Source organism: Nostoc sp. (assembly GCF_036917095.1).
GTDB lineage: Bacteria > Cyanobacteriota > Cyanobacteriia > Cyanobacteriales > Nostocaceae > Nostoc.
This window is the reverse complement of sequence record NZ_JBALFH010000002.1, coordinates 1-113,902: the sequence shown is the minus strand read 5'-3', so window position 1 is coordinate 113,902 and position 113,902 is coordinate 1. Positions and strand designations below refer to the sequence as shown.

Annotated in this window: 101 protein-coding genes, 28 tRNA genes and 4 pseudogenes; 82 read left to right on the top strand and 51 right to left on the bottom strand. The window is 43.0% G+C overall.

The window, feature by feature from the left end:
• Together V7L01_RS00930 and V7L01_RS00925 are read left to right on the top strand one after the other, a co-directional pair.
• Nucleotides 1-199, top strand: a pseudogene (locus tag V7L01_RS00930) (hypothetical protein); the annotation flags it as partial.
• A gap of 131 nt (nt 200-330) precedes the next feature.
• Nucleotides 331-705, top strand: a complete 375-nt coding sequence (locus tag V7L01_RS00925) for a hypothetical protein (RefSeq protein ID WP_335031029.1) — start codon at nt 331-333, stop codon at nt 703-705.
• 53 nt (nt 706-758) lie between these two features.
• Here V7L01_RS00925 and V7L01_RS00920 read toward each other — a convergent pair whose 3' ends face one another.
• Nucleotides 759-1,229 carry an SRPBCC domain-containing protein gene (locus V7L01_RS00920; RefSeq protein WP_335031027.1) on the bottom strand — a complete coding sequence of 157 codons (471 nt, stop codon included), beginning with the start codon at nt 1,227-1,229 and terminating at the stop codon, nt 759-761.
• Between the two features lie 401 nt (nt 1,230-1,630).
• Nucleotides 1,631-2,056, bottom strand: coding sequence for a universal stress protein (locus V7L01_RS00915; RefSeq protein ID WP_335031026.1), 426 nt, complete (start codon nt 2,054-2,056; stop codon nt 1,631-1,633).
• 450 nt (nt 2,057-2,506) lie between these two features.
• Here V7L01_RS00915 and V7L01_RS00910 point away from each other — a divergent pair, with 450 nt between their 5' ends.
• The 5 genes from V7L01_RS00910 to V7L01_RS00890 all read left to right on the top strand — a co-directional run bounded on the left by V7L01_RS00910 (nt 2,507) and on the right by V7L01_RS00890 (nt 8,469).
• On the top strand, nt 2,507-3,064 hold the full coding sequence (locus tag V7L01_RS00910; protein WP_335031024.1) for a hypothetical protein: 558 nt from the start codon (nt 2,507-2,509) through the stop codon (nt 3,062-3,064).
• 95 nt (nt 3,065-3,159) lie between these two features.
• The gene (locus tag V7L01_RS00905) at nt 3,160-5,928 is read left to right on the top strand and encodes an HAD-IC family P-type ATPase (RefSeq protein ID WP_335031022.1); all 2,769 of its coding nucleotides are present in this window, start codon (nt 3,160-3,162) and stop codon (nt 5,926-5,928) included.
• A 141-nt stretch (nt 5,929-6,069) separates the two neighbouring features.
• The gene (leuB, locus tag V7L01_RS00900) at nt 6,070-7,155 is read left to right on the top strand and encodes a 3-isopropylmalate dehydrogenase (protein ID WP_335031020.1); all 1,086 of its coding nucleotides are present in this window, start codon (nt 6,070-6,072) and stop codon (nt 7,153-7,155) included.
• Between the two features lie 90 nt (nt 7,156-7,245).
• Nucleotides 7,246-7,506: a hypothetical protein gene (locus tag V7L01_RS00895; protein WP_104908437.1), complete on the top strand. Its 261-nt coding sequence runs from the start codon at nt 7,246-7,248 to the stop codon at nt 7,504-7,506.
• 117 nt (nt 7,507-7,623) lie between these two features.
• Nucleotides 7,624-8,469, top strand: a complete 846-nt coding sequence (locus tag V7L01_RS00890; RefSeq protein WP_335031018.1) for a prepilin peptidase — start codon at nt 7,624-7,626, stop codon at nt 8,467-8,469.
• Between the two features lie 579 nt (nt 8,470-9,048).
• On the opposite strand, the gene V7L01_RS00885 is transcribed toward V7L01_RS00890, so the two are convergent.
• The gene (locus V7L01_RS00885; protein ID WP_335031016.1) at nt 9,049-9,219 is read right to left on the bottom strand and encodes a hypothetical protein; all 171 of its coding nucleotides are present in this window, start codon (nt 9,217-9,219) and stop codon (nt 9,049-9,051) included.
• A 37-nt stretch (nt 9,220-9,256) separates the two neighbouring features.
• Here V7L01_RS00885 and accD point away from each other — a divergent pair, with 37 nt between their 5' ends.
• Entirely contained in the window at nt 9,257-10,207 is a 951-nt protein-coding gene (gene accD, locus V7L01_RS00880) for an acetyl-CoA carboxylase, carboxyltransferase subunit beta (RefSeq protein WP_335031014.1), read from the top strand.
• A 76-nt stretch (nt 10,208-10,283) separates the two neighbouring features.
• Here the strand turns inward: accD and V7L01_RS00875 are convergent, their stop codons facing one another.
• On the bottom strand, nt 10,284-11,705 hold the full coding sequence (locus tag V7L01_RS00875) for an MFS transporter (protein WP_335031012.1): 1,422 nt from the start codon (nt 11,703-11,705) through the stop codon (nt 10,284-10,286).
• A gap of 227 nt (nt 11,706-11,932) precedes the next feature.
• On the opposite strand from V7L01_RS00875, the gene V7L01_RS00870 reads away from it, so the two are divergent.
• A complete protein-coding gene (locus V7L01_RS00870) occupies nt 11,933-13,153 on the top strand; it encodes an ABC transporter substrate-binding protein (RefSeq protein ID WP_335031040.1) in 1,221 nt (406 codons plus the stop codon).
• A gap of 32 nt (nt 13,154-13,185) precedes the next feature.
• On the opposite strand, the gene V7L01_RS00865 is transcribed toward V7L01_RS00870, so the two are convergent.
• Both V7L01_RS00865 and V7L01_RS00860 read right to left on the bottom strand, forming a co-directional pair.
• Nucleotides 13,186-13,578 (bottom strand): type II toxin-antitoxin system VapC family toxin, encoded by a 393-nt coding sequence (locus V7L01_RS00865; RefSeq protein WP_335031010.1) that lies wholly within the window; start codon nt 13,576-13,578, stop codon nt 13,186-13,188.
• Entirely contained in the window at nt 13,575-13,820 is a 246-nt protein-coding gene (locus V7L01_RS00860) for a type II toxin-antitoxin system Phd/YefM family antitoxin (protein WP_335031008.1), read from the bottom strand. The genes V7L01_RS00865 and V7L01_RS00860 overlap by 4 nt, the downstream gene beginning before the upstream one ends.
• 54 nt (nt 13,821-13,874) lie before the next feature.
• Here V7L01_RS00860 and V7L01_RS00855 point away from each other — a divergent pair.
• Nucleotides 13,875-14,082 (top strand): annotated as a pseudogene (locus V7L01_RS00855) (ABC transporter substrate-binding protein); the annotation flags it as partial.
• 323 nt (nt 14,083-14,405) lie between these two features.
• Here V7L01_RS00855 and V7L01_RS00850 read toward each other — a convergent pair.
• The gene (locus V7L01_RS00850) at nt 14,406-16,862 is read right to left on the bottom strand and encodes an ATP-binding protein (RefSeq protein ID WP_335031006.1); all 2,457 of its coding nucleotides are present in this window, start codon (nt 16,860-16,862) and stop codon (nt 14,406-14,408) included.
• A 249-nt stretch (nt 16,863-17,111) separates the two neighbouring features.
• Here V7L01_RS00850 and V7L01_RS00845 point away from each other — a divergent pair, with 249 nt between their 5' ends.
• From V7L01_RS00845 to petJ, 6 genes are all read left to right on the top strand, one after another.
• Nucleotides 17,112-18,020, top strand: coding sequence for a carbohydrate ABC transporter permease (locus tag V7L01_RS00845; RefSeq protein ID WP_335031004.1), 909 nt, complete (start codon nt 17,112-17,114; stop codon nt 18,018-18,020).
• Nucleotides 18,017-18,853, top strand: a complete 837-nt coding sequence (locus V7L01_RS00840; RefSeq protein WP_335031002.1) for a carbohydrate ABC transporter permease — start codon at nt 18,017-18,019, stop codon at nt 18,851-18,853. The genes V7L01_RS00845 and V7L01_RS00840 overlap by 4 nt, the downstream gene beginning before the upstream one ends.
• A 198-nt stretch (nt 18,854-19,051) precedes the next feature.
• Nucleotides 19,052-19,267, top strand: coding sequence for a hypothetical protein (locus tag V7L01_RS00835; protein ID WP_335031000.1), 216 nt, complete (start codon nt 19,052-19,054; stop codon nt 19,265-19,267).
• 133 nt (nt 19,268-19,400) lie between these two features.
• Nucleotides 19,401-19,892, top strand: coding sequence for a photosystem II cytochrome c-550 (psbV, locus tag V7L01_RS00830; RefSeq protein ID WP_335031039.1), 492 nt, complete (start codon nt 19,401-19,403; stop codon nt 19,890-19,892).
• Nucleotides 19,893-20,267: 375 nt separating this feature from the next.
• Nucleotides 20,268-20,687 (top strand): plastocyanin, encoded by a 420-nt coding sequence (petE, locus tag V7L01_RS00825; protein ID WP_335030998.1) that lies wholly within the window; start codon nt 20,268-20,270, stop codon nt 20,685-20,687.
• A gap of 223 nt (nt 20,688-20,910) precedes the next feature.
• Nucleotides 20,911-21,255, top strand: coding sequence for a cytochrome c6 PetJ (gene petJ / locus V7L01_RS00820; protein ID WP_335030996.1), 345 nt, complete (start codon nt 20,911-20,913; stop codon nt 21,253-21,255).
• Between the two features lie 289 nt (nt 21,256-21,544).
• Here the strand turns inward: petJ and V7L01_RS00815 are convergent, their stop codons facing one another.
• Complete coding sequence (locus V7L01_RS00815; protein ID WP_335030994.1) at nt 21,545-23,191, bottom strand: hypothetical protein; 1,647 nt, start codon at nt 23,189-23,191, stop codon at nt 21,545-21,547.
• A 618-nt stretch (nt 23,192-23,809) separates the two neighbouring features.
• On the opposite strand from V7L01_RS00815, the gene V7L01_RS00810 reads away from it, so the two are divergent.
• A complete protein-coding gene (locus V7L01_RS00810; RefSeq protein ID WP_335030992.1) occupies nt 23,810-24,505 on the top strand; it encodes an esterase/lipase family protein in 696 nt (231 codons plus the stop codon).
• 97 nt (nt 24,506-24,602) lie between these two features.
• Complete coding sequence (locus tag V7L01_RS00805) at nt 24,603-25,262, top strand: cytochrome b N-terminal domain-containing protein (protein ID WP_335030990.1); 660 nt, start codon at nt 24,603-24,605, stop codon at nt 25,260-25,262.
• Between the two features lie 210 nt (nt 25,263-25,472).
• On the opposite strand, the gene V7L01_RS00800 is transcribed toward V7L01_RS00805, so the two are convergent.
• A complete protein-coding gene (locus V7L01_RS00800; protein WP_335030988.1) occupies nt 25,473-27,392 on the bottom strand; it encodes a cation:proton antiporter in 1,920 nt (639 codons plus the stop codon).
• Nucleotides 27,393-27,719: 327 nt separating this feature from the next.
• Between V7L01_RS00800 and V7L01_RS00795 the strand changes: the two genes are divergently transcribed.
• Nucleotides 27,720-27,792, top strand: a tRNA-Glu gene (locus V7L01_RS00795).
• Nucleotides 27,793-27,895: 103 nt separating this feature from the next.
• Here the strand turns inward: V7L01_RS00795 and V7L01_RS00790 are convergent.
• The 3 genes from V7L01_RS00790 to V7L01_RS00780 form a co-directional block, all read right to left on the bottom strand.
• Complete coding sequence (locus V7L01_RS00790; RefSeq protein WP_335030987.1) at nt 27,896-28,492, bottom strand: SRPBCC family protein; 597 nt, start codon at nt 28,490-28,492, stop codon at nt 27,896-27,898.
• A gap of 8 nt (nt 28,493-28,500) precedes the next feature.
• Entirely contained in the window at nt 28,501-30,519 is a 2,019-nt protein-coding gene (locus tag V7L01_RS00785; protein WP_335030985.1) for a sensor histidine kinase, read from the bottom strand.
• A gap of 524 nt (nt 30,520-31,043) precedes the next feature.
• Nucleotides 31,044-31,379: a hypothetical protein gene (locus V7L01_RS00780; RefSeq protein ID WP_273765967.1), complete on the bottom strand. Its 336-nt coding sequence runs from the start codon at nt 31,377-31,379 to the stop codon at nt 31,044-31,046.
• A 71-nt stretch (nt 31,380-31,450) separates the two neighbouring features.
• Here V7L01_RS00780 and V7L01_RS00775 point away from each other — a divergent pair, with 71 nt between their 5' ends.
• The 3 genes from V7L01_RS00775 (at nt 31,451) to V7L01_RS00765 (ending at nt 32,729) form a co-directional block, all read left to right on the top strand.
• Nucleotides 31,451-31,699 (top strand): hypothetical protein, encoded by a 249-nt coding sequence (locus tag V7L01_RS00775; RefSeq protein ID WP_335030983.1) that lies wholly within the window; start codon nt 31,451-31,453, stop codon nt 31,697-31,699.
• A gap of 114 nt (nt 31,700-31,813) precedes the next feature.
• Nucleotides 31,814-32,320 carry an HNH endonuclease gene (locus tag V7L01_RS00770; protein ID WP_335031037.1) on the top strand — a complete coding sequence of 169 codons (507 nt, stop codon included), beginning with the start codon at nt 31,814-31,816 and terminating at the stop codon, nt 32,318-32,320.
• A gap of 16 nt (nt 32,321-32,336) precedes the next feature.
• Nucleotides 32,337-32,729, top strand: coding sequence for an alr0857 family protein (locus V7L01_RS00765; RefSeq protein ID WP_335030981.1), 393 nt, complete (start codon nt 32,337-32,339; stop codon nt 32,727-32,729).
• Nucleotides 32,730-32,762: 33 nt separating this feature from the next.
• Here V7L01_RS00765 and V7L01_RS00760 read toward each other — a convergent pair whose 3' ends face one another.
• Together V7L01_RS00760 and V7L01_RS00755 are read right to left on the bottom strand one after the other, a co-directional pair.
• Entirely contained in the window at nt 32,763-33,599 is an 837-nt protein-coding gene (locus V7L01_RS00760) for a polysaccharide deacetylase family protein (RefSeq protein WP_335030979.1), read from the bottom strand.
• 199 nt (nt 33,600-33,798) lie between these two features.
• Nucleotides 33,799-33,921, bottom strand: coding sequence for a hypothetical protein (locus tag V7L01_RS00755; protein WP_335030977.1), 123 nt, complete (start codon nt 33,919-33,921; stop codon nt 33,799-33,801).
• 180 nt (nt 33,922-34,101) lie between these two features.
• Here V7L01_RS00755 and V7L01_RS00750 point away from each other — a divergent pair.
• The 27 genes from V7L01_RS00750 (at nt 34,102) to V7L01_RS00620 (ending at nt 37,495) form a co-directional block, all read left to right on the top strand.
• Nucleotides 34,102-34,175 (top strand) — tRNA-Asp (locus tag V7L01_RS00750).
• A 4-nt stretch (nt 34,176-34,179) separates the two neighbouring features.
• A tRNA-Glu gene (locus V7L01_RS00745) sits at nt 34,180-34,256 on the top strand.
• 3 nt (nt 34,257-34,259) lie between these two features.
• Nucleotides 34,260-34,333, top strand: a tRNA-Cys gene (locus V7L01_RS00740).
• A gap of 4 nt (nt 34,334-34,337) precedes the next feature.
• Nucleotides 34,338-34,413, top strand: a tRNA-Met gene (locus V7L01_RS00735).
• Between the two features lie 3 nt (nt 34,414-34,416).
• A tRNA-Trp gene (locus V7L01_RS00730) sits at nt 34,417-34,488 on the top strand.
• A 63-nt stretch (nt 34,489-34,551) separates the two neighbouring features.
• Nucleotides 34,552-34,622: transfer RNA gene (locus V7L01_RS00725), tRNA-Glu, on the top strand.
• Nucleotides 34,623-34,629: 7 nt separating this feature from the next.
• Nucleotides 34,630-34,712 (top strand) — tRNA-Tyr (locus V7L01_RS00720).
• 4 nt (nt 34,713-34,716) lie between these two features.
• Nucleotides 34,717-34,806: transfer RNA gene (locus tag V7L01_RS00715), tRNA-Ser, on the top strand.
• Nucleotides 34,807-34,810: 4 nt separating this feature from the next.
• Nucleotides 34,811-34,885: transfer RNA gene (locus tag V7L01_RS00710), tRNA-Arg, on the top strand.
• Between the two features lie 81 nt (nt 34,886-34,966).
• A tRNA-Phe gene (locus V7L01_RS00705) sits at nt 34,967-35,041 on the top strand.
• A gap of 6 nt (nt 35,042-35,047) precedes the next feature.
• Nucleotides 35,048-35,122, top strand: a tRNA-Asn gene (locus V7L01_RS00700).
• 5 nt (nt 35,123-35,127) lie between these two features.
• A tRNA-Gln gene (locus V7L01_RS00695) sits at nt 35,128-35,200 on the top strand.
• Between the two features lie 3 nt (nt 35,201-35,203).
• Nucleotides 35,204-35,279 (top strand) — tRNA-Gln (locus V7L01_RS00690).
• A 5-nt stretch (nt 35,280-35,284) separates the two neighbouring features.
• Nucleotides 35,285-35,361 (top strand) — tRNA-Leu (locus tag V7L01_RS00685).
• Between the two features lie 6 nt (nt 35,362-35,367).
• Nucleotides 35,368-35,445, top strand: a tRNA-Leu gene (locus V7L01_RS00680).
• Nucleotide 35,446: 1 nt separating this feature from the next.
• Nucleotides 35,447-35,519: transfer RNA gene (locus tag V7L01_RS00675), tRNA-Pro, on the top strand.
• 3 nt (nt 35,520-35,522) lie between these two features.
• Nucleotides 35,523-35,596: transfer RNA gene (locus tag V7L01_RS00670), tRNA-Leu, on the top strand.
• Between the two features lie 4 nt (nt 35,597-35,600).
• A tRNA-Leu gene (locus V7L01_RS00665) sits at nt 35,601-35,676 on the top strand.
• A gap of 6 nt (nt 35,677-35,682) precedes the next feature.
• A tRNA-Pro gene (locus V7L01_RS00660) sits at nt 35,683-35,755 on the top strand.
• 4 nt (nt 35,756-35,759) lie between these two features.
• Nucleotides 35,760-35,832: transfer RNA gene (locus V7L01_RS00655), tRNA-Leu, on the top strand.
• A 96-nt stretch (nt 35,833-35,928) separates the two neighbouring features.
• Nucleotides 35,929-36,001 (top strand) — tRNA-Thr (locus tag V7L01_RS00650).
• Between the two features lie 5 nt (nt 36,002-36,006).
• Nucleotides 36,007-36,076 (top strand) — tRNA-Gly (locus V7L01_RS00645).
• A gap of 114 nt (nt 36,077-36,190) precedes the next feature.
• Nucleotides 36,191-36,847, top strand: coding sequence for a group I intron-associated PD-(D/E)XK endonuclease (locus V7L01_RS00640; RefSeq protein WP_334852329.1), 657 nt, complete (start codon nt 36,191-36,193; stop codon nt 36,845-36,847).
• Between the two features lie 196 nt (nt 36,848-37,043).
• Nucleotides 37,044-37,117, top strand: a tRNA-Ala gene (locus V7L01_RS00635).
• Between the two features lie 6 nt (nt 37,118-37,123).
• Nucleotides 37,124-37,197 (top strand) — tRNA-His (locus V7L01_RS00630).
• Nucleotides 37,198-37,204: 7 nt separating this feature from the next.
• Nucleotides 37,205-37,287: transfer RNA gene (locus V7L01_RS00625), tRNA-Ser, on the top strand.
• Between the two features lie 137 nt (nt 37,288-37,424).
• A tRNA-Lys gene (locus tag V7L01_RS00620) sits at nt 37,425-37,495 on the top strand.
• A 99-nt stretch (nt 37,496-37,594) separates the two neighbouring features.
• On the opposite strand, the gene V7L01_RS00615 is transcribed toward V7L01_RS00620, so the two are convergent.
• Nucleotides 37,595-38,683, bottom strand: coding sequence for a glycoside hydrolase family 3 protein (locus V7L01_RS00615; RefSeq protein ID WP_335030975.1), 1,089 nt, complete (start codon nt 38,681-38,683; stop codon nt 37,595-37,597).
• A 361-nt stretch (nt 38,684-39,044) separates the two neighbouring features.
• Here V7L01_RS00615 and pds point away from each other — a divergent pair, with 361 nt between their 5' ends.
• The 4 genes from pds to V7L01_RS00595 all read left to right on the top strand — a co-directional run bounded on the left by pds (nt 39,045) and on the right by V7L01_RS00595 (nt 43,144).
• On the top strand, nt 39,045-40,484 hold the full coding sequence (gene pds, locus V7L01_RS00610) for a 15-cis-phytoene desaturase (RefSeq protein WP_335030973.1): 1,440 nt from the start codon (nt 39,045-39,047) through the stop codon (nt 40,482-40,484).
• Nucleotides 40,468-41,400 (top strand): 15-cis-phytoene synthase CrtB, encoded by a 933-nt coding sequence (gene crtB, locus V7L01_RS00605; RefSeq protein WP_335030971.1) that lies wholly within the window; start codon nt 40,468-40,470, stop codon nt 41,398-41,400. Before pds ends, crtB begins: the two co-directional genes overlap by 17 nt.
• A gap of 141 nt (nt 41,401-41,541) precedes the next feature.
• Nucleotides 41,542-41,633: transfer RNA gene (locus tag V7L01_RS00600), tRNA-Ser, on the top strand.
• Between the two features lie 191 nt (nt 41,634-41,824).
• Nucleotides 41,825-43,144: an ABC transporter substrate-binding protein gene (locus V7L01_RS00595; RefSeq protein ID WP_335030969.1), complete on the top strand. Its 1,320-nt coding sequence runs from the start codon at nt 41,825-41,827 to the stop codon at nt 43,142-43,144.
• A 77-nt stretch (nt 43,145-43,221) separates the two neighbouring features.
• On the opposite strand, the gene V7L01_RS00590 is transcribed toward V7L01_RS00595, so the two are convergent.
• On the bottom strand, nt 43,222-44,157 hold the full coding sequence (locus V7L01_RS00590) for a hypothetical protein (protein WP_335030967.1): 936 nt from the start codon (nt 44,155-44,157) through the stop codon (nt 43,222-43,224).
• Nucleotides 44,158-45,098: 941 nt separating this feature from the next.
• Here V7L01_RS00590 and V7L01_RS00585 point away from each other — a divergent pair.
• From V7L01_RS00585 to V7L01_RS00550, 8 genes are all read left to right on the top strand, one after another.
• Nucleotides 45,099-45,416 carry a hypothetical protein gene (locus V7L01_RS00585; protein WP_196523800.1) on the top strand — a complete coding sequence of 106 codons (318 nt, stop codon included), beginning with the start codon at nt 45,099-45,101 and terminating at the stop codon, nt 45,414-45,416.
• Nucleotides 45,417-45,626: 210 nt separating this feature from the next.
• Nucleotides 45,627-47,354 carry a succinate dehydrogenase/fumarate reductase flavoprotein subunit gene (locus tag V7L01_RS00580; RefSeq protein WP_335030965.1) on the top strand — a complete coding sequence of 576 codons (1,728 nt, stop codon included), beginning with the start codon at nt 45,627-45,629 and terminating at the stop codon, nt 47,352-47,354.
• Between the two features lie 151 nt (nt 47,355-47,505).
• The gene (locus tag V7L01_RS00575; protein WP_335030963.1) at nt 47,506-48,549 is read left to right on the top strand and encodes a restriction endonuclease-related protein; all 1,044 of its coding nucleotides are present in this window, start codon (nt 47,506-47,508) and stop codon (nt 48,547-48,549) included.
• Nucleotides 48,546-51,878, top strand: a complete 3,333-nt coding sequence (locus V7L01_RS00570; protein ID WP_335030960.1) for an ATP-binding protein — start codon at nt 48,546-48,548, stop codon at nt 51,876-51,878. The genes V7L01_RS00575 and V7L01_RS00570 overlap by 4 nt, the downstream gene beginning before the upstream one ends.
• Nucleotides 51,875-54,427 carry a pPIWI_RE module domain-containing protein gene (locus V7L01_RS00565; protein WP_335030958.1) on the top strand — a complete coding sequence of 851 codons (2,553 nt, stop codon included), beginning with the start codon at nt 51,875-51,877 and terminating at the stop codon, nt 54,425-54,427. The genes V7L01_RS00570 and V7L01_RS00565 overlap by 4 nt, the downstream gene beginning before the upstream one ends.
• Before the next feature lie 235 nt (nt 54,428-54,662).
• On the top strand, nt 54,663-55,622 hold the full coding sequence (locus V7L01_RS00560; RefSeq protein ID WP_335030956.1) for a protochlorophyllide reductase: 960 nt from the start codon (nt 54,663-54,665) through the stop codon (nt 55,620-55,622).
• A gap of 263 nt (nt 55,623-55,885) precedes the next feature.
• Nucleotides 55,886-56,083: a DUF29 family protein gene (locus V7L01_RS00555; RefSeq protein WP_335030954.1), complete on the top strand. Its 198-nt coding sequence runs from the start codon at nt 55,886-55,888 to the stop codon at nt 56,081-56,083.
• A gap of 242 nt (nt 56,084-56,325) precedes the next feature.
• On the top strand, nt 56,326-56,946 hold the full coding sequence (locus V7L01_RS00550; protein ID WP_335030952.1) for a TMEM165/GDT1 family protein: 621 nt from the start codon (nt 56,326-56,328) through the stop codon (nt 56,944-56,946).
• Nucleotides 56,947-57,039: 93 nt separating this feature from the next.
• Here the strand turns inward: V7L01_RS00550 and V7L01_RS00545 are convergent, their stop codons facing one another.
• Complete coding sequence (locus V7L01_RS00545) at nt 57,040-57,933, bottom strand: tetratricopeptide repeat protein (protein ID WP_335030950.1); 894 nt, start codon at nt 57,931-57,933, stop codon at nt 57,040-57,042.
• Between the two features lie 378 nt (nt 57,934-58,311).
• On the opposite strand from V7L01_RS00545, the gene V7L01_RS00540 reads away from it, so the two are divergent.
• On the top strand, nt 58,312-59,337 hold the full coding sequence (locus tag V7L01_RS00540) for a hypothetical protein (protein ID WP_335030948.1): 1,026 nt from the start codon (nt 58,312-58,314) through the stop codon (nt 59,335-59,337).
• A 105-nt stretch (nt 59,338-59,442) separates the two neighbouring features.
• Here V7L01_RS00540 and V7L01_RS00535 read toward each other — a convergent pair whose 3' ends face one another.
• Nucleotides 59,443-60,612, bottom strand: a complete 1,170-nt coding sequence (locus V7L01_RS00535; protein ID WP_335030947.1) for a homocysteine biosynthesis protein — start codon at nt 60,610-60,612, stop codon at nt 59,443-59,445.
• 610 nt (nt 60,613-61,222) lie between these two features.
• Between V7L01_RS00535 and V7L01_RS00530 the strand changes: the two genes are divergently transcribed.
• The 3 genes from V7L01_RS00530 to V7L01_RS00520 all read left to right on the top strand — a co-directional run bounded on the left by V7L01_RS00530 (nt 61,223) and on the right by V7L01_RS00520 (nt 63,513).
• Entirely contained in the window at nt 61,223-62,095 is an 873-nt protein-coding gene (locus tag V7L01_RS00530; RefSeq protein ID WP_335030945.1) for a DUF4231 domain-containing protein, read from the top strand.
• A gap of 242 nt (nt 62,096-62,337) precedes the next feature.
• A complete protein-coding gene (locus tag V7L01_RS00525; RefSeq protein ID WP_335030943.1) occupies nt 62,338-62,568 on the top strand; it encodes a hypothetical protein in 231 nt (76 codons plus the stop codon).
• 24 nt (nt 62,569-62,592) lie between these two features.
• Nucleotides 62,593-63,513 (top strand): alpha/beta hydrolase, encoded by a 921-nt coding sequence (locus V7L01_RS00520; protein WP_335030942.1) that lies wholly within the window; start codon nt 62,593-62,595, stop codon nt 63,511-63,513.
• Nucleotides 63,514-63,601: 88 nt separating this feature from the next.
• Here the strand turns inward: V7L01_RS00520 and V7L01_RS00515 are convergent, their stop codons facing one another.
• From V7L01_RS00515 to mnmE, 3 genes are all read right to left on the bottom strand, one after another.
• The gene (locus tag V7L01_RS00515; RefSeq protein ID WP_335030940.1) at nt 63,602-63,931 is read right to left on the bottom strand and encodes a hypothetical protein; all 330 of its coding nucleotides are present in this window, start codon (nt 63,929-63,931) and stop codon (nt 63,602-63,604) included.
• Nucleotides 63,932-63,981: 50 nt separating this feature from the next.
• Complete coding sequence (locus V7L01_RS00510; RefSeq protein WP_335030938.1) at nt 63,982-64,752, bottom strand: SDR family NAD(P)-dependent oxidoreductase; 771 nt, start codon at nt 64,750-64,752, stop codon at nt 63,982-63,984.
• 283 nt (nt 64,753-65,035) lie between these two features.
• Nucleotides 65,036-66,430: a tRNA uridine-5-carboxymethylaminomethyl(34) synthesis GTPase MnmE gene (gene mnmE / locus V7L01_RS00505; protein ID WP_335030937.1), complete on the bottom strand. Its 1,395-nt coding sequence runs from the start codon at nt 66,428-66,430 to the stop codon at nt 65,036-65,038.
• A 199-nt stretch (nt 66,431-66,629) separates the two neighbouring features.
• Between mnmE and V7L01_RS00500 the strand changes: the two genes are divergently transcribed.
• Nucleotides 66,630-66,830, top strand: a complete 201-nt coding sequence (locus tag V7L01_RS00500; protein WP_335030935.1) for a hypothetical protein — start codon at nt 66,630-66,632, stop codon at nt 66,828-66,830.
• A 38-nt stretch (nt 66,831-66,868) separates the two neighbouring features.
• Here V7L01_RS00500 and V7L01_RS00495 read toward each other — a convergent pair whose 3' ends face one another.
• The 11 genes and pseudogenes from V7L01_RS00495 to V7L01_RS00445 all read right to left on the bottom strand — a co-directional run bounded on the left by V7L01_RS00495 (nt 66,869) and on the right by V7L01_RS00445 (nt 76,062).
• Nucleotides 66,869-67,537, bottom strand: coding sequence for a Uma2 family endonuclease (locus V7L01_RS00495; RefSeq protein ID WP_335030933.1), 669 nt, complete (start codon nt 67,535-67,537; stop codon nt 66,869-66,871).
• 58 nt (nt 67,538-67,595) lie between these two features.
• Complete coding sequence (locus V7L01_RS00490) at nt 67,596-68,096, bottom strand: GNAT family N-acetyltransferase (RefSeq protein ID WP_335030931.1); 501 nt, start codon at nt 68,094-68,096, stop codon at nt 67,596-67,598.
• A 105-nt stretch (nt 68,097-68,201) separates the two neighbouring features.
• Complete coding sequence (locus V7L01_RS00485) at nt 68,202-69,830, bottom strand: mucoidy inhibitor MuiA family protein (protein ID WP_335030929.1); 1,629 nt, start codon at nt 69,828-69,830, stop codon at nt 68,202-68,204.
• 107 nt (nt 69,831-69,937) lie between these two features.
• A complete protein-coding gene (locus V7L01_RS00480; RefSeq protein WP_335030927.1) occupies nt 69,938-70,879 on the bottom strand; it encodes a LysR family transcriptional regulator in 942 nt (313 codons plus the stop codon).
• Nucleotides 70,880-71,132: 253 nt separating this feature from the next.
• Nucleotides 71,133-71,921: a BMC domain-containing protein gene (locus tag V7L01_RS00475; protein WP_335030925.1), complete on the bottom strand. Its 789-nt coding sequence runs from the start codon at nt 71,919-71,921 to the stop codon at nt 71,133-71,135.
• Between the two features lie 56 nt (nt 71,922-71,977).
• The gene (locus tag V7L01_RS00470; protein ID WP_335030923.1) at nt 71,978-72,751 is read right to left on the bottom strand and encodes a transferase; all 774 of its coding nucleotides are present in this window, start codon (nt 72,749-72,751) and stop codon (nt 71,978-71,980) included.
• Nucleotides 72,752-72,926: 175 nt separating this feature from the next.
• Nucleotides 72,927-73,172: pseudogene (locus V7L01_RS00465) on the bottom strand (ribulose bisphosphate carboxylase small subunit); the annotation flags it as partial.
• Nucleotides 73,173-73,274: 102 nt separating this feature from the next.
• A pseudogene (locus V7L01_RS00460) lies at nt 73,275-74,930 on the bottom strand (ribulose bisphosphate carboxylase small subunit); the annotation flags it as partial.
• Between the two features lie 80 nt (nt 74,931-75,010).
• Complete coding sequence (locus V7L01_RS00455) at nt 75,011-75,313, bottom strand: EutN/CcmL family microcompartment protein (protein WP_100899927.1); 303 nt, start codon at nt 75,311-75,313, stop codon at nt 75,011-75,013.
• Nucleotides 75,314-75,319: 6 nt separating this feature from the next.
• Nucleotides 75,320-75,664, bottom strand: coding sequence for a carbon dioxide-concentrating mechanism protein CcmK (locus V7L01_RS00450; protein ID WP_010995041.1), 345 nt, complete (start codon nt 75,662-75,664; stop codon nt 75,320-75,322).
• Nucleotides 75,665-75,753: 89 nt separating this feature from the next.
• Nucleotides 75,754-76,062: a carbon dioxide-concentrating mechanism protein CcmK gene (locus tag V7L01_RS00445; protein WP_015209255.1), complete on the bottom strand. Its 309-nt coding sequence runs from the start codon at nt 76,060-76,062 to the stop codon at nt 75,754-75,756.
• Between the two features lie 660 nt (nt 76,063-76,722).
• Between V7L01_RS00445 and V7L01_RS00440 the strand changes: the two genes are divergently transcribed.
• The 4 genes from V7L01_RS00440 (at nt 76,723) to V7L01_RS00425 (ending at nt 82,327) form a co-directional block, all read left to right on the top strand.
• The gene (locus tag V7L01_RS00440) at nt 76,723-78,579 is read left to right on the top strand and encodes an NAD(P)H-quinone oxidoreductase subunit F (protein WP_335030921.1); all 1,857 of its coding nucleotides are present in this window, start codon (nt 76,723-76,725) and stop codon (nt 78,577-78,579) included.
• A gap of 101 nt (nt 78,580-78,680) precedes the next feature.
• Nucleotides 78,681-80,186 carry an NADH-quinone oxidoreductase subunit M gene (locus V7L01_RS00435; protein ID WP_335030919.1) on the top strand — a complete coding sequence of 502 codons (1,506 nt, stop codon included), beginning with the start codon at nt 78,681-78,683 and terminating at the stop codon, nt 80,184-80,186.
• A 115-nt stretch (nt 80,187-80,301) separates the two neighbouring features.
• A complete protein-coding gene (locus tag V7L01_RS00430) occupies nt 80,302-81,432 on the top strand; it encodes a CO2 hydration protein (protein WP_335030917.1) in 1,131 nt (376 codons plus the stop codon).
• Between the two features lie 25 nt (nt 81,433-81,457).
• Complete coding sequence (locus V7L01_RS00425; protein ID WP_335030916.1) at nt 81,458-82,327, top strand: oxygenase MpaB family protein; 870 nt, start codon at nt 81,458-81,460, stop codon at nt 82,325-82,327.
• Nucleotides 82,328-82,388: 61 nt separating this feature from the next.
• On the opposite strand, the gene V7L01_RS00420 is transcribed toward V7L01_RS00425, so the two are convergent.
• Nucleotides 82,389-83,090 carry a Uma2 family endonuclease gene (locus tag V7L01_RS00420; RefSeq protein WP_335030914.1) on the bottom strand — a complete coding sequence of 234 codons (702 nt, stop codon included), beginning with the start codon at nt 83,088-83,090 and terminating at the stop codon, nt 82,389-82,391.
• A 149-nt stretch (nt 83,091-83,239) separates the two neighbouring features.
• On the opposite strand from V7L01_RS00420, the gene V7L01_RS00415 reads away from it, so the two are divergent.
• Both V7L01_RS00415 and V7L01_RS00410 read left to right on the top strand, forming a co-directional pair.
• Entirely contained in the window at nt 83,240-84,268 is a 1,029-nt protein-coding gene (locus V7L01_RS00415) for a serine/threonine protein kinase (RefSeq protein ID WP_335031033.1), read from the top strand.
• Nucleotides 84,269-84,289: 21 nt separating this feature from the next.
• The gene (locus V7L01_RS00410) at nt 84,290-85,288 is read left to right on the top strand and encodes a serine/threonine protein kinase (RefSeq protein WP_335030912.1); all 999 of its coding nucleotides are present in this window, start codon (nt 84,290-84,292) and stop codon (nt 85,286-85,288) included.
• A 280-nt stretch (nt 85,289-85,568) separates the two neighbouring features.
• On the opposite strand, the gene V7L01_RS00405 is transcribed toward V7L01_RS00410, so the two are convergent.
• The 6 genes from V7L01_RS00405 to petH form a co-directional block, all read right to left on the bottom strand.
• Nucleotides 85,569-85,766: a hypothetical protein gene (locus tag V7L01_RS00405; protein WP_069071530.1), complete on the bottom strand. Its 198-nt coding sequence runs from the start codon at nt 85,764-85,766 to the stop codon at nt 85,569-85,571.
• Nucleotides 85,767-85,780: 14 nt separating this feature from the next.
• A complete protein-coding gene (locus V7L01_RS00400; protein ID WP_335030909.1) occupies nt 85,781-86,077 on the bottom strand; it encodes a hypothetical protein in 297 nt (98 codons plus the stop codon).
• 47 nt (nt 86,078-86,124) lie between these two features.
• Nucleotides 86,125-86,868 (bottom strand): Uma2 family endonuclease, encoded by a 744-nt coding sequence (locus tag V7L01_RS00395; protein WP_335030907.1) that lies wholly within the window; start codon nt 86,866-86,868, stop codon nt 86,125-86,127.
• 80 nt (nt 86,869-86,948) lie between these two features.
• Entirely contained in the window at nt 86,949-87,728 is a 780-nt protein-coding gene (locus tag V7L01_RS00390) for a Uma2 family endonuclease (RefSeq protein ID WP_335030905.1), read from the bottom strand.
• Nucleotides 87,729-87,857: 129 nt separating this feature from the next.
• Nucleotides 87,858-89,144, bottom strand: coding sequence for a homoserine dehydrogenase (locus tag V7L01_RS00385; protein WP_335030903.1), 1,287 nt, complete (start codon nt 89,142-89,144; stop codon nt 87,858-87,860).
• Between the two features lie 221 nt (nt 89,145-89,365).
• Nucleotides 89,366-90,676: a ferredoxin--NADP reductase gene (petH, locus tag V7L01_RS00380; RefSeq protein ID WP_335030901.1), complete on the bottom strand. Its 1,311-nt coding sequence runs from the start codon at nt 90,674-90,676 to the stop codon at nt 89,366-89,368.
• A gap of 1,204 nt (nt 90,677-91,880) precedes the next feature.
• Between petH and V7L01_RS00375 the strand changes: the two genes are divergently transcribed.
• Together V7L01_RS00375 and metK are read left to right on the top strand one after the other, a co-directional pair.
• Complete coding sequence (locus V7L01_RS00375; RefSeq protein WP_099101474.1) at nt 91,881-92,885, top strand: phosphoribulokinase; 1,005 nt, start codon at nt 91,881-91,883, stop codon at nt 92,883-92,885.
• Nucleotides 92,886-93,150: 265 nt separating this feature from the next.
• The gene (gene metK / locus V7L01_RS00370) at nt 93,151-94,425 is read left to right on the top strand and encodes a methionine adenosyltransferase (RefSeq protein WP_335030899.1); all 1,275 of its coding nucleotides are present in this window, start codon (nt 93,151-93,153) and stop codon (nt 94,423-94,425) included.
• A 249-nt stretch (nt 94,426-94,674) separates the two neighbouring features.
• Here metK and V7L01_RS00365 read toward each other — a convergent pair whose 3' ends face one another.
• A complete protein-coding gene (locus tag V7L01_RS00365; RefSeq protein WP_335030897.1) occupies nt 94,675-94,971 on the bottom strand; it encodes a hypothetical protein in 297 nt (98 codons plus the stop codon).
• Nucleotides 94,972-95,159: 188 nt separating this feature from the next.
• Entirely contained in the window at nt 95,160-96,824 is a 1,665-nt protein-coding gene (locus tag V7L01_RS00360; RefSeq protein WP_335030895.1) for a hypothetical protein, read from the bottom strand.
• 88 nt (nt 96,825-96,912) lie between these two features.
• On the opposite strand from V7L01_RS00360, the gene V7L01_RS00355 reads away from it, so the two are divergent.
• A complete protein-coding gene (locus V7L01_RS00355; RefSeq protein WP_335030893.1) occupies nt 96,913-100,197 on the top strand; it encodes an alpha-mannosidase in 3,285 nt (1,094 codons plus the stop codon).
• An 83-nt stretch (nt 100,198-100,280) separates the two neighbouring features.
• Here the strand turns inward: V7L01_RS00355 and psbN are convergent, their stop codons facing one another.
• Nucleotides 100,281-100,412, bottom strand: coding sequence for a photosystem II reaction center protein PsbN (gene psbN, locus V7L01_RS00350; RefSeq protein WP_094341799.1), 132 nt, complete (start codon nt 100,410-100,412; stop codon nt 100,281-100,283).
• An 85-nt stretch (nt 100,413-100,497) separates the two neighbouring features.
• Here psbN and psbH point away from each other — a divergent pair, with 85 nt between their 5' ends.
• From psbH to pth, 3 genes are all read left to right on the top strand, one after another.
• Nucleotides 100,498-100,701, top strand: a complete 204-nt coding sequence (gene psbH, locus V7L01_RS00345) for a photosystem II reaction center phosphoprotein PsbH (RefSeq protein WP_335030892.1) — start codon at nt 100,498-100,500, stop codon at nt 100,699-100,701.
• A 149-nt stretch (nt 100,702-100,850) separates the two neighbouring features.
• Nucleotides 100,851-101,123 carry a TatA/E family twin arginine-targeting protein translocase gene (locus tag V7L01_RS00340; RefSeq protein ID WP_229468263.1) on the top strand — a complete coding sequence of 91 codons (273 nt, stop codon included), beginning with the start codon at nt 100,851-100,853 and terminating at the stop codon, nt 101,121-101,123.
• 33 nt (nt 101,124-101,156) lie between these two features.
• Nucleotides 101,157-101,798, top strand: coding sequence for an aminoacyl-tRNA hydrolase (pth, locus tag V7L01_RS00335; protein ID WP_335030889.1), 642 nt, complete (start codon nt 101,157-101,159; stop codon nt 101,796-101,798).
• A gap of 272 nt (nt 101,799-102,070) precedes the next feature.
• Here pth and rpsU read toward each other — a convergent pair whose 3' ends face one another.
• Nucleotides 102,071-102,250, bottom strand: a complete 180-nt coding sequence (rpsU, locus tag V7L01_RS00330) for a 30S ribosomal protein S21 (protein ID WP_069073049.1) — start codon at nt 102,248-102,250, stop codon at nt 102,071-102,073.
• 305 nt (nt 102,251-102,555) lie between these two features.
• Nucleotides 102,556-102,900, bottom strand: a complete 345-nt coding sequence (locus V7L01_RS00325) for a hypothetical protein (RefSeq protein WP_335030887.1) — start codon at nt 102,898-102,900, stop codon at nt 102,556-102,558.
• Nucleotides 102,901-103,306: 406 nt separating this feature from the next.
• Between V7L01_RS00325 and V7L01_RS00320 the strand changes: the two genes are divergently transcribed.
• Nucleotides 103,307-104,143 (top strand): SPFH domain-containing protein, encoded by an 837-nt coding sequence (locus V7L01_RS00320; protein WP_335030885.1) that lies wholly within the window; start codon nt 103,307-103,309, stop codon nt 104,141-104,143.
• A gap of 3 nt (nt 104,144-104,146) precedes the next feature.
• Here the strand turns inward: V7L01_RS00320 and folP are convergent, their stop codons facing one another.
• Together folP and tpiA are read right to left on the bottom strand one after the other, a co-directional pair.
• Nucleotides 104,147-105,007, bottom strand: coding sequence for a dihydropteroate synthase (gene folP, locus V7L01_RS00315; RefSeq protein ID WP_335030883.1), 861 nt, complete (start codon nt 105,005-105,007; stop codon nt 104,147-104,149).
• A 51-nt stretch (nt 105,008-105,058) separates the two neighbouring features.
• Nucleotides 105,059-105,790, bottom strand: a complete 732-nt coding sequence (gene tpiA, locus V7L01_RS00310) for a triose-phosphate isomerase (RefSeq protein ID WP_335031031.1) — start codon at nt 105,788-105,790, stop codon at nt 105,059-105,061.
• 214 nt (nt 105,791-106,004) lie between these two features.
• On the opposite strand from tpiA, the gene V7L01_RS00305 reads away from it, so the two are divergent.
• Nucleotides 106,005-107,486, top strand: a complete 1,482-nt coding sequence (locus V7L01_RS00305; protein WP_335030881.1) for a GTP-binding protein — start codon at nt 106,005-106,007, stop codon at nt 107,484-107,486.
• Between the two features lie 140 nt (nt 107,487-107,626).
• Here V7L01_RS00305 and V7L01_RS00300 read toward each other — a convergent pair whose 3' ends face one another.
• Both V7L01_RS00300 and V7L01_RS00295 read right to left on the bottom strand, forming a co-directional pair.
• The gene (locus V7L01_RS00300; RefSeq protein WP_335030879.1) at nt 107,627-108,454 is read right to left on the bottom strand and encodes a DUF4351 domain-containing protein; all 828 of its coding nucleotides are present in this window, start codon (nt 108,452-108,454) and stop codon (nt 107,627-107,629) included.
• A gap of 152 nt (nt 108,455-108,606) precedes the next feature.
• Complete coding sequence (locus V7L01_RS00295; RefSeq protein WP_335030877.1) at nt 108,607-109,638, bottom strand: HNH endonuclease; 1,032 nt, start codon at nt 109,636-109,638, stop codon at nt 108,607-108,609.
• A gap of 79 nt (nt 109,639-109,717) precedes the next feature.
• Here V7L01_RS00295 and V7L01_RS00290 point away from each other — a divergent pair, with 79 nt between their 5' ends.
• Nucleotides 109,718-109,960: a hypothetical protein gene (locus V7L01_RS00290; RefSeq protein WP_335030875.1), complete on the top strand. Its 243-nt coding sequence runs from the start codon at nt 109,718-109,720 to the stop codon at nt 109,958-109,960.
• Between the two features lie 34 nt (nt 109,961-109,994).
• Here V7L01_RS00290 and V7L01_RS00285 read toward each other — a convergent pair whose 3' ends face one another.
• The 3 genes from V7L01_RS00285 to V7L01_RS00275 form a co-directional block, all read right to left on the bottom strand.
• The gene (locus V7L01_RS00285) at nt 109,995-110,582 is read right to left on the bottom strand and encodes a hypothetical protein (RefSeq protein WP_335030873.1); all 588 of its coding nucleotides are present in this window, start codon (nt 110,580-110,582) and stop codon (nt 109,995-109,997) included.
• A 170-nt stretch (nt 110,583-110,752) separates the two neighbouring features.
• Nucleotides 110,753-110,923: a hypothetical protein gene (locus V7L01_RS00280; protein ID WP_335030871.1), complete on the bottom strand. Its 171-nt coding sequence runs from the start codon at nt 110,921-110,923 to the stop codon at nt 110,753-110,755.
• 561 nt (nt 110,924-111,484) lie between these two features.
• A complete protein-coding gene (locus V7L01_RS00275; protein WP_335030869.1) occupies nt 111,485-113,116 on the bottom strand; it encodes a mechanosensitive ion channel in 1,632 nt (543 codons plus the stop codon).
• Nucleotides 113,117-113,315: 199 nt separating this feature from the next.
• On the opposite strand from V7L01_RS00275, the gene V7L01_RS00270 reads away from it, so the two are divergent.
• Complete coding sequence (locus V7L01_RS00270; RefSeq protein ID WP_335030867.1) at nt 113,316-113,759, top strand: SRPBCC family protein; 444 nt, start codon at nt 113,316-113,318, stop codon at nt 113,757-113,759.
• The last annotated feature ends 143 nt before the right edge of the window (nt 113,760-113,902 follow it).

Genomic DNA, 113,902 nt, shown 5'->3' with positions numbered 1-113,902 from the left:
AATAGCAAATGGGTACGCCGAAATAGCAAATGGGTACGCCGAAATAGCAAATGGGTACGCCGAAATAGCAAATGGGTACGCCGAAATAGCAAATGGGTACGCCGAAATAGCAAATGAGTACGCCGAAATAGCAAATGAGTACGCCGAAATAGCAAATGGGTACGCCGAAATAGCAATAAACCTCTTGCACAAATATTAATAGACCCCCACGGGCATTTGCCCACAAAGAGGGCATAAAAATATTTTTTCTGTTCCCTGTTCCCTGTTCCCTATTTCAAGACAGAATGAAGGTGCGAAGTATAACCAAGCAAAATCACAGGCAGGTGTAGTGTGAAACGTTGGCTGCAAGGGCTGGGATTAGAATTTTGGTTGCCTCTACCACTAGTAGCGGTTGTGTTTTGGCTTGGCTGTAATTTCCTAGCTGCTCAAGAGTTAAACCGACCCTACTCTACAGAAAAAAAACTTCAGTCAGATACTCAACTTGAAGCACGGTTATCAGTCAATGTCTTGCTCATTAACGCCGCCGTCAACCGAACTAAAAAAATTACCCAGGTAGAAGTAGAAACAGCAGACCCCATCCTGAAGCGGCTGGAATTAGAACTTCCAACAATAGAATTCAGTCAAATAGAAGCGACAATTGCCCAAGAACTAAGTCTACCCCGTCAGGATGTTAGAAAGTTAGTGCGCTATGAGGTTGTGGAATAACATCGATCCGAAATCTTAAGAGTCCCCAATCCCTAGTCCCCAATCCCTAGTCCCTAATCCCCAGTCCCTAGTTCAATGCGTTCTGCCTTGGTTTTTAATGTTTGGTTCATGGCTTCAAACCCTTGGCGAATGTCAATATTTAATCGACGAGCCAGCAGAGGTACTAGTAAGCCCTGGAAAGATGCTTGCTGAATGAAGCGGACGCGTAGGCGTAGCCCGTCGTAGACATCGCTTCCTAGCGGTTCAATGATAAAGCTGTGTTCGCCGTCAAATAATCCTGGGATCAAAAAGTGCCCTAACCAGCGCAATTTGCGATTAGGTTCTACCGTAATCACAGTCGGGCGAAAGATGATAATATCTGTACCCGGAGGCTGAAAGTGAACAGTTAGCTGTGCCCCTTCACTCAGCGAACCATTAATTTGACGAATAAACACATTCCAATGTGGAAAACTGGCAAAATCAGTGAGTAAGTTCCATACTTGCTTATCGGATGCCTGAATTTCGATTTCAGTATAGATTTTCATGGGTATGAGTTGATAGGAAAACCAGAATAAAAACGGTTATTCCTGCTAAAAATAACCCAATGTATTGTTGTCCTAGTACTCGATAAACCCAAAAATTACGGGTGAAAGATGGTAGATAAAGCAGGGTAAGAAAATAACTTGATTTTCTTACCATAAAATAAAACTCGCAAAATTTTTTTGGTGGACTACTGGTTAATCGCGTTAATTCTGCGGGGTTTGAGGAACGAACCGCAAAGACGCGAAGTACGCAAAGAAAGAGAAAGAAGAAAAGAAATTAAAAGTTAGTTCACCGCGCAAAATTAATGGGACAGACCACTACGAAGAAGCTACATTGTTTATTGTGTGGAAAACTCACGTTTGAACAGCAAAATTCTGGCGGTTGCTAGACAGTTGTCAAGGAATTACTGACGTTGAACAACCAGGACGGAACATGGAGCGTGATGAACGACGTGATTGCTCACACTTCCTGCTAAAAGTTCGGCAAATCCTTTAAGTCCTCTACGACCAAGCACAATCAAATCTGCTCCCCAACTCCGGGCTAAATCACAGATGTTAGTACCAGGATCTCCTGTTTGATAACTGGATTCTGCCATAATGCCTAGTATTTTCGCTTTCTGATAGTACAACTGGAGTAAACTTTGTGCCTGTTGTGTTTCTATTTCCAGGTCTACTAAGTTCACAGTGAGTTGACTAGAAGCTGCTAGCTCAATGCTGTGACCAATCATTAACTGAGCAGCATCTTTTTGGGCTAACTCCAGCGCTTTTGCAAACACTGTTGCAGTAGCAGGTGAATCATCGACTGCCACCAAAATCTTCTTAAAGCTCATATCCAACTCCAATAATCAACTACTTCATTTACTTTGTATTGTCTTTTAGAGGATGTCTGAGAAGTATCAAATATTTCTTGATCCCCCCTAACCCCCCTTAAAAAAGGGGGGGAAAGAGTCTTAAAGTCCCCCTTTTTAAGGGGGATTTAGGGGGATCTCTTTCCAAGGGTGAGATGTATACAAAAAAACTTTTCAGACATTCTCTTAGCTTGAGGCACAAATGTGATTTAAAAGTGAAATTAGGTAGATAAACGATTTATTCACTTTTCGTTCACATTCATCAGCAATCCTGGAAAAGAAGCAGAGAAACGAAACTAAGCCAACTGAGGTTTAAAACGAATACCCGAACTAATACGGTTCAAGCTCACACTATAAAACTATAGTTTTTTGCTATTTGGAGATTAATAAAGCTTCGTTTTAAACTTACTGATTTTTATAGGAGATTTTGTGATGAATTTCAGTGCAGTTAAAAATGCGATTGGCATCATTTCTACCCGTCAGGCTGTAACACAGGTGCTTGATGAACTCAGAGCGATTGACTTTCCCATGCAAAAAATTTCTGTGTTTACTTTAGACTCTGAAGACGAAAAATTGCACGAGGATGCTAATGCGGGAAAACATCCCATAACTCCGCTCGAAGGTGCTAAAGCAGGTGCAATTACAGGAGGAACAGCCGGGGGCTTCCTGGCACTAACAGCTGGACTTGGCGTATTAGTTATTCCCGGTTTTGGGCCGGCATTAGCGGTTGAATCTGTGGTGAGTACACTGCTGGCGGGTGGAGCGAGTGCGATTTTTGGCAGTGTTTATGGCGCATTTCAAGGTTGGTTTGCTCCTGAAAGGCAAGCTAGGCTCTGTGAGCCAGCCACCTGCCAAGAAAAATTTTTGGTGAAGGTAGAAGGAACAGCAGATGAAATCTGGCAAGCAGAATCTATTCTCCGTTACTGGGGTGTGCGAGAGTGGCATGTTTATGAACTTAGCAAAAGATTCTCGTTAGTAACACAAATTTGAAAAAAAGGTAGAGATTCAAACAGAGAAATCGATATTAAATCTGATGAGTCTTAATTACGAATTAGTTTAAAGGTTACTTCTATTTGGAGACTGAGATGACAGCAAATACGATCGCTACAAATACTTTTGCCCAGACAACAAAAGATTTACTCAACTATGAATGGCATACTCTGGGCAAACAAAAGGTTGTGCAAACGTTAGCCAGCCATCCAGAAGCAGGTTTAACCCATGAAGAAGCTACCAAACGACACCAGCAGATGGGTGCAAATCAACTGACTGGTAAAAGTGGAAAAAGTTCTTGGCTACGATTTTTAGAGCAATTTAATCAACCACTACTATATATTTTGCTGACGGCGGGAGTGGTGACGCTGCTGCTGCGAGATTGGCTAGATGCGGGAGTAATTTTTGGTGTCACTTTAATTAATGTCATCATTGGCTACATTCAAGAATCTAAAGCAGAAGGTGCGATCGCAGCTTTATCCAAAGCCGTGACTACCGAAGCAACTTTGATTCGTGATGGTCAAAAAACCCGTCTAGCTTCGACTGAACTTGTTCTTGGTGATTTGGTATTGCTGGCATCTGGGGATAAAGTACCTGCTGATTTGCGGTTATTAAGTGTGCGTGGTTTGCAAGTTGACGAGTCCGCCTTAACAGGCGAATCCGTTCCGGTTGAGAAAGCAACGGCATCACTGCCTATCGAAACACCATTAGCCGAACGAAGCAATATGGTGTATGCCGGAAGTTTCGTTAGTTTTGGACAGGCAGAAGGGATTGTAGTAGCGATCGCAGATGCCACTGAAACCGGTCGCATCTCCCAGTTAATTGAAAGCAGCACAAATCTGAAAACACCGCTGACACGAAATATTGACAAGTTTAGCAAAAGCTTGTTGTATGTCATTTTAGGTTTAGCTGCCCTGACATTTGCAGTCGGATTAGGACAAGGCGAATCTTGGATTGATGTTTTCAAAGCGAGTGTGGCTCTGGTAGTCAGTGCGATTCCCGAAGGATTACCTGCGATTGTTACCGTCACTTTAGCGATCGGAGTTTCCCGGATGGCACGACGTAAGGCGATTATTCGCAAGCTACCTGCTGTAGAAACCTTGGGAAGTACCACTGTTATTTGTTCTGACAAAACTGGGACGTTAACTGAGAATCAGATGACGGTTCAAAAGATTTATGCGGGTGGACAACATTACACCGTTAGCGGTATTGGTTATGCCCCAGACGGTGAAATCTTGATCAATCAACAACCTGTTGATTTCAATGCAGATGGACATATTGCTCTTTGGGAATCCCTGGAAGCAGGATTGCTCTGCAATGATTCTCAAATCGAATGGGGAGATGGACAGTGGGACTTAGTAGGAACCCCAACTGAGGGAGCATTGATTACGGCTGCCAATAAAGTGGGATTGACGCAAGCCAATCTAGAGCAAGAATTACCTAGAATAGACACCATTCCCTTTGAGTCCCAATTCCAGTACATGGCGACTTTGCATGAATTAGATGCAAAGCGATCGCTGAATATGATTTATCTCAAAGGTTCTGTAGAGGCAATTCTCCAACGATGCGATCGCATGTTCGATGCTCAAGGACAACAGGTTGCACTCAATCCTGCCACAGTGGAAGAGGAAGTTGCTGGTATGGCAAACCAAGGGTTACGAGTGCTAGCTTTTGCCAGCAAAGAAGTTGCGACTAAGCGATCCTTGGATCGTAATGATATCGATCAAGGACTGGTGTTTCTGGGACTTCAGGGCATAATCGATCCGCCTCGTGAGGAAGCGATCGCCGCAGTAAAAGCCTGTCAATCTGCGGGAATTCAGGTAAAAATGATTACAGGCGACCACGCGCTAACAGCTGCTGCGATCGCCCGGCAAATGGGAATTTGCTCGACTGAAGCACAAGTTTTCACCGGACGGCAATTAGTTCAGATGGATGAAAAAGAATTTGCTCAAGCAGCTGAACAAGGTATGGTATTTGCGCGAGTTGCTCCAGAACAAAAATTGCATCTGGTGAAAGCATTGCAGTCTCAGGGTGAAATTGTTGCCATGACTGGAGATGGTGTCAATGATGCTCCCGCTCTCAAACAGGCAGATATTGGTGTAGCGATGGGCATAGCCGGGGCAGAGGTTGCTAAAGAATCGGCGGATATGCTTCTAACTGACGATAACTTTGCCTCAATAGAAGCGGCTGTGGAGGAAGGGCGCGGGGTTTATCGCAACTTACGAAAAGCGATCGCCTTTTTGCTGCCGATCAACGTTGGCGAATCCATGACGATTTTGATTGCCATTCTCCTAGCAACCGTGCTTCCCATCTTACCAATCCAAATTCTCTGGCTCAACATGGTCAGTTCAGTAGGGTTGATTGTTCCCCTCGCCTTTGAGCCAAAATCTGGACAGGTGATGCAGCAACCACCACGCAACCCTAGAGAAAAGCTTTTATCAGGTAGTTTACTTAAGCGCATATTAGCGATTTCTGCTTTCAATTGGGTGGTAATTTTTGGGGTGTTTCAATGGATACTTCAAACTACAGGCAATGAAGCCCTAGCTCGCACGATGGCGATTAATGGATTGGTGGCAGCAGAAGTCTTTTACCTGTTAAGCATTACCCAGTTTTTACCATCTCTAGTCGTGAGAATCCAAGGTAAACTGAGAATCCAAGGTAAACGCACACCCGTAGCTTATGCACCTGCGATCGGAATTGTAGTTGTGGTGATTTTACAATGTCTGTTCAGTCAGTGGAGCATGATGAATCAAGTGTTTGACACCACACCTTTAACATTTATCCAAGCTCTCATTTGCATGGGTGTAGGTTTGCCAGTGGTGTTCATAGCTCTCATCTTGCAGCGTTTCGATCCGCTCAACTAGGGATACAGAAGTCCGATAGTGGTTTTATCCAATCCCAAATGATTACATTAGAGCCGCACCCAAATAAATTAAAAACTCCATCAGTACATTTTGCTAGGTATGATATTTAATCTGCAAGCATTTACCTAGTAATAACGAGCTATGACCCAGAACTACCGCATTACTCTACTCCCCGGCGATGGCATTGGCCCTGAAATTATGGCAGTGGCGGTAGATGTGCTGAAAGTCGTAGGGAAGCAATTCGATCTGAAGTTTGAATTCCAAGAAGCCCTCATCGGTGGTGCAGCAATTGACGCTACAGGGGAACCTTTACCATCTGCCACTCTAGAGGCTTGCCGTAACAGTGATGCTGTATTACTCGCAGCAATTGGTGGCTATAAGTGGGATTCCCTGCCATCCAATTTACGCCCAGAAGCAGGTTTGTTAGGGTTACGTGCAGGTTTAGGATTATTTGCCAATTTGCGCCCAGCGAAAATTTTGCCCCAGCTAATCGATGCCTCCACTTTGAAACGCGAAATTGTCGAAGGCGTGGATATTATGGTGGTGCGCGAACTCACTGGTGGGATTTACTTCGGTAAACCTAAAGGGATTTTTGCCACAGAAAATGGTGAGAAACGCGGTGTAAATACAATGGTTTACACAGAGTCGGAAATTGAACGCATTGGGCGGGTGGCTTTTGAAGCAGCAAAAAAACGCGGTGGAAAACTTTGTTCGGTGGATAAAGCGAACGTATTAGAGGTATCTCAGTTGTGGCGCGATCGCATCACCCAACTTTCTCAAGAATATCCAGATATCGAACTCTCTCATTTATATGTAGATAATGCGGCTATGCAGTTGGTACGCGCTCCCAAACAGTTCGACACCATCGTTACAGGCAACTTGTTTGGTGATATTCTCTCTGATGCTGCTGCCATGCTCACAGGTAGTATTGGGATGTTACCCTCAGCTAGTTTGGGCGCTTCTGGGCCTGGTGTATTTGAACCAGTTCATGGTTCCGCCCCTGATATTGCCGGACAGGATAAGGCAAATCCTCTAGCACAGGTTTTGAGTGCGGCGATGATGTTGCGCTACGGTTTAGACCAACCAAAAGCAGCAGATAGCATCGAACAAGCCGTATTGCAAGTTTTAGAACAAGGCGATCGCACCGGAGACATAATTTCTCCAGGAAAAAATCTCCTGGGTTGCCGCGCTATGGGCGATGCACTGATTTTAGCTCTTGAAAAATAATTAAATAATGCAAGTTGGGCAATTTGGCAACCTTTGCTATAAGTTTCGGGTAGACTAAAGGGAAATCTAGCAATCAAATAACAGTCGATAGTGTACGCATTACGACAAGGTCAAGTAAATTTTACCGCCCCAAAGAACCAATCGCCTTTGATTGATCCTGCTGTAATCAGAGCTGCTGGGCAAATATACTATACTCACTGTGAAGTTCATCCCGAAATAGCTGGGCAACCTTCCGGTGTAGCAATTAATCGTGTGACTCATCGAGGTAAGGTTATTTTTACTAACCAACCAGTTCTGTTACCTCAAGAATGTTTTGTGCCCTTAAGTCAAATTGAATCACACATGTATTAGTCATTAGTCATTGGTCATTGGTCATTGGTCATTTGTTATTTGTTATTTGTTATTGACAAAGGACAAATGACAAAGGACAAATGACACAGGACAAATTGACAAAGGACAAATGACTGTATGGACATTTTGTTCGCCATTCCGGCGAGTGTAATGGTCTTTGCTTTGGGTGCATCTATTGGCAGTTTTCTCAACGTTATTGTTTATCGGCTACCTGCTGGGTTGTCAATTCTTTGGCCACCTTCTCGTTGTCCTAAATGCTTAAACCAGCTAAAAGCTTACGACAATGTACCAGTATTCGGCTGGATTTCATTAAGAGGGCGGTGTCGATATTGCAAAAGCAAAATTTCTGTCCGTTATCCCGTGGTAGAAGGGGTGACGGGCATAATTTTTTTGCTGATTTTTTTAGTATTTCAAGTTTCGATTTTAACAATAGGCTATTGGGCTTTTTGTAGTTGGTTATTGGCGCTATCGCTTATCGACCTAGATACAATGACTCTACCCAATCCGCTTACTCAGTCGGGTTTAGTGGTGGGGATTTTGTTTCAAATGGTGGTTGGTTTTTTACCAGAGGCTAGTTCTGTGGCATTGGTAAATCACCTGATGATGGCAATAGTTGGTGCAGTCTTGGGCTTATGGTTATTTGATGCGATCGCCTTATTGGGTTCAATTGCCTTTGGTAAAACTGCAATGGGTGCAGGTGACGCCAAGTTAGCAGCCATGATGGGAGCCTGGTTAGGCTGGAAATATTTACTCTTGGCTAGTTTTATTGCTTGTTTCCTGGGAGCGTTAATTGGTAGCGCTGTCATTATGCGTAGAGGCACCGCGAGTCAAAAGACATCTCGACAAAGCTTAGGACAAAAGATGCCTTTTGGCCCTTTTCTGGCTTTAGGATCTGCGATCGCTCTGTTTAGCGGCGAAGCCATTTTGTCTAGCTACCTGCGGTTATTTTTTCCAGCGTCTTGAATTGGAGGGGGGAAGAGGCAGGGGGCAGGGGAGCAGGGGAGCAGGGGAGCAGGGGGAATAAAGAGACATTTTTAGTACTTTTTACTACCGAAATAGATTACTTATACATTTAGTTCTTTCTCTTCCCCTGCCTCCCTTGCCTATTTCACGAGGATCTCGCTCTTTCGCGTTGCTCCCGGAGAAAGAGATAATTTTATTATTCTCCCCCTTTCCCCCTGCCCCCTGCCCCCCTGCCCCCCTGCCTTTTCTTTATAATTCGTGACTGTAACCAACATTACCCCATCAACCCTTCATATTTTGATAATATTCTGCTTGTGACTTGTATTACCCTCTTAACGACGATTAACCGTTGGCAAGCACACTAGTGCAACAGATGCCGATCGTTCAAAACCTAGCAATATGAATCATTGATTTGGGTGGGAGAGGGAGAGCATCTTAATTTGGAGGTTGGTATTCTCATGGCTTTGTCAGTACGTCCATATAATTAAGTCTGCTGAAAATAAAGAGTAAGAGACTTGTATTGGCATAAGTATTTTCGTTAAGCTGGCAACCAAAGATGAAAATTAAGGTCTGAATTGCTTAAAAGCGTAGTTTGACGATGTAGCCTTTAGTGAGCCAGTACGGTCTTGGGGGTTTCCCCCATGAGTAACTGGCGTTAGCAAAGCGGTAGCGACGCAGGAGCGTCACCCGAAGGGTCATTAATAAAGACAAATGACAAAAGGCTAAGGACAACCCAATACGGTTTGACATGTTTTCGACCTCATGCCCACTTAAAATAAAATAAAAAATGGCTAACAACGAAGAATCACGCGGTTTAAAGTCTCTATTTGATTGGTTTGCAAATCGACGGAAATCAGGATCTACCAGCCTCGAACGCCAAGAACGTGAAATTGCTGATGGTTTGTGGCATAAATGTTCTAAGTGCAGCGTGTTGGCATACACAAAAGACTTGAAAGCAAATCAGATGGTTTGTGCCGAATGTGGTCATCACAATCGGGTAGACAGCGATGAGCGCATCCGTCAATTGATAGATAATAATACCTGGAAACCGCTAGACGAGCATTTGCGTCCAACCGATCCGCTGGAATTTCGCGATCGCAAACTCTACAGCGATCGCCTCCGGGAAACACAAGATAAAATTGGCTTAATAGACGCGGTTAGAACTGGTTTAGGTCAAATCAATGGTTTACCCATTGCCCTTGGGGTTATGGACTTCCGCTTCATGGGTGGTAGTATGGGTTCGGTCGTGGGAGAAAGACTCACCCGGATGATTGAGCAAGCAACTCAACGACGCTATCCTGTAGTTATCATCTGCACCTCCGGTGGCGCGAGAATGCAAGAAGGAATGCTCTCTTTGATGCAGATGGCGAAAATCTCCGCAGCCCTACAGCGCCATAAAGATGCCCGACTATTATATATTCCAGTTTTAACCAATCCGACAACGGGCGGCGTTACCGCTAGTTTTGCGATGTTGGGCGATCTAATTTTGGCAGAACCCAAGGCAACCATTGGTTTTGCTGGTCGGCGAGTGATTGAGCAAACCCTGCGGGAAAAACTACCCGAAAATTTCCAGACTGCTGAAGATTTGCTCCAGCACGGTTTTGTTGATGATATCGTACCCCGTACCCAATTAAAGAACACTCTAGCCCAGCTGATTGCCCTACACCAGCCTGTATTAACAACACCTCATATGGTGTTGTGGGAAACAATGTCCTTGACTTCTACTGCCGCAGAGTAGAGCAGGGGAGGCAGGGGAGGCAGGGGAAGAAGGGGAAGAAAAGGGAGAAAATACTACCTTATCCTCCTCATTCTTCTCATCCTCTGCCTGGCTCTTGAAGAAACATGAGTGGAACAAGTGCTGCTAATCGAAATAGACTAGAGAGGGCGAACAAGCCCAATAAGCCTCCAAACTGAGCAAATTGGACGATGAAGCTGCCTATAGTTATGCCTAAAGCACCACTCGCTCCAGCAACGGCAGCTGCGATCGCAAAATAGATAGACTGATTTTTAATTGGTGCGATCGCCAATTGTATATTGTTGTTGCACAAGTCAATGGCCGCCCAAGTACTTCCAAGCAAGATGTGTAACAGGGGTAACCACAACCAGATGTCAAGGTGATTAACACCAATCCCCAGCCAAAGCAGTGGTGTGGCTGCAACCAAAATTCCAACACAGATGAGGATGGGACGATTGCCTATCTTGTCTGCTAATTTTCCCCACAGGATGAGCATCAGCAAAGTCGCCCCCGCCTGAAGACTGTTGTAGAAAGTCACATAGCTCACATCCAAATTCAGGGTGTCGAGCATATAGAGGTTGAAAAAAGGACTGCTGAGGTTAACAGCAAGCGTCCAGAAGCTGAAATATAGCAGAAATCTCAAAAAGTTAGAGTTTTTCCAGACGCTGTTAGTTAACTGGTCTTGTGGCGGATGAATTGATTGAGGTACTTCAGAAGATTCATCTTTTACGACCTCTGCCTGAATCTCACTTGTTTGAGGTAACTTACCACAATAAGTGTTTTGCAATCGCGGATTCATATCCACCTGGAAATATTGACACCCCAATCCCACAATCCCAAACACAATGCCTACCAGTAGGACTACCCCATAACCTTGTAGAGATCCCCCATACCAATGTGATACAACTAGACCGGCCATTGGTACACAAATCAAATTAGTCAGACTAGCGGCACTATTGCGTGTTCCAAAATACCTGCCTCGCAATCGCCGAGGAACGATGGTTGCTAGCCAAGTTAGCCACGATGCGCTTCCTAGTCCCCCCAAAAGATTGCTGAATAGAACAATCAAGAGTGTCAATATCACTAACTGGTGAGTATTAATTACTCCACAGCTTGCACTTACAATACCAATTACTAAAACCAGCCATAGCAGCCGACCAATTCCGTGTGTCCGAAGAGCATATTGAAAGCGGCTGGTGCTGCGTTCAGACAAGTAAGCACCTAACGGCTGAATGAGATTGACCAACATGGGGATAGAGGACAGCATCCCAAATACCACTGGACTAGCACCCAATTCCACCAAGAAATTGCTGAGTAAAATCCCGCCAGTTCCAAGGGAGTAAACCGCTGCTAAGACAGAATCCGCAGTGGAAGCTTTTAAACTAGTGCGAATAGTATCCTTGGGAATTCGAGAGTTTGAAGAGATTGCTGTTGGTGGTGAGGCAATCTGGGTAAATTCCAGAGTCAGTGGCGCAGTTGTTTCAATCTGAACAGAATCCATCAACATAAATTATGGGTGAAGTATCCTCGGACAAATCAGGTTGGAAAGGGACTCAGTATGCTTGAATTAGCATTGCTGATAATTTTTCGTTATTTTAGCTTGCAATTTTCAGCCAAAATTTCAAATAAGTAAAATATCATTCCTTAATAACACAAGGTATAAGCGAGGAAAGAGAATATTATTTGTTTGTGAACAATAAAGGATTATTTAATTTTTTGGCTTTGGTGATGGCGATCGCGATCGCTATTATTGCTTGTCAAAGCCTACAATTGCCAAGCAAACCGTTAGCATCTACCGCAGTCACCATCAAACTTAGTGGTTGGGGAGGCTCTCCTGTTGAGCAAAAACTGTTGAGACAAGTACTGCAAGACTTTGAAGCACAACATCCAACTATTAAGGTCAAATATGAGGTAATTTCCGACCAATACATGGATGTAATCAAAACTCGTTTAGTTGGGGAAGCTGCGCCCGATGTATTTTATCTGGATGCGCTGGAAGCTCCTTTCTTAATGAGTCAGAATGTCTTAGAACCGTTAGAAAGTTACATCACCCCCGAATTTGACCTAACAGATTTTGAGGATGCCCTACTTGACAGTTTCAAATACCAAAATCAGATTTACGGTCTTCCCAAAGACTATTCAACCCTGGCTCTGTTTTATAACAAAAAAGCCTTTGCCGCCGCAGGCTTAAGTAATCCGCCAGCAACTTGGGATGAATTACGTAACTACTCGCAACAATTGACAGGCAAACTTAACAAATACGGGTTTGGCGAAATTCCTGAATTGGCGCGTCAGGCTTATAAAATTAAAGCCTTTGGCGGACAACTCGTAGATAAAAATGGTTATGCTACTTTTGCCAGTGAGTCAGGTTTACAGGGTTTACAGTTAGTAATAAACCAGTATCAAAAAGACCGCTCATCTGCCCAAAAATCTGATGTAGGAACAAACTCAGGTAGTGAAATGTTTGGTCAGAGTAAAGTAGCAATGGTAATTGAAGGTAACTGGGCAATTCCCTATTTAACTGAAACCTTTCCCCAACTAGAGTTTGCTACCGCACCAGTGCCTAGTATTAATGATAAAAAAGGGACGATGGTGTTTACCGTTGCCTACGTGATGAATAATCTTGCACAGCACAAAGCCGAAGCTTGGGAATTGATTTCCTATCTCACGGGTAAAGAAGGAATGCAAAAATGGACAGGAACAGGCTTTGCTTTGCCAACACGTAAATCAGTGGCCAAGAACTTAGGCTACGATCGAGATCCATTGCGATCGCCATTAGTCGCGGGAGTTAATTATGCTACACCGTGGCAGGTGGGTCAATATCCAAGTGCGATCGTGAATAATTTTGATAATCAGTTTGTCAGCGCCTTGTTGGGGCAACAACCATTAAAGCAGGCGATGCTGAAGGCAGAGAATGAAGCAAATCAGCAAATTAAGGCGATGGAGTAATGCTTAGTCTAAGTAAGTAATCTTTCTTGCCTCTACCAAATCACCTCTGAGTAAAAATTTGTTATTTCCTTATCAGATGTAATTATTGCAGCTTGATTACTTCTGGCTAGTGCAACAACAACTCGATCTACTGGATCTCGATGACCCCATTCTAAATTGACACTTTCCATCCAAATATTTTCATCAATGGGTATAATCTGAACGGTACTAGACTTTTTCAGCCTCACTACGTAATCGTTAAGATTGACTCCTAAATCTAGTTTTTTATTTTTGATTTTTATCGCAATTTCCCATATAGCTATGGAAGGGACAAGACCATTTTTATCCCTTTCCATCTGGTTGCACGCTTCTTTAGCTTGTTCAGAAAGTTTGGCTGGATCTAAACTCCACCAGATTAGGGCACAAGTGTCAAGGACTATCTTCACAATTGTGTCCATTCCTCAGTGGTTGGTGTAGTTAAATCCTCAAAGTACTTCACTTTACCGCGCATTTCCCCAAATAACTCTTCTGTTGAAGGTGCTTGTGCGTATTTGGAAATTTTCACCACTGGCTTACCGCGATCGGTAACTACAATTTCTTCTCCTTCTGACTCTACAAGTCGCAAGAACTCAAGAAGTTGAGATTTGAGTTTACTTTTGGAAATTGATTTCATAATAACCGTAGTCATGACTATAGTCATATTCTAATAGGACATAGCATGAACTATTGCTCAATATTTACTGGCTATGACCAAGACTCATTGCGATCGCCATTAGTCGCGGGTGTTAATTACGCTACAGTATCCAAGTGCGTAGGCGTAGCCCGCCGTAGGCATCGTAAATAACTTTGAAAATCAGTTTGTCAGCGCCTTGTTGGGGCAACAACCATTAAAACAAGCGATGCTGAAGGCAGAGAATGAAGCAAATCAGCAAATTAAAACAATGAATTAAGCAATTAAAAATTGTCCTATTTCTCACTATCCATTTTCTGGCGAAACTCCACATTTTCGATAAACTTTTGCATTTCTTGCAAATACGAATTTATTCCCGGCTGGTAAATTTGGAAATGTCCTGCTTTTGGAATTAATAAAAGTTGTTTGGGTTCAGGAACAGGATTATATAACAAGTTGAAATGTAGGCGATCGCTACTACTTTTATACTTATTACTAGCAGTTTACGAGGATGAAAATATAGCATCTTCCTAAAGTTATTTTTCAACACTGCCAAAAGGTACGATGTCTACGACAAGCTACGCCTACGCCATTTTTCTTAGCCTAATACAATCCCCATTCTAGTTTTAGAGCTTCTAACTTAGGACTCTTCACACTCATTCTTTTACACTCTTCTAAAAATTCTTTGACTTGTTCTTCATTCAGACTTAAGCCACCATCTTGCAGATTATTGATGTAAGTAATCACATCTGAAGTTGTCAAATCCGAACTTATTTCTTCTAGGAGAATAGCATTTCTAACTTCCCGACAAACTAACTCAATATCTGATGAAGTAAATCTCGTACTTTTATCCGCCAATACTTCAAAAATAATTAGCTGATTTATATCAATTTTGGATAAGTAATGTTTGAATAAATCTATTCTTTCTACTTGAGAAGGTGGGAAAATAGGAATTTTCCAATCCAATCTTCCAGAACGTTTCAAAGCTCTATCAATGCCACTCAAATAATTAGTAGCAGCAATGACAATTACATCACTATTCTGAAGATTATTTAGTTCTATGAGTAATTGATTGATAGTTGCTTTTTGGTCTGTGTGTGCGTTGTCTTCGTTACGATTAAATCCAATACTGTCTAACTCGTCAATGAATAAAAGTGAAGGAGATTTTTTCTTAGCTTGAGCAAAGATATCTCGAATATTTTTTTGACTTTGCCCTATCCAAACACTGACAAGATCAGCAGGAGAGAACTTAAAGAAATATCTCCCAGACTCATTAGCAAAGGCATTTGCTAGTAGAGTTTTACCGCATCCTGGTAAGCCATAGAAAAGAATTCCACCAATTGAACTATTGTATCCTTTAGATTGCAGCTTTAGGAGTCTAGTTAGTTTTTCTTTTTCTTGATTTAACCCTTGTACTTGGCTAAAATCAAGCTTAAATTCTTTGATGCGGTTAGTAATTGGATATGCTTGTACTAAACTAGGTTTTTTAGCCACATACTCAAAAGATGGATAATCGATAGAGTCAAATGATACTGGGACTAATTGGTGTTTTTCATAATCAGGAGCCATGATTACAACCTGGAAGCGATCGCCATAATATCCAGACAACTTATATTCTAATATTTCCTTAGCTTTTTTTAGTTGGTAATAGTTGCGTGCTATCTCAAAACCGGGAATTACCAACCAAAGACTTTCTAGTTTATTCGGCCATACTTTTGATTTTCTTAAAATTCTTTTAATTGGATCTAAAAAGAGATTACCATCCTGAAAATCTTGGTATTTGAGAGTTTCTATCTCAACCACTATCTGATTTTTTACATAGACTTGGATGATTTCACTTTGGTAATCTTCATAATCATTTGAATCTGATGGATCTTCATCTATTGTTTCCTCATCCCTAGAAGTCAACTCAACTTCACAGCCGATATTAGACAATCCATATCCTAGATTTTCCAAAGTTTTAATAGCAAAGTACTTGAGATAGATATATTCTTTACTTTCTTGTTGCCACTTCAGAGTGTAAAAATGTTCATTTTTCATCTTTAAAAATAACTGTGATTCAGCCTGCATTTGAGCCTTTTGTAATTCTATAAAGTAATCTCGCAAACATGCATCATCTTCTTCTATTTGATAATATGGAAGTTCCATAAGTAAACGAAAATGGGCGTATATTTCCTCTTCATATTCAATAGAGGCTTGATTTGGATATTTACACCTGAGAGTAAAAGTAAAAGGAATTTTACTGGCAACTCTATCTACCAAGTATCCTAAAGCATCTTCTTGCTGATGAGCTTGGATTTCTAATACCGATGGACAATGAAATAAAATAAAAAACTGTTCGGAATTATATTTATTGGCATATAGAGATATCTGCTCAAATTGCCGATCGAATTTTTCAGAATCAAGTAACTCTAAACCAGTATTACCAAGTATAATGCTGGTCATCGTTGAGCGATAAAACTGAAAAATACCAGCATCGGAGATGGGTTTTTCTTGCTCATCTTCACAATCTGTATCTTCTGAGGCAATACTTGTAGGAATTTTCCTATTGGCAACTTTCGGTATACTATTATAACCGCTATACTGATATTTTCTAATTAATTCATAATTAAAGATTTTGACAACAATATCACAGAAGAAATCTTCTACTTGTGGAATCAAAAAAATACCTACTGGCTGCTGAGAATCTAAACATGCTTGGAATCGTTCATATTCTTGTTCATAGCCGAAATCAAATAAGTAGTAGAAAAAATCATGCTTGACTGAAATTGCCTCTTTTAGTGAGGGTGAAATTAGTTGAGATTCAGCTACTTGATTTATTGGTTCTACACCTTTAATAGAAATAGCTATTTTTGTATCTAATGGAATATACAAATCAAATTCAGGACTTGCACAAAGCCCCATTGCATCAAGAGCAGTATTAAAATTATCTATGAATGATTGACTTCTACGCTGATAACCAAACTGTTCTATGATAGTTTTGACTCGTAAGTTTTTTTGAGTTTTCCCAGTTCTTTGGAGTTCAGTTTTAATCGAACGTAAGTAGGTTGTATATGACATTTTGTGTCCTGTTGCTTGAGTCGAGTTAATTAGCATCTCTAAGGAAACTAAATATATAGTTCCCTAAGTCACATATACAATTAACTTATACAAGCAATATCTCTTAACTCGTTGTTTTGCGTCTAAGCTTTCCAAAGATAGAGACTCATTTAATCAGGTTAAATATTTTTATTACAGGAGTACGATAAATAATCATGCACGACCCATCGCTACAGTCGGGTTAGTGCGGGATTAAGCGGAGGTTTAGTAGTGTTTGAAATTAACAGGCGGCGCAGAAACCCCAGATGGAATATCACCGAAGGCTTGGCTGGGTATATGTTTATGATGCCCACTATTTTGGTTTTAGGAACTTTTGTAGTCTTACCCATTCTCTACGCCGTTTTTCTTTCCCTGCAAAAAGTCCGACTCCTTGGCGGTATTCAGTACGAGTTCATCGGTTTTCGGAACTTTACGCGATTGGCTGAAGATGAAAGGGTTTGGATTGCTTTGAGAAACACAGCCGAATATGTAGCCATTGTTGTGCCAGCTCAAACTGTCCTAGCTTTAATTCTGGCGGTAACACTGAATTCTGGGATTCGCGGTAAAAACTGGTGGCGCATTCTCTACTTTTTACCAACAGTCACTTCTTCAGCAGTGCTGACGCTGATCTTTATGTGGATTTATAACACCGACGGGCTACTAAACGATTTTCTCGCTTTTGTGGGGCTACCTACTTATAACTGGTTGGGCGATCCAGCAGTTGCGCTCAAAGGCATTATGATGATGAACATTTGGTCAACCGCGCCGTTTTTCATGGTAATTTATCTGGCGGCATTGCAAGATATACCTCAAACGCTTTATGAGGCGGCGGAACTTGATGGCGCAAATGGGTGGCAGCAATTTATCCACATTACTTTTCCCTTGCTTGGGCCTGTAACCTTCTTTGTGGTAGCAGTAGGGGTGATTGGGACTTTTCAGCTTTTTGACCAGTCTTACATCTTCTCTGGCGGTACTGGCGGGCCAAACAACGCCACCTTAACTGTGGTGCTGCTAATTTACCAAGCTGTATTTCGGAATTTACAAATGGGATATGCAGCCGCGATCGCATTTCTGTTAGCATCAGTCATCATTGCCATCACTTTGATTCAGCGGCGACTTTTTGGAGGCGAACGGATTTGACTAACATTTCTGGCTTCTCCTGGCTCAAAGCCCTGTTGTATGTCTTGCTGACACTCTATGCGATCGTTACCCTAATTCCCTTTCTCTGGGCACTTTCAGCCTCATTTAAGCCGCTAACAGAGATTGTCGGCGGTGAACCCAACTTTCTCCCCAAAAATTTTACTCTCGATAACTACAGACAAATCTTTCTCCAAGAACCGCTGTTTTGGCGCTGGTTGTTCAACAGTGTAGCGATCGCCATCAGCGTCACTCTTTTAAACTTATTGTTAAATTCAATGGCTGGTTATGCCTTGGCAAGACTGCGCTTTGTAGGTAAGCGCTTTTGGTTCTTCTTAATTTTGGCAGTACTGGCAGTACCCACACAAATCACTCTAATTCCCACATTTTTGATTTTAAAAGCGATCGGCTGGCTAAATTCTTACCAAGGCATGATTGTCCCCAGCATGGTTAATGCCACTTTTATCTTCATGATGCGACAGTTTTTCGTTAATTTTCCTAAAGAACTAGAAGAAGCAGCTCAACTTGATGGCTTAAATACCTTTGGAATCTTCCGACATATTGTCTTACCTTTAGCAAAACCAGCACTAGCAGCACAGGCAGTTTTTGTGTTTATGGGGAGTTGGAATAATTTTTTACTGCCTATAGTTATCCTATTTGACCCAGAAATGTTTACCCTCCCTTTGGGGCTGAACACCTTCAAGGGTCAATATATCAGCTATTGGAACTACATTATGGCGGCTTCTATGGTCTTCACCCTACCAGCTTTAGGTATTTACGCCTTTTTTAATCGTTACTTTATTCAAAGCGTCACCTTTACCGGGGGAAAGGGTTAATAGTCATTAGTCATTAGTCATTAGTCAAGAGTTAAAAATTCTTCCCCTGCTCCCCCTGCTCCCCCTGCCCCCTGCCCCCTGCTCCCTTCCCCCTGCCCCCTCCCGATCCCCAAACAGTATTTTGGGCAACAAATTGCACTCCTAACGTGATATTGGTATTACAGCGACTCAATCTCTATCTATCAGTTAACAAGCATTATGGGTTTTGCAGACCTATCGATCGCAGAGATAGCAGCCGACTACAGTATACCTGTAGAAAAAGTGTTTTCTCTGTGCAACCAACTGGGAATCGCCTACAAACACCAAAAGACCCGTTTGGCGTTAGAAGATGCAAAGGCAATTATTTCCCAAATATCGTCTGAAACACGCCCAAAAGGTACTAGCGACTTGGAGGGCGATAACGAGGTCACCTGAAGGGTTATCTCGGGCTTTGGCTAATCACTGATAGCTAATGACAAAAAACAATGGGTCATTAGCTATTAACAGCTTGGAGATTGAGAATCGCTTTCTTAGCTGTGTTGAGCGTCATAAATTTTTAAGGGGAAACATGTTTAGAAGACTAATTGGCGTTGTCGTGGTTACTGTTTTTCTCTCGTTTCAGTTGCTTGTCGGTAGCGCGACAGCAGTGGAACTGGACAAAGCTACCCGAACAGTGCCATTAAATGCTCAGGGTGATACCACCGTACTCAGCCTGAAACAAGTCAAAGAAGGCAAACGCTTATTTAATTACGCTTGCGCCCAATGTCATGCTGGGGGAGTTACCAAGACAAACCAGAACGTGGGACTCACTCCAGACGATCTGGCACTGGCAACACCCAACCGTAATAATGTTGAAGGCTTGGTGGATTACCTGAAAAATCCCACTACATACGACGGGGAAGAAGAGATTTCCGAAATCCACCCCAGTATCAAGAGTGCAGATATTTTCACAGCAATGCGAAATCTGACGGATGACGACTTGGAAGCGATCGCCGGTCATATTCTGTTACAACCCAAAATCGTTGGCACTAAGTGGGGAGGCGGAAAAATCTACTACTAAATCCCAAAATTAGTACTGGATATTGGGTACTGGGTACTGGGGATTGGGGATTGAAAAGAATTCAGTCCTTAATCCCTAGTCCCCAATACCTAGTTTTACCGACAGCACAAAATGTTCCTGTTGGCGCACAAAAAAGTTTTAAAAAACCAGAATATTTCTAAAGAAAAAATAAAAATATTTTATTTTTCTGTTTACCTTTATTCACAGGCTTTTTGGGCTATGGGAGTATAGAATTTATTACTGATTGCATAGCTTTTTGCAATAAATTACTCGCCATTCTTAAAAAAAAAATTGTATCTATGACAGATTGTCATATTTGGTGTTGATTTTATTTAAAATGAGAAAAGGAAAAAAATTATTTGTTAGGAGAGAGCCATGAAATTGATTTCAGCAAGCTGGCGACGCTTTGGTTTAGCTGTGTTGACTATCGTTTTAGTTGTTAGCAGCTTCGCTGTTTTTACTCCCAGCGCTTCGGCTGAAACTTACCAGGTGAAATTGGGTAGCGATAAAGGAATGCTGGCATTTGAACCGAAAAAGTTGACAATTAAACCAGGTGACACCATTGAATGGGTGAACAATAAAGTTCCTCCCCATAATGTTGTGTTTGATGCTGCCAAAAACCCCTCTAAGAGCGCCGATTTAGCTAAATCTCTGTCTCATAAAAAGTTGCTCATGAGTCCTGGTCAAAAGGAAACGACCACCTTTGCAGCAGACGCACCTGCTGGTGACTACACCTTTTACTGCGAACCCCACCGTGGTGCTGGCATGGTCGGTACAGTTACTGTCCAAGGCTAAAAACATCGCCGTTGACACAAGACTGATTTACCAGTGAAATTAGCTTATAGCAACACGCCACACGAATAAATGGCGGTAACGAGTTCTGTCCTCCCCAAAGACGCTAACCAACCTGTGGCGATGGAAGGATGAATTCGTTACCGCCAATTTCGATCAATTTTGACTTAATTAGGGATTAATCGCGTTTATACTCTTGCTGGAGGCTTCTTGCGAGGAAATTCTGTTGAGAATACTTTTATTAATTCTACTGTCAGCGATCGCTTTATTCAAATTGACATTCATTAGTCCAGCACTAGCTGCCGAAATATCCAACGGTGCTAAAATTTTCGAGGCTAACTGCGCTTCTTGCCATATAGGTGGCGGAAATATCCTTATCAGCCAGAAGACCTTGAAACAGGAAGCATTGTCAAAGTACCTAGAAAATTATGATAGCGACTCCATCGAGGCGATTATCCACCAAGTACAAAATGGAAAAAATGCTATGCCTGCCTTTAAAGGCAAGTTAAGTCCTGAGGAGATTCTGGAGGTAGCTGCTTACGTTTTTCAGAATGCAGAGCAAGGCTGGTAAAGTAACTGTACCGTATACTTCTTGTGGGGTAGGCATCTCGCCACTAATTAAAGGCGGGTGAGATACCCACCCCACAAAATTGGAGAATTTATTTGTTGGAAATACCTAAGTGTATTTATAGGTATAAGCTTGTAACGAATTTCAAACTTAGTTATATAGAATATGACGAACTAGCGATCGCCAGTTCGTCAACTCCCAAAAAAGATATTTTAAAGATGAATGATAAATTCAGAGTCTTTATCATTCATAACTTTTAGCTTCTTCTTAATCCAAAATCACCAGCGGGTGATTATTGTTCTGAATTAGATTTTTGTCTGTTTTCCTTCACTTCGCGCAGCCGTTCTACTAATTTTTGATCGGATGCAGCGGAGGTTGTAGACTGACTCTTATTTTCAGATAATGGTTTAGAGGTAACTGCTGGTGAGGGCGTAAGTTGATTGCTATTTACTCCCGGTGCAAATAATGGTTTAAGATTACCTGCTGGTGAAGACGCAGGTTGGCTATTTCTGATTGGCAGTTCAGATAATGGTTTGGGAGTAGCTATCGGTGAGAACTCAGGCTGATTGCTATTGACTCTTGGTGCAGTTAATGGTTTGAGAGTACCTGTTGCTGAAGACGCAGGCTGGCTATTTCTGATTTGCAGATTGGGTAATGGTTTAAAAGTAGCTGTTGGTGAGGGGGTAAGCTGATTCTTATTGATTCCCGGCGCAGATAATGATGAAGGTCTTAGCTGTTGAGTAGTTCCAATAGTATTGCTACTGTTTTTTTGGAAAAGCAGGTTAAATGGATAGGAACTGATCTGTTTATCTCCCTTGGGGGATTGCTTGTTAAAGTATTCCCTTGCTTTTAATTTCAATTCTGGGGAAACTAACTTGTCTTGAAACTTGATATCTAAGACCTTGCCATCAGGATCTACCACTAATACACCTAAAACAGCCCCTTCAAGATTCTGCTTATCCGCAGGTAATGTTTGACGAATAACTGGCTTTTGTTCAGCATTCGGGTATTCTCGCTGGACTTCTTTTCTCAGGTTCGCGTAGGAGTCTAGCTGGCCGATCATCGCCAGTTGAGTTCCCTTCGCCGATAAATCGGCTGTCTGGGGCGTGCTTACCCTACTTCCAATTAAAGTATCCCCACTACTTGGAGCTTGTTTTAGAGAAGTTATCAGCGGGTTTGGAGCAATTCTAGACACATCATTACCCGATTGCATCATTTGTGAAGCCCTATTTCCCTGTACTGTTGCAACGGAGGTAGTGTCAGATAAGTTTGGAGATTGGGTATTCCGTAGAATATCATCAGGTATTTGCTGCGACTGCAATACTGGCAATCTATTTACAGGCAGCGGCTTTTGCATAATATCATCAGGTATTTGCCGCGACTGCAATTCTGGGAATCTGTTTGCAGCCAGCAGCTTAGGTGGCTCGTATTTAGTGTCACTGACATTCACACGAGGAACTGATGGAGAAAATTTAACGTTGGTATTGTATTTAGAACTGTCAAATTTAGAGGCGTCAAATCGCAAATTGTCACTAGGAATCATCCGCAAAGTCTGCCTTGAAGGTAAGGAAGAAACCGGATAATTATTCGATGATGGGGATAGCGGAGGCATTCCTAGTTGACCAGATGCCCCTGGTGCCAATGGCGGCAATACACTTTGGGCGTTAAAGTTAGGAGCAGAAAGTGTTGCTATTGGAGGTAATTGTTGTAAACCAACTTGGGGTGTGGTTTGCGGCAAACGGTTTTGGTCGGCTTGGCTCAATTCCAATAATCCGACTGTTTTGGAAGATGCTGTTTCTTTGGGCTTGTTAGACTCCATAGGCATCAATGGCACAAGCATGGCGATCGCACCGTGGATGCCAAGGGAGGCTATAGCTGCTATCCCAATTGGCTGGCTTAAGATATCTGGTATATTTTTCAGCAGGGAGACGTAAGACATAGGTGTTCTCGTTCACTCGACTCAGTTACAGTTGACTAGCGATTTTCTATTTCCGACTATCTTGCAAGATATGGCAAGATATGCATCCCTCTAAAGGGATAATAACTTTCTGTGCTGGCAATCAAAACGCCAAAATTGCCATTTATTCAAGTTTTTAATCAATCAACGATCCCGGATCATATAAATTTGAGTTTGCTAAAGAGATATTTGAGAAATCACTACTTTTGATTTTTTATTCTTATGACGCACACAATTAAAATTTATATTTGCTTTGGGATATTTATCAAGTTTAAGTGAATGCACAAGTCTGAGTACATTAAAACATCTGGTGAAGTTGCCTTGTTTTTTCTGCTGTTTCCCAGTCAACTACGCTTATGTAATAGATGGCACTCTTGCTTGTCCGAGACTACTCCCTATGTGAAAATACTACCACATAAGCAGCCCTAAAACTGTTGCAAATTGCACAATTTTATTGGCATTCTAGCCCTAAAGCTCACGAAAGCTATTTGGGTTTTTATAAAAGGAGTCAGTCATGCGATCGCAATTCTAACTTTTAACTTCTGACTACTTCTTCGTCAAAAAAGTTCAAACCCTCAATCATTGCATCCAAAATTTAAAATGCCGTTACCGACAGTTATTTTGCCTGGATATCTAGAAAGCGCGATCGCATACCGCCAACTAGAACAATTCCTACAACAGTTAGATTTTCCCACGGTTACAGTACCACTGCGACGCCGTGACTGGTTACCCACTATTGGAGGAAGACCTATAACGCCAATTCTGCAACAACTCAATCTTACGATCGAGCACACATTGCGGCAACACAATGCTACTCAAATTAATTTGATTGGTCACTCAGCCGGAGGTTGGATATCCCGCATCTACATGGGCGAAAAGCCTTATTTGGCAAAAGGTAATCTTAAACCATCCCTCTGGGAAGCGCATCCCCTGATTGCTACTCTCATCACCTTGGGTACACCCCATATTAGTCAAGAACGCTGGACGCGCTCCAATCTAGATTTTGTTAACAATAACTACCCAGGAGCTTTTTACAAAAACGTTCGTTACGTTTGCGTCGCTGGCAAAACTATCTTTGGAGAAAGGCGGCCTGGTAGCTGGTTAGCTTACAGTAGTTACCAATTAACCTGCGGTAAAGGCAACACTTGGGGAGATGGCATTACACCCATTGAAGCTGCTCATTTAGAAGGAGCAGAAAATCTGGTGATTGAAGGTGTGAGGCATTCACCAAGAAGTCCTGGGATTTGGTATGGTTCGCCAGAACCTTTAAAAACTTGGGTGCAATATTTGATTTAAAAAACTTATTTTTCTGGGTAATGCAAGATTTATTAATATTTCTTAGCTAAAATTGTAATAAGAATAAATACCTAGTTAAGAACAGGAGGGGTGAGCTATGCAAAGCACCCAGTTCGATAGGATTTTGCGACGAGTAGCGACGATAATATCGTTCGTGATTTTGACTTTGTGCTTAATTTATATCTCTACCGGAGTAATGCTTTCTTTTTACTATGAACCGACAGCAGGCGGAGCTTATAACTCATTGAAGATGATTAATACACAACTGCCATACGGCTGGTTGTTTTGGAGAGCGCATGATATTGCTGGTAACGCGGTAATTGCGATCGCTCTGATTCAAATTGTGGTGATGTTTTTAGGTCGGCAATTTCGCCAGAGTTGGCTGGCTGCTTGGATTAGCGGCATTTTGCTTACCTTAAGTGCGATCGGGCTGAATTGGACAGCGATGATCCTAGATTGGACTCAAGAAGGATACTGGCGTTTTAACATTGAACTAGGAACCATCGAAGCGATTCCTTTTATTGGTGGACAATTGCGCGACATCCTAACTGGGGGTGGAGCGATTAACACAGTTACAATCCAACACCTTTATACAATCCACAGTTATCTAATTTCTGTGGCGACCTTAATTCTTGCCATAGTGCATTTATCTGCTTTACTGTGGCAAGAATGGCAAATGTATCAAGAAGCGCTAAGACCAGAAATTGATAATTTACAACAACCACCAGAAGGCGGATTTATTCCTTCCCAAGGCTAATAAAGAGTGGGCAGGGGGCAGGGAGCAGGGAGCAGGGGGGAAAAGCCCATAAATAAATTTAGGGACTTGATTTTGGACACATTATTTCTTGTGCTATGCATCTCGAAATAAATATTTAACATTAAGCATAAATAAATTTATAGGCTCTGAAACCCTCTATTGCTGGGAAATTACAGCATCTTCTCCCCTGCCCCCTGCCTCCCCATCCCCTCATCCCCCAGGAGCCTCACTAGCGGAAAATTGAGACAATTGGGCGAGGGATAGGTCTTCAACTTCCGGTAACTTTTCTAAAGATAGGGGAGTGGATTGGGTAGCACCAGATAAGCGTTTTAAAAGGCTAGGTCTGGGGTCATGCAACAGGTAAATAATGCGATCGCCAACTTCCCAATCTTGGTTAGCTGGCATTACCTGTAAGCGTTCATCTCGTTCTACCAATAGCGGTATCAACACCCCAGTCCGAATCTTTTCTTGGATGCGATCGCATTGAGTAGAAAATTCCAGATCGTTTAGCGTAGTTGTTCCCAACTTGACGCGCCCATCATTCAGATATTCATTCCAAGTTTTAATTGCTAAATCTGGAATAAAAGCTTGATTGACTTTATTATTAACCGAGGTATTCGCTTGCGGATCGCGGGGGAAAACAGCTAAGACACGCGGGGGTTTAAATTCCTCAGCTGCCCGTTGAGCCAAAACAAAATTCACCTCACCATTACTTGTCATAGCCAAAAAAGTACCCATAGAAGCAAGTCCTGCCTCTTCCAAAACAGCAGCATCAAGCCCACTGCTGGCAATCACCCGCAGATTTTGTGCCTCGGCTTGCACAAGACATTCGGGGTCAGTATCAATCATCACCACGTTTTCTCCCCGTTCTTGAAAGAACCGGGCAATCAAAAGACTCAAGGGATTACAACCCACAATCACTGCCCCAGTTACGTCTTTTGAAGTGATTTGCAACCATTTAGCAACCCAGCCTGCTGTTAGCCCTTGGCAAACAACAGTCATGATAATTGTCAGGAAAACTAAAGCCTTGATGGAATCTCCGCCGTTAATGCCGCGCTGGGTCAAGGAAATCGCAAAAAAAGAAGCGACAGAAGCAGCAACAATTCCTCTAGGAGCAACCCAGCTTAAAAACAGTTTTTGTCGCCAGTTGAGATCGCTGTTCCAGGTACACAAGAGGATATTAATTGGGCGAACGACAAACATTAATACCAAAACAGTTAATAAACTACCCCAACCTAAAGCAAACACACTGGCAATGGATAGGTCAGCAGCTAATAAGATAAATAGCACCGAGACGCTGAGAATTGTCAGCTGACCCTTAAAGCTCCGTAACAGACGTTCTTCTGGGACTGAGGAGTTAGCAAAGACTGCTCCTGCAACTACTGTTGTCATTACTCCCGATTCACTGCGGATGATTTGCGATAAGGTAAACAGGCTCCAAAGTATCGCCAACACCACTAAGTTTTTTAGCTCGAATGACAGAAAACTGGCGCGTTTGAAAATCAAGCTCATCAGATAACCGCCAGCACCACCAATTGCCGCGCCAACACCCAGGCGCATTAGTAAACCGACGATCGCATTAATGGGGTCAGCATCGCCGTTCAAAATGGTATCGAGGACAACGAAGGCAAGGATAGCCCCTACAGGGTCAATTAAAACCCCTTCACCTTCCAAAAGTGTTGCCACTTGCCGATCTACATTGATTTGTTTGAGCAAAGGGCCAACAACGGTTGGGCCTGTAACCACAACTATGGAAGCATAGAGAAAAGCTATGTTCCAAGGAAATTCTCCCAGCCAGTGGGCTGCCATACTCCCACCGAGCAATGTGATCAGCGTTCCTAAAGTGACGAGCAATTGCAGGCTGACTGAAACTCTACCTAACTCTCGCAGATCCAAGTTAAGTCCGCCTTCAAACAAAATTATGGCCGTTGCTAGGGCGACAATAACTTCCAGCCCAGTGCCTAGTAAATGGGGATGCAACAGCCCAATGCCATCAGAGCCAAAGAGGATGCCTAACAGCAATAACAAGACAATGCTGGGTATCCGAAAGTATGCAGCCAGCACTTGGGCGCTAATGCCAGCAAGGACGGCGATCGCCATCTGTAGGGTGATTTCAAAAGATGCTTCCATTTTGTAGATTTTGAGCGATTTCTTTCAAAATCTTTTGTATAAAAATTTTAGATATTAACTCTACAGGGTACAACATCATACCCTTTGTTCATTGCTGAATTTAGCGTTTTTTCTATCTGGGCGTCCCTCTAAATTCCGATCGCCGGACACTGACGCAACCTGCGGCTTCCCGCATAAGCTTCTATGGACTTTTTTACGTGTCTCCATGTCTTTGTATCCTTTTCAAGCTTTTGCCTCCACCCAGTTTAGCCGCCATAAACTTTTTTTGGCAAAAGCTGTTGACAAAGGCTAGGAAATTGGTTACCTTATAAAAGGTCTGAGTCCGATGCCCCCATCGTCTAGAGGCCTAGGACACCTCCCTTTCACGGAGGTAACGGGGATTCGAATTCCCCTGGGGGTACTTAAAAACAATCAAAAAGCAAAAAATACTTTTGCTGGAAATCTGCGAAATTAAACTATCATTCAGGGACAAAACTGAATGATAGTTTAACTATACATAAGGTTCAAAGCTTGGCTAACTCTTCTACACGTTGGTAAATAGCCAGAAGATTTAACCGCAAATCTTTACTCAAGCGATTTTCAATGATTCCTACTGGCATAGTGAGTTTAGGCCAAACTTGAATTGTGTAGCAAAGATTTGTTCCTACATACTCACCGAGGGAATAAGGCTCTAAGCACCAGCTACCAGAAAAGCCTTTAAAATCTCCCTCTACCATGCGAAAATTAATTTCTTTGGGGAAGTATTCTTCTAAATCCAGAACTACCCGCGCACTAAAGTTGAAATTCAGTAAGCGCTGGGAGCCTACTTGCTCTAGTCTAATGCCACCATTGGGATGTTCCATTAGACGACTCTTGGCGAGGTTGGGGAGAAAGTCAGGCAAGGCTTCATAATCTGTCAGAACCTTCCAAATCTGTTCCACTGGTTGGGGGATTTGGACTTTAGCAGTAATTTGCCGCTGTCGCTCTGCTATTTTCTCAATTTCAACTTCTACTTTGGCTGCCAAAGCAACTGTATCAGCAGGCAAATCCCCTTCCAGGTTGGTGTCATCAGAGAGAGACTGGAAATCAGGGTTCTCTGTTGTGTTCTGTTTTTTAGTCACTTTCAGAATTATGGTTTGCTTTCGTCTGAAAATTGGGGCAGAGTCAGGGTGAAGCAAATTTCGCTCTGTTCGGAATCCGAGATTTGGAGACTTTCAACAGCGATCGCTCCATTTAGATGCTGCACTAAAGACTTGACTAAAGCAAGTCCCAAGCCAGTTCCTGGAGTCCAGCGCCCTTTTCCGCGACGGAACTTGTCAAAGATATAGGTCGCTTCTTCTTGAGAAATGGCGCGTCCTGTATTGGTTACCTTCATGATAACTCGATCGATTTGTCGATCTACTTGGTGAGCAGCTTGCAAATGCACGATGGTATCATGATCTGAGTATTTACAGGCATTTGTTAATAACTCTTGAAGAATGCGGTCAAAACTTTCCAGTTCAGTTTGCAGTTTTAGCGATTCCTCTGGTAAATCTACAGAAATCTTTAATCCCTTCTCTGCGAGCTTTTTCTCAAAAGATGCTGCTATATCGTGGATTCTAGTATTTAAATCTATAGATTCTAATTGCGGGGCTTCGTGAGGCGACTCTAGTTTTTGGAGCGTCAACAAGTCATTAATCAAGTTGATTTCTTTTGTACATTCCTGCTCTAGGATATCCAGATATCTAACTTGACGTTCTGCTGCTATTCCTGGCAAACGCAAGTTACGAATTGACATCAGCATGTTTGTTAGAGGATAGCGCAAGCGATCGCTCATGTTGCTCAAGAATTCATCTTTGAGTTCGTTGAGTTTCCGTAGCTGCTCAACATACTGCCGTGTTCTTTCATGCAATTTTGCCTGGAGTTCCAGACTGCTCTGTAGTTTCGCCGTCCGCTCATCTACCAATGTTTGGACTTGGCGCAATGTCTGTGATTGAATTATGGCGTTACTTACTTGAGCACAAACCATTTCCACAAGATTTATTTCTGCTGCTTGCCAATTGCGAGTGACAGCTTGCTGTAGCACCAAGAATCCTAAGATTTTACCTTGACTCTCTAATGGCATTAATAGTACCGCAGGCAATTCCTCTATTGCAAATAATGGAGCAGCTGTCGAGGTATCATTTTGGTCTGTATAGTCATCGAAGATTACAGCTTTTCCAGATTCCATGAAGGCACGCTGGCATAAACCACACTCTGAAAGCAAGAAAGACTCATCTAAGGACTCTGATTTAGTAGTGCGGGAAATTTGTGTTGCCTTAGCCCATTCACCGATTACTCTAGCTTTAGCTTTAGGAATTTGTTTTTTAGCTTGAGTCCTAAATAGTGGATCTGTATATTTAAGTAGTATAAGCAGACCCCGATCTGCCTGTAAAGATTCCGCAGTCGAGGCGATAATTAACTGGAGCATTTGATTAAGCTCCAAGTTGCTACGACTCAGTATAGTTAATTGCTTAATCAAGCTTTGATACTGGTTGTTCTTTTGCAGATCCTGTTGTTGATGAGCAATTAGCTGGGCTTGTGCTACGCGAGAAAAAGCGATCGCGCAAGCTGACTCCACTTCTTTGAGCAATTGTTTTTCTGATTCACTCCAATCATAAGGTTGGAATTTAATCAGATTAATCACCCCATTATTATTGCCACCAAATCGGGTGGGAATTGCCAAAACTGCTTTTAGTGGTAGTGGCAAATATTGACAACCAATTACCAGACTGTTGTGAATTAGAGAAATGTCTTCAATAGTCAATGGTTCAGCAGCACATTGCAGCACTGGCGAGTGCATAAGCAACTGTTCCATTGAAAACATCTCTTCTGGGTGTGGCAACCCTAGATACTCATCAGCACACCAATTAGTAGTAGTCGCTCCCTCGGTTGTCTCACCCGTTACTGAAACCAAGCAGCAGCAATCTACTTTAAAAACAATTCCTAGTAATTGGGCAATATCTTGCAGCATCGATGCCGACGCCGAGGTATTAGCAATGATTTGGTTAATCTTTTGTACCAACTGGCGGGCAGGTTCTTCCTGATGCTGCATCAGCTTAACTTGGTAAGGTTGTAGTCGATCTATGTCATCGACGTAATGTGGCGGCGACGATAAAGGCTTTTTCATTCTTGGCACGCCCTCGGATAATAACACCATTGTTTTTGCACCCAACCTTTTGGCATATTTTTCACCGTTAGTTGTGTTGCTACACCCTGATAATTGATAAATCTTGTATGAATCCTTTCTCTCACCTGTTATAGCCCTTTTCTCTCTCAGATGGCCAAGTTAGCACTGGATCAAGCAAATTGCTACATTGTTACATAAGTAAGTAAATACTTAAGTTATCCTAAGTTAGCTTATTTTTGGCTGCTCTATGTTGAAATAATCTACTAACTTTATCCTGTCTGTAAGTATACATAAACCGTAATTTCTCTGGAATTACAGCGAAATCGCCTTTAAGATCGCGTAAAATCACTTAACTTATTTAATAAATTTTTATGAATTTTTTTTTTAAGCTAGTAGGTTTAACAAGCTACTCTTTTATCTCCGTAACTCTCAGTAAAATATCAATGAAGCTAAATTTTACTAAATTTTAAATGCAGCCCAATTATTTTTACTAATAATTGGGCTGCATTTGCCTAAATATAAGACTATCCAGCCAAACTCTCGACGCTCAGAGGAACCATATCGCCATTCCTCGTCAGTCCTAACAACATTGGTTGTTGGGGTTGAATTAGTTGACCTGTGAGTACACAGCGTTCTTCTTGCTGAGCTGTGGCAGCTATGCTAGCTCGAATGTCGGTTCGCGAAAATCGAGGCTTCCACTCACCTGATTTTTGCTGGACATAATTCCAAAGGATATCTCGGATCAGAGCTTGATATCCCTGATTCCCAGCTATTTCTTTGAGTTTATCTTTGAGTTCCCGCTCTAGGCGGATGCTGGTAACTTCCATATCGGTGGTTGGGGTGCGGGCGATCGTATGCATCACTTTTTCTCCTTAAAGGTATAGACAGGATAGTAATACAAGTGTAGTATGTTTAAAGGAATGTTCAATAGGTGAAATTTTCTGTGAAATCCATTTACCCCATCTCCACTTCTTTTTGCGCTACCAATTGCCGAGCCGGTTGGGAATCAGCTGCTATGGAAGTGGAGTATTTATTTATGGGCGATGGTAGCCGGAATCATGGGCAAATCACAGAGGGTAATTATGAATCTAGATATCTCAGCATTAGTGCGCTGATTGCGAAACCAGAACTAGATGAACAAAGCGGGGGGTACAGGCAAAGAAATACTGTACCGATATGAGACCAGAAAATTTTCCGGTCAATTCTAACCCCCGCTTCACCGAAAACTTGAAGCGGGGGTTTTTTTATAAGGAGTTAAGCTGTGACGATATCTTCCATGCGCGGCGCGAACGCAATGCAAGTGTTAGAGCAATCTGTGGTGGTGTTTTCTCAAAATTACTTACCACTGTGCCGGGTCAATATCAAGCGGGCGATTGTGCTGTTAGTAAGCAACAAAGCTCAACCGCTGGGTTTTAGCACAGAAGGCGGATGGCAAATTCACTCACCCAGTCTGGTAATTGATGTACCAAAACACATTCGCTTGACAATCACTTCCAATGAGCGGATGTGGAAAGTTCCGCCCGTGAATCGGCGGGAAGTGTTGCGACGAGATCATCACAGTTGCCAATATTGCGGCAGCGCCAAACATTTAACGCTAGATCATGTGATGCCGCGTTCTAAAGGCGGTTCTCACACTTGGGATAACGTAGTCACAGCTTGTGAGAGATGTAACTCCCGTAAAGGCGATCGCACCCTGTTTGAAGCTGGTATGCAACTGCGTACCAAACCAAAAGCACCAATGCACCCCGCGATTTCTTTTGCCGAACAGTTTTGGATAGATATGCAAGCAAACCTGGAATAACAGGAGAGCATAAGGAATGCTGAAATTAACTTACACTGAAAGCAGTTTTGATTTGGAATGTCTCACTCTGTCGCTAGAAGAATGGGTAGCACAGCGAGTGATTTTAGCCCTGCGAGTTGGGCAAGGTTTATGCATTGAACCCAATACCGCTTCCTTTTTGCTTCCTGTTGATTTGCCAGGAGTAGAAGTACTCAGGGCTGAGGTAAAAAGAGATGACAGAGGAATCATCGCCCTCTGTGCTTGCGATGCCGAATATATGGAAGTCACCCTGCGGGGTTCTTGGCTATCAAATAGTTCTAAGGATGCTGTCGGTGTGTTCGTTACCACTATGAGCGATCGCGCTGAGTTCTTTTTGCACAAACTTTGGCAAGAAGCTCAAGAAAGTAGTGCTTCTGTCATGAGTGAATAAACGAAATAGTAGGGTGAGGAGAATTTCTCACCTTTATTGCTCCATTTGTAGCAATTCGGGAATTGTCACAAATCGGTAGCCTTGCTGTTTGAGTCCACTGATGATTTGTGGCAAAGCTTCTACAGTTCTTTGGCGATCGCCACCACCGTCATGCATTAAAACAATAGAACCAGGTTTCGCGCCTTTCAGGACATTATTTACAAATGCCTGCGGTTTGGCGTGAGGATCGGTATCAGCTGAAGTTAGCGACCACATAATTACAGCGTCTTTCTGGCTTTTGGCGTAAGCGGCTAGTCCGTTATTTAAAAAGCCTCCAGGAGGACGAAACAGAGCAGTTTTAACTCCTGTGGTTTTGTATATCAGGTCGGCTGTGCGATCGATTTCACTCTTGGCTGTAGCTTCATCCATTCGCCGATACCAATGATGCCAAGTATGGTTGCCAATGGCGTGTCCCTCGGCTACCTCACGCTTGGCTAGGTCGGGATTTGCTTGCAAAGCTTGTCCTACCCAAAAAAATGTCACCTTAACATCATTTTGCTTCAGGATACCCAGCATTTCTAGGGTTGTCTTCGGCCAGGGCCCATCATCAATGCCTAGAGCAATAACCTTCTCGTTATTCCTGGGATGCACCTGATAAACAGTTTTTCCTTGAAATTTAGCTGGGATTGTAAAGGTAGGGTTTTCTACTTTGGCTGGCGGTAGTTGGGCATTAATTTGGCCCTTTGCTGGATGAGCTTGAACTTGTGCAATATGGATTTTGCTTAAAGGCTTGTTCAACCCCAGTTGTGGGGTGATACTACAAGCTGTAATCGTAGAGGCGATCGCGACAATACTAATTATCTGTTGTCGCTTCAAGGAGTTGTCTGTCACGTCAGGCTTTTAAAGATCAACCAATCATAAGCTGTAGTTTTAGTTTTCAGAGGGTTTAGCAAGGTCAAATCTAAGCGCAGAAGCTTTTCTAGACAATTTCAAAAAAACTTTCTAAAACCCCTTGACACCTCTTGTAGTATTTTGTAGTATATTTGTAGTGAGGCGAAAGACAAAGCTTCTCAAGAGTCAAATTTATGTTCTACATCCAACTAAAGGACAGGCGTTGGAATAAACCAAAGTCCCCAGTCAACAAAGCTGTTTCTACTTGTAAACCATCGGCAGTAGAGGCAATAAACGAAAAAAGTTCTAAGTTTGCACTCATCAAAACCACTGAATACATCCGTAATACATAACAGGCTTGCTACCTAGAGTGTTGGTTGTTTTCCTAACAGTTTCTAACAGTAAATTTTCTGAACCTTGAAAACTAAATAAGAAATGGGCAAGTTCACCAACAAAATCTGTGCCTAAAAACCTAAAAGTTTAGGCACAGATTCCCAAAAATCGGGGTGTAGCTCAACTGGCTAGAGCGTTCCGTTGTCTGCGGAAATGTTGCGGGTTCAAGTCCCGTCACCCTGGTTGTAGTCCTGTAGGCGAATAGTTTAAGCCGTCAGTTTCTCAAACTGAAGATTGCGAGTGCAAATCTCGTCGGGACTCCCAAATGGTCAGGTAGCCAAGTGGTTGAAGGCGTTGGTCTGCAAAACCGATTAGCGCGGGTTCAAATCCCGCCCTGACCTCTGTCGCAGCGTAGCTTAATCAGCAAAGCCCCAGGTTCATACCCTGGTATATGCGGGTGCAAATCCCGCCGCTGCCACCAAATGCAGGGATGGTGTAACGGTAACACCTCGTGACTCCAAATCCGATGTTCTAGGTTCAAATCCTAGTCCCTGTGTCAGACAATTTTAGATTTTAGATTAATAAATTTAATCCAAAATCTAAAATTCGGTAAATTATGCCCTCGTGGACTAATGGTTAAGTCAGTGTTCTTTCAAAGCACAGATGCGAGTTCAATTCTCGTCGAGGGAATGATTATGGGTCGGTGGCCGAGTCTGGCTGAAGGCGACAGTCTGTAAAACTGTTCTTTTTTGCACGCAGGTTCAAATCCTGCTCGACCCACTATGGAGAGGTGGCTGAGTGGCTGAAAGCGTCCTCCTGCTAAGAGGAAACGGGTAGTTAATATCCGTCGCAGGTTCAAATCCTGTTCTCTCCGTTTTGAGAGTGTGGTGTAACTGGATAACATCTCAGTCTACGAAACTGAAGACGTGAGGGTTCAAATCCCTCCACTCTCGTTACATGGGAGAGATGATGGAGTGGCTAATTCGAGTTGAATTAAACCAGTCCACTGGGTAAAACCTATCTCTCCTCCTTATCCCCCGGTAGCTCAGTTGGTAGTTAGCGCCTGTCTGAAGAACAGGAGGTCGTCGGTTCGATTCCGACCTGGGGGGCTTCGTTGCCTCATAGCTCAACGGTAGAGCAAGCGGCTGTTAACCGCGCGGTTGTAGGTTCGAGTCCTACTGAGGCAGCCAATCATTGCCGGGTGGACGAATTGGTAAGTCGCATCGCTCTGAACGATGAGGTTGCAGGTTCAAACCCTGCCCTGGCAATAAAGCCCTGTGGTGTAATTGGCAACATAGCGCCCTTTGAAGGCGAAGATTCCAGGTTCGAGTCCTGGCGGGGCTGCCAAACTTGCTCTTGTAGCCCAACTGGAAGAGGCTGCCGTCTCAAAAACGGTATGTTGTGGGTTCGATTCCCACCAAGAGCACCAAAATTTGCTCCTGTAGCCCAATTGGAAGAGGTGACAGACTTAAAATCTGTTTGGTTGTGGGTTCGACTCCCACCAGGAGTACCAACGGGATGTAATTCAGCGGCCAGAAGCCATGCTTTGGGAGCATGGAGTCGCAGGTTCAAATCCTGCCATCCCGATATGCCCCTGTGACGGAACTGGCATACGTGCTGGAATCAGAGTCCAGATTTTGCAGGTTCAAATCCTGTCAGGGGTACTAAGCTCTCGTGGCGGAACGGAAGACGCACTAGACCGAGGATCTAGTTTTTGCAGGTTCAAATCCTGTCGGGAGTACCAAAATATCTGAGTGTAGCCCAGTTGGGAGCGCGGGAGTTTTGGGAACTCCAGGTCGCAGGTTCAATCCCTGCCACTCAGACTTTGCCCTTGTAGCCCAACGGAAGAGGCGCTTCGCCTAGAACGAAGAGGTTGCTGGTTCAAATCCAGTCAGGGGTATTGGTGAATATGCGGGGATAGAGCAACGGTGGCTCGTGGGGCTGCATAACCTGAATATCGGCAGGTTCGACTCCTGCCCCCGTCACCAAAATTAGTGCTGGTGTAGCTCAATTGGCAGAGCAACTGACTTGTAATCAGTAGGTTGCAGGTTCAATTCCTGTTACCAGCTTGATACGGGTGTGATGTAACGGCAGCATGAGACGTTTCCACCGTCTTCGTGCGAGTTCAAATCTCGCCGTCCGCTCTGAACATTGCGGGTGTGATGTAATCGGTAGCATCTGAGTACGCCATACTCAGTGGGTGGGCATAATTGAACCTAAATAATGATAAATTTGTTCTTATTATTTAGGTTCAATTCATGAACACTCATCATACAAAAGGAAAAGCAGACCTAGCTGTAGCGAAAACCATAGCTGATTTGACTGTTAAAGGTTATGTAATTTTCACCCCTTTGATTTGCGAACACTTGCCATTTGATTTAGTAGCATGGAAGGAAAATAACTTTCTGAAAATCCAGGTTAAATATTCTAGCATTGGGCGAATTTTCGCTAATACATCATGGAATGATAAGCATGGAAATCATAAACGCCAGTATCAGAAAGATGATTTTGATTACTACGCCATTTACTTACCAGATAAAGATCGGGTTATTTACCCCAGTTTTGATTACCGAGGTATCATAATTAGAACCGATCTACCCAATATTAGTTCTCCTTTTTATTGGTGGGAGGACTTTCTCGAAATTAAATCAAACGTTTTCAACGGGAATATTAAAGATTTTCAACGTCAAGCAAGCCGAGTAAAAATGAAAAGGCGTTATTCGGCAAGACCTAAGTCTAGAAAGGTTGAACGTCCATCTAAAGAAGAATTACACGAGCTAGTATGGACTAAACCAACTGCTCACATAGCTCAAGATTTTGGTGTAAGTGATAAGGCAGTAGAAAAATGGTGTAAAGCTTATGAGATTGAGAAACCTCCTAGAGGTTATTGGGCAAAACTTTATAGCAGTAAATAAACTGAGTTTGTAGATTACGATTGCACTATGTCTAACAGCAGGCTACCCCAACGCGAACGAACTGTTAACTGGTAACTTATTTAATAAAGTTTGGGGGTTTAAGTCCCCTGCTTATGGAAGCAGCGTGTTTTGTGTCGGGGTTTAAATCCCCGTCACAAAACGTAATTGCGAATTGCGAATTGCGAATTGGTTTAATGGGTCTGTAGCTTAACTGGGAAAGCGTCTGCCTTGCAAGCAGAAAGATGTCGGTTCAAATCCGACCAGTATCCACTTTTGGTGTCTGAAGCCAAAGTGGTCGAGGCGCTGGTTTGTGGAACCAGTCATAGCGGGTTCAAGCCCCGTCAGATACCCCTGAATGGAAGATGCTGCTGAATGGACGGCAACCAAGCTTGAACCTTGGAGTACGGGCAACTGTAGGGGTTCGATTCCTCCATCTTCCTCTTTTTCCACCTGAAGCCGAAAAGCGAGGCGCTGTGCTGATAACACAGAAATAGGAGGGGCAGTACCTCCCTGGTGGATTTATATCTAATGTTGGTATTACAAATTGCACTTGCTCATTTTTTTTTCAAATTAACTAGGGTGGTTGGCATACCGGCTGTGCAGCGGGCTTTTAACCCGCAGAAATAGGTTCGACCCCTATACCACCCACTAAATAATTAAAAATTTAAAATTTAAAATTCAAAATAAGAAATGCAATCTTAGTTAGCCTTTTGGCAATCGCTAATATGCAACTTGAATGCACTTGGGTTATGAATAGGAACTAGCGATCGCTAGTTCAGCATGTTGCAATAGTATATCTTTATCCAGAGCACTTACGGGATATTGCGGTGTTACTGCCAATAGTTTCTCAATTCTTTCTCTAGCTGCTTCTACGACTGCTTCATCTAAGCTACCGTTACTGAGGGAATCTACGAAATCTTCAGCAATCCGATAAGTTCTTTCAATAGATGATGAATTAATATTACGCGACACAATAAACAGATCGCAGCCTGCATTAAATGACCGCGCCACAGTACCAGCTTTCATGAATATATCTGAGATCGCTTTCATATCCAAATCATCAGATACAACTACTCCCTCAAAGCCAAGTTCCTCTCTAAGTATGGTTTTGAGGATAGCCTGAGAAAGCGTTCCTGGCACATCAGGATCTATCTTGGGAAATAAGATATGGACAGTCATAATCAAAGGAATCTGTACTTCGATTAAGGTTTTAAAGGGTATAAGTTCTCGAAGTCGCAGGTCTTCTAGAGTTAAATTCAGTATTGGTAGCTCAATGTGAGAGTCTTTACTGGTGTCTCCATGTCCGGGGAAGTGCTTGGCGCATCCCAAAATTCCTGAATCTCGAAGTCCAAGGTAATAATCACGCGCACCTTGAGTAGCAGTTTCGGGAGTGTTACCAAAGGCGCGAGGCCCAATCACAGGGTTGTGGGGATGGGAAAAAATATCTGCTACAGGTGCCCATGATAAATTTATTCCCAGTGATTTTAGTTCTAATGCTGTGGCTTTTGCTACTTCATAGGCGTGCGATCGCAACAACAATGCATGAGGAAATCGCGTAATTGGCATTGGTGTGCGAATTACACGACCTCCTTCATGATCCAGAGTCATAAACATTGAATCACGTTCAGCATATTCTCGTATCTGGTCGTTTAAATCCTTGAAGCTTTCTAACCAAACCTGATATGGAGTGCCATCCAAAAAGTTTTTAGCAAAAAATATCACCCCAATCGGCTTTAATTCACTGAGTGCGCGTTTATCGTCATCGCTTAGTGTAGTGCCGGAAATACCTAAAATCAGGTGATGTCCAAAGTGTTTTAGCTCCTGCGATCCACTCATAATCTTTTACCTAACTGAGGTGTTTAATAGCAGTCTATAATCAGTACCCTAGATATTTTCTCAGATTAGATACACGGATTCACAAAGAAATCAACTACTTTTGAGATTAGCTATTTTCTGTCAAAGGAATTACTTTTGTTTCGCTAAATTTGCTGCACCTAAATCTAGATAAAATACTCGCTATAACCTATTGCCAACAATGGTATTAGTAATTTTGTTGGGTAGTTATGTGTAGGTAAAATTCCCTTTGATAAAAGTTTTTTGGGGAAGCGATCGCACAATAACTGCCAAATGTAACAGATTGCAACGTATAATGAGAACGATTAAACCGTTAAGAAATATTGAAGGGCATTAGGGTTAAATGCGAGTAGCGATCGCGGGTGCTGGTCTAGCAGGACTTTCCTGCGCGAAATATCTCACGGACGCAGGTCATACTCCCATTGTCTTGGAAAGCCGGGACGTACTGGGTGGTCTGGTTGCGGCGTGGAAAGACTCTGACGGCGACTGGTACGAAACCGGGTTACACGCCTTCTTTGGTGCATATCCTAATATGCTCCAATTGCTCAAGGAGTTGGGCATTGAAGATAGACTCCAGTGGAAAGAGCATACACTGATTTTTAATCAACCAGACAAGCCTGGGACACTCTCACGTTTTGACGTTCCAGATATTCCATCTCCTTTCAACGTCATTGCATCGATTCTTCGCAACAAAGACATGTTGACTTGGGAGCAAAAAATTCGATTTGCCGTTGGCCTCCTTCCCGCAGTAGTTCGGGGTCAGAAGTATGTTGAAGAGATGGATAAGTACAGCTTCTTAGAGTGGTTGAAAAGGCAAGGTGTTGACGAGCGGGTAACTAGTGATGTTTTTATCGCTGCATGTAAAGCGCTCACCTTTATCAATCCTGATGAAGTTTCAGCAACGATTCTCTTAACTGCACTGAATCGCTTTCTCCAAGAACGATATGGCTCCAAGATTGCATTTTTGGATGGTTCTCCTACAGAACGTCTATGCAGCCCGATCGTAGATTACATCACAGAACGCGGTGGAGAAGCGCGGTTGAATGCCCCCTTGAAAGAAATTTTGCTCAACGCCGATGGCACGGTGAAAGGATATTTGATTCGAGGGTTAAATGGGGCAGAAGATGAAGTTTTGACGGCTGATGTGTATGTATCTGCCATGTCAGTCGATCCTTTGAAAGTGATGTTGCCTAAACCTTGGAAGCTTATGGAGTTTTTCCAGAAGCTAGAAGGGTTAGAAGGAGTACCAGTGATTAACCTGCATCTGTGGTTTGACCGGAAACTTACAGAAATCGATCACCTACTTTTTTCGCGATCGCCCCTCCTAAGCGTTTATGCTGATATGAGCAATACCTGCCGTGAATACGCCAACCCCAATCGCTCAATGCTGGAATTAGTTCTAGCTCCGGCAAAAGATTGGATTGCCAAATCCGATGAGGAGATTGTGGCTGCAACGCTTGCTGAATTGGAAAAACTTTTCCCCGACCACTTTGGGGGAGACAATCCAGCAACATTGCTGAAATCTCATGTGGTGAAAACGCCGCGTTCAGTTTACAAAGCGACCCCTGGTCGTCAACAGTACCGTCCCGCACAAGTTACGCCCATTGCCAACTTCTATCTCGCCGGAAGTTATACCATGCAACGCTACTTAGGCAGTATGGAAGGTGCCGTACTTTCTGGTAAGCTGACAGCGCAGGCAATTTCTGAGGCTCTCCCGGTAGCAAATTCCTCAAACCTGCAAACGCTCACCCGACCGCCCGCAACGAATGCTGCAACTGCCTGATTCCCCCCCGCGCATGAAAACGCTGGTCTCTGTAGACGAGTCATACAAACTTTGCCGACATCTCACAGCAAAGTATGCCAAGACTTTTTACCTGGGTACTTTGCTCATGAGTCCGGTAAAACGTCAATCTATTTGGTCAATTTACGCTTGGTGTCGCCGTACAGATGAATTGGTAGATGGGCCCGCATCTGCTATTACCACGCCAGAAACCCTAGACCTATGGGAACAGCAGCTGGAATCGATTTTTGCGGGACAGCCATTAGAAAATTACGATGTCGCTTTAGCTGATACCCTCCAGCGCTTTCCGATGGACATTCAGCCCTTTCGGGATATGATTGCCGGTCAGCGCATGGATTTATATCGCAGTCGTTATGAAACCTTTGAGGACTTATACCTCTACTGTTACCGCGTTGCGGGCACTGTTGGCTTAATGTCAACAGCAGTTATGGGTGTGGATAGCACCATATACACCGCTCCGTGGCGTCAGAACAAACAACCATATCTCCCCACAGAAGAAGCGATCGCTCTGGGAATTGCCAATCAACTCACCAACATCCTGCGGGATGTGGGAGAAGATGCCAAACGGGGGCGAATCTACATTCCCCTTGAGGACTTGGAAAAATTCAACTACACCGAGCAAGACTTCTTCAAAGGTGTGGTAGACGATCGTTGGCGGGCGCTGATGCGCTTTCAAATCGAACGGGCCCGCCAATTCTATACCACCTCAGACCAGGGAATTACTTATTTAGCATCCGATGCCCGTTGGCCTGTGTGGGCAGCATCAATGCTGTACGGTCAGATTTTGGAAGCGATTGAACGCAACGATTACGATGTATTCAGTCAGAGGGCTTACGTTCCCCAGTGGAAAAAGTTACGCACTTTGCCCGTGGCTTGGATGCGATCGCAAGTCCTTTAAAAAATTAGTCATTTGTCCTTAGTCCTTAAAGTTTTATAAATAACCAATGACTAATGACTAATGACTAATGACCAATGACCAATGAAAAATGACTATTGACTCTTAAGAGCAACTCTGGTAACATTGATATTCGTGAGTCATGGAGAGGTGGCTGAGTGGTCGAAAGCGGCAGATTGCTAATCTGTTGTACGGCAGGCAACTCCGTACCGAGGGTTCGAATCCCTCCCTCTCCGTTTTCGAGCTTTTAATACACAGAGCATATTCTGTGTATAACAGTAATACTAATCTGGTGGTAAATATTTCTACTCCTAAAGATGGATGATATGATTTATCTTTTGGAGTCCTGATAAGATCCAGCTAACTGAGAAATCTAGTTTGAATCTTACTTGTAGGCTCCTAAATATCTAAGGAGTCAAAGTTATTTATGAGAAAAATTAGCGCCGCCTTAACCTTCAGTATAGCTACCCTAGCAATTGGGTTCCTAGTTGGGGCTTGTAGCGAAAATAGTACCCCCAATGGCACAGCTAACAATGGAAGTAGCGCTACCCCAGCGGCAAACTCAACTACCACAAGCAGTGCTAAAGGGCTAAAAATTGGTTCCCTGTTACCGACAACAGGTGACTTAGCTTCTGTTGGACAGCAGATGCTAGGTTCTGTCCCTTTACTAGTCGATACGGTCAACGCTTGCGGTGGGGTGAATGGCGAACCAGTTACTTTGGTGCAAGTAGACGACCAAACCGACCCCAGATATGGTGCTGCTGGGATGACCAAACTAGCAACTTTAGATAAAGTAGCAGGTGTAGTTGGTTCATTTGCCAGTAGCGTTTCTAGTGCAGCAGTCTCTGTTGCCACGCCGAATAAAGTAATGCTAGTTTCCCCTGGTAGTACCAGTCCTGTCTTTACTGAAAAGGCCCAAAAAGGCGACTATAAAGGCTTTTGGGCGCGTACTGCTCCCCCTGATACCTACCAAGCACTAGCTTTAGCCCAACTTGCCAGAAAAAAGGGTTTCAAGCGAGTTTCTACAGTTGTAATTAATAACGACTATGGCGTTGGCTTTGAAAAAGCATTTGTGCAAACTTTTGAAAAATTGGGTGGAACTGTCGTTAATAAAGGTAAGCCTGTCCGCTATGACCCAAAAGCCCAGACATTTGATACAGAAGCGTCCGCTGCTTTTGCTGGTAAACCAGATGCAGTCCTAGCTGTGCTTTATGCGGAAACTGGTAGTCTGTTTTTGAAAGCCGCCTATCAGCAAGGTGTGACGAAGGGAGTGCAAATTTTACTGACAGATGGGGTGAAATCACCTACTTTTCCAGAACAAGTTGGCAAAGATGGTGATAAATTTATTTTAACTGGAGCGATCGGTACAGTACCCGGTTCCGATGGCAAAGCACTAGAAGCTTTCAACAAATTGTGGAAGGATAAAAAGGGTGGTGCGCCAGGAGAATACGCTCCTCAAGCTTGGGATGCGTCTGCTTTATTGATATTGGCAGCACAAGCTGCTAAGGAAAATACAGGTGTTGGTATAGCTAGCAAAATCCGTGAAGTGGCTGATGGGCCTGGCACAGAAGTTACCGATGTCTGCGAGGGGCTGAAGTTACTTAAAGCTGGCACTAAGATTAACTACCAAGGAGCAAGTGGCAATGTAGATGTTGATGCTAACGGCGATGTCGTCGGTGTTTACGATGTTTGGACAGTAGGAGACGATGGCAAAATCAAGGTAATTGACAAAGTTACCCCCAAGTAGAAAGTTAGGAGTTATGAGTTAAGAGTTAGGAGTAAAACATTACGAACTCTTAACTTCTAACTCATAACTTCTAACTCTTAAAAGCCAGTGAAGTTGTAACCAACTCCTAACAACAAGCCAATATCAGTTTCATCAAAAAATCCAGCATTCACAGCAGCCGTTGCCGTAAATTGAGAATTTAGAGGCACATCAATGCCACCAGTTACCAAAAAGGCTAATTGCGAATCATCACCAGTTTTGTAAGCTCCACCAACTCCGACGTAAGGTGCAATAGCTAAGGGTTCGGTAAAAGCATCTGCTGACTTGAAGGAAAAATCGTAGGTGATAGGAAGTAGAACTGTAGTATTGTCACCAAATACGGCTGAGGGTCGCACAGAGATAGAATTTGTCAGTCCGATTTTGCTAACTACCGCAAAGTTACCGTCGCCTAAAGATGAGTCTCCACCACTCACACCAATGTTAGCAGCGACGCCAACATAGCTGCTACCGCCACGGGTCGTTCTACCTAAATCAATATCCGATTGCGCCACTTTGGGAGCAGATGGTTGAGTAGTAGTTTGAGAAGTCGGTTGCACAGGCTCAGAAGTGAGTGTCGCAGATGAGGTTGCCACTGTGCCTGGAAAAGGTGTAGGCGTTACACTGCCATTTTCTTTTACCTTAGTTAAATTTGTGATTGTAGATGTCTCAGTTGTTTCTGTAGAGACATTTTGACTCGCAGTGTCTAGTTCTGTACTAAACTCGTTGGGAGAAGCGACGGTTGCAGAAGGCTCGTTTAATGCCTGACTGCTCGCTGTGTCAGCTGTCTGGGCACTTGGAGAGACATTTTGACTTGCAATGTCTAGTTCTGTACTAAACTCGTTGGGAGACGCGACGGTTGCGGAAGGCTCGTTTAATGCCTGACTGTTCGCTTTGTCAGCTGTCTGGGCACTTGCAGATAAGCCGCTACTCAGGACTGCAAAAGCAGCGATACTTGGCAACCAAAACACACCTTTACGAAGAAAAATATTATTCACATTCACTCCTAGAACAATATTGCCACGGAAAATAAAGGATTTTGTTGATTTCAGTCAACAAATTCGGGCAATACTCAAAATTTAACACCAAAAAATTGGTTTTTACATCTTGACTTTACTGGTTTTATCTACTTAATATTTACTAGCAAAAAATTAAATACTTTATCCTGGATATCTGGAATTTGACAGATGACAAAAATTCTCTTGGCTTTAGACAAAGAGTCTATTTGTTAAAGAGGTCATCAGGATTGCGAAAACTTTTATCAAAAAACTTAGTCTACATCAACACTGAGCTTTCTTAGTATTTGTGCGAACTCTTCAGCACATTGGCATTTGTGCTGTAACTCTAATTGTTGAGGAGTCAAAACCATTTTGCTTTACTTCATAAGTGCTGGGGCTAGTTGAGACTATCGCGTCTGGAGGGAAATTATAGCGATTATATTAATTGGAACGACAAAATGATAACTCTATTGTTTCAATAAATACGAGAAAAATAAAAAGTCTTAGCCAAGCACACTGCGGCTATGAATTATGATACATGGCGCAAAAGCAAAAGCTTCTTTCGAGTGACAAGCTACCTACCATCACTTCTCTACTAGACGCTGTGCGAACAAGCGTCAATGATAGCGATCGCACAGCGTAAAGCCTTCTCTTCTCCTATGGTCAATGTTACACGAACAAAGACGCTAACGTGAATGAGAGGCTTGCCTGCGACACGCGCAAGGGACGCCAACAGCATAGCAACTCTGACGACTACAGGAGAAGGACTTGCCGTAGGCTATGGTTGGTTTACGCCATTCTCTACTAGGAATTGCGCTTTGTAACAATAAAAGTTGATTGTGAAGTGATATTACAAAGCTTGCAAAAATATTTAGAAATTGTCTACAAGACAAACATGGTTCTAACGTAGAACCTATTAGGAGAGACTTGAGGCAAATTTGATGATCGGAAATAATATTCAAAAGTATCGGTTTGTCTGTACCCTGACTTTCGGTGATATCTACGGTCAAATAATTGTTTGGTTGATTACAATTACCCTAAGTTTGGCATCAGCCTTGGCGCTAATGGGTGCCAAGCGACCCGTGTACGCTTTAGCAACAGCGGGTCTGGTCGTTCTGTTATCGCTACCTTTCTTGTTGTTTGCGTTTGTCACTACCTTGTTAAATCATATTGAACTCACTCCTGTAGGGCCTGAAACCAAAATGGAACCTATGCCAGGTAATGTGTCTCAGCAACAACCTGTGCAAGCAACTAGCTAAAGATTTAGGAGTTATGAGTTATGAGTCACTCCCTTTGTCCCATAACTCTTGATTTTTAACTTTTCACTTCTAATTTAAAAATTTGTAATAACTTCCCTGTCTATAGGCAGGGAATTTTTTTGTAGAGACGCCACGACAACAATCGCAACGCATACCTGATTAATCACCTCTCTACAATAGAACAGCAGGGTTTGCAATCAGGGGCTAATTATGCTGGAACACGATGTGATTATTGTCGGGGGTGGATTGGCGGGATGTCGCGCTGCTGTGGAAATTGCCCGCACTGACCCCAGTTTAAATATTGCTGTGGTTGCCAAAACCCACCCAATTCGTTCCCACTCGGTGGCGGCTCAAGGTGGTATGGCTGCGTCGCTGAGAAATGTTGATTCAGAAGATAGTTGGAAAGCACATGCTTTTGATACTGTCAAAGGTTCTGATTACTTGGCAGACCAAGATGCTGTGGCAATTCTCACCCAGGAAGCGCCAGATGTGGTGATTGACTTGGAACACATGGGCGTTTTGTTCTCTCGCTTATCCGATGGGCGCATTGCCCAACGGGCTTTTGGCGGACATTCCCACAACCGCACTTGCTATGCCGCTGATAAGACCGGTCACGCGATTTTGCACGAATTGGTTAACAATTTGCGGCGTTATGGGGTGCAAGTTTATGAAGAATGGTATGTGATGCGTCTCATTTTGGAAGAAAATGAGGCGAAGGGTGTGGTGATGTTCCATCTTTTGGATGGACGTATAGAGGTGGTGCGAGCCAAGGCGGTGATGTTTGCCACGGGGGGCTATGGTCGCGTTTATAACACCACCTCTAATGATTACGCTTCTTCGGGTGATGGTTTGGCAATGACTGCGATCGCAGGTTTGCCCCTTGAAGATATGGAATTTGTCCAATTTCATCCCACTGGTTTATATCCCGTAGGCGTGTTGATTTCAGAAGCAGTACGGGGTGAAGGGGCGTATCTGATCAATAGTGAAGGCGATCGCTTTATGGCGAACTATGCACCCAGTCGCATGGAACTAGCTCCTCGTGATATTACCTCACGAGCGATCGCTTACGAAATTCGCGCCGGCCGTGGTATTCATCTTGATGGAAGTGCTGGTGGCCCCTTTGTCTATCTTGACCTACGTCATATGGGCAAAGAAAAAATTATGAGTCGCGTCCCCTTCTGTTGGGAAGAAGCACACCGTTTAGTAGGCGTTGACGCGGTAACTCAACCTATGCCAGTTCGCCCGACAATTCATTATTGTATGGGTGGTATCCCAGTTAATACTGATGGGCAAGTCCGCAGTAGTGGCGATGGTTTAGTTGAGGCTTTCTTTGCGGCTGGCGAAACATCTTGTGTTTCCGTACATGGAGCGAATCGCTTGGGGAGTAATTCTCTGCTGGAGTGTGTAGTTTATGGTAAGCGAACTGGGGCTGCGATCGCACAATTTGTACAAAAACGTAAGTTACCCTCTGTGGATGAGCAACGATATGTAAGGGAAGCACAGCAACAAATCCAAGCTTTGTTAGAACAACCAGGACAGTATCGCATTAATCAAGTTCGTCAAGCCTTCCAGGATTGTATGACTGATTACTGTGGCGTCTTCCGCACTGAGGCATTAATGAGTGAAGGGTTGCACAAACTAGAAGAAATACAACAGCGATATCCACAAATTTATTTAGATGACAAAGGTAGCTGCTGGAATACCGAACTAGTGGAAGCCTTAGAATTGCGAAGTTTGATGGTAGTGGGACAAACGATTTTAGCATCAGCCCTGAATCGTCAAGAAAGCCGTGGCGCACACTTCCGCGAAGATTATTCCGAGCGAGATGATGCTAACTTTCTAAAACACACAATGGCTTACTATTCACCTGCGGGAATTGACATTCAATATCGTCCGGTGGCGATTACTATGTTTGAGCCAAAAGAGCGGAAGTATTAGTTAAAGGTAAATTTATATGGGAAATCGAGGGGGCTATAAACATTTAGTCTACCTCGATGAATAATAACGTGATTATAAATATTCTTAAAGTCTAAAAAGTAGTTCAAACGTATTAAAATAACGGTCAATATCGCTATATAAAAGTCTGGATATGCAATTCAGTGAGGATGAAATTCTGCTCATCAAGTTATGTAAAGGACTTGTGCAGATTTGCGATCGCATTAACCGAGGTGAGCCAGCTTATCTAGTCGAGGACTCACAACCGTTTCCACAGCCATTATATGAAGCATTTCAAGGATTGAGTTTGAAATGGATACTGCGGGATGAGGAAATGCGACATCCAGCTATATTGTGTATGGTTGAGGGGGCCAGAAAGTCAGTAGAGGCAGTTGAGCCAGACTTTTCCGAATTCGTCGATTATCCTGAAGACCCATTAATTGGAAATATGACGCGCCCCTCAGAAGAATGCGAAGCTTGGGCTAGCAGATACGCATTAAATTTGGAACGAGAGCAGAATCAAAGCTACATTCCACGCCTAATGGCAGAAATTGAACGACTTAGCTTACCCCACAGTACCTACACACTTTTCCGTCGATTTATTGCTGAGAACCCATTTCCTTCGGATTTAATAATTGCCTTATTTCGCTCTAATAATCCTGATATCGATCCAGTTTTAGACCTATTGATGCAAGCATATCGGGATGCACCACCGCAATCTGAGTCAATGCCATTATGCAAGACTTGCGGTGGATATTTGGATTGTGCCGCACGAGATATCGAAGGCTGTTGTGAACCATTAGAAGGACGAGTAGATAGAGCACCGATAGAAGATACCGTCATCTGCCTAATTAGACCTTCGCTCATAGAATTGCGTTTAGCTCGAACTCTCGAAAAAATGGGATTGCAAGTAGAACTATGGCCAGAACTAGACAAGGCTGATCTGAAAGTGACACTACCGACTGGAGATATTTGGGCAATTGACGCGAAAGATTGGGGAAGCGCCACCATGTTAGCTAGAGAATTAAATCAAGATACGATTCCAAATATTGGCCAATCTCAATCATTCTTTGTAATCCCAGATTACCGATGGACAAATTTAGCATACCAAGCAGCTTTTAAAAGTCGGTATAAGGGAAATTTGCCTGTTTTTTCAGAGTCAGAATTAATTAAGCGTGTCAAGGGAGTTTTGAAGTGAGAGATAGCAGTACTTTGAATGAGGCGCTAAAAAAAGTAATGGGAGGTGAATCACCACCGATTGAGATGAAATTTTCCGATTTTGCCCGTACAGAATTAATGCTTCATGCTCTGTGGACTCATTTCCCTGACCAAGCTATTCGGAAAGCACATTTACTGATGCAAGGCTACCGAGAGCCAGGTACGACAGATGCACAGTGGGATATCTTGAAGCATCTACGCCATTTAGCGCCAGAATTCCGTAGTTCAATTAGCTGGGAAATTGCTCTCCGTAGCTATGATGACGTTGCCAAAAGTTCGGCTTCTGGTTGGCTAGGTTTTGACATCGACTACCCAAGCAACAAAATTACGCCAACTAAAAAGATGGCATTGGCTCGGTATGACCTATACGAAAGGCTGCTGACTCAAGAGCCATTAAAGTTTCGGCAAACGAAATATAGACCAGCCCCGGCTGGTGACTACGAGTTCAACATTAATCCACAGCAGACGCGCACAATCAGAATTTCAAAAGAAATTGCCAATATTGGTGTAAAGTATGCCACTCAAATTCCCAGCATTAATCTTTCCAAGGATCGTCAGTCCATCAAAATACCCCTAGCTGATTTGATTAAGAAAGGAACTGAATTGAAACCTATTTTAGGGTACGACGCAGGGCAAATACTTAATCAGTCAACCTATTGGGATATTCAACAGGATCAAGAAGCTAGAGAGATTTTTATTGATGGAGAAGGTCATATTTTAGGCCCGACTGGAAGTGGCAAATCCACCCTAATTGATTGCCTAGTTGCACTCTTGGTAGATAGCAATAAAAGAGTTGCGATTGCTACAAATAGTGTAGGTGAAGTACAAAACTGGCTTGAATTTGCTCAAAAAGTTGGGATCAGGGCAGTTCCGATTATTGGAGAATCGGAACGACACAAGCACCTCAGCCGATTAAATCAGGCTGTAATGTTCAGTAACAAACAGCAGCCTTTCACCCATCCTGGTTTCAAATGGCTGTCACAATCCTGTCCATTGTATAGCTTGGCACAGCCTCAGATTCCACAAACATCAAGTGGTCAGCGTAGCAGACCACCATGCTTCGGCAAGCTACAAGATGTTAATGATCCGAATAAGGTTTATAGTTGTCCCCTAGCTCCTATCTGTCCCAGACATATTAAAGCTAATACATTAGAAAATGCCCAACTCATAGTTGGAACTTTACAAGGGTTTATTCAGAAGAAAGTTGCTCCACACAATTTGACTGAAAATATTACCATCCTTGAATATTTAGCACTAACAACAGATTTGTTAATCATTGATGAAGTTGATCTTGCTCAACCCAAGCTAGATGAAATTTTCTATCCTACAGAGACACTTGCATCTTTCGATTTGTTGCAAGATACATGGACAAGAACTGAATCTTATCAACATGTACATGGTCTGATGGAAGGCGAAGTGGTTGTGCCAGGGAGATACCGCGATCCTTATTTAGAACAGTCAGAAGATCAACGACATTTAGCCAACCGAGGAATTGGGGCTTTAATGTATTTGATGAGAAATATTACAAACACAATTAAAGGTAAAAGTTCCCGTCAAGAAATTGAAAACCTGTTAAAAGCATATACCCAGGAAGGAAGATTATTTACAGCTTGGACATTTTTTGATAAATTAGCTGAACAACTTTCAGGATTAGCACATGTTCAAAGTAGTGCTAACAAAATCCGAAAACAAACCTTATCTAAATATCAGCGTAACTACGATCGCTACCGTGAAATTTTTAAGCGAATACAAAATAATCCTGTTAGCCCTGACACCATTGGTCTTAACTCTAGTGACACAGTAGTTGCAGAACGTTTAGCATTAGTTTCTGGAGCATTATTAGCAGGAGACTTGCTCACTACAGTACCCCATCCTAACTGCAAAAAGTTTATTCAAACAACGCGATGGGATATTAAATTTGAACAACTAGAATCTGATGTCGAGCGCTTCATAGACAACCTTGCTAAATTACTGCAACTAGCCATTTATGCAGCCCATGTATTAGGTGCATTAGGTAAACACGTATCTGCTAGAGGTTACGCTAGCGTTGACCTGGAATCTACCTTACCAATGACCCCTCCAAGTGACTTTGAAAGCTTGTTACCTAATTCTCCTGTTGGTTCCGTAACTAGCGCTCAATTCCTCAACAGACAACTTAGAATATTTCGCGGGATTGCCTTGGGTAGGTCACTTCTAAGCCAATGGAATTCTATCTTCAGCATAGATGGGCTGACTCCAGCAAATTTGTTAGTTACATCAGCAACTAGTTACTCAGGAAATACTGAACAATCATATCCTTTTCATGTGCAATTAAAGCCAACTTTGTTAATTGAACCGCCTCCTGAGAAGTCTAAAGCGGTAGCGCATGACAGTGAATTCTTTTATTGCCCCGTTGTCGATGATGCAGGAAATCCTGTCTTTATCTCCGGTAGTCAAGGGGATGATCGGCAGGAGAACATTAGTCGGATGATTGCAGGACTTTGCCGTAAAAGCAAACAAGGTAAGCCACTACTTGAGCAATTTCAAGATTATTTAGCAGCAAATGTTGGTAGTGATCGCAAAAATCTGCTAATTGTGACAAATAGCTATGCAGAAGCTAAGGCGTTTTACAATTCTCTAAAAAATCCCTATCTTGATAGGGCATCTTACGTTGTTCAAGATGGTCGCTGGGTTTCAGACGATCAGGTTTCTCGGTCTAAACTCACTGAGTTTCCAGGCCGTGGTAAGGAGTTTTTAATTGCGCCAATGGGTGCTATATCTCGTGCTATTAACATGATGCATCCCTTGACTGGAGAGCCATACTTTGGTGGTATGGTGATTGCTGTTAGACAGCACCCTAGCCCAGACGATAATCAAACAGTTATCAGTGGGGTTAATAAGGAAACGATAGATATCATCGACAAACTAGCCGTCGAGGTTATTCAGAGACATGCTCGACATGCACGAGACACTTTTCTTACAATCCCGCAAATTTTTTCTCGATTACCTGATAAAATCGCTAAAATTGCGCTCAAAACGCCGCTTATCTGGACGTTAACGGTTAATTTAACTCAATTAATCGGACGTAGTACTCGCGGTGGTCGCAAAACAGTTGTCTGGTTTGTAGATGCCGCGTTTATGCCAGAAACCGCAAAGGGAAATTCGTCTGGGGATTCGGAGCAAAACTCTATTTTGTTAGCTGCCCGCAAGCTCTTGGGCAGCGCAATCAATAAAGGTGGTGCTTCTGGAAGGCTGATCAAAACCCTGTATGGGCCAGTTTATTACCCGCTAACTCGACTAACCCATTTCATTCACGGAGTGAAACTTTGAGTATTAATTACTACCAGCCCATCTACCTTGAATATAACGAGAAATTGGTCAGGGATATCACTGGTTTTGTGATGCCGTTTCCCAATTTAAAAAAATTTAATACCCATTATGGAGAACCTGAAGAAAACGCCCCAACAACTTCATTACTTAATACGATCCGATTATTGCTGCCACAGATCCGCTTTATCGACAATAAGTTGATGGTTAATGGCGAACCAAACCCCGCTACTTTTCTGGCTTATGAAGAAGTTGACCCAGAGATTCTAGCTCTTATATTCAAGAGATGGGTTGAAGTATGCTACCCAGAATCAGAACATAAAGCGTTAAAACCATATTGCAGTGTCGATCAGTTTCATTGGACTGAAGCAGCACCTAATCATCTCAAATTTTGGGCACCTTCTTGGGCGATCGCGTGGGAACTCAGCAAGCACGAATATCAACTAGGAGAAAATTCATTCAAGTTTTTATTTGGCCCAGGACGAAGCGGAAATACTGTTGAACTTGTATCTTGGCCGCCGTTTTCAAATACGCATGGTCATCGAGCATCTGTGGCGCTTGTTATATCAACTCAAAGTGATATAGATCCTAAAAAAATCAACCTTCACTTTCAGATGAAGCGTTGGATAGTTAAACAAGGAAAGGACTCAGATATTCGGTTAGAGAAACGTACTACAAGATGCTATGTTCGTAGATTACGATCTTGGCTAGGAGACTACAACCTACTACAGCCAAATGCCTTTACGGTTCTGGAAGCAAATTACCGTCGGGAAGGAACTGAGTATGTCCCCCAATGGAAAAACCGACAGGTGAGCCAAATTTTAGAACGTTTATCAGTGCAAATTCCAAACATAACGGATGTCTTGGCAAACCCATTAAATTTTCTTCAAACAGACCAGACAGATATTTTGGTTCCTGCACGAGTCTATCAGAAGGCGGGATGGGGAACAGGATTTACTTTTGAGGACGAGAGAACATTACTTAAACAAATCAAAGATATATTACCACCTAGCGTTATAATTTCTCCTCCCTGGCAAAAGATAACTGTTAAGACAGACTTGAATAAATCCATTAAGCAGCGATTTCAAGACACGCCAATTATTAATAGACCTTCCAAGGGAAAACTTCCCGATATTAGTAGAAACTTACAGGTATTCTTAGCTGAACGAGCAAATAACTTAACTATTCAAGTACGTTACCGCACAGAAGAAGTCCGAGACGCTCTTGCATTCGTTGCCAAGCATTACTTTGGCAACAGTCTCAATCTAGAGTTTTATACATCCGAAGGTTTAGCCGATCCTTTAGAAGAGATAGAAAGAAACGGTCGAACAATTATCAATGACCGTCGTATTCGAGAATTTGGGCAGCAGAATCAACCTGAACATCCAATGCCGATGATCATAGAAATTCTATCTCCAGACCATACTAGATATCGTGGTAATCAAGATCCAAAACCTTATCTAAAATCTCTTTTACCTAAATACAATTTTATTCCTCAGTGCATCTTGTCCACAGAGAAGGTAGATAATAATGAAACTGGGGAAGCCAGAACAGACGAAGATTTGCAACAGAATCTTTATAATCGTGCTCTTGCTGCAATTCTGGATGCCATTTTGCCATTCGACCTAAATTACCCTTTATCAACTCCTGACGATAACACTGTCTATGCTGCTTTGTATGTAAGTCGGCGGAACCAGACAACAGCAAGCCAAAGTTTTAATGAGCCAATTTTAGTGGCAATTTATAAGAATGAAGTCAGAGTGTTATTACCTCAGAGGGATCTGCATTTTAGAACCATGCCTGATACAATTTGCGAATTAGCAAAGCACAGAACATCTAAGGTTAATTGCGATCAAGTTATCAGTAATATGCTGACTACATTGAGCCAGACATACTCTGCTGCTGACGATATATATCTATTTGTTCACGGTCAAAATGCTCGCAGCTATTGGACTTGGTTACAAGACAGCAAGTTCGAGCCAGATAAACCACCGACAAACAAAATTCACATTGTTCGTGTACGTGACAGAATGAATAATGAAGTTCCGCAAGGATATGGACTTAATACAAAGCAAGAAACATTCATAAAAGGTACAGCCTCTTTTACAAAAGGAATGTTTATTCCACAAAACTGCCATCTGAATACAACTGCGTTTACTCAAACAGTCCTAAGCATTGCTGAAAAGTCTCGGACTAACAAATTGGCTAAACAGATGAGCCGTTATCAAGCTTGGATAGTAAGGGGATACGAAAAAGAAACTACCAAAGATGGAAAATCAATAACTAAACTTGATTCTCAGACAGGTAAGTGCATTACAAAAAATATTACTCGCAATCCCGAACGTAGAAAAGATTGGAAAACTCCGCAGCCACGCGCTCAAAATATCCTAGCAACGCCATCACCTGAGAAATTTATACTCCATCATGCAATTACACACACTCTCAGATCGCGCCATTGGTGGACTTCTGACGAGTGTGAGTATCCTTTACCTCTCTCATTAGCTGAAAAACCGAAGGAGTGGTCTTTTAATGATGGCGAATTGGAATCTTGAGAGTAATATTTTCAAATAAGAGTTGCGATCGCCTACCTAAAAGTTATCTGTGAGCATTGAGTATCAAGATGAATATGAGCTTAATATTTCGCAAATAAGTTAGCTATAAACCTTAATTTAAATGCTTAATTTATTACCAAATATTAAACTCGTATTTACAAAAATAAATATTGGTACAACTCGGTGATGTAAAATCCTGGAGATACTAAAAGGTGATTAACAGAGTCTCAATAAAATGGCACAGGATAGGAAGTCAACGGTTGTAATTACGGGTGCCTCTTCGGGGGTGGGTTTGTATGCTGCAAAAGCTCTTGCTGAAAGGGGATGGTATGTGGTGCTGGCCTGTCGGGATTTAGCGAAGGCACAAAAAGCTGCCCAAGCTGTGGAAATTCCCTACAACAGTTATACCAGCATACATATTGACCTTGGCTCCTTGGAAAGTGTTCGACAATTTGTGAAGAACTTTCGGGCAAGCGGCAACTCCCTAGATGCTTTAGTGTGCAATGCCGCAATTTATATGCCTTTGTTAAAAGAGCCACTGCGAAGCCCAGAAGGCTACGAGTTGAGCGTTGCTACAAATCATCTTGGACATTTCCTTTTATGCAACCTGATGCTAGAGGATCTGAAGAAGTCATCTTCAGAACCAAGACTTGTCATTTTGGGAACTGTCACCCACAATCCAGACGAATTGGGCGGTAAGATTCCACCGCGTCCAGACTTAGGCGATTTCCAGGGCTTTGCAGAAGGGTTTAAAGAGCCAATATCGATGATTGATGGCAAGAAATTTGAACCAGTCAAAGCTTACAAAGACAGCAAGGTTTGCAACGTGTTAACCATGCGGGAACTGCATGAGCGCTATCACGAATCAACCGGTATCGTCTTCAACTCTCTCTATCCGGGATGTGTTGCAGAAACGCCGCTATTTAGAAACCACTATCCCCTGTTTCAGAAAATCTTCCCATTATTCCAGAAGTACATCACTGGGGGATACGTGTCTCAGGAGTTGGCGGGAGAACGGGTTGCTGCGGTGGTTGCCGACCCTGAGTATAATCAATCCGGTGCTTATTGGAGTTGGGGAAATCGCCAGAAAAAAGATGGCAAGTCCTTTGTTCAAAAAGTTTCTCCTCAAGCCCGCGATGATGAAAAAGGCGATCGCATGTGGCAATTAAGCGCAAAGTTGGTTGGACTTGCGTGATGGAACAGGATTTAGCGTTACCCTTGTGCATGATTCATCAATTCATAGATCCACTTTTTTGAATGAATTGACATTATGTATAGGTAAGTAATGGTTGAGGTGATTATTACGTCACCTCTGACTTTATTGATAGTTTTACTTTACACAACCAATAGGTTACGCAGTTGTAGTATGAGTGGGATGTCTACGACAGGCTACACCCAAGCATTCTTCCAGACTACAATCATAGTAAAGAGATGCGAGAAATTATCTAACCATTTCCTATGGAAACTGCCATGTCTTCCCCAAAGGCACATTCCCAAACCCTATATGATGCGGACTACTTGCAATGGATAAAAACAACTATAGAAAAATTGCAAAGTCATGATTACGCGAAGGTGGAGTGGGAGAACCTCATCGAAATTGGTCTGTATACGCCGTTTCACTCCACAGTAATACCTCTTCATCCCCTACTCCCTTGACATCTATATGAAAAATATGTATAATTGCAATCGCATAGAAGGGGAGTAGCTGCTGGCAAAAAAGTTGAAAGCCAGTACATCTGAATCAACATACTGGCGATGAGCCTGGTTCAGATGGCAAGTAATAAATATTTGAAAGCGAGACCTTCACTAAGTTCACACCGAAAAGTGTAAACTTGGTGAGGTCTTTTGGTTCTCATCAAGCTTCACATCGGTAAACGATTTTTCAGGAGCTTGAGAGAGTGTTAACAGCTTTTACCGCAGGTTTATTATTAATAACAGTTTCAGAACTAGGCGATAAAACATTTTTTATTGCTGTGATTTTGGCAATGCACCACTCGCGGCGGCTGGTATTTATAGGTGTCACAGCCGCTCTAGCCGCGATGACAATTCTTTCGGTGCTATTTGGACAAGCGGTATCTTTGTTACCAAAAAGTTATATTCATTACGCCGAAATAGCTTTGTTTATTGCCTTTGGTCTCAAGCTGTTATATGACGCTAGTAAGATGTCTCCTGCTGCTTGTGATACAGAAGTTGTAGAAGAAGCCGAAGCTGCGGTGAAAAAAGCAGATTTGGAGTTACCAAAGCAAAAGACTTCCTTGGCAATTATCATAGAAGCCTTTGTATTGACATTTATGGCAGAGTGGGGCGATCGCACGCAAATTGCCACTATTGCCCTAGCAGCAGGTAATAATCCCATTGGAGTCACAATAGGTGCAATTTTAGGACATGCCATTTGTGCTGCGATCGCAGTTATCGGCGGCAAAATGCTTGCCGGACGCATTTCTGAGCGTCAACTCACCCTGATTGGCGGATGCCTGTTTTTAGTCTTTGGTGTCGTTGCTGCCATTGAGGGAGCGTGATAAGAGGCAGGGGAGGCAGGGGAGCAGGGAGCAGGGGGAAAATTAAAATTCCTCTCCTCTGCACCGTTCCCCATGCCCAATGCGCAATGCCCATTACTTGGGCGTACTTTCCAGTGAAGGCGCGGGAGATGCAGCAGGTTTAGGAATGGGAGAAACCGTTGCTGCCTTCTTAATTTCATCTTTGTACTGAGCAGGTGCTAAAGCTGCGGCACTATCAAACAAAAGTTTTGCATCTGCGTTTTTGCCCTGTTGTTTCAAGAGCATCGCTTTTGCCACAACGGGGCGAAAATCCTTAGGATCTTTCTTAATTGCTTGGTCATATACAGAGCTAGCTTGAGCGTAGCGTTTCTGGGAAGCATGAACAGAACCTAATAGCACCTGCACGGCTACTGTATCAACACTTCCAGGCTGAATTGTATTTGCTTGGGCTGCATTAGAAAGGGTTTCTTGTAGCAAACCAATGGCTGCTTCTGGGCGTTGCTGTCTGATCAACAGAGTCACCATTCCTTGCAAAGCTTTCAAATCGCCAGGTTTTGTAGACAAAAAGGAGCGATAAGCTTGAGCAGCTCCTTCGCGATCGCCAATTTGCTCTTTGGCTTGAGACAGTAGCACTGAATATTCTGACTGTTCGGGATTGAGCTTGGCTAGCTTTTCTAAAGGTTCAATGACGACTTGGATATCAGCTGGTTTAACCTCATTTTTTTCTTTTTGACTCAGTAGTTGCAGCCGTGCCTGTAATAGACCCTTAAGCGCAGTCTGATTTTCTGGTTCCCTTTGCAAAACCAGTTCATAACCCCGTACTTCGTCTTCCAGTTTTGATTTTTGGTCAGCGGAAGTCAAAGTGCCTCTGGTGCTAGCTGCATTCTGGCTTGAGGATGGCGTATTATTAAATGCTCCAATTATGGGAATCACCGAAACACCCACAAAAGCAAGAATTGCCAGCGCCAAGACGACTTGAACTATCCAACGATTGCGCGGTTGAGACACAGTTTTGTCTTTCTCCTAAATTTTAATGACATTATCATTTACACAAATCGTAAAGTTAAAATTTTCCAAAACTTTGCGGAATACCGCCAATTACCTGTGAATTTTATAACAATTAACTATCTACACTGCTAAAGTAAGTGATGACTTTAGGAGGAGCCGTCAGAATTGTAGCTATGATATGCTTCCGAAACTAGTGTAAAGGCGCTAAATTACACATTTAGTGTTTATACACTCAATTTAGCGCCTTTAGTATTGTATAGAGTACCCTAGTGTGACTTTGTGAAAAGCAAATATACTTTCATCAATCGCACAAATGCTCTTTCCAGCTGCCTTTGTAAAATCCCACAATGGGATGTGTCTCCGCCGCAAGGAGTTTTTATGAATTCCGACCTGATGCCATTGCCTGAATCCTCCAATTCTTCTGCCTCTAACCAGGGCCCAACTAACATAGGGGCAGCTGCTAGCGTTCATATAACAGCCCAGTCCTCTAAACCTGAAAATTCGCCTGTTAACCCCATTGAGACTGACTCAAATGGGAACTTAGTCAATCGACAGCAACCGATTCCGCCTCCCAGTGAGCCGATGCAATATCGAGCGATCGGGTTAGTTAGAGGTCGCTATCATGCTAGCAGCGAACAATTTACTCAAGGTACGCTGCTGACTACCGATGGTGTAGAACTCAATGCCGTCCTCCTAGGCCGGATTATGAGCTTAGTCAAGAATCACCTAGACTTAGAAAAAGAACACTTGTGGGTAGTATATCCACGTACAAGACAAGAGAATGATACCTTGCACATCCAAATCGTCGGAGTTTGGGAGCCAGAAAATCTGGCTAAAAACTCAACAGATGAAGACGAGTCAGACTTGGAGTTGCAAGAGTTACAAACACCCGATGATGGCTTATCCGAAAACTCTGAATTAAGCACAATTCCCGTAATCCCCTCATCAGAAGTTGCAGATGGTGGTTTTTCTGTTCGTGGTGAGGTAGTATACCAATCTTTTGATGCTAAAAGCTTGGTAGTCAAAATTAGACAGGCTGCACGCAAACCAACTGACAAACCCAAGTATTTTAAGTTGAAATTGAGGGGTGTGCTGACCACCAAAGCAGTAGGCAAGTTCTGGGACTTCCAAGCCAAGCGAGAAGCTGACGTTTTGATCGTAGAAAAAGCTGAGGCGATCGCTGACTTGCCCAAAAAACGCAGACCACCATTCAAAGGTGGTCCTCGTGCTGGTGGCCCTGGTGGTGCTGGTGGTAGAAAACCATTCCCCCCCAGACGTAGTGGCGAAACCCCGCGTCCTATTAAGAAAACAGGCGCAGGCGGTGACACCCCTGTGGTGTCAAAACCTATACCCAAAACACCCGCTCCTAAGCCCATCAAGCGACCGAAACCGACTCAAGAGTAGGCATAGGGCATGGAGAAGAGGCAGAGGGGCAGGGGAACGGTGCAGAGGAGAGGAATTTTCCCCCTGCTCCCTGCTGCTCCCCCCCCTACTTCCTAGTCCCCACGATCAAAAATCCGTCCGACGGTCTTGGGGTAGAAAAGATCGCTCCATCGGAATTGGGGAAACTGGTTCTGTCAGGGTAAACGTACCTGCTTCGATCCACTTTTTCAACTCTAGGGCGACTTGCCTAGAAAAAAATAAACTGGCTAAGGGGGCAGAGCGTACTGCTTTGCCCTCAATGACGATCCGCCCAGATTTGAGTTGAGCGTAACTCACCAAACCAAAAGTGGGACGGACGCGCCGGGGAATAGAAAAATCCACTATTGGGGCTACTAAGTCTTTATCTTGCACGGCACAGTATTCAACTACTTGTTCATTTAATACAGGAAGTGGTACACCAACGCCTAACATCAATGAGGGACCATAGCTTTTGAAGTAACACCCCCGCACCCAATGAGCATCCATTTGCTTGGCATCACCAATTAAAGCCAAAGTGGCGGAAGGCCCAATCGGTGTACGATTAGCTAAACGCTTTTGCAAGGGGAAGTGCTGAGTGCCTTCCCAGGCGACATAGCCAATACCACCACCTAAAAAAATTCGAGTACCTATACCAACGAGTTGCAAATCGGGGTCGTTGAGTAAGGGGGAAATAGCACCGGGGTTAGAGTAAACGGCATTTCCCAGACGCGGTTGTAAAGGGCCGAGATAGGTGAAGAGGGGGCGATCGCCACCATTTACACCAACAATAAAATTTTGATAAAGATTGCGCGGATTAAATAAGTAAAACTGATTAATCGTTTCACTGGTAACTGTAGTTTCAAAAGTTGCTCTGGGATAACAATCTGTTACTTGTCCTTGCGCTTTTACGTGTATAGGTTTACCAGCGATTAAATCTTCGATTACATGACCGCCGCCACGTTCTCGGACTTCCTCCCCGTCTGTCGTCTCCACAGCACAACTCGCACCCAAATATAAATCTACTGCCCCAAAACCAGAGTATGCTGGAACGCCATCTAACCAGCAGCGGCGAATTTTTATTGGCGGGTCAGTATGCCCCAGATTAATAATTGCACCACTTGATTCCATTGGCTCAAACGTGCCAGTGGTAATTACATCAACTTCTTTCGCAGCTTTAGTAACACCAATTTCTACAACTCGTGCTTTTAATTCTTCAGTTGTCAACACTACCGCACGTTGGCGGCTAATTTTCTCATTAATTTCTGCAATTGTTCGCATCTTATCAGTGCTAGCGCTTCCTGCTGTCTTCCTTGTTGAAGGATATCTTGATAAATCACAGACTCTTGTATAACTTTCTCTGGAAATAGGTGTTGCCAATCTCTACGCGACAGCTTAACACCCCAGATAGGGTTAAAATTCCCAAAAAAACAATTCAAGTATTGCAAAGTGCAAATCATAGTAATATATTTTTTGGAACTAGTCAGAGTTTTATGTAAAAAAAATGGTTTTATATACGTAAAATTACTAAGGTAAAACCCTTGCATTATCAATCAAATATATGTATGGTTGGGATTGACTAGACTTACTGGATTTAAATGATTTTACCTCAACCAAAAGAAACATTTTTGGCTTTTGTAAAGCATTCTAAGCCAACTAGTCAATCACAAAGTGGGAGTTAATAACAGATGCTCAAAGGTTTTGGCAAGGGAGAAACGACCTGAAATCCTTAATAGAAGGGATATCTAAGCAAAAGTTAGAAGGTTAGCTATTTTATACTAAAGCTGCTCTCCAGCGAACTTATCCTGACTTCTACCCCTCAAACCAATTGTATTTGTTACTATGCCTTTTATTGCTACATCTCACCCGATAACTAATTAAGTAAGAGCCAATGACTAATGCTGAATTAACTAATCTTGACCAAAAAAACCAAAGTAAGATTTCTGAGAGGATTGAAAATTTATCCTCCCCAGCAGATGAGAAAAAGCTGTTTAACTTGAAGGTAATTGAGTATTTATTGCTGGCAGCTTTTGTCTCTTCTGGACTAGTGATTATTTTCTTTTCAGATGATAAAACAGTTGTAATTTCTGGAGCCGTATCTCTAACTTTTGTGTTTTTTTTGTTGCTTATCAATAGACAAGTATTTCAGAACTATAAGAAGGCCGCTTCTCAGTTAGAACTCACCAAAAAAGCGGAACTCTATAGTTATCTATTGACCAATCCTAATTCCTGGAATAAAGATACGCTGACTCTGACAAGAGGGAAGGCTTTACAATACAGTCAAGACTTGATTGACGATTATAAAAAAATTCGAGGTGTATCAAGAAACCTTTACTATGGTTTGCAAATTGCGACAGTAATTTTATCAGGAGTCACACCAATTTTAGTTCTGGTAGACAAATTAGAAGCAGGACAAGCTTGGCTCAAGTGGCTCCCCGTGCTTTGCCCAGCGATTGCTTCTATAGTTGCCAGTATAGTTACCTCTTTTCCTTTTCAGAAAAATTCGCTTGCTGCTAACACAGCCGTTGAATTATTAGAAGCTGAACAAGAGAAGTTTATATTGGGAGTAACTCCGCCTTATCGTTGCTATGATGTGTCTGATGAAAGCCAACAACAACAAAAGGCAAGTCAGGCATTAGAATACTTTATTGTTCAAGTAAACAACATTCATCTCAACCAATTGCAACAAACCAGTGAGACGCAATCCGAGAAGACAGAATTAGCTCCATCTAATGACTCAAACAAAGCAGAAGTAACCAAATAAAAGCACACCTGATTAACTAACTGTGGTCACTAATCAGTCAAGTATTGTTCGTGGTTATTATTTAAAATAGGATTTCTTCAGATTGACTCGAAAGGCTAAAATTCCCGACTTTATCAGAAGTCGGGAATTTTATTGTTATTGCACTCCAGCATTGCTTCTCCTAATCGCCTGCAAATCTGCAATACTTTACCCTACTCGCTTCGTCGATTAAATAGCAAAAATTCCGCGCTCCGTCGGGCTATATGAGGTTCTGTGCAATTGGCTTTGGTGCAACTTTGAGTAATGTATTAGCTGGGTTTGTGGTTAAAAGCGCTGGTTACAATGTTGCTTTCTTTGGTTCTAGCAGCGATGCCTGCGGCGGGCTATGCCTACGCAGTTGTGGCTTTGGAAGTTTTTTGGTTCTGTGTATTGAAACAAAAACAGGAGTTAAGTATAAAACTCTTAATATGTTGACATTATTAGTAGCTTGCTGAGAAAATATGTAAAAAATTAACCTTATGATTGACTACAGCGATCGCGTAGCATCTCGTAGAGAAGGCAGATTTCCAGGTGTTGGAGGACTTGACCTGTATTATCAAAGCTGGCATCCAAAGGGTAAAGTACGGGCAATATTAGCCATTGTGCATGGACTTGGAACGCACAGCGATCGCTATAGTAATGTGATTCAACATTTGATACCCAAACAATATGCCGTCTACGGCTTAGACTTGCGCGGTCATGGACGCTCATCAGGTCAGCAAGGCTATATCAACGCTTGGAGTGAGTTTCGGGAAGACGTGGGAGCCTTTTTACAGTTAATTCAGACTCAGAATCCTGGATGCCCAGTTTTTCTCTTGGGTCATAGTTTAGGCGGGGTGATTGTCTTAGATTACGTTCTGCGCTATCCCCAACAAGCATCAGTATTGCAGGGTGCGATCGCTCTAGCGCCAACCTTGGGGAAAGTTGGGGTTTCACCCATCCGCGTGCTTTTAGGAAAAATGCTCTCACGGGTGTGGCCGCGTTTCACCCTGAATACAGGCATTGACATAAGCACTGCTTCACGAGATCGGCAGGTTTTAGCCGCCATCGCTCAGGATACATTGCGACATACCCTTGCTAGTGCCCGTCTGGCTACAGAATTCTTTGCAACAGTTGATTGGATTAATGCTCGCGCAGGTGATTGGCAATTACCATTGTTGATTCTCCACGGCGGTGCAGACAGAGTTGCTTTACCTGCGGGAAGCGACATCTTTTACCAACGGGTAAACTGCACAGATAAGCTGAGAATCGAGTATCCGGGAGCCTATCACGAAATTCAGAGTGACCTAAATTACCCTGAGGTAATGGCTGATTTGGAAGATTGGTTGGAGCGACACCTACCATCTGAGGTGGTGCAGTTAGGAGGGGGAAACGCTGAGTTAGAGTTTCCTAGTTCTTAGTAACTATGCTACCAAGGCGATGTCTACGACGGGCTACGCCTACGCATCCACTTTTATCAAACAAGCGATCGCACCTTAAAATGTAGAGTCAATTGTTTGTATTATCTGAAAAATATGTTGCTGAGGATACAGAGTTTTTGCCAACCAAAATAGGTTCTCCCTTTACTCCTCCACGGGTAAGAGTACAAATCTTATAAAGGTTTTCGCACTCAAAGATTGCCATAACTAGCTCTTTCCCTGTTTGATAAGAGGATGGTAAAGGTTTACCTACCTCGCATTCCATATCAATTTCGCGATCGCGCCACTGTAACTTCCAAATACGCTTTTCGGTTATTGGTGCTTTAACAGACCGAGCAAAAGCACTATACACCTGCTCTGCTTTAATATCATCCTTGGCTGCTGGCACAAAAAACTTCATAGGCTTTGGTTACAAGTAACGTAAATTTCACTAGCACAAGCGTAACGCAGTTACCAAGGTAATCGGCTTCCATCCCACGAGAAAAACTCTCCACTATCGCCTTCTTGAAGCTGTTCAATCACAGCCAATAATTGGGTAACGGTACGTTCCACTGTGAATAATTTTTCCGCAGGTACATTTCCCTGGAAAGGACGAGAAAGGCGCGTATCTGTTGTACCAGGATGCAATGTCACTATTAATGCTTGAGGACAACTTCTTTTATACTCAATTGCCGCAGTTCGCATCAACATATTGAGTGCTGCTTTAGAAGCGCGATAGCCATACCATCCACCAAGTTGGTTATCGCCAATACTGCCTAATTTAGCAGAAATAGTGGCAAACACGCTGCGTTCTCGATGACGAAACAAGGGCAATAGATGTTTAGTTAGCAAGACAGCACCAATACTATTTATCTGAAAGTAGCGCAGCAAATTTTCTGAATTGATCTGTCTTAAGCTTTTTTCAGGTTGCAAAGTATCTTCATGCAACAGTCCTACACAGTTGATTACCAAATGCAGTTTATCAACTTGGGTACGTATTTTTTTAACCGCTTCAATAATCTGCGATTCGTCAGTAATATCCATCTTTATACAAATTAATCGCTCAGAATGTTCGCTTGCAAGAGCTATTAAATCGGAGGCTGATTCCGGTTGGCGAGAAATTGCATAAACTTTGGCTATTCTGTCATCTTGTAGCAATTTTTTGACAAAACCCAAACCAATACCTTGGCTGGCTCCCACAATCAACGCGTTTACAGGATTAATTTCATCGATAAAAGACATATGAATTTAGTTTACTTGTGGCGGTATTTAATATTCCTAGCCAGAGATAAAATAAGTAGCAATTTTTCTCTCGCTGTGATGACGTAGCGAATTGAAATGTACATTTTTTATCAATTGTAGGTTAATTTTAATAAGAGTGACACTTCACAAATATTAGTATATAGGGCTTCCGCAATAACTCTCTAAAACTCTCATTCCTTTGTGTCCTTTGCGTCCTTTGCGGTTCGTTTTTCCTTCTTTTGTATAAATGCTGGATTGCATTTTGCCTTTGCCAATCTCTCATTTATTTACCAATACAAAACTTGCTAAAAATCCTATCTAAAACTGATTCTGTCACATCTTCTCCGGTAATTTCTCCTAGCGCTTGAATCGCACCCCGTAAGTCAATTGTCCAGAAATCAAGGGGTAGCTTTTGGGCAATTGTTGCTTGTACTTGTTCCAAAGAAATTTTAGCTTGAGTTAAGGCTGCTGCTTGCCTTTGGTTAATGGCTAAATCCATATCAGCCGCTTGAACTTTTCCTGCCTTAACTATCTCTAAAATTGCTGTTTCTAAAGCATCAATACCTTGATTTTTTGCTGCTGCTGTGACAATTTTAGATTTAGGATTTGGGATTTGGGATAGAATAATTTTTCTTTCGCTCTCTTCTACTAAATCGATTTTGTTAATAACTAGAATCAATGGACGATGTTGCACCTGCTCATAAATTTCTCGATCGCCTTCCGTCCACCCAGATGAAGCGTCGATGGTAAGCAAGACTAAATCTGCTGCATTGGCGGCACGACGCGATCGCTCCACCCCAATTTTTTCCACTTGGTCGGTTGTTTCTCGAATCCCGGCTGTATCTAGCACTTGTACGGGAATTCCCCCGACAACTAACTGCGATTCCACCACATCGCGGGTTGTACCGGGTAAGTCAGTCACAATGGCGCGATCGCTCTGGCTCCAAGCGTTCAATAAGCTCGACTTACCCACATTCGGACGCCCAACAATTGCCACTTTTAAACCAGTGCGTAGCAACTCACCTTTGTCTTTGGTTGCTAATAATCTAGTTATTTCTGCGGCAATTTTCTCGATTTCTGATATTATGACTTTATCATCCAGCGGAGGAAGGTCTTCCTCAAAATCGATTCGAGCTTCGATTTCTGCCAAAATATCCAAACAGTTAGCGCGTAACTGCCGGATTGGATGAGCTAATTTTCCCTGCAAACCAGCTAAGGCAGTTTGAGCAGCTTGGGGCGATCGCGCTCCTACTAAATCGGCAATACCTTCGGCTTGAGTTAAATCCAATCGTCCATTTAAAAAGGCGCGGAGAGTAAATTCTCCCGGTTGGGCTAACCTAGCGCCATTTTCTAGACATAGTTGTAACACCTGCTGCACTGCCATAATTCCGCCGTGGCAATGAAATTCCACTACATCTTCACGGGTGTAAGAACGGGGTGCTTTCATGAGCAGCAACAGCGTTTCATCCACCACTTGTTGCGTCTGGGGATGGCGAATGTAACCGTAGAGAATTCGGTGACTTTCCCAAACTTGTCGCCCTGGTGCGTGAAAAAGAGTTTGGGCAATCGCCATTGCTTGGGAACCGGATACTCGCACAATACCAACGCTACCCTGTTGGGGGACAACAGCAGTAGCGATCGCAGCGATGGTTCCAGTAGTGGCAAAAACTTCTGACATGAGCGCCCTTCATAAGAGTGAGAAGTTAGGAGTCAAAATCATAACTCATAACCGATACCTTTCTAAATGGTAAGTATTTAGACTAATGGGATGGCAACTGGCAAGGTAAAATTTACCTGGAGGGTAATGCCTGATAGTAAAGAGTTAGGGGTGAAAATTATAACTCACAACTCATAACTTTTAGAGAGAGGAATTTACTGTGGAGCAAAAAATTAACTGCGCCCAAGCCTGCATTAACGGCTGTGTTTTAGGGGATAAATGCCCCAATATCGAGTTTAGAGAGGCCACTGCAAAATTTATTGAAGAGACTCCCTTAGACAAAATGTTGGAGTTGGCACAAGAACGTCTGCGGAAAAAAATGACGGAACCGCCAAAATGGGTTTTTCCTGAAGATTCATAGCATTCGCGCCAACAGGCACAAGCAAGACAGCGTGGAAGTTAAATAGTATCTGGATCTATATTTAATTCTCTCAGTTTTGCCGCCAAGCGATCGCTGCGTTGCTTCTCCTGTTGTGCGACTTCTTCGGGTGTGGGAACCAGTTCTCCTTCAGGCGTGAAAAAGCGTAGCTTTTCTTGATAAACCCCTAAATACAAACCTAGCTGTTGACTCCACAACCAGCCTTGGGAATTGGGTTCCAGGGGTTGATATTTACCATCAAGCAAATGATACCCTGAAAATTCTAAGGTTTCCGGGTCAAACCAGAAGTAATCTGGTGTGCGAAAGATATCTTGGTAAATTTGTTTTTTTAAGCCTTTATCGGTATCACCTGTACTATCCGAGAGGATTTCTATGATTAGATTGGGATATTTGCCATCTTCCTCCCAGACAACCCAGCTTTTACGGGGTTTGCGTTCAGTCCCCAGTACCACAAAAAAATCTGGCCCCCGGAAGTTTTCTGATTTGCGCTGGCGTGGACTGTAATAAATAGTGAGATTACCCGATGTATAAAAGTCATTGCGATTTTGCCACAACCACTCCAAGCATTGGATGAGCAGTGTCATTTGTAGCCGATGCAAGTCAGTTTCCAAAGGCGGTTCGTCACTATATAAATCCCCTGGCGGAAATATAACATCTTTTGGGACTTCAAAATCTTTGGTGACAGACATGGCGGCAAGTGTCTCAGTGCTATAAGTTTAGCGTAGCAGTGAGGAGCGCAGACGCTATTTATAAAAACCGTTCGATGATGATCTCGTCCACATACGTTCCTTTGATTTTAGCCTGTCTTTGCGCCGTCCCAATTATGTGAAAACCACGTTGGAGATAGCTAGCTAACGCCCCTGCGTTATCGGCGCGAACGTAGGTTAATATCTTTTCGTATCCTTTGGTACGAGCAGTCTCAAAAGTAGCCTCGAATAGACTCTTACCAATACCTTGTCGTTGGTATAAGATATCTACGTATGTTCCGATGATTCCCACATGGTCAAAGGCATGTGTGAAGGTTGCAAATGGTTCCAGACTTTGAAACCCAACAACTGCCCGATCTGGTAAGCGCAGAGCGACATGGAACACCCCACGCTGGGGAAAATTTGAAATATACTCACGTTCGGCATCGACTGTGAGCGGCGTATCAAACGCGGTATATACACCAGCTTCTATAATTGGGTTCAGAATGCTAACAATCGCGGCAGCATCATCCACTCGTGCTTCTCGAACCAGCACATTCATTTTCGGTGTCTCCTAGAGGTGAGTGCTTTTGCTGGCAGTTATACTTAATAATATTTGTTTACTTAATTTCGGGAACACAGTTGAATAATAACGCTAACCGCGACTCTAAATATCTAACCCAATCACCGTTAATTCAGGCGGATGTTCAATATTAAACTGGTAATATATTTCTCGTCGCTCCTGAGGTGGAAAAGTTAATTGCCATTCTAAAATCCCCATTTCACCAAGTTGAATTTGTGGGTTGCAGCGATTGAGGCGCACTTTAATTTGCTCGTTGCGGCTAACTGGCAATTGTTCAGTTAGTTTTAGATTTAGTTCTTTGTCTAGTAAGTTAGTAATTAGCAACCGATAGCTATAAGTAATGCGGCGCTGGTTGCTAATCAATCTTTTATCTACCAGACGTTCAACTAAGTCGCGCTCAATTTTTAAACCTTCATCAATCCCTAAATTCAGTTTGAACTCTTGCCCTGGTGCAATATTCTCTAACTGAGTTGTCCCAATAAAAACATTGTCGCGGAAAATATTCGCTTTACCTGGTAACAAAGTCGCACCATTCGGGCTATTTTTCACATTAGCTTGCAAACAAGCAAAGCTTACCAAGCGTGGCATTGCTACATAATCAAAGCTACAAGGATAATCATCATTGAAAATTGTAGTTTTATGGGGTGCGCCATCACTGGGAATGTTACCACCACTATTCAATTTAAAGGTAACTACGCTCCCTTCTTTAGATACTTCTGCTGTAACGGTTTCTGCTGGGATGAGACTATCTTCTGTAACTTCGTCTTGTTCTTGCCAATCTGCTCTGGCAGCAGAAGCAGGCGGCTCTGGTATGCTAGGCAGCAGTGGTGCCTGGGCAGTAAATCGTTGTCGTATTCTTCGAGGAAGTGGGCTATCAATATACCAGGGTTCAAGTTTGGGTGGAAGTGTACCTAATCCTGGTTTAGCGGTAGAAAGGGTAAGATTTGCCCCAATCCAATCTTCGCCGCTGCTTTGAGTGATTTCTGCAAGGTAACTTAGATGTACAATATCGCTGGTAGTGCTAAAGCGCAAGTCATAAAGTGGATTCCAACTAGCGCGATTTACTATGTAAGACACCTCTAATTCAAATTCGCCTTCACCCGCTACTTCAACTGCGACAACTAAGCTAAAACTCTCTTTAGGATGAGGTGTTTGGATTTTTTGCAATGAGGTGTGGAGTGCTTGCAGTTGTTTGTCTAACTCCTGCTGTTGGGTTTTGCACTCTCCAGATGCGATCGCATATTCACTATACTGGCTTCCAAGAAAGTTCAAAAAATCCAAAGTTTCGCTGAGGCTGAGATTTTTCCGAGACAAACTCTGTGAAAAGGGTTCTTCTGTCTTTTCGCGTAAGCCTGCAATGAAATTAGACTGTAATGCTAAAGCATCGACTTGAGCTTGCAAATGGCGTTTTTCTGCTTCTATTTGCTGAATTTGCCTTGTCAAATGTGCGACTCGCTCCGCTACAGGTTCAGTAGTGTAGATGCGATCGCTACTAACCCCCACTAAGCGCACCCCTACCGTCCCTGTACCGCTAACCCTGACAGACTCCGTTTCTAGAGTCTCTGGCAGTGGGGTAATGACTAATTCCTGTTCAATTCCTGTTAAATCAACTACACCCCGCCGTGTAACCAGTGCTCTGTCAGAATACACGGTAACAGCTACAATCTCGCTTTGTACTGTTTTGCGCCAAGACGGTATTTCCGGGTTAACCACTGCCAGTTTTCCCCCTTTTTTAATGATTCTGCTGGTTAATTGTCAATGTTTCCCGGCTTAACCGTCAACCCCTTTAGGTAATTCGTAATTCATAATTACAAATTATTTTAACCGTGAGTTGGTTCAAGCGTACTAGAAGCAGGATTGGAATTTTGCTGGACAATATTTTTTGCCGCAGCTAATAAATACTCATAATAGGCACGAGCGACGATAGATAGCTGTTTGCCAGATGGGTAAACCATGTACCAATGTCGCTGAATCGGGAAGTGTTGTACATCTAAAATGCTGAACTCTGAGGCGTCTAATAGTAAGGTATGACGGGATAAAACAGAAATTCCTAAACCACCTGCGATCGCTTGTTTAATTGCTTCGTTACTTCCCAATTCTAGCTTGACTTTTACCGTCACCGCTTGTTCTTCAAATAGCTTTTGGACGGCGCGACGAGTTCCTGAACCTGGTTCTCGCATAATAAAAGGTTCGTTAGACAAGCGTTGTATAGGAATATTTTTTTCTTTGGACAACGGATGATTATTTGGTGCAAAGACTATCAAAGGGTTTTCTAAAAATGGTTCGCAAGTCACATCTATATTGTCTGGAATTTGACTCATAATATATAAGTCGTCCAGATTTTGACTCATCCGTTCCAAAATTTGTTCGTGATTCGTTACTTGCAGCGAGATATCAATCCCTGGATAAAGTTCGCAAAAGGGCCCTAACAAACGTGGAATAAAGTATTTTGCTGTTGTAATTACTGCCAAGCGTAATTGTCCCTGTTTTAGCCCTTTTAAATCTGCTACCTTCATTTCATACTGGGCTATATTGTCAAAAATCTGCCGACATGTGGCAAATAATTCCCGTCCTGCTTCCGTTAGATACAACCGCTTTCCCACTTGCTCAAATAATGGCAACCCTACCGATTTTGTGAGTTGCTTGATCTGCATAGAAACGGTAGGTTGGGTGAGAAACAATTCCTCAGCAGCACGAGTAAAGCTACTGTGCCGTGCCGCCGCCTCGAACACCTTTAACTGGTGCAGCGTCGCTTGGTTCAAGGGTGATTCTCCTGTATATAGCGATTAATAGATATAAAACTAGTATTGCTGAACACTGGCAAATGATATAGTGATGCTCACAGAAAGTTACGAGTTCTATCATAGATAGAACTCTATTGTTTATATTCAAATAAAGGTATTTAATTTATGGATTCAAGAAGCTATTATCAAGAACAGCAAAAGCGTAAGATCCCTTCCACTCTGTCGATGAATGCTGAATAATGAATGAGGATTTTCCAAAATTCATCTATCATCATTCATCATTCCATAATTCTTCTTTAACTTTTGTCGGTAGCTTGGTTAAGTCTGGTAATCTTAGTACCTCGATTTCGGCAACTTGCTCTTTAATATTTACTGGCAAGTTTAACGGTTCGCGTTCTTCTATCCAGCATCTTGCTAATGGCAAGGTTAGCTCCATTTCGTCTAACGGTCGAGGAATTACCATCACTGCATTCAATTCCCCAATGCGTTCTGCCTCAAACATTCCCGCTTCCACTGCTACCGCTACATTGGCTACGGAACCACGGATAATCGCTGTACACAAACCCGCACCAATTTTTTCATAGGCTGCCAAATGAACATCAGCAGCTTTGAGCATGGCATCACACGCTCCTACCATCGCAGGAAATCCTCGCGTTTCTACCAAACCAATTGCTTGATTACTCAAACGGCTGTAATTGCCTTCTTCCATCAATTTGGTGAAACGGGTTGTGATGGGAAGCACTATATCTAGGTTCGGATAAGGTCGGGGAATCACCAAACTAGAAACCAACTGACCAAACTGTTCAGCCGTTTGCACGCCTGATTCTACCGCCAGACGCACGTCAGCAATTCCACCCCGGACGATCGCAGTACAATGACCGCTACCAGTTTTTTCATACCCAATTAGGTGAACTCCCGCTGATTTCAGCATCATATCCGCCGTACCAACTATGGCCGGAAAGCTGCGGGTAGAAACTAAACCCAAAGCAGTATCTTGGTAGGTCTCTTGACTACTCGCTCCCTGGCTGGAACTCATAGACCGTTGATTATATGTTTCCATGTGAATTCTCCAAAATACGGAAAAAGCCGACAACTTACAATTAACACTTACTCGGACTAATCGTCAGAGTTTGGGTCGCTCAATGATTGTCTATGAGGAAACAATGTAGTCAACAGTCTGCTTATGCTCCCTTGCCCATAAATTTGAGTCCCAAAACCGTTAGGGGATTCTGTGGTTGGCTGACTGAGGTCTGAGCTATGTTCTGTAGACGGTTGGGCGGCTTCCTCCAAGGTGGAGTTAGTATCATTGGTCGGTTCCTCCACGGGAGGAGACTGACTTTCTGGAGTGGCGGGAGATTTAAAGTAAGAAATCGACTTATTTTGTTTGAAATCCACAAAAGCCGAAGCTGAGAAGTTAGTTGAGGAAATTACCTTTTCCTTAACTCCACCTGAGCCATTTTCCTCTTCCTTGGGCGGTGGTGTATTTGGAGAAGCTGGGTTATTTGTAGATGATTCCAATTGGTTTGTTTGGGCAATTTGCCGACTGGTGTCTCCCAAAATCGAACCCGGTGGTACTACTTGTCCAGGTTCAACTGAATAGTTAAAAACTGTTGTTGCTGAACCAATGCAAGCATTTGCTCCAATTTTGCCTTTGCCAACCATCAAAAAACCGGCTCCCAGGTTTGCGCCTGTTTCTACCTCTAGGGTGCCTTCATGGACTTGGAGAATCGATCCCATACCAATACAGACCCCCGGCCCAATGATGATTTTGCTGTTTGCAGCCGCTTGGAGGATCACCCCAGGTGCAAGTACCGCGCTTGGATGAATAGTCACCTCACCACTAATGTAAGAATCAAAGTTATTGCTGAGGCGCAGTGGCGGCACAGACATGGAAATTTTAACCTCGGAAGCCGGATGAAGTTCTGAGTGCTGATTGCTGAGTGCTGTTAGGGTTAGCGGGGCGTTGAGCCAGTGCTGAGTGTGTTTTAAAATCTGAGTTTACAGTTGGTGTGACTGGTGTCTTTAAAGTATTAACTCAGCACTCAGCACTTTTAACTCAGCACTGCTATGGCCGTTGAATAATCGTTTCTAATACCCGACGCTTGGCTTTGGGGTCAATACCAATTAAACGCACATACTCCCCTTGATATTCGCCGAGGTGTCCTTCTACGGCTGCGATCGCTTCTCTTTCTGAGGAGGCTTGAATTTGACCGGTACTAGTCCAAGAACCAGTGCGGAACCGTCGTTGGTCTACGTGTTCAATACTAATTTTAGAGCCGCCAGCCAATAATTGCCGGAGTTGGTCTACGACTTCACTACTCAAGCGAGTACTGCTAGCTTTTGCTGTAGGAGTAGCAGAGGATGCACTGCTAGTAAATGATTTCTGGCTGCCAGAGGAGGCTACTTGACCATTTGGACGTTGGATAATCGTTTCTAATACCCGCCGCTTGGCTTTGGGGTCAATACCAATTAAGCGGACATATTCTCCTTCGTATTCGCCGAGGTGTCCTTCTACGGCTGCGATCGCTTCTCTTTCTGAGGAGGCTTGAATTTGACCGGTACTAGTCCAAGAACCAGTGCGGAACCGGCGCTCATCTACGTGTTCAATACTAATTTTATAGCCGCCAGCTAATAACTGCCGGAGTTGGCCTACTACTTCACTACTCAAGCGATTACTGGTAGCTGTTCCCGCTGTGGAGGCTCCACTGCTAGTAAATGATTTCTGACTGCCAGAGGAGGCTACTTGACCATTTGGACGTTGGATAATGCTTTCTAATACCCGCCGTTTGGCTTTGGTATCAATGCCGATTAAACGCACATACTCGCCTTGATGGCTTGCTATACATTCTTCTAAGGCGGAAATTACTTGATTGGTGGAAGTTGCTTCAATTGGCTTGCAGCTAGTCCAGGAACCAGTCCGGAAGCGGCGCTCATCTACGTGTTCCATGCCAATTTTGTAACCACCTGCCAAAAGTTGGCGGATTTGCTCTACAGTTTCGCCACTGACTTTGCCACTGCTAGAGCCGTTACTGTTACCGTTACCATTCCCATTACTGCTGTAACTGCTATTGCCACGACTAGCAGGAGCCTTAAAGTTGGTAGCTGGTTTAACATCACCATCTGGACGTTGGATGATGGTTTCTAATACGCGCCGTCTATCTTTATCAATACCAAATAGCCGGACATACTCGCCGCTATGGTCTCTTACACAGCTTTCTAATGCTGCGATCGCTTCACCGATGGATCTCGGTTCAATTGGTTGGCAACTAGTCCAAGAACCCGTGCGGAACCGTCTTTGGTCTACATGTTCCGTACCAATCTTATACCCTTGCTCCAATAGATAGCGCACCTGCTCTATTGTTTCTGCACCCAAGCTATTGCTCGACACTTCACTACTCCTTTCCAACTCTAAAACAGTAATACCATTACCTGTATAAGATTTAGCATTCTCATCCCGAATGGGTGCTATACATTTGCTATCCGCAGCACAGAGATAACCAGCTCGTAAAGCCTGATTAATCCCAACCACATGATGAGCGAATTCTTTATCCCGATCTTGCACATCTGGCAAGCGATCGGCTTGCTGCTGGCTGATAATTATCGCTCCCGAAGGTACATACTTACCTGGGGGAATTTCTACGTCTTGAATTAAAGTGTGCATCATCACGATGCAACCTGCACCCACCCTGGCATTAAACACCGTGGAGCGAAAGCCAATGAAGGAATTGTCCCCAACATAAGCTGGTCCGTGAATTAGAGCCATATGGGTAATGCAAGCGTTTTCGCCAACCCATACCGAGTATTTATTTTGGTCATCGCCAATTACTCGACCTTGCTCCAATCCATGAATCACAACACCATCTTGAATATTGGTGTTTTCACCAATATAAAAAGGTGTGCCTTCATCCGCTCTAATCGTAGTCCCCGGAGCAACAATTACATTTGCACCTATTCGTACATCCCCAATAATATTGGAGAATGAATGGACAAAGGCAGTTTCATGGATTTTGGGTTCAGCTAAATTCCTCGACCACGGGGTTGGGGGTGCCGCCGTGCTGCGGACTGCCATCGCGAGATTCCTCCTCTATTAAGTTAGGAGTTACGAGTTATGAGTTTTAACTCATAACTCCTCACTTCTCTAACTGTTGACTATCGATATTGATCTTTTTTGCTGTAAATGAGACGGTCTTCAACGTGAATCGTATCTATGATCGCCACCACCACTGCATCTAATGGTCGTTGTTCATTGCCTATAACTTGACGAGCAGCACTGCCACGACTGACAAGCACCCACTCATCTACTCCCGCCCCCACACTATCTGCTGCTACCTCATATTGTGGGAGGATGTTTCCATCTTCATCCACTAATTGTAACAATAGTAGTTTTACACCTCTGAGACTTGGGTCTTTTTGTGTGCTAACTACTGTGCCGCGAACTTTGGCAACTTGCATTAAAAATTACGGTCTTCTACCGAAAGGACGAATTGCATTCACATTCTCGCGGAACTGCTCTACGTCTTCGGTATAACGAATTGGCAGTACGTATTCCAAGTTTTCGTGAGGACGAGCAATGATGTGAGTAGATAGCACTTGTCCGCCGTTAACTCGCTTTACAGATTCAACACCTGCGGCCACGGAAGCTTGTACTTCTGACACGTCACCCCGAACAATCACTGTAACCCGACCACTACCGATTTTTTCATAGCCTACTAAAGTGACGCGGGCAGCTTTCACCATTGCATCAGCAGCTTCCACGACTGCTGGAAAGCCTAGCGTTTCAACCATTCCTACTGCAATTGACATTAGTTTAATCCCTTTTTAAAGTTTTTAGCCTTGGACAAAAGTGATGCTCAATCAGGCAAAGAGCGTTAATTACTTTGTTTAAACAGCTTTTAAGTGCGGAACTGTTCCACAGCTTCTGTGTAACGTATCGGCAAGACGTATTCTAGGTTTTCGTGAGGACGAGCAATAATGTGAGTGGATAAGACTTCACCACCATTGACTCTTCTAGCAGCTTCAACCCCAGCTGCTACAGAAGCTTGGACTTCCGATACATCTCCTCTAACTATCACGGTGACGCGAGCGCTACCAATTTTCTCATATCCTACTAAAGTGACACGGGCGGCTTTCACCATCGCATCAGCAGCTTCTACGACTGCTGGAAAGCCTTTAGTTTCAATCATTCCAACTGCAATTGGCACCGCAGAACTCCTACAAAATTAATCCAATCTGTACTGTCGTTTGAAATTTTTGACGGGGAGAGCTTTATCTTAAGCTAAGAAAACACTTCCAAATTAAGCATAGGAAAGCTTGGCGTCCCTGGCAATATAAATTACTATAATAGTTTATGATAAGAAAGTTTTAAAAAACTTAACAAATATTTATCTGTGCTTCTGGGCAATTAAAGTTTACTGATTCCTAGAGCACCCACTTATGCTTTATAATTTCTTTATCACATTTACAAAACGACATTCGTAACCAAGGCTAATTCCATCTGCCGAGGGGCGAGCGGGGGCTGTATCTTATGCTGTCTCTATGTTTCGGGAAATTTCGTTATATGCACAATGACTAGGTGAAAAATATATAATTTTTTCAAATATATCGTATAAAGTAGTTTGCTCAAAGTAGAAATAGAAATGTAAAAATGGAGGTGAGGTTAAGACAAGTAAATGCTTTAGCGTATGTAAAGTTATATTTTACCGAAGTTTAATAGGGGAAATTAAAGTAAAAATACTTGTAATAATTTAGTTAGAATAAATAATAAAAAAAAGATTGAAGTTTTACTAAATTAATTTTATTAAAATAAATAATTGTCTGAAAGCTTTTTTAAAATCAAGGCTGAGTCGTCAAGGTAAATTTAAATGAATCAATTTCTATTTTCAACAAGTTGGTTTGTGCCTTTATATAGCCTATTGGGTGCAATTTTGACGTTGCCGTGGGGAATAGGAATTATTCGGCGAACAGGGCCAAGACCTGCGGCATACATCAATTTGTTAACGACCGTTTTGGCTTTTGCCCATAGCTTGTTGGTATTTAAAAATATCTGGGATAGAGAACCAGAAAACTTACTGGTTAATTGGTTCAAAGCCGCGGATTTGGACTTATCTTTGAGCTTAGAACTATCGCCAGTCAGCATTGGAGCAACAGTTTTAATTACAGGGTTAAGCTTACTGGCACAAGTTTACGCTCTGGGTTACATGGAAAAAGACTGGTCGTTGGCGCGTTTTTTTGCGCTGCTGGGATTTTTTGAAGCAGCGCTGAGTGGTCTAGCAATCAGTGATTCTTTGTTTGTTAGCTATGCGCTTTTGGAAGTCCTGACGCTTTCGACTTACTTACTGGTGGGCTTCTGGTATGCTCAACCGCTAGTAGTGACAGCGGCGCGGGATGCGTTTTGGACTAAACGGGTGGGAGACTTATTGCTGCTGATGGCTGTGGTGACGCTTTCCACCTTTGCTGGCAGTTTGAACTTTTCGGATTTATACGAGTGGGCACAAACAGCTAATTTAAGTCCAACGACATCAGCATTGCTGGGATTGGCGTTAATTGCCGGGCCTGCTGGTAAATGCGCCCAATTTCCACTGCACCTGTGGCTAGATGAGGCTATGGAAGGGCCCAACCCTGCCTCGGTAATGCGAAACTCACTAGTAGTAGCTGGTGGTGCTTATCTGTTGTATAAACTGCAACCATTGTTAGCACTGTCGCCAATTGCTTTGAATACCTTGGTAGTTATGGGAACGGTGACAGCGATTGGAGCAACATTAGTATCCATAGCTCAAATTGACATTAAGCGATCGCTATCTCATTCCACCAGTGCATACATGGGGTTAGCGTTTTTGGCGGTGGGGTTGCAGCAAGGGGGTGTAGCCTTGATGTTGCTGTTAGCTCATGCGATCGCTAAAGCATTATTGTTCATGAGTTCTGGTTCAGTAATCTTGACTACCCAAAGCCAAGACTTAACAGAAATGGGCGGTCTGTGGTCAAGGATGCCAGCCACCACCACTGCTTTTGTTGTCGGTTCAGCGGGGATGGTGACACTGCTACCATTGGGAAGTTTTTGGGCAATGTTAGCATGGGCTGACGGTTTTGTGAATATTAGCCCTTGGGTGATTGGGGTTTTATTATTGGTCAATGGCTTGACAGCATTGAACTTGACCAGAGTCTTCAGATTAGTATTCTGGGGGAAACCGCAACAAAAGACCCGTCGCACGCCAGAAGTTGGTTGGCAGATGGCCTTGCCAATGGTGATTCTCACAGTATTGACTCTGCTTTTACCTCTAATGCTACAGCAATGGTACTTGCTACCCGATTGGGAAAGTATTAATTGGTATGTGGCGTTAGCATTGTTTGCTTCTACCGTCCTCGGCGTAGGTGTAGGATCGACAGTTCATCTACACAAAGCTTGGTCAAGATCCAGAATCTTGGGGTGGAGATTTCTGCAAGACTTGTTAGGTTATGATTTTTATATTGACCGAGTTTATCGCGTAACGGTGGTAAGTGCAGTAGCACTGCTATCTAAAATTTCTGCTTGGAGCGATCGCTACTTGGTTGACGGTTTAGTAAACTTAGTTGGGTTTGCGACAATTTTCGGCGGACAAACTTTAAAATACAGCATTTCTGGGCAATCTCAGGGCTATATGTTGACCATCCTAGCAGTTGTCAGCGTCCTGGGTTTTTTCATCAGCTGGTCATTGGGTTTACTAGATAAATTGCCTTTTTAACATTGCTAGGTGCTGAGTTAGGAGGGAGAAGTTAGGAGTTTTTATTTTCCTCCTGCTCCCCCTACTCCCCCTGCTCCCCCTACTCCCCTTACCTGAAGTCTATGCTTAGTGTTTTAATTCTAGTGCCGTTAATCGGCGCAGCTTTAATTGGTTTCTCGCCCTCTGGCATCAGTGGGAAATTCGCCCGTGGGGTGGCTTTGGTTTTTGCCAGTATCGCTTTCTTGTGGACAATCGTACTAGCAATTCAGTTCCATCCAGGGGAAATTACTCAACAGTTTGCCGAGTCTATCCCTTGGGTAGATGTTTTAGGCTTGAATTATAACCTTGGGATAGATGGTTTATCTTTGCCGTTGCTGGCTTTGAATGGATTGTTAACTTGCATTGCCATTTACAGCAGCGATGAATCCCTACAGCGTCCTAAATTTTATTACTCTTTGATACTATTATTAAGCGTTGGGGTGACTGGAGCCTTTCTGGCACAGGATTTACTGCTATTTTTCCTGTTTTACGAATTGGAACTAATCCCGCTATATCTATTGATAGCGATTTGGGGTGGGGCAAAGCGGGGTTATGCTGCAACAAAATTTCTCATTTATACCGCCGTTTCCGGAATTCTGATTTTAGCAAGTTTCCTCGGCATGGTTTGGCTGAGTGGTTCTTCTAACTTTGCACTATCAACTTTGAACCCTACGACTCTACCTCTAGCGACACAGCTTTTACTGCTAGCAGGGATTTTGATAGGTTTTGGGATTAAAATTCCCTTAGTTCCTTTCCATACTTGGTTGCCAGATGCTCACGTTGAAGCTTCCACACCGATTTCAGTGCTGTTAGCTGGGGTGCTGTTGAAGTTGGGAACTTACGGCTTACTGCGATTTGGCATGAACTTGTTACCAGAAGCTTGGGCTTATGTCGCTCCTTGGTTGGCGACTTGGGCAGTAGTAAGTGTACTGTATGGTTCATCCTGTGCGATCGCCCAAACCGATATGAAAAAAATGGTGGCATACAGCTCCATTGGACATATGGGCTATGTGCTTTTAGCGGCGGCGGCGGCTACACCTTTAAGCGTGTTGGGTGCTGTCATGCAAATGATTAGTCACGGCTTGATTTCAGCAATGCTGTTTTTGCTGGTAGGGGTTGTGTATAAAAAAGCCGGAAGCCGGGATTTAGAAGTCCTCCAAGGACTGCTGAACCCAGAACGGGGTATGCCCGTAATTGGTAGCTTAATTGTTGTGGGAGTCATGGCCAGCGCTGGTATACCAGGAATGGTCGGGTTTATTTCCGAATTTGTAGTTTATCGGGGGAGTTTTCCAGTTTTTCCAGTGCAAACCTTGCTATGCATGATTGGTACAGGCTTAACTGCGGTTTACTTCCTAATCCTGCTCAACCGCGCCTTTTTTGGCCGCTTGTCTGCACAAGTTACCAACTTGCCGCGTGTGTATTGGAGCGATCGCGGCCCAGCTGCAATTTTAGCTGTGCTGATTGTGATTTTGGGCATTCAACCTGGTTGGTTAGTGCGCTGGACTGAACCAACAATTACAGCAATGGTAAATACCCAAAACGTAGTAGCAACGGTGTCCTTGGATAAAGCAATGGTGACTGGGGATTAGGGATTAGGGATTAGGGACAAGGGGACAAGGAGAATAACCATGCCCAATGCCCAATGCCCCATGCCCAATAACTAACGATCGATCCCTAATCCCTATACTTTTTGGAGAGATGGCAATGGTAACTATTAAAAAGAAACTTACTCGTAATCCCTTAGCTGAGTATATTGAACGTCTGCAAAAAGGAGAGGCATTACTCCCCGATAGTCCAGAAAATGTGCTGGAAGTAGTTGGCATTCTTAAAAGCTATGGCGTAGTGTTAGATGCCTACTCAAAAAATCTTAACTATATTGCCGAGCATCAGTTTTTAATATTTTTCCCATTTTTTAAATACTTTAATGGAGAGGTTTCTTTTCAGAAATTATTCCGTCACTGGTGGCATGACCGAATTAATTTTGAATATGCCGAGTATTGCATGAAAGGCATGATGTGGCACGGTGGTGGTGGACTAGATACGTATTTAGATACACAAGAATTTCAAGAAAGAGCGAAAGCTGTTATCGCTGCAAAATTTAAAAATAATCCCTTCATTTCGAGTATTAACCAACTGTTTCCAGAGTTTTTAACAGAACAGTTGCGCGTCTCTGCTTACTACACCGGTTTAGGTCAATTCTGGCGAGTCATGGCTGATATGTTCCTCAACTTATCAGACCGCTATGACCGAGGCGAAATCAAATCGATTCCCCAAGTTGTAGAACACATTAAAGCAGGGTTAGTGGCAAATGCATCAAACCCAATTACCTACGCCGTAAAAATTCGAGGTGAGGTCTATGAAATCATTCCCAAAAGCGTTGGTTTGACCTTTTTAGCAGATACAGCAATACCTTATGTAGAGGCAGTATTTTTCCGAGGAACTCCTTTCCACGGTACAGTTTCATACAATGCCCAAGGATATCAAATCCCCCCAGATCAAACCCGATTTGAATATGGCGCATTGTATGCCGATCCTTTACCCATAGGTGGCGCGGGTATTCCTCCGACGTTGTTGATGCAGGATATGCGTCATTATCTTCCAGAGTATTTGCACGAAATTTATCGTCGCAGCCTTCGGGGTGAAGATGATTTGCGGGTACAAATTTGTATAAGTTTCCAAAAATCGATGTTTTGTGTGACGACAGCAACGATTTTGGGACTGATGCCTCATCCTTTAGATACTAAAGATCCAAATGAGCAAAAAGATAATCGAGTTTATTTAGAGAAGTGGATGAGTAGATTACAAACTTCGCGGTTGCTAGATGTGAATAAATAACTGAATTTATACAGAGAAATTTCAGATGCTTCTCAATCGCTATAAAAATTTTCACCTGATTCAGCAACTCGATCCAGTGCAAGATCATTGCCGGATTTATAACTTGATGAACGGCTATGAGTTTCCTTGGGATATGACGCGATCGCTCGAAGTTGCTTTGATGCGAACTTATTGTGTTCCTAGTATTTCTAAATTGCTGAATCAGACAGGAGAATTTACCCATTGTCCGCAAAAACGCTACGATGATACGGCAATAATTGTTGGAGAGATGATTAAGTGGGGTTATGATAGCAATCGCGGCAAAGAAGCCCTGCAACGCATGAATGCCCTCCACGGACGCTTCAAGATTGACAACGGTGATTTCTTGTATGTACTTTCAACATTCATTTTTGAGCCTATCCGTTGGAATGCGCGGTTTGGTTGGCGGCTGATGTGCGAACAAGAAAAATTAGCGTCTTTTTACTTCTGGCGAGAAGTAGGTAAGCAAATGCAGATTCAGAATATCCCTGAAAGCTATGAAGAATTGGAGCGCTATAACCTTGACTACGAACGCCAAAAATTCCGCTATTCAGATACAAATTGTCGAGTTGGAGAAGCTACACGCGATTTATTTTTGAGTTGGTTTCCTTCGTGGATGCGTTCTTCCATCAAACCAGGTATCTACGCTTTACTTGATGACACAATGCTCAATGCCTTTGGTTTTCCCTATCCCTCGCCATTGCTGCGATCGGCTATGGTAAGTCTACTAAAAATTCGAGCTAAATTAATCCGGTTATTCCCACCTCGGAATCAGCCTAATTTTTATATTGACTCTCCTATCCCCAGCTATCCCACTGGCTATGAAATTGCAAATGTGGGGCCAGCAGAAAATGTTAAGCAGCAAAGCTCTAACTAACTTGTTTAAGCGATAAAAGTCTTGTGTCAGTAACTCTTGCCATAACCCTTTATCCAAAAATCTATGCTTCTGGTTCGATGCCTAAAGAGCGCAATTGAGCCGTTAAGCGATCGGCTCTTTCCTCACCAGTCAACAACAAATTACCTTGCAAATCCCACCAGCGTAGCCAAGGTAATTCCATATTGTAATATTGTCCCTGCCAAATCCCTAACTCAACCCCTAAAGTATGGATGGGATAATGTGCGCGTTCATTTGCTGTTAATAACTGATATTGTCCACCAATTAATTCATAAACTTCTACGCTGGCTTTATTCACTTCATAAATGCCGTAGAAAGGAGGACGAATCACCTGCTCATAAATCCAAAATTTCCCCTTCCACGGAGTTTTGTCTCGCTCCTCACTACCATCCCCAGAGACAAATTCTAATGCAATCAATGGAGCAATAAACTCTCGCCATAGTACATAAGACCTGCGCGTTTGCCCATCGAGAGTAGGTGGTACATTCCCTACATAAAACCAGTCTGGTGCTTCTGCGCCTTTTTCTGGAGGGTCAGTGATGCGCCAATAGATACCGCTATCTTGACCAATACAGTATTGCCCATCAGGATGACGTTTTTGCAATATCGGTTTAATCGAGTCCGTTAGGAGAATGCTTTGAGGATGTTCCTGAAAGTTTTTCACGAAAGTACCATCAGACTCTGGTAGCTGCGTATGGTCTGGGAACGGGGTAAGGGCGGTGGATGGATCGGTTGCAGAGGTCATAAGGCTACCTTTGCAGGATGTAAGGGTTGTTTTTTAGTTTAACAGTGGAAGAGGAGATGGAGCGATCGCAGTCTTTCTACAAAGCTAGGCTCAAGTTATTAAGGCTCTCTTGTGTGAGAATTAATCAAAGTATTTTGGGAGTTGCAAAGATGGCTTGGGTAGCTGGCGATCGCTTGCAAGGTGGAAAATACACCATTGAAAAAGAGTTGGGAAGAGGACGCTTTGGCATCACCTATTTAGTCAAAAATCAGAATGGCGATCGCTTTGTCATTAAAACTTTAAATGATGATTTACTAAATTCCCTTAACCAATCGGAGCGCGAACGGCTAAAGACAATGTTTTTGCGGGAGGCTTTAAAGCTTCAAAAGTGTAAGCATAAGTATATTGTGGAGGTATTAGACTCCTTTGAGGAAGCAGACCGTTTGTGTTTGGTAATGGAGTATGTAGATGGAGTCAGTTTAGCCGATCGTCGCCAACAAATTCTTTCTGAACAAGAAGCACTACGCTACATTCAGCAAATTGGTGAAGCCTTAATAGTTGTGCATGAAAATCGATTAATTCATCGAGATGTACATCCAGGAAACATCTTTTTGCGGGTGCGAGATGGACAACCTGAAGCGGTGCTAATCGATTTTGGTTTAGCTCTGGATTTTGACCACATCTTAACCACAAATCGAACCAAGGAAACTTCTGAGGGATTTACACCCCCTGAGCTTTATGCTCAACATACTAAACCAACAGGGGCATATAGCGATATTTATTCTCTGGCGGCAACTCTTTATGTGCTTCTGACCGGAAAAACACCAGTGGATGCGTTTAAACGGAAGGTAGATAATGCTCGTTTAGTAGCTCCAAAAGAACATAATCCTCAGATTAGCGATCGCACCAACCGCGCAATTCTAACAGGGATGAAGCTAGATTTTAAGCAGCGTCCTCAATCAATGCGAGAATGGCTCGACTCTTTGGGGTTAACAGGGGAAACTCCTCAGTCTGTCTCAACTGTATCCTCTAACACTAACTCAAATTTGGAGCAAAAAATTCAGGTTTGGGGAGTGGTGATAGCTGCGATCGCAGTTTTTGTAAGCTTACTTGCAGCCATACCTTCTTGGATTCCTATTTTCAACCCATCTAATCAACCGTCACAGTCTCCCAGTCCATCATCTACAAAAACACCGTAGATTTAGCTCAACTTTTATTGTGTGTTGTGCAAAATTCTGCAAAACTGTATTATTTATAAAACACACTTAATGTTTAAGGAAGGTACTATCCACTGCTTGGTGATGGATTTTGTACCGGGAGAAAATTTGTTTGAGGCAGTAAAACGTAGAGGGGCGTTACCAGAAGCAGAGATTGTACGCTGTATCCGCCAGATTGGGGAAGCTTTAGTGGTGGTGCATCACGCAGGTTTAGTACACAGAGATGCCCATCCCGGAAATATCATGTTGCGGAGTAATGGCAAAGCAGTTCTGATTGACTTTGGCATTGCTAAAGAACTCGTGCCTAAAACTTTGAGTTCAAAGGGTATTGCAGGTCATGAGGGATTTGCGCCCTATGAGCAGATGAGCAGAGGTAGTCGAGATCCAACGGTCGATGTTTACTGTCTGGTTGCCACACTCTATTATGGGGTGACAGGTCAACGCCCTACAACTTCTCTGGCTCGCAAGCTAGACAATACTTTCCTGATTCCACCTAAACAAATTAATCCAAGCATCAGCGATCAATTAAATCAAGCAATTCTCAAGGGTATGGCGCTGGAGGCAAAAGATCGCCCTCAGTCGATGCAGGTATGGTTAACAATGTTAGCGACTAAATCACGTAGAATTATTCCCTGGGACTGGTTGGTTGGTGTTATATTCAGCTACCTATTGATAGCCTACTTGTTAGCAGCGTTTAAAGCACCGTACATAGTTTGGATTGTGGCTTGGGCTGTAGCTGTGGGTGGCGCTGTGGCTGGGATTGAGGCTTGGACTGTGGTTGGGGTTTGGGCTGTGGCTGGGGTTTGGGCTGTGACTTGGGCTGTGGCTGTGACTTGGGCTATGGCTGTGACTTGGGCTGTGATTTGGGCTGTGGCTTCGGCTGGAGAGAAATTACAAAAATCTTTTAGCAAGCTTCATACTTTTCTAATTTTAGCTAGCACTTGTAGTCTAGGCTTGAGTTTGGGATGGTTAGGACATAAGATTTTTAATACCGATACATAGCTTACTCAAGCTCTAGAAGCTAACTGGCAAAAGATTTTGTAGCTGTTAAGCGATTGAATTCAATAAGCGACTGCCCGAATTCAATAAACGACCACCCGAATTCAATAAACGACTGCCCGAATTCAATAAACGACCGCCCGAATTTAATATCGCGCTTCTCGCTTGATTGCAATATCGAACTCTTATTTAATTTTTGCGAAGCTCGGTGCGCCTTTATCTCGCTTGCAGATTAGGATTCTGGTTAAACGCCAAGCGATCGCAATTTCGCCCATTAATTAAGTTAAAAAACGGATGGCGCAATTGTTGAGAGTTCCTTCTTTAATTCTTGCGACAAAGATTCCAAAAACATCATGTCATTGGTGACATCTGAAACCTCATCATCATTTAAATTCTCTGTCTCTAATTGCTTTTGATAAGCTTCAATTCGATATTCTAGCGCCTCAACAATAAATCGAATTGCTTTAGGAGAAAAATTCACGTTTAACAACTCCCTTAATTGACTTTATAAAATGCCTCACCAACTAACCCTAATGCAGTCTTGTAGTCTTCCATTCGCATAGTGTAGCTTGGTTCCCACAGCCAATGATTGCCGTAATCATTCACCAAACGGAGTTCGTTGGGAATATTACTTCCCCTATCCAACTTCCACCAATTCTTTCCAACCCCCTGAACTGCAAACGTTGAAATTCCACCTGAACCTGCAATAACCCAAGTATCACCATCTTCTTCGTAAGTTTCAATATCTTTTGAACGAATGTTATCTATTCTCGAAGAAGTCGCATTTCCCATACGGTATAAATCAATAGGGGTTTTTCTCATCCCAATCAGCTAAAAATCTAGGCTTCCGGTTCAACGCCGAGCGTTCGCAATTGAGCAGTCAAGCGATCGGCTCTTTGTCTTTCCTGTTCAGCCCGTTGAGATTCTCGTTCAGCTCTTTCATCACCGGTCAACAACAAATTACCCTGCAAATCCCACCAACGCAACCAGGGCAATTCGGCGTTTTGATAAACTCCTTGCCAAATACCTAACTCAACTCCCAAGCGCGTAATCGGATAATGTCCGCGTTCATTTGCTGCTAATAACTGATATTGTCCACCAATTAATTCATAAACTTCTACAGTGGCTTTACTCACTTCATAAATGCCATAAAAAGCCGGATGAATTACTTGCTCATAAATCCAAAATTTCCCCTTCCAAGGAGTTTTATCTCTTTCTTCACTACCATCCCCAGAAACAAATTCCAAGGCAATCAAGGGTGCAATAAATTCTCGCCACAGTACATAAGACCTTCGTGTTTGTCCATCGAGCAAGGGCGGTACATTTCCTACATAAAACCAATCTGGTGCTTCTGCTCCTCGTTCTGGCGGATCTGTCAAGCGCCAGTAAATACCTAAGTCCTGACCTATACAATATTCACCTTCAGGATGTAATTGTTTAAGGATAGGTGTAATCGAGTCAGTGAGTAAAATACTTTGGGGATGCTCTTGCCAATTTTTCACGAAAGTACCATCTGACTCTGGTAGCTGCGTATGGTCGGGGAAAGGAGTGAGGGCGGTGGATGGATCAGTTGCAGAGGTCATAAGACTACCTTTGCAGGAGTAAGGGTTGTTTTTTAGTTTAGCTTGCCATTAGGCTAAGGCTACCAAGACTTTCTCAAAAGCTAGGCTTCTGGTTCAATACCAAGCGATCGCAATTGAGCAGTTAAGCGATCGGCTCTTTGACGCTCTAATTCCGCCCTTTGGCTTTCTAATTCTGCCCTTTGGCTTTCCTGTTCAGCTCTTTCCTCGCCACTCAACAACAAATTACCTTGCAAATCCCACCAGCGCAGCCAAGGTAATTCTGCATTCTGATAAACTCCTAGCCAAATGCCTAACTCAACTCCCAAAGGGGCAATAGTATAATGTCCTCGTTCATTTGCTGTTAAAAGTTGATATTCTCCTTCAATCAGGTGATAAACTTCCACACTGGCTTTATTCACTTCATAAATGCCATAGAAGGGAGGACGAATCACCTGCTCATAAATCCAAAATTTACCCGTCCAAGGAGTTTTGTCTCGTTCCTCTGCACCGTTTCCAGAGACAAATTCCAATACAATCAACGGAGCAATGTGTTCTTGCCAAAGCACATAAGAGCGGCGCATTTGCCCATTCAGTGTAGGCGGCACATTTGGTACATAAAACCAATCGGGAGCTTCTGCACCTCGTTCTGGTGGATCGGTGATGCGCCAATATATACCACTGTCTTGACCTATGCAATATTGCTCGTCAGGATGACGTTTTTGCAATACTGGTTTAATGGACTCAGTTAGTAGAATGCTTTGGGGATGTTCCTGGAAGTTTTTGCCTCCGGCACGCTTCGCGAACACGAAAGTGCCATCAGACTCTGGTAGCTGCGTATGGTCTGGGAGTGTGATGCTAGTAGCTGGATTAGTTGCAGTCATAGGGCTACCCTCGCGTAGGAGTGAGGTTTGTTCTTGATTTTAGCAAGCACAGATGCAAACAGAAATCTGAAAAAAACTAAGTATTCTAGTCTAGGGAAACGCCTGACGGCGATCGCTAAAACATTAATCTCAAAGTACACGCAGTAAGCTAGGAATGCTTTCGATCGCTGACAAATCCCGTATTTCTGCCAAAGCTTGCCGAAAATTGCCTTCCCGTACATCATGGGTAACAACCACAATCTCTGCAAGTTCCCCTTGAAAGCCAGTTTGGACAATTGACTCTAAGCTAACGCCATAGTTACCAAAGCAAGTCCCCAATTTACCGATAACTCCAGGTTGATCGTTGGTGAGGAAACGGGCGTAAAACCGAGTTATCAATTCTGCCATCGGTGCAATTTGACAGTATTCCTGATGTCCGCAAGTTAATAATGGATTTGCAACTACTGTATTGGTTTTGAGGACAGCAACTAAATTTAAGATATCTGATGTTACGGCACTGGCGGTTGCACCAGCACCAGCACCGGGGCCGAAAAACATTACTTGCCCAATTGGTTCTCCTTCCACAAGAATGGCGTTGTAAACGCCGTTGATGCTAGCCAAAGGATGGGCTTTGGGCACTAAAGTAGGATGAACTCGGACGGAGAGGGGAGATGAGGGAGTATCGCGTTTAGCGATCGCTAACAATTTAATCACAAATCCCAATTTTTCGGCGTAGGCAATATCTGTTTTGCTCACTTGCCGAATCCCCTCAGTATAAACATCTTCTAGGTTGATGCGTCCACCAAAGCCTAATGATGCCAGGATAGCAATTTTATCTGCTGCGTCTAAGCCATCAACATCAGCCGTGGGGTCAGCCTCAGCATAACCCAAACGTTGGGCATCAGCTAAGACATCATTAAAGTTGCTGCCTTCCGTTTGCATCCGCGTCAGGATGTAGTTTGTTGTACCGTTAACAATACCCGTTACAGTGTGAATTCGGTTAACACTTAAAGATTGCTTCAGGGGTTGAATCACCGGAATCCCACCACCCACAGCAGCTTCCAGCATGACGTATACGCCAGCTTGATTTGCAGTTGTGAAAATTTCCGCCCCAAAGCGGGCGATCGCTGCTTTATTGGCGGTGACTACATGCTTACCATTACTTAAAGCTTTAAGAATGAGCGATCGCGCCGGCTCCAGTCCGCCCATCACCTCGACAACTATATCTACCGCCGGATCGTTGACAATTGATTCTAAATCGGTAGTTAACACTTCCGTAGACAATTCTACTGCACGGGGTTTATCTAGCGATCGCACTCCCACCCGATAGATTTCTATCTCTTGCAACAATGGGTGACGCCCAGCGCTATCTTGCAACAACTGCACTGTTCCCGTTCCCACGGTGCCTAATCCCAGTATTCCTAGTTTCACACCCATTTTGCACCCAATTTCACCAATAACAATTGTAGGTAGAGCGTTTGCCCTACCTACTGATTATCCTGCTTCCTTCGTCATTTGTCCTTCGCCCTTCGTCCTTTGTCTAAAACTAATACTTCGACTTCGCTCAGTACAAGTGACTAATGACCCTTCGGGTTCGCCAGTTACTCATGGGGGAAACCCCCAAGACCGCACTGGCTCACCAATGACTAATGACTAATTTAGTATGTTTCTACGTGCCAGCGACCGGCTTTCTTGAGTTGCTTCTGGTAATCACTCCAGGTTACGCCTTCCTTAGCAGCAGCAGCACTTAAGGCTGCATCAATACCTTCTTCCATACCCCGCAAACCACAAATGTAGGTGTGGGTTTTTTCATTTTTAATCAACTGCCACAATTCATCAGCGTGTTCAGCTACGCGGTCTTGAATATACATTCTACCGCCTTGGGGATTTTTCTGTTCGCGGCTGATAGCAGGAGTGAGGCGGAAGTTATCAGGATATTTTTGTTGAATTTCTTCCAGTTCTTCCTTATATAAGAGGTTTGGAGTTGTTGGTACGCCAAATATTAGCCAAGAGAATCCTTTAAATTGGTATTCTGCGTTAGCTGCTCTTTCTGCATCTTTAAACTGACGCCACAGATAAGCCCGCATCGGCGCAATACCTGTTCCGGTTGCCATCATGATGACATTAGCATCAGGGTCATTGGGTAACAACATTTCCTTACCCACAGGCCCGGTAATTTTTACCTCTTCCCCTGGCTTGAGGAAACACAGGTGCGTAGAGCAAACACCGTAGACTGTTTCGCCAGTTTCTGGGTGCTTGTACTCCAACTGGCGGACGCACAGTGATACTGTTTTGTCATCCACATCATCGCCATGACGAGTCGAAGCGATAGAATATAGTCTGAGTTTCTCCGGCTTGCCGTTCTTGTCTAATCCTGGGGGAATAATCCCAATACTTTGACCTTCTATATACTTCAAATCGCTGCCAGATAGGTCAAATTTAACGTGTTGAACAATACCAATACCGTCTTCTTTGACTAGCGGTTCATTAGATATTACCTTGCCAATAAACGGAGCATTGGGACGGTAAGTGTTAACAGGAACGTCACCGTGGTCTTTTTTGGCTTTCGCTTGAGTCATGGTGTTGCCTTTCTTGTCCTTGTTCTCTTCAGCACTATGAGCATTTACAGGTGTGGCTTTACCATTCCCTTCACTGTTAGCAGTTTCCCCAGATGTAGCTAACTCGCTGACTTCGCTTGTAGCATTCCCAAATGAGGCTTTACCATTAACTGGCTGTAGCGCAGTTACAGGTTGGATGCTAACAATTGTGCCGCCTAGACGAGTGATACGTCGCATTTCTTGATTCATCCGGTTGTAAGGCACTCTGATGAACACACTGCCACTTTTCCGAATTGGGTAGTTAGTTTGATCGGTTTCTTCACTCTGACGCAAACCCACTACTTCATAAAGGAAGATGCGGCTACCTAATTCTATGTTGGCAGCACCCTCAACAGCACCTTGATTGTACATTCGTTCTACCACTCCGATAATTTACTTAACCGTTTTTCAAAAAAAAACTATTCCCCTACCTTGCCAGCTTTAGTTTAGCGGATTTTCGTTTCACAAAACTGGAGAAAGAAGGAAAAACGGCATCATTAAATTAATGCCTTGCTAAGTACACTCACCAAAGACATGCAGGCATAGCAAAAAACACACCTGTTCACCTTCTAAGGTAAAGGATAAGTCTTGTGGAGAATGTTAATAATGAGTCAATTTAATCTTTTTTTCGTTAACTACCACCCCCATTAGGGAGATAGCTTTTTACCTTACTACCCAATGAGCAACTTAAAGGGGCAGATATTGTAGAAAGCCTGCTTCGATTAGTGGAAGCTACTGCTGTGTTGACTTTCAAAAATTGCGATTGCGCTTGACTACTCCAAGGGTCTAAATCAAGAATGGCAATCCCAGAAGGTCTTCTTCCGAAGGTTTTACTTTTCCAAATCTACTACTCTCTTGGAATGTTGTTAGCTATATTCATGACCTGTCTATGGATAATTACATGACTAGGACAACTCCAGCTACAAACATAACGACATAGAGAACCGTGATTTAAGCAACTATAATTAGTTTCACTTGATGTGAAAAATCTGTCAACCTTATCAGTACTTTGCCATAACACCAACACTTCTATAGGAGCATATCCATCAATTTACAGCCCATAATTGGACTAATGCAAGTTGTTTGCTCATTCGTTGGATAGATTTTTGCTTTGAATATATTAAGTATTGTCGAGCAGGAATTACAATTTAGGAAGATCGAGAAATTAGCGGCAATAATAAATTATACCTTATAGTCTTGATTATATAGGCTCAGAAGTAGCGTTCTGATAAAGGTGCAACGCTGATGGGCGGTACCGATCCCCATTTTTAAATTAACAACTAAATCAAGAAAAAATGATTGATGAACCACGCTAATTCTTCTTGAGGGCAATCTTGTATGGGATACCCCCTTCTGTTAAAATCGAATATACCACTAGGATTAAATACTTACCGGCACCAACATTCAGGCTAGTCCGACGAGTAGCGACTTAATTACTTTGTTGCCTACCCGCTTGGTGTCTTATAGATGTGCTAGGTAGCAAGAACGCAGGATAAACCAAAGGGGTAAACTCCTGGCTTCAGAATCTGCTGTGTGAAAAAATATTGAGACAATTTTAGTATTTTAGAGGAGATTTATGACAAGTAAGCCGGAACGCGTGGTACTGATTGGAGTAGCCGGAGACTCTGGGTGCGGTAAATCTACGTTTTTGCGTCGTTTGATAGATTTGTTTGGTGAAGATTTAATGACAGTCATTTGCTTGGATGACTATCATTCCCTCGATCGCAAACAGCGTAAAGAAACTGGGATAACGGCATTAGACCCCAGAGCAAACAATTTTGACCTGATGTATGAGCAAATTAAAGCGCTCAAAAGCGGTCAAGCGATTGATAAGCCGATTTACAACCACGAAACCGGCTTGATCGATCCGCCAGAGCGGGTGGAACCGAATCACATTATAGTTGTTGAAGGGCTGCATCCTTTATATGATGAGCGGGTGCGATCGCTAATCGACTTCAGTGTATATTTTGACATTAGCGATGAAGTCAAAATAGCCTGGAAAATCCAGCGAGATATGGCTGAACGCGGTCATCGCTACGAAGATGTGTTAGCGCAAATCAATTCCCGCAAACCTGACTTTGATAAGTTTATCGAACCACAAAGAGAATTTGCCGATGTAGTTCTCCAAGTATTACCCACGAACTTGATCAAAAACGATACGGAGCGCAGAGTCTTGCGGGTACGTATGCTCCAACGTGAAGGTAAGGAAGGCTTCGATCCAACCTACCTATTTGATGAAGGGTCAACAATTAATTGGACTCCTTGTGGACGCAAGCTGACCTGTTCCTACCCTGGTATGCAACTGTACTACGGTTCAGATGTTTACTACGGCCGCTATGTCTCAGTACTAGAGGTCGATGGTCAATTTGACAACTTGGAAGAAGTAATTTATATCGAAACCCATCTCAGCAATACATCCACCAAATATCAGGGTGAATTGACTCACTTATTACTCCAGCACCGCGAGTATCCAGGTTCCAATAATGGTACTGGTTTCTTCCAAGTGCTTACAGGTTTGAAGATGCGTGCTGCTTATGAGCGGTTGACAGCTACCGAAGCAAAGTTAGCGATTCAGGTTTAAAAGCAGCAGTGTTTGTGTCAAAGTTTGGAGGGGCGCTTCTGTGTGTCCCTTTTTTTTTGTGTTATTAAATACATTTTAGCCATAAAATAATTAGCATAAATCGGTCTTCTTTATAGATACTTACCTTATAGCTAGTAGTTTTTATCAATATCAAGAAGATAGTAACTACTGAGGTGTAAATATTGTTATGATTTCATAAATTAGCTAGTTGGACTAAATACCATATTTAGTTCAGCGAAAAAACTCAAGAAGGGAGGAATTTCCTTTGTCTCGTCGATATTTATTTACCTCCGAGTCAGTCACCGAAGGTCATCCAGATAAAATCTGCGATCAGATTTCTGATACGATTCTGGATGCCTTACTGACACAAGACCCCAGCAGTCGCGTTGCTGCTGAAGTAGTAGTTAATACTGGTTTGGTGCTAATTACTGGTGAAATAACCACCAAAGCCAATGTGAATTTCGTCAATCTTGCCCGCAAAAAAATTGCCGAAATTGGCTATACCAATGCCGATAATGGTTTTTCTGCTAACAGCACCAGCGTTCTGCTGGCTATAGACGAACAATCACCCGATATTGCCCAAGGCGTTAACACCGCCCAAGAAACCCGCGAACAAGATAGTGACGAACAATTTGACAAAATTGGCGCGGGCGATCAAGGTATAATGTTTGGTTTTGCCAGCAATGAAACACCAGAACTGATGCCTTTACCCATCAGTCTCGCGCACCGCATTGCTCGGCGATTGGCAGCAGTCCGCAAAACAGGTGAATTGTCATACCTGCGTCCTGACGGCAAAACCCAGGTAACTGTGGTTTACGAAGATGGACGCCCAGTAGGCATTGATACGATTCTAATTTCCACCCAACATACAGCCACTATTGGGGAAATTACAGATGAGGCGGCTGTACAAGCCAAGATTAAACAAGACCTTTGGTCAGCAGTGGTCGAACCTGTTTTTGGCGACATTGACATTAAGCCTAATCAAGAAACACGTTTTTTAGTCAACCCCACTGGCAAATTTGTCGTTGGTGGCCCTCAAGGAGACTCTGGTCTGACAGGACGGAAAATAATTGTTGACACCTACGGTGGTTATTCACGGCATGGTGGCGGCGCTTTTTCTGGCAAAGACCCCACAAAGGTAGACCGCTCTGCTGCCTATGCGGCTCGCTATGTGGCGAAAAATATTGTCGCCGCTGGGTTGGCAGAAAAAGTTGAAATTCAGCTATCTTATGCTATTGGTGTAGCGCGACCAACTAGCATTCTGGTGGATACCTTTGGCACTGGCAAAGTGGATGAAGAAATCTTACTGGAATTAATCAATCAGCACTTTGAACTACGTCCGGCAGGGATTATCCATACCTTCAACTTACGCAACTTACCAAGTGAACGAGGCGGACGTTTTTATCAGGACGTCGCGGCTTACGGTCATTTTGGGCGGGCTGATTTAGACTTGCCTTGGGAACAGACCGATAAAGCTGAGTTGTTGAAGCAAGCAGCAAACGAGTCACTTTCGGCAGCAGTTGCTCAGGCACTGACTTAGACTAAGTTGAAAACATCTAAACATTGCATAATTCAATAAAATCAAACTTTTGTGGAGTGGGACAAAAAGCCCGCTCTAATTGTGCAATTTAAAACTTTTAATGTTTGGGAATACTTGCGCTCAACCCAAACGGATTGGGGTATAGGCAACTTAACAACTTGCCTATACCCTGATTTTTTTGGTAGCCATAGAAATAAGGGACTTCCCAATAAATACGTTATTTTCTGAATCACATATTGTGGTGAGGGTTTATTGCTCTAAAAAGTTTGTAACTTTAAAATTTGATGTTCCCTCCCAACAATGGTTCAAAAATGCGTTTACCTGAGCATCTGCTGAATCAGCCGATTCCCTTGATGCATTAAATTGCACTGCTGTCACAATGTACTCAAAGATAATTACAAACTGCTTTTGGGGTGAAATTCTTTCAACTACAATTGTTTCACCTATCTTAGGAATTTGAGGCACATTTACCACAAATGTCTCAATTTTCGGTTTATCTAGTGGATTTTTGAAATTGAAGTATTTACAGTAAACAATAACTTTCACTTAGACAACCACCAATAAAATTATAGATAATCAAAATTATCCTTCAATTGAAAAATTGTAAATAATATAATAGTTTATTAAAAAATATCTATCAGCTTATACCAATCATCCAAAATCAGGCTACATCTGTAAAGCTGTAAACCAAAATAAGATTTTACGAATTACGAATTAGGAATTACGAATTAGTATTATTTTCCCTGCCATAGCTGCCGCAACGACTGAAAAATATTTACAAATTTCTCTTCTAGCCAGAGCATAACATAATCAAGCCATTCCAGAAGTTGCTCTAAGGGGTGCTTCTCATAGCCAACTGAAGTTGCTTTAGTTTCTATCCAGTCTGGCTGTGCCTCAATTTCACTGTTTTGATGAAACTGCTGTTGCAAATCCCCTTTACGACTCTCGCTTTTAGTTTGTGAAACGCTGGTTCGGGTTTGTTTTGTTGAGGCGACTTTTCCAGATATTTTTTGGCTAGAGGTGAGATTACTAGTTAGTTGTTTTCTTCGCACCAAGCCAGATCCGAATTTAGGTTGTTTTACACTTAAATTCTTTTGTGGAAAATGCCCTACTGATAAACTTGGAACTAAGGCAGGATTTTTACTTCCAGAAAGTGGAACTGGCTTGTCAGTAAGAGTTTCGGTATTCCCAAATAAATCACTCCACGTTAGCCAAGGGTCGTCTGTTAAACCCTGATTCTCCATTTGACGGCTTTTGGACAAGGCTTTTCTAGGGCGTGATGAGAATAGTTTACCTGGCGTAGACGCAAAGCGGCTTGTCGCTAGACATCGCTTATCATTGGTTGTTGGCTCAAGTGTTTTTCTATTACCAACACCAAAAAAGTAATTAAGTGCCGCCTCAATCAAAGCCTGAAGATTCAGTGTATGAGTTTCCAAACCATCAGCAGTGGCTGCAATTTCTCCTTTAGCAGCTAATTGTTCTTTGCCATAAAGAAATATATTTAACTGAGTTTGGGCAACTTGGACAATTTCCTGGCTACGTTCTTGCACTGGAACTAAAGCATTTGATTCCAACTTAGCAACGGCTATATCTATAAATGCTAATAATCCCTCTGGATTAAGTAAATTATTTGGTGTACCCTCGGCTAAAACTGGAGTTTTAGATGTATTTCCGTCAGTAAGTTTTGCTAATAAATGGTTAATTTGTGGTAATAATTCTGTTTCTTTTTTAGCTATAATCAACCGCCAGCACTGCCAGTAATTAGCAACTTCGTTAATAATTCGTTCTTCTAATCTTGCCTGCTGCTGGGGTGTTAAAATATCTAAAATTTCATTGTCGGCAGTTACAAGTACTAAACTACGATTCATCAAATTTGTGGCGATTCCCCGCACTGCTGGAAGATGCTGCTTGAGAGCATTTTTTAGCTGTGAAGGATTGAGACTTCCGGCTTGATTCTCTGTAATATTTGATGATTGAGTAAGATTAGCGTTATTATCAACGAATTTCAGCTGAAAAGCTCCCAAGAAAGCCAAGGGATTGAAAGCTTCAACTGTTTTTGCCGCAGTAGAGGTGGCTTCATCAGATGACAGATAATGAACAGCTTCTAATACATGTTGAATGGGGCTATTAACATTTGGCAGAGCTTCGGGCTGTAAATCGGTATCATTTGATTGTAACTTTGGTCTAGTTTGTGGTTCTTTGGTCTGTAGCGTTTTCCCAGATGATTCAGATGACTGAAACAGTAGATACACTGGGTAAAGTAGTGCCTCCACACCCCACTTAGTGGCAACTTGCAAATGCCGGAAGGTGTGTTCCCACTGTTGTGTCACCCGCCGAGATTGCTGGTGGACAAAGTTAAATAGTCTGCTTTGATAACGACCAGAGGAACCAGAAGACATAGTAGTAATTTTTTTAGTTCAAGTCTTGTTCAGTTGTGAGACTCGCGCCAAACAATAAAAACGACCAACACCTCATCTTAGCGAATATATGACCCCGACTGTCTCTCAATCCCAGACCAAATTCATCTCACAAGCAATTGAGCAACTGCGCTCTTTTTGTCAAGTTAATCTTCAGTCTACTTGGCTATACCAGGAATCTGACCTGATTATTACTGATGTTGTAACTGCTGATTTGTCTCATTGGCAACCTGTCCAATTGAATGCTAAAGAACATATAGCTTGGACAGGCGGGAAAAAAGTGTTATGGCTAGTGCAAAGATTGGTGGTTCCCCAAGATTTACAGGGTTATCCTTTAACTGGGTTATCTTTGCGGCTGGCGCTGGTTTGGTGGGCAGATTCTGCTGAGATTTATGTGAATGGGGAGTTAGTGCTGGAGGGTGATTTATTTGATTGTTCGCCTAGAGTGCTTTTGGGGCATGGGGTGACGCCTGGGGAAGAGTTTATTGTGGCTTTGCGGTTAGTGAGTCCGGGACATTGTGATGGTGCTTTAGTGCGATCGCTCCTAGTTTATGAGTCTACTGTAGATAATAATCCCGATCCGGGTTTTGTGGCTGATGAGTTAGCTGTGGTGCAACTTTATTTAGAAAAGTTTGCACCGGAGAGGTTGGATGTTTTGGCAGCGATGGTGGGGGAGGTTACGAACCGCGAAGCCGCGAAGGACACGAAGGAAGAAAAGGGAGAGTTGGTAAAGTCGTTTTTATCTCTACGCCAAAATTTAATTCAATCCGATATTTTAGCCCCCCTTTTGAAGGGGGGTTGGGGGGATCAAAAATCTAAAATTTTCTTATTGGGTCATGCTCACTTAGATTTAGCATGGCTATGGCCTGTAAGTGAAACTTGGAATGCGGCGCAAAATACTTTTGAGTCGGTTTTGAAGTTGCAAGCAGATTTTCCTGAGTTAATTTTCTGTCATTCGACTCCCGCACTTTATGCTTGGATTGAGGAACATCGCCCAGATTTATTTAGGGCAATTCAAGCACAGGTAGCTGCTGGACGTTGGGAAGTTGTTGGCGGGATGTGGGTGGAACCGGAACTCAACATAATTGCAGGTGAATCAATAGTCCGTCAGCTATTGTATGGTCAGCGCTACATTCAGGAAAAATTTGGTAAGCTTTCGACTGTGGTGTGGGTTCCAGATTCTTTTGGTTTCTGTGCAACTTTACCGCAGTTTTTCGCTAATGCCGGAATTGAGTATTTTGTCACCCAGAAGTTGCGGTGGAATGATACTACTAAATTTGATTATGGGGCTTTTTGGTGGCGATCGCCTGACGGCAGTGAAGTCTTTAGTTTGATGTCTGCACCCATCGGTGAAGCTATAGACCCAGTAAAAATGGCATCCTACGCTCTTGAATGGCAATCCCAAACTAGTTTACCAGAATCTCTCTGGCTTCCCGGTGTCGGCGACCACGGCGGCGGCCCCACCCGTGATATGTTAGAAACCGCCCAACGCTGGCAAAAGTCACCTTTTTTCCCAGATATCGAATTCACGACGGCTGAAAAGTATTTACAGCAAATTGTAGAGACGCGATTCATCGCGTCTGTTAATAATCATGATTCCCCCCCTGCCTCCCCTGCCCCCACTCCCTTCCCCATCTGGAATGACGAACTATACCTCGAATTCCATCGCGGTTGCTATACTACCCACGCAGATCAAAAACGTTGGAATCGTCGTTGTGAAAATTTATTGTATGAAGCTGAACTATTTGCTACCTTGGCAACCGTAAGCTGTGGTGTGACATATCCTAAAGCAGAAATTGAAGCAGCTTGGAAGCTGGTGTTATTTCAACAGTTTCACGATATTTTGCCTGGTTCTTCAATTACCCAAGTTTACACGGATGCGTTGCCCCAATGGCAGCAAGTGGAACAAGTAGGAACGAAGATATTACAAGAATCACTTTTAGCGATCGCATCTCACATTACCCTATCAGAACCACCAAAACCCGATAGTTTGCCTATTTTCGTTTTCAATTCTCTCAATTGGCAGCGTTCTGAGGTAGTCTCTGTAGCCTTACCCACGCCAGAGGAATGGCAGATTTACGATGCTTCTGGAAAGCAGCTTGTCTCCCAATTATCTGAACCATCAACTCTACTATTCCTCGCCACCGAAATTCCACCCGTTGGCTACCGCATATTTTGGCTTGTTCCCTCATCTCCCTCATCTCCCTTATCCCGCGCACTCCTCCCAGACTGGATTTTAGAAAATGAATTCCTCCGAGTTGTTATAGATCCTGACACCGGAGATTTATCAAGTGTTTTTGATAAAGCTTATCAAAGAGAGGTTTTGAGTGGGGCGGGTAATCAACTACAAGCTTTTAAAGATAGTGGTCAATATTGGGATGCTTGGAATATAGACCCCAATTACGCTCAACATCCCTTACCCTCAACAAATCTTCTATCTATTCAGTGGTTAGAACAAGGCCCGGTGCAAAGTCGCGTGCGCGTAGTGCGTCAATTGGGAGAATCGGAATTTTGCCAAGACTATATTCTCCAAGCTGGTTCACCTCTGCTAAACATAGCTACTACCGTTAATTGGCAAGAAAATCATGTATTAGTGAAAGCTGCTTTTCCTCTAAATATCGAAGCAGACTTTGCTACCTATGAAATTCCCTGTGGCGCGATTCGCCGCCCAACGAAACCACAAACCCCTGTAGAACAAGCAAAATGGGAAGTTCCCGCTTTACGTTGGGCTGATTTGACAGGAGAAACACAGGAGGGTATTCACGGAGTTAGTTTGCTAAATGATTGTAAATATGGTTACGACAGCAAACCAAATCAACTCCGCCTGACACTCCTACGCAGTTCTAATTGGCCAGATTCAGAGGCTGATAGAGGTTTTCACGAGTTCACATATACCTTGTATCCTCATGCTGGTAGCTGGGAATCAGCCCATACAGTACGGCGTGGCTATGAATTGAATCTACCGTTGCAAGTCATATTGAATCCACTCAGCACTAACAACTGGCCTAATGCCTCACTACCGCTAACAGCACTGGCTCAACGCCCCGCTACCGCTAACAGTATTATTGAAGGGGCGAAGTTCCTAGATTTATCAGCTGAAAATTTAATCTTGATGGCTTTGAAACCATCAGAGGATGACCCACAGCAGTTAATTCTGCGGTGTTATGAATGTCACGGAGAAACAGCCGAGTTATCTTTGCAAAGTGATTTGGGGTTGAATCTAGGAGATACAGTAGATTTGTTAGAGCGTTCCTCTACTACTGAATTCTCATCTGGGCAACAAATTGTAACGATACAGCCTTGGAAAATCGCTAGTTTCAAGGTAATACCAGCGATTAATTCCAGGTTGGAGTGAGCCACTAGTGCCGTGTCAGCGGTAAGTTGTGGTTTTCCACAGACCACAGACCACTGACTAATGACTAATAACTAATGACTCTTTTAGTCTTCGTGATCGTCAAATGGATCGTTCAATTGCTTGCTAGGAGGGCCAAAGGAGGTATAAATCGACAATCCAGTAATGGCAACCACCACGGCAGCCACAGAAATGCTAAGAACTATTGCGGGTTCCATAATTGAGGGATAGATGATGAGTGCTATTCTTATAGAATATTACAGAAGATTAAAAAAAGCTTTGGCAAGTAATATTAGGTGAACTATGGCACAAAGGACTCGGTTGGGAGATATCCTGAAACCACTTAACTCTGAGTATGGGAAAGTGGCTCCAGGTTGGGGTACTACCCCTGTGATGGCTGTTTTTATTTTGCTATTTTTCGTGTTTCTGCTGATTATTCTGCAACTTTACAATAAATCCCTGTTGGTTGAGGATGTATTTGTCGATTGGCGGAGCTTAGGACGCTAAGGGATAGACAGCTATCAAGTTTGGATAACAAGTTAAGTTACACCCGGTTCTTCCGGGTTTTTTTGTTAATGGTCAGCGCACACGAACTATTGAGTATTCTTATAATATGTGAGTTTCTGTAGTGGTTCCATAGTTTACAGGAGACAAAAATGAATATATTTGGTATCGGTCTGCCGGAAATGGCTGTAATTATGGTAGTAGCACTGTTAATCTTTGGGCCAAAGAAGCTGCCAGAGATTGGCCGGAGTGTGGGCAAAACAATTCGTAGTTTCCAAGAAGCTTCTAAAGATTTTCAAAACGAGTTTCAAAAAGAAGCAGAACAGTTAGAAGAAGCTGTCAAGACTACTGCTGAATTGGAACCTAAGCAAATCTATCCTGCTAAATCTGAGCAGGATACCGCTAGTTCTTCCCAACCTAGTTAGGAGAGTGCTGCATATCAATTGACTGTAGCCAAAATGACAGAAGCTGCTACGCAACCAGCTTTGGTGATTCCCCAGCTAATTGTCGGGTTGGGGAATCCAGAAAGCAAGTACGACCAAACACGCCATAATATCGGCTTTGCTGCTGTAGAAAATCTCTCCCGTTCTTGGCGCATTCCCTTAGCAGAAAACCGCAAGTTTCAGGGTGAGTATGGCGAGGGAATGGCCCGAGGTGGAGGTAAGATTCGCTTGCTAAAGCCGTTAACTTATATGAATCGCTCAGGACAAGCAATACAAGCGGTGACTAGTTGGTATAAATTGCCGCCTGAATCTGTGCTGGTGATTTATGACGATATGGATTTGCCTTTGGGAAAAACTCGTCTGCGCTTATCTGGTTCCGCTGGTGGACATAACGGCATGAAAAGTGCGATCGCACATCTTAGTACCCAAAACTTTCCCCGTTTGCGAATCGGTATTGGTAAACCCAAAGGTGCAGCTAATAACGATGATTCTGATGCTGTTTCCCATGTGCTAGGAAGATTTTCTGCGGCCGAAAATCAGCAGATGTCTCTTGTACTTCAGTTCGTGGTTGAGTGTATTGAACTAAGCCTCAAGCAGGGAGTAGAAAAGGCGATGAATGTTTGTAATAGCCGCACCATTAATAATTCGGAGTCTTAGGGTTGGATGAATACTGCCTTGTAAGTTTGGCAAAGGTGCTTATTTTGGTTGATGGGCAGCGATTTTAGCTTGCTCCATCCAACCGAGATCAAGCCCTTAACGCCTTCTTTACATAGAAAAAGTGGCTCATCTACACCCTAATTGGCGGTGCGGCATAGTTTGCTTAATTTTTGTAAGAATAATGGCGATGTCTACGACAAGCTACGCTTAGGCGCTGTTGCCTGTTTTAGGTGTTATAACCTTAAGCAACGCCAGTAGCAAACCAAATAGATTTATTTAAAGCGTCTTGTGCGTCTAGCTGCCACTGCCTTACGTTTGCGTTTTTCTATCGGTGTTTCAAAGTGCCGATGATACTTCACATCAGCTAATATCCCAGCTTTGGAAACCTGGCGTTTAAACCGACGCAAAGCTGAGTCTATTCCTTCGTTCTCTCCTAGAACCACCTGGGTCATTCTTGCCTTTTCCTCATCATCAATAGTTTCCATTCTAATATTACCCTCAACCTTAGTAAAACCCCTATGAGCTAAAGTCATGATTAAGAAGCTATTCGTCCGGTTGATAAGGGTTATGTCTGCTTCTGCCTCGTGAAATCGGGACTTAACTAAATGTTAATCTCAGCGCCTAAATGCACTCTTAGAAGCAATAGAGAAGACGGGAAAATTATAATGCTAAATTTTTATGGCTGTACTATAGGTTGGGGAATAATGTAATCTTAGCTACTAAGATATATAAGAAAATATGATTAAAGTTCCAGATTTTAAAAGTTGATTCTGCCCTCATTTAGTAATTTATATCCAGATGCTAATGCTGTAAAAGCAATTATGAAATTCCATAAGCTAGTTGGCTTTAAAATAATTCCACCGCTTAAGAAAACTAGTACTATGCCAATGCCTAGAAAAATCCATCCCAAGTTACCAGTTTCTCTACGAAAAAAAACTAATGCAAATACACCTGTTATAGTTGCTAAAACTGAAGCTGTAGCAGGTAGCTTCCGGTAAAAATATGAAGAGTAACTGCTAACAAATATAATGTTTTGACCAAAAAAGTATAAGCCTGTAAAAAGTAGAATTAATCCGATAAGTCTGATTAACAGCCTGCCCATAAAGTTTTTATATTTTTAATGGCTGAAGCCAATTTTTATCCGATTATAGTGGAGTTTTTCAAGATTTACTAAATTTTACCTGCTATAGGATTAAGTTAAGTGAATATACTGAACAAAATCCCAGGCTGTCTGAAAATGACAGTACAAGTAATATTGATTACATAAAGTAGTCCTTGCCAGCGTTTTATCAAGGTGCTTTAATAGCGATGTCTGACGACAAGAAGCAGAGCTTCTACGCATTCCGCAAAACAGTCCTACCTACAGAATATGTACAATACGCGCAGTGACTCGACATCGCTGCTGGTGTTGATAAAATTACAGACTCAAAACATTAAACTCAAAGATATGACAAGCTAGTAGCATATGCTTGACACTAAATCCTCCCAAAAGCTGAATAGGAGCATACATGGAGCCAATTATTGCTATAGTTTTAGCCCTTATAGGTTATGCCTTAGGTTCTGCAAAACTGATTAATCAAGGAAATGAAGCCCTAGTCGAACGCCTGGGGCGGTATCATCGGAAACTTAAGCCAGGGCTGAACTTTATTGTTCCCTTGGTAGATCAGGTTGTGATGGAAGATACTACACGAGAGCAAATTTTAGACATCAAACCTCAAAATGTGATCACCCAAGATAATATTTACGTGGAAGTGGACGCTATTGTGTATTGGCGCATCAGAGATATTGAAAAAAGCTTTTATGCTATTGAGGATCTGCAAGGGGCACTGACACAGTTAACTACAACCACACTTCGGGAAATCATTGCTCAGAACACCCTAGAGCAGACCAATGTCTCTAGATCGGAGATGGACTCAGCTATCTTAGACCAGTTGAATAATATAACGTCAGATTGGGGAGTTGAAATTCTCCGGTTAGATATTCAGAGAATCACTCTACCTGAGAGTGTACGAAAGTCTAGGGAAGAGGAGCAAGCCGCTGTAATCAAAAAACGGGCGCTGATTACCGAAGCAGAAGGGGAAAAGGAAGCTGCGATTAAAAAAGCAGAAGGAACTATGGCTTCAGTGCAAATCATTTCTCAAGCTCTACGTTCTAATCCTGACAGTAGGGACATTCTGCGGTATCTTGTAGCTCAAGATTACGTAGATGCCAGCCAAAAACTTGGTGAGAGCAGTAATGCCAAAATTGTCTTTGTAGACCCAGCCAACTCAAGCGAAATGTTTCAGGAGTTGATAGCTGAGTCAGTAACTCAAGAAGGTAATGGCAAAAAAAACGAAGAACGGTAATACCTAACAATCTCGCTGTGCGGCTTGTCTCAATAGTGCATCGGCTACTAGTGAAACATCGTGCATTTCTTGAACATCGTGAATTCGGAGGATATCAGCGCCATTAAAAATAGCAGCACAACAAGCTGCTGCCGTTCCCCAAACTCGTGCTTTGGGATCTGGTTGATTTAAAATGCGACCAATGAAACTTTTACGAGATGCTCCTACCAGGATAGGACAGTTGAGTGCTGCGAGCGATCGCAAGCCGCGAAAAATCTCTAAATTTTGCTCATAGTTTTTAGCAAAACCAATCCCAGGATCGATAATAATTTTATCCCGGTCAATGCCCACAGCAGTTGCTACCCCAATTTGCCGAGCCAAAAAACTATAAATCTCACCAAGCAAATCTTGATAATCAGTTTGTTGTTGCATTGTCTGTGGTGTTCCACGCATATGCATTAAAATCATCGGCACACCTAACTCTGCCACTGTTGGCAACATTTCTGAGTCAAAAGTGCCGCCAGAAATATCATTAATAATATCCGCTCCAGCTTCTACAGATGCCCTGGCTACAGCTGCACGGGTTGTATCTACAGAAATCGGAACTAAAATTTCTGGTCTTACTACCTCTAACACTGATACTACTCGGTCAAGTTCCTCCGTCAGAGTTATTTGCTTTGCCCCTGGTCGAGTTGATTGACCGCCCACATCGATAATGTCAGCACCAGCAGCGACCAGGGCTTGCGCCTGTACTAAAGCGGCAGAGGTAGTATTAAACTCACCCCCATCACTAAAGCTATCAGGCGTCACATTTAAAATGCCCATCAAATAAGTTCGCTGTCCCCACTCGAAACAGCGTCCTCGAATTATCAAGTTGCTTGGCATAAATCTAGATTAGGCATTCCCATGCAGAGCATGGGAACGAAAGAAGGCACATCACACTGACTTAAAATTCACAATCTGAGCAAAACTCTCAGGTTCCAGGCTTGCTCCTCCCACTAAAACGCCATCAATTTCTGGTTGAGCCATGATTTCATCAATATTATTCGGCTTAACTGAGCCGCCATATTGAATTGATACATTTGGATTAGTCAACTGGCTACGAATTAAGCCAATTATCCGATTCGCCTCCGTGACTTCACAAGTATCACCAGTACCAATCGCCCAAATTGGTTCGTATGCAATCACCAAATTATCTTGATCGATATCTACCAAACCCTTGTCGAGTTGGAGAGCAATCAGTGATTCAGTTTCTCCCGCATCTCGTTGTTGTTTAGTTTCGCCAACACAGAGAATTGGGGTTAAACCAAACCTTTGAGCAGTTCGGAGGCGCAAATTAACCGTGGCATCCGTTTCACCAAAGTATTGCCGTCGTTCGCTATGACCGACAATCACAAAGCGCACACCAATTTCTGTCAGCATTGGGGCAGAAATCTCACCCGTATAGGGCCCAAATTCTTCCCAGTGGACATTCTGCGCCCCTAGTTGTATTCGGCTACCATGCAAATACTTTGACAGACTGTTTAAATCAGTGAAGGGAGGACACAATACGATTTCTCGCTCATCGGGCGTTTCCTCCAGGTAGGGCAGAAATCCTCGTAAAAAGTCTTCGGATTCCGCCTGGGTTTTGAACATTTTCCAGTTCCCGGCAATAACAATTTTCCGCACAGGTAATTTAGTCAAGATCCTAACGCGTTATTTAGATGCATTTTTCAGTTTATGACTTTTTGTTAGTCATTAGTCATTAGTCATTGGTCATTGGGTGTTAGGGATTGCAGAAAAGCCCAGTCTCAAGTCTCCAATACCCAAACCTCTGTTAAAAATAACTAGGATAAGAGACAGGGCTAATCTAAAAATCCCAAATTTCAAATCTCAAATTGATATGACTTCGACATTGCCCGTGCCTGAACCCGATCAAAGCGATTCTGCTAACACTGACGCAAATTCTCTCAGCTGGGAGGAAGAACTGGATAGTGCTATTTTCAGCTTTGAAGACATTCAGACGGAACTAAATTATAAACAAGCACAAACGGCGTTACGAAACTTGGTAGCCAATCTCGACCTCACCTCTCAAGAAAGAACCGGATTAGAGGCGGAAATTGCTGATTTGGAAACCATGCTGGGGAAATTAGACCGCATGGTGGTACAGATTGCGGCTTTTGGCATGGTTGGACGTGGTAAGTCTTCGCTACTCAATGCTTTGGTTGGGCAAACAGTATTTGAAACTGGGCCGTTGCACGGTGTCACCCGTGCTGCACAAACTGTTAATTGGAGTATTAGTGAGGAAGCGATTGGGGAAACCGAACGTGCTTTGCGAGTCACTCTCCCTGGTGTAGGTCAATCGCAGGTGGAATTAATTGACACTCCTGGTTTAGACGAAGTAGATGGTGCAACCCGTGCTGCATTAGCTGAACAGATTGCCAAACAAGCGGATTTGATTCTGTTTGTGATCTCTGGCGATATGACGAAGCTAGAATACGCCGCTCTTTCTCAGTTGCGGGAAGCAGGTAAACCAATCGTTCTGGTGTTTAACAAAGTAGATCAGTATCCAGAAGCAGACCGGATGGCAATTTATCACAAAATCCGGGATGAAAGGGTGCGGGAATTACTCACACCTCTAGAAATTGTCATGGCTGCGGCATCGCCATTGGTGAAAACGGCGATTCGTCGCCCTGATGGTACTAGGGGCATACAGTTGCGTACAGGTAATGCCCAAGTGGAGGAACTGAAGCTGAAAATCTTGGAGATTCTGCATCGTGAGGGCAAAGCTTTGGTTGCTCTTAATACCATGCTTTATGCCGATATTGTAAATGAGCAGTTGATAGAGCGAAAAGTGATGATTCGGGAGGTGAATGCTAATCAGTTGATTTGGAAGGCTGTGATGACTAAGGCATTAGCGATCGCACTCAATCCCATAACTGTGGTAGATATTCTCAGTAGTGTGGTAATTGATATTGCTCTGATTTTGGGTTTATCTAAACTCTATGGCTTCTCCATGACCGAGGCCGGCGCTGTACAACTGCTACAAAAAATCGCCCTGAGTATGGGCGGCATCGGTGCTAGTGAATTGCTGGCAAATTTGGGCTTGAGTGGATTGAAAACTTTACTTGGTATCTCTGCAACAGCTACGGCTGGCGTTGCCCTTGGCCCTTATATATCGGTGGCAATCACGCAAGCCGGAGTAGCTGGTGTTTCTTCTTACGGTATTGGACAAGTTACCAAAGTTTATTTAGCCAATGGCGCGACTTGGGGGCCTGATGGGCCAAAAGCAGTGATTAATCGGATTTTGGCAAACTTAGATGAGACTTCAATTCTCAACCGCATTAAAGATGAATTACTCCACAAGGTAAAACTCAGAAAGTGATAAGTAAGCCGTGGAGTTAATAAGGTTCGATGAGCCATATTCGTTCCTAGAAGCCCAATCCACGCCACTTGCTTCTCCTATTCAGAGACGCTGCGCGTAAGCTTGCTTTACTAATTCGTAATTCGTAATTACGAATTATTTCAACTGCTTGTATTTTGTTCAAGCCAAGCAACTAAATCAGATACATTTGAAAAATCTAAAAATTCTTCTCCTAATTGTTCCAATTTTTCAGTAGATAAAACTCGAATTCTCTCAAGTATTGATGAATCGATTTCTCCAAATCGCCGATTTAACTGACGATTTAAGAAGCGAAAAGCTTCTTTTTGTTCTCCCTTCTGCAAAATATCCTGATAAATCACTGATTCTTGCATAATATCTTCCCGCAATAATTGACGAATAAAATCTTTCTCAAACTTCAATCCTGCTAAAATCTCCGTGTAAGCAGCAGTATTTTGTCTGGTCTCGATATCTGGAATTTTAGCAATTTCCTCGGCAACCTGCGATAATAATGCTTGCGCTGAATCTGTTTGCGTTAACGGTGCTAAAGGTAATAATGCCAGATTGCCAAGAAATAGTGCAGAATCTTGTTCCCACATTCGGATAACTCGATAACGGTGGGTTGTGACTTCGCTAACATATTCTTCGGTAAAAGCGATTTCGTCACTTGTCTCTTGCAAGAAAATTACTACTTGCGTAACAGGAACTTGATATTTCCTTGTAAATCGGACATAGTAATCTAGCATCCGCAAAGAAATTGGTTTTTGGGATTTGATTGTAGTTTGAAATTCTAGGTGTAAAATCCGATTTTCTGTTTGCAGAAATGTTACGGAATCAGCCCGTATCGGTTCTATGCTCAATTCGGTTTTTAAGATTTCAATTGTTCGCGGTTCTTGATTTAATAACCAACGGGTAAAATCACGGGGATATTTTTCCGCGAGTATTTTACAAAGGTTGTCATATTCTGCCATCTATAAAGATTGCACCTGATTTTTTGATTATTTGGGGATTTTCAACAAATAAATTATCTAATATTGTCGGGTGGATTGAAAAGCCCGCCTTTGGGTACGGGCGGGCGAGACACCCACCCTAATTATCCAATTTAAATGTGGATCAGCTTATTTCAGAGCGCAGAACCATCAAACGCAGTCTTGTAAGCATCAGCAGCTTCTATTCCAAAACCTCCAGCTTCCACATGACGGACTAGCGATTGAATAATGGGTGTAGCAATACTAATAGCAAATAAAGCATTGAAGCCTGCGACAACCACTGGTGCTGACAAAATGACTGTAAATTCTGGAAATAAAGCTAACACAGCCACCAAGAGCAAAAAAACAATTGGTGTAGCAATACCTGCTGCCTTTGCTGCTTCAAAAATTAGATTTTTATACTCTTCAACAGTAATATCGCCCCGATAAAGATCCAAAGAGTAGGAAATCGCCGTTACTACAACCTGAGTGAGAACAGCTGTTCCCGTTGCAGTAATGCCAAGTTTAGCGATTGTTCCAGAATTGCTGACAATAGAATCTACCGCATTATAAACCCGAATATAGAACTGCTCGCCAACGGTCATGACTTTGGCACCTCGACGGAGATTGTCAACGCCTACTTCCCAAAGAATATTATCAGCACCATTCGATCCACCTTTGGAACGTGGATTGATGTGGCTACCCTGCTTATCTCTAAGAAATTGACGAATTGTATCTTCTTTGGCTCCAAATTTTGATGTGCCAGGAATTTTCTCAAAAAGCTTCATAACATCCGCATCAGAGCGGGGGAAGTCTCCCACCCGAATACCAGCACGATATCTCAGCCTATTTGCAATCTTGGGCATCTCTAGGGCTAATTCCGCAGCTGTCTTTGGTAAATTTTGCAAAGCATCAGCCATAACCATACTAGATGCAGCAACTCCAACAGCAGTTTCTTCAAATGTTTTACTAACATTTTGAATAGTTTCAAAACTTGACTGTGCTGCTATGGTTGACAAAGTTTGTAAATCATTAACTGCATGGATACTTGAAGTAGTTATATCGGCAGTAGCATTCTTGATTCCATCAACTACCTCATCTATACTGTTTACTACATTGTTGGCTACTTCTTGACCTCGATCTCTAACCGTATCGGCCAACTTCTGTGCTTGGTTGATAAAATCCATGTTTTAGTAACCTTTCATTTGTGCTGTGGAGTGTTCGATCCAGTTTCTCTTTATAAAACTGAGAACCACCTCAGCATTAATGACGAATTTACTTCCAAAAAATTTTAAAGAGATAGTAATAAATTTATATCGTTTGTGTATGCTAATTTTAAAAATTGAACTATCCGACTATAGCAATCCTAATAAATCAGTTGTGGCATTGGGCGACAGACGACGGCATCAGGTAGCCCGCCACCTCGCAGAAACTATGGGAGCGATCGCACCAAGAGATTCGCAGGGTAAAGTCTATGTAGTCCAAGCCAGAAAGTTGCAAATATACTAACAGCAATGCTCATGCAAAGTACTAAAAAATAGTTTCATGGTTTGAGGTTTAGCGATTTAATAAAAGATGCCCCATTGGTTTTTAGTTCTTCAGATGATGGGGTTATTATTACAGCCTCAATAGTATAATTCTTCTTCATACAAAGCAGACTTCTCTGATATAATAATTTATTATTGATATTTAATCCGTTTTTCTTAATTTCTTCTTGCAAGGAAGTACTGGGTTTGCCCATTAAAGTAAAGTCTTGACAGGTATATCCACTTTGATTAACGGAAGACTGAGATACTTGTTTACCCTGAACAAAATTTGTTTGATTAGCAGTTTTAATTAGAAGCTGTAAAACTTTTGGAATTCTCTGCGGAGCTATTTCTTTGGGAAGAGTTGAATAGGTCACAAAATATATAGATTCGCTTTTAATAGTTACCCAATTCCGGTTATTAATCCCTTTTGCTGGAGAACTAACTTCTTCTAAAATAGCCCCTGGCATTAAGATAGTAAAATTTCCTTCTTTGGATGTTAAGATTTTTTCTTGGGATGATGCGGGTGTGCAAGCCGATAAAACAAATATCCCGAAACAATTAATTATCCAAAAACGTTTAAGAATGTTGATAAGTAAATCCATAAGTGTTACGCTTAATAATTTTTATTTAGAATGTCAAGTTATTCTCTCAACTCATGCACAGGCTAACACTCCTGTTGTGTAATGTTGTAATTTTTCGAGTTTGGCTGACGAATTACAGTCAATCTTTTTAACACAGGGTATTATTTTAAGTTTTCCCATAAAAGTGGTTTTTATAACACAAAATTTGCCAAATCAAATCTTGGGTCAAGATTTTCTACCAACACGGCACTCATCACTTCAATAACCAACATCAGCAAGGCTTTTGGTAATTTTGGGACAATCGATTGTTGCTGCGATGGGCTATGCCGCGCTTCTTGCAATAGACTTCTTGCATAAATCAAAAAAAGAACCCCACCCCGCCTTTGACTTACGTCAAAGTCTCCCCTCCCCGCACGCGGGGAGGGGCTGGGGGTGGGGTGTTAGTGAACTTTTGCAAGAGGTCTAATGTCTACGACGGGCTGTGCCTACGCGTCCTTACTTTTTCCCCAGCTTTCCTTACTGTGCACCCATTACCAGCAACCATATCCTGTGGGTAGCCAAGGCATTTGTTCAAAATCTTCGATGCCTTCTATGATGCGGTAATACTTGGAGAATGTTCTTTCATCTCGAAAGGTAATGCCCGCGATCAACAAACATATTTTAATGGATTAGACTATAAGACTAAGGGGTTTCTCACTTACGCCGCTAAAAAAGATGGCTCGGAAAATACGATTAAATTGAGCTTCAAAACTCGGAACTTGAGCTTCAGAATTTGACATTTCGAGTTCTATACTCAAACTCCGAGTTTCTAAGCTTCTAACTTTCAACCCTTTAAGCACAATTGCCGATAGATTTTATCCACTACTGATGCTTATGGTTGTACTTTTCTTTGTTTACAGATGAAATTGCGCCTTCATCAACTTTTAGTTTCTACCTTTGAAAGAGTTTAGCCATTCTTGAACTTGCTCGCGGGCAATATCGCGCCCTCCAAGACCAAAGGCTAGGGCAATAGCAACTGCGATCGCACCTAGTAAAAGTCCAAAGGCTAAATTCACAATATCACTGGCAACTCCAATCTGTTGCAGTGCCATTGCAGAGACTAAAACAATGATGGCAATTCGCGCCACTTGTCCCAAAATCTGGGCTTGGCGATCGCCGGAACTGGTAATGATATTAAAAGCCAGATTTGCCAGGAATAAGCCAATGGCAAATATTACCAATCCTGCCAAAATCCGCCCGAATATAATCACAATACCAGACACTAATGCTGTCAGGGCTGGAATATTCAAGATATTCACCGCCGCCACCGTTGCAAACAGCATAATACCCACTAAGGCAACAATACCTGCAATTTCCGATGGCGTGCGGGTTGGAATCGGGGGGGTTGTTGATTCTGTTGAAACGACGATTCGTCTGCTGGGTGTTGTCAGACCCAAAATAGTGAAAATGTTATTAAACCCTAAATTAGTGAGGATACTTGTAACCAAATCCGCTACAAAGCGCCCGACAAAATAGGCAACAATCAAAATTGCTATGGCTGTAAAGATGGCAGGTAGAGCATTGAGAACCTGTTGCAGCATTGCGATCGCAGGTATAGATATCGCATCAATTCGCAAGGCATTCAGCGCTGCGATCGCCACAGGAATCAAAATCAGAACATAGACAATTGTGCCGAGAATACTCGATAGAGGTTGCACCCCCGCAGCCGCAGATAATCCCAAGCGACTACCTAAATGGTCGATACCAGTTGTCGCCAGCAAGTTTGTTACAATCCGCCGTACCACATTAGCTATGAACCAGCCAACGACGGCAATTAATATCGCTGCTAAAATGTTCGGCAGAATTAGCAGAACTTCTGTAATGAGAGCTTGTACTGGTTGTAGAGCCTGCCTGAGTTCGAGAGTATCTAAAATTGGAGCGAGAAACAGTAAAAATATAAACCAATACAGAGCATTACCAATCGTCTCACTCAGAGACAGCTGATTGAGGCTGGGTGCCCTGTCTTCTGGTTCTGGATTCAAACGCTCATCCAGGTTAAATGCCTGTAATGAGCGCACAGTAATAATCTTCACAATGGTCGCCAAAAACCAGGCGGTTACCACAAGGATTCCCGCACCAACCAACTTTGGCAAAAAGCCAATAAGTTGATTGAGAAAAATATTCAGGGGTCGAGACGCTACCTCCAGATCCAATGCCTGTAAAACAGCTACCGCCGTCAACAGGAGAATGCTCCAAAAGACTATGCCGGAGATAAATTTCTCTACTTGGAGAACATCTTGACGACCCGTTATCCCTGCGGCAATGCGGTTATCTATGTCTGTACGATTGAGGATTCCTCGTGTCAGTGCCGCCATGCCGAAGGCAATTAGCAAACCTACTAACAAAATTGCCACTGCCCCCAGCAGACGGGGTGTAAACAGAATCAACTGTTGAACAATACCTTGTACATCAGCGATTCCTTGATTCACTGCTGGTTGTACCGGTTGCAGGCTGGGCGATTGTGCCAAATATTCAACTCCTATCACCTGGGTTATTCCTTGCCAAGTTGTGTTCATCGTTTTCGGGAATTAAGCTTAAGTATTCGCCGCAAACACTGAGTAAGTGTTTTGCCTATCAATTTACCAGTAAAAACATACATCTATGGCATTGATATTAAGAGTAATTTTTGACTTTGTTACTTATATTTGATTTAATCTACTGTCAGTGCTGAATTTTGCGTTACTCTAATTGCAGCAACAGCACCAAAGATATAGAATGTCCCAAGTTTTGGAACAATCGATTCAAATTAATGCTACAGCTACGGTGGTAGAGCGCTGTATTAGCGATTTAGCTCTGATGCACCGTTGGCTCAACCCCGTTCTCCGTTGCGAACCTGTGGGCACAGCTTGGAGCACTGATGTTGGCAGTGAAAGTCGTTTTATTATTCAAATTCCTCTACTGAAACCCACCTTGAATAGCGTAGTTGTAGAACGACAACCGGGTTTGGTAGTCTGGGAATTTAAGGGATTTTTTCAAGGGCGCGATCGCTGGGAATGTCAACCCATAGAAAAGGGAACGCTTCTGTTGAACCGCTTTGAGTACGATATCCCTAACCCCTTAGTTAGCTGGGGTTTCAACACCTTTGCTGCTTCTTGGACAAAAGAAGATATGCAAGCCCAACTCCGCCGCCTCAAACGTGTCGCAGAAGAACAAAATTAGTCATTGGTCATTGGTCATTGGTCATTGGTCATTGGTCATTGGTCATTTGTCATTGGTCATTGGTCATTGGTCATTGGTCATTGGTCATTGGTCATTGGTCATTGGTCATTGGTCATTGGTCATTGGTCATTGGTCATTGGTCA

Bases quoted from the DNA above. Each gene is read 5' to 3' on its own strand.
- V7L01_RS00920 (WP_335031027.1), bottom strand. From the start codon at position 1,229: ATGAAAATCTATACTGAAATCGAAATTCAGGCATCCGATAAGCAAGTA.
- V7L01_RS00915 (WP_335031026.1), bottom strand. From the start codon at position 2,056: ATGAGCTTTAAGAAGATTTTGGTGGCAGTCGATGATTCACCTGCTACT.
- V7L01_RS00910 (WP_335031024.1), top strand. From the start codon at position 2,507: ATGAATTTCAGTGCAGTTAAAAATGCGATTGGCATCATTTCTACCCGT.
- V7L01_RS00905 (WP_335031022.1), top strand. From the start codon at position 3,160: ATGACAGCAAATACGATCGCTACAAATACTTTTGCCCAGACAACAAAA.
- leuB (WP_335031020.1), top strand. From the start codon at position 6,070: ATGACCCAGAACTACCGCATTACTCTACTCCCCGGCGATGGCATTGGC.
- V7L01_RS00890 (WP_335031018.1), top strand. From the start codon at position 7,624: ATGGACATTTTGTTCGCCATTCCGGCGAGTGTAATGGTCTTTGCTTTG.
- V7L01_RS00885 (WP_335031016.1), bottom strand. From the start codon at position 9,219: ATGTCAAACCGTATTGGGTTGTCCTTAGCCTTTTGTCATTTGTCTTTA.
- accD (WP_335031014.1), top strand. From the start codon at position 9,257: ATGGCTAACAACGAAGAATCACGCGGTTTAAAGTCTCTATTTGATTGG.
- V7L01_RS00875 (WP_335031012.1), bottom strand. From the start codon at position 11,705: ATGGATTCTGTTCAGATTGAAACAACTGCGCCACTGACTCTGGAATTT.
- V7L01_RS00870 (WP_335031040.1), top strand. From the start codon at position 11,933: ATGGCGATCGCGATCGCTATTATTGCTTGTCAAAGCCTACAATTGCCA.
- V7L01_RS00860 (WP_335031008.1), bottom strand. From the start codon at position 13,820: ATGACTACGGTTATTATGAAATCAATTTCCAAAAGTAAACTCAAATCT.
- V7L01_RS00850 (WP_335031006.1), bottom strand. From the start codon at position 16,862: ATGTCATATACAACCTACTTACGTTCGATTAAAACTGAACTCCAAAGA.
- V7L01_RS00835 (WP_335031000.1), top strand. From the start codon at position 19,052: ATGGGTTTTGCAGACCTATCGATCGCAGAGATAGCAGCCGACTACAGT.
- psbV (WP_335031039.1), top strand. From the start codon at position 19,401: ATGTTTAGAAGACTAATTGGCGTTGTCGTGGTTACTGTTTTTCTCTCG.
- petE (WP_335030998.1), top strand. From the start codon at position 20,268: ATGAAATTGATTTCAGCAAGCTGGCGACGCTTTGGTTTAGCTGTGTTG.
- V7L01_RS00815 (WP_335030994.1), bottom strand. From the start codon at position 23,191: ATGTCTTACGTCTCCCTGCTGAAAAATATACCAGATATCTTAAGCCAG.
- V7L01_RS00810 (WP_335030992.1), top strand. From the start codon at position 23,810: ATGCCGTTACCGACAGTTATTTTGCCTGGATATCTAGAAAGCGCGATC.
- V7L01_RS00805 (WP_335030990.1), top strand. From the start codon at position 24,603: ATGCAAAGCACCCAGTTCGATAGGATTTTGCGACGAGTAGCGACGATA.
- V7L01_RS00800 (WP_335030988.1), bottom strand. From the start codon at position 27,392: ATGGAAGCATCTTTTGAAATCACCCTACAGATGGCGATCGCCGTCCTT.
- V7L01_RS00785 (WP_335030985.1), bottom strand. From the start codon at position 30,519: ATGAAAAAGCCTTTATCGTCGCCGCCACATTACGTCGATGACATAGAT.
- V7L01_RS00780 (WP_273765967.1), bottom strand. From the start codon at position 31,379: ATGCATACGATCGCCCGCACCCCAACCACCGATATGGAAGTTACCAGC.
- V7L01_RS00770 (WP_335031037.1), top strand. From the start codon at position 31,814: ATGCAAGTGTTAGAGCAATCTGTGGTGGTGTTTTCTCAAAATTACTTA.
- V7L01_RS00765 (WP_335030981.1), top strand. From the start codon at position 32,337: ATGCTGAAATTAACTTACACTGAAAGCAGTTTTGATTTGGAATGTCTC.
- V7L01_RS00755 (WP_335030977.1), bottom strand. From the start codon at position 33,921: ATGAGTGCAAACTTAGAACTTTTTTCGTTTATTGCCTCTACTGCCGAT.
- V7L01_RS00640 (WP_334852329.1), top strand. From the start codon at position 36,191: ATGAACACTCATCATACAAAAGGAAAAGCAGACCTAGCTGTAGCGAAA.
- V7L01_RS00615 (WP_335030975.1), bottom strand. From the start codon at position 38,683: ATGAGTGGATCGCAGGAGCTAAAACACTTTGGACATCACCTGATTTTA.
- pds (WP_335030973.1), top strand. From the start codon at position 39,045: ATGCGAGTAGCGATCGCGGGTGCTGGTCTAGCAGGACTTTCCTGCGCG.
- crtB (WP_335030971.1), top strand. From the start codon at position 40,468: ATGCTGCAACTGCCTGATTCCCCCCCGCGCATGAAAACGCTGGTCTCT.
- V7L01_RS00595 (WP_335030969.1), top strand. From the start codon at position 41,825: ATGAGAAAAATTAGCGCCGCCTTAACCTTCAGTATAGCTACCCTAGCA.
- V7L01_RS00585 (WP_196523800.1), top strand. From the start codon at position 45,099: ATGATCGGAAATAATATTCAAAAGTATCGGTTTGTCTGTACCCTGACT.
- V7L01_RS00580 (WP_335030965.1), top strand. From the start codon at position 45,627: ATGCTGGAACACGATGTGATTATTGTCGGGGGTGGATTGGCGGGATGT.
- V7L01_RS00575 (WP_335030963.1), top strand. From the start codon at position 47,506: ATGCAATTCAGTGAGGATGAAATTCTGCTCATCAAGTTATGTAAAGGA.
- V7L01_RS00560 (WP_335030956.1), top strand. From the start codon at position 54,663: ATGGCACAGGATAGGAAGTCAACGGTTGTAATTACGGGTGCCTCTTCG.
- V7L01_RS00555 (WP_335030954.1), top strand. From the start codon at position 55,886: ATGGAAACTGCCATGTCTTCCCCAAAGGCACATTCCCAAACCCTATAT.
- V7L01_RS00540 (WP_335030948.1), top strand. From the start codon at position 58,312: ATGAATTCCGACCTGATGCCATTGCCTGAATCCTCCAATTCTTCTGCC.
- V7L01_RS00535 (WP_335030947.1), bottom strand. From the start codon at position 60,612: ATGCGAACAATTGCAGAAATTAATGAGAAAATTAGCCGCCAACGTGCG.
- V7L01_RS00530 (WP_335030945.1), top strand. From the start codon at position 61,223: ATGACTAATGCTGAATTAACTAATCTTGACCAAAAAAACCAAAGTAAG.
- V7L01_RS00525 (WP_335030943.1), top strand. From the start codon at position 62,338: ATGAGGTTCTGTGCAATTGGCTTTGGTGCAACTTTGAGTAATGTATTA.
- V7L01_RS00520 (WP_335030942.1), top strand. From the start codon at position 62,593: ATGATTGACTACAGCGATCGCGTAGCATCTCGTAGAGAAGGCAGATTT.
- V7L01_RS00515 (WP_335030940.1), bottom strand. From the start codon at position 63,931: ATGAAGTTTTTTGTGCCAGCAGCCAAGGATGATATTAAAGCAGAGCAG.
- V7L01_RS00510 (WP_335030938.1), bottom strand. From the start codon at position 64,752: ATGTCTTTTATCGATGAAATTAATCCTGTAAACGCGTTGATTGTGGGA.
- mnmE (WP_335030937.1), bottom strand. From the start codon at position 66,430: ATGTCAGAAGTTTTTGCCACTACTGGAACCATCGCTGCGATCGCTACT.
- V7L01_RS00495 (WP_335030933.1), bottom strand. From the start codon at position 67,537: ATGTCTGTCACCAAAGATTTTGAAGTCCCAAAAGATGTTATATTTCCG.
- V7L01_RS00490 (WP_335030931.1), bottom strand. From the start codon at position 68,096: ATGAATGTGCTGGTTCGAGAAGCACGAGTGGATGATGCTGCCGCGATT.
- V7L01_RS00475 (WP_335030925.1), bottom strand. From the start codon at position 71,921: ATGGAAACATATAATCAACGGTCTATGAGTTCCAGCCAGGGAGCGAGT.
- V7L01_RS00470 (WP_335030923.1), bottom strand. From the start codon at position 72,751: ATGTCTGTGCCGCCACTGCGCCTCAGCAATAACTTTGATTCTTACATT.
- V7L01_RS00455 (WP_100899927.1), bottom strand. From the start codon at position 75,313: ATGCAAGTTGCCAAAGTTCGCGGCACAGTAGTTAGCACACAAAAAGAC.
- V7L01_RS00450 (WP_010995041.1), bottom strand. From the start codon at position 75,664: ATGTCAATTGCAGTAGGAATGGTTGAAACGCTAGGCTTTCCAGCAGTC.
- V7L01_RS00440 (WP_335030921.1), top strand. From the start codon at position 76,723: ATGAATCAATTTCTATTTTCAACAAGTTGGTTTGTGCCTTTATATAGC.
- V7L01_RS00435 (WP_335030919.1), top strand. From the start codon at position 78,681: ATGCTTAGTGTTTTAATTCTAGTGCCGTTAATCGGCGCAGCTTTAATT.
- V7L01_RS00430 (WP_335030917.1), top strand. From the start codon at position 80,302: ATGGTAACTATTAAAAAGAAACTTACTCGTAATCCCTTAGCTGAGTAT.
- V7L01_RS00425 (WP_335030916.1), top strand. From the start codon at position 81,458: ATGCTTCTCAATCGCTATAAAAATTTTCACCTGATTCAGCAACTCGAT.
- V7L01_RS00420 (WP_335030914.1), bottom strand. From the start codon at position 83,090: ATGACCTCTGCAACCGATCCATCCACCGCCCTTACCCCGTTCCCAGAC.
- V7L01_RS00415 (WP_335031033.1), top strand. From the start codon at position 83,240: ATGGCTTGGGTAGCTGGCGATCGCTTGCAAGGTGGAAAATACACCATT.
- V7L01_RS00400 (WP_335030909.1), bottom strand. From the start codon at position 86,077: ATGGGAAATGCGACTTCTTCGAGAATAGATAACATTCGTTCAAAAGAT.
- V7L01_RS00395 (WP_335030907.1), bottom strand. From the start codon at position 86,868: ATGACCTCTGCAACTGATCCATCCACCGCCCTCACTCCTTTCCCCGAC.
- V7L01_RS00390 (WP_335030905.1), bottom strand. From the start codon at position 87,728: ATGACTGCAACTAATCCAGCTACTAGCATCACACTCCCAGACCATACG.
- V7L01_RS00385 (WP_335030903.1), bottom strand. From the start codon at position 89,144: ATGGGTGTGAAACTAGGAATACTGGGATTAGGCACCGTGGGAACGGGA.
- petH (WP_335030901.1), bottom strand. From the start codon at position 90,676: ATGTACAATCAAGGTGCTGTTGAGGGTGCTGCCAACATAGAATTAGGT.
- V7L01_RS00375 (WP_099101474.1), top strand. From the start codon at position 91,881: ATGACAAGTAAGCCGGAACGCGTGGTACTGATTGGAGTAGCCGGAGAC.
- V7L01_RS00360 (WP_335030895.1), bottom strand. From the start codon at position 96,824: ATGTCTTCTGGTTCCTCTGGTCGTTATCAAAGCAGACTATTTAACTTT.
- V7L01_RS00355 (WP_335030893.1), top strand. From the start codon at position 96,913: ATGACCCCGACTGTCTCTCAATCCCAGACCAAATTCATCTCACAAGCA.
- psbN (WP_094341799.1), bottom strand. From the start codon at position 100,412: ATGGAACCCGCAATAGTTCTTAGCATTTCTGTGGCTGCCGTGGTGGTT.
- psbH (WP_335030892.1), top strand. From the start codon at position 100,498: ATGGCACAAAGGACTCGGTTGGGAGATATCCTGAAACCACTTAACTCT.
- V7L01_RS00340 (WP_229468263.1), top strand. From the start codon at position 100,851: ATGAATATATTTGGTATCGGTCTGCCGGAAATGGCTGTAATTATGGTA.
- pth (WP_335030889.1), top strand. From the start codon at position 101,157: ATGACAGAAGCTGCTACGCAACCAGCTTTGGTGATTCCCCAGCTAATT.
- rpsU (WP_069073049.1), bottom strand. From the start codon at position 102,250: ATGACCCAGGTGGTTCTAGGAGAGAACGAAGGAATAGACTCAGCTTTG.
- V7L01_RS00325 (WP_335030887.1), bottom strand. From the start codon at position 102,900: ATGGGCAGGCTGTTAATCAGACTTATCGGATTAATTCTACTTTTTACA.
- V7L01_RS00320 (WP_335030885.1), top strand. From the start codon at position 103,307: ATGGAGCCAATTATTGCTATAGTTTTAGCCCTTATAGGTTATGCCTTA.
- folP (WP_335030883.1), bottom strand. From the start codon at position 105,007: ATGCCAAGCAACTTGATAATTCGAGGACGCTGTTTCGAGTGGGGACAG.
- V7L01_RS00305 (WP_335030881.1), top strand. From the start codon at position 106,005: ATGACTTCGACATTGCCCGTGCCTGAACCCGATCAAAGCGATTCTGCT.
- V7L01_RS00300 (WP_335030879.1), bottom strand. From the start codon at position 108,454: ATGGCAGAATATGACAACCTTTGTAAAATACTCGCGGAAAAATATCCC.
- V7L01_RS00295 (WP_335030877.1), bottom strand. From the start codon at position 109,638: ATGGATTTTATCAACCAAGCACAGAAGTTGGCCGATACGGTTAGAGAT.
- V7L01_RS00290 (WP_335030875.1), top strand. From the start codon at position 109,718: ATGACGAATTTACTTCCAAAAAATTTTAAAGAGATAGTAATAAATTTA.
- V7L01_RS00285 (WP_335030873.1), bottom strand. From the start codon at position 110,582: ATGGATTTACTTATCAACATTCTTAAACGTTTTTGGATAATTAATTGT.
- V7L01_RS00275 (WP_335030869.1), bottom strand. From the start codon at position 113,116: ATGAACACAACTTGGCAAGGAATAACCCAGGTGATAGGAGTTGAATAT.
- V7L01_RS00270 (WP_335030867.1), top strand. From the start codon at position 113,316: ATGTCCCAAGTTTTGGAACAATCGATTCAAATTAATGCTACAGCTACG.